This is a genomic window from Flavobacterium maritimum, from assembly GCF_040049085.1.
Taxonomy (GTDB): Bacteria; Bacteroidota; Bacteroidia; order Flavobacteriales; family Flavobacteriaceae; genus Flavobacterium; species Flavobacterium maritimum.
On the sequence record NZ_JBDLZY010000004.1, the window covers coordinates 1 to 115,343 of the forward strand.

Genomic DNA, 115,343 nt, shown 5'->3' on the forward strand with positions numbered 1-115,343 from the left:
TTTAATCTGAATCTTCAGATTCTAAAACCCTGTTCTAACGAACGGGGTTTTTTCGTTTAGAACGCTTTTTTAAATTAATATTATTTAGGATGTTAGTTTCTACAGGTTTATTATAATTGTCTTAATTTTATAAAAAAATGTATTTATGATTTCTTTTATCAAACAACTGCTATATGTTTATTCGCTTTTATGGATTGTTTCCTGCAATTCTCAAGTAATTGTTGTCGAGAAAGAAACATTCGGTAATGTAGTTAATGATACTGTTTTCGTAAATCTTAAAGAGTATAGTGCCGATTTTGTCTATGACATGAAGTATGCTACAGATGATAATTTTCTAAAAGCAAAAGTATACGATTGTGCAGAATGTTTTTTACGGTTAAAAACGGTGAAGAGTCTTATTGCAGCAAATAATAAGTTCTTAAAGAAGGGATATAAAATCAAGATTTTTGATTGTTACCGTCCTTTAGATATTCAAAAAAAAATGTGGGCAATTGTCTCCAACCCTAAGTATGTAGCTGATCCAAGCAAAGGATCTATTCATAATAGAGGTGGAGCCGTTGATATTACTCTGGTCGATAGTAAAGGTAGTGAATTGGATATGGGAACGGCTTTTGACTTTTTTGGAGAAGCAGCAGCTCACAATTACCCTAATGTTTCAGATGAAGTCAAAAAAAATAGAGCATTATTAAAAAAAATAATGCTCAAAAGTAATTTCAAGTCGTTTGATTCGGAATGGTGGCATTATAACTTAAAATCATCCTCTAATGATAAAGTTTCTAATGCTAAATGGGAATGTAAATGATTATTCTACACAATGTAAATTCTTTATGAAGTACGTTTCGGGCTCATAAATTTCGTTGTTTAGTTCCGATTTAAATTCTTTTTTAAGAACATAATCTTCGGTATCGGTCAAATATTTAATTCGCATCATCGACACAGGAGAAGTCTTTAGATCGTCAAAGCTGTCTTTAATAAACATAAAAGAACCTGTCATTATTCTGTTGTCAAATCCGTTATCATCGCGAAGCATAGTACCACAATCCTCTTGGTTGAGATGAATTAAGGTTATTATTTTCCCATTATTTAATTGAAGGTATAATTTAGAATTTTTATCAAAACAGTTAGCCTTCAGGAATGATTTGCTTTTTTGAATCATTTGTACATTTAAGGTAGGCAAACCATCTGTTACTGCTAAAGAAAAAAAAATGTAGCTTGATGTTTCAGCGAAATTTTTCTCGCAAATCATGTATTCCTTTGTTGATTTATAAGTACCTATAGAATCAGTTATATTTACACTGTATTCACATGGTTTTTGGGCAAACGAACTAATGCTTAAGAAGAATAAAGTAATCGTAATCAGGTGTTTCATTTTTATTTTATTTTGGTGCAAATTAAAACTATTTTGTGGTTATTTTTATCAGTGGTAAAAAAACAATACAGATTTCCTCCGTCTTTTATTTTCCATTTTTTTCGAATAATTTCTACTGAATCAGGAAAGTTTCTTGTAGTTATATTGGCTTGCTTGTTTTCTAAATGTACTTTCATTTCCGTTTTGTGGTATGAAATCGTATTTTGAATTTCAAAAACTCTTCCCGGAAATGAGATTAAATTTTCTGAAGTATATAAATGGGAGTGTTTTTGAAGTTTATCTAAATCATAAAAAGTTCCTACTTCATCAAAACCTCCGGATTTCATGATGGCACTATTGGGTTCATATAAATATTTTTGAGGTAATTCATAAGAGGGGTCTTTTAATTTTTGATTTAAAATAAAATCAAAAGTCTCAATTTTATCCTTTAAAATATTGATTGTTTTTATAGTGGTGCTACCCCTATATTCTTTATGTAATTCCCACAAAAGTTCTTTTACTTCGTTCTCTAAGGCGACGATATGAATGTTTTTTACATTTCGAAGTTCAGATAAACCAGCTGAGAGATCTAGTAAAGGAGCGGTTTTTATCAAAATGGAATTTGATTTTTCAAAATAGAAACTAAGATTTTCTGGTACATTTGGCAGACAATCTTTGAGCATGAATACTTTTCCTTTCGCATCATTTCTTCTGGAAGGATCAATATAGATCCAATCCCACTTTTTATTTAATGTCCTTAAAGTTTCTAAACTATCGCCCGAATAACAAATACAATTTTTGACATTCAATTGCTCAAAATTGTGTTTTACAATATCTGATAATTCCGGATTGATTTCACAATGGGCGATTGAACCGATTGTTTTTGCAAAATAATAATCATCTACACCAAAACCACCAGTCAAATCAATTAAACTATCTCCAGATACTATGGTAGATTTATATGAAGCTGTTTTTTCGGAAGAAGTCTGCTCTATTGAAATTTTACTTGGATAAATAATATTTTTGGTAGCAAACCAGTTTGGTAATTTATCTTTCGCCTTTTTTTTCGCCTCAATTTGATTTAAAATTGAAGGCCATTCGACTTCCGGAAAGGGATTCTTTTGTAACGCTAATTTTGATATGGTTCTATCAATATTAGCATCAATGAAGTTTTGTATCTCAGGATTTAGCAGTTTTAAATCCAAAATTAAATGTTTTTAGTTAATAGCTTAATAACGATATTTTCAGGAAAGAATTCTTTACCTATTACTTTTATTATGGTGTAAAAAGGAACCGCAACCACCATTCCTAAAATTCCAAAAAGAAAACCAGCGATGAGTATTATTAGAAAAATTTCAAGCGGATGAGAACTGACACTTTTTGAAAAAATGATGGGTTGCGACAGATTATTATCAATAATTTGTACAATCCAAAATCCGATTAAAACATAAATTGTTGTGGGTAAAATGGCTGTTTGAAAATCACTGCCTAAATGACTTATCATTGTTAAAATTGCGGCTAATACTGAAGCTATTAATGGGCCTACATAGGGAATGATATTTAATACAGCACATAAAAAAGCGATAACAATTGCATTTGGTACGTCAAAAATTGTTAGCACAATAAGATATAGAAGAAAAACAATGAACAATTGCAGTAATAACCCTATAAAGTATCGGGATAGTAAATGATTTATTTTTTCTAATGAATTTAAAATTTGACCTTCATAGGTATCGGGTATTAATTTTTTTGCACTATGCAAAAACATTTTCTGATCTTTTAGAAAGAAAAAAGTAATAAATAAGACAGATCCTATCCCTACACCAAAACTACTTATGGCTGATAGGACAGTATTTAAAAAATTTGGAATAATATCAAAATTTATTTTTGAGGTAAAATTTGCTTCAGAAATCATTTTTGAAGCATCAATATTATGATCCTCTAAAAAAGAGGTTATTTGGTTAATTAATTCAACTGTGTTTTTCTCAATTGCTTTAGTATTTAAAAGCGATAAATTTTCACCTTGAGATAAAATTAAAGGTACAAACATCATTATAAATCCGCTTATGGTCAGGATGAAAATGAGTAAGGTTACTATAGTTGCAATTGAATGACTGAATTTTAATCGTCTTTTAAAAAAATCGAGGATTGGATTTCCTATAAGCGTTAGGATTAACGAGACAATAAGATAAATTAATACGGATTGAATTTGATATAAAAAATAAATCAACAAAGCTGTTAAAACTAAAATACTGATGGCTCTTAATAGTCCATTTGCAATAATTTTTGATGTTATCATCTATTTTTTTTTAAGGAGATAAAGATAAAAAAAACTCGCTAACATGTAGCGAGTTTTAAAATCTAAAAAAAAACTAAAAAAATTATATTCCGAAACCAGCTCTTGCTCCACCAGAAACAAAGATGGCATCTATTCTTGATTTTTGTCCGTTAGAGAACATATACATTCCTCTGTCGTCAGTGTAATCCATATAGTTCATTGTCATTTCAACAGGAGTTCCTGTACAAGTACTATAATGTGGAAATACTGGAACACCATAATTTGCTGAATCATGTGTTGGTGTATCTGAAACTAAATCACTTCCACAATTAGCATCACCCCAAATATGACGTAAGTTCATCCAGTGACCTACTTCATGAGTCGCTGTTCTTCCTAAATTATATGGATAGCTTGCTGTTCCTGAAAGTCCAAAATATTTTGAATCAATTACAACACCGTCAGTAGCTGAACTTCCACCAGGAAATTGAGCATAACCTAAAATCCCACCACCGATAGTACAAGCCCACATGTTAAGTTTTGTAGTTGGAGAAGTTGGGTCTAAACCACCTTGTTTTGTTTTTTTCATAGCATCTCTAGTTCCCCAAGATGTTTTTGTAGTAGACTTTCTGTTGATTTTTTCCAACACGAAAGTTATTCCAACATTTGTGGCAACTCCTGAGAATAATGATGGAACACTGTTGAAATCAGAATTTGTAGCGTTAAAATCTTGGTTCAAAACATCAATTTGAGATTGAATTTGAGCATCAGAAATATTCTCTGCAGCAGTTTTGTACAATACATTTACAATAACTGGAATCTCAATTTTCCCATTTACTAAACGACCGCTCAAGATTGATTTTTGTGTAAACGCTTCAATTTCGTTCATTCTGATAGCTAATGTTGGATCAGCTTTCATTTGAGCTTCTAATACATCTTGTGATGCACAACTACGTTTTGTAACAGCGTTAGCTTCCAAATTTGCAGAACCGGTTTCTTCGTTTTGACATGAGAAAAGCATTAAAACGAATGCAGCACTTAAAAGAATTTTTTTCATAATAAATTGTTTTGTTATAAATAATTGGTTTTGGTTAATTATGCTGCAATTTTATAACAAATTAGTTAATAAAAAAAATAAATTTTAAGAAAGATTAACATTAATAGCTTTGTGGTCAGTAAAATAAGGGGTTTTGCAGATTTTTTACTTTTTTACAGAGGTGATTTCATATAAAGCAATACTGGTAGCTTGAACCACGTTCATACTGCTATTATTTCCATACATATTTATATGAACAATTTGATTTGAAATATCAAGAATGGCATCACTTATGCCATTTATCTCGCTTCCGACGACTAAAGCTATTTTTTTTGTGTCAGGAATTATGACTTCTCTAAGCGGTTTACTGGAGTCAGTTATTTCTAATGAAATTACTTCATAATTGTTTGCTGATAAATAATCAATCAAATATTGAGTTTCTTCAATTACAGTATATGGGACATGTAAATGGGTACTTCTGGAAGTTTTATTAATCTTTCTTGGAGTTAAAGGAATTTCAGCTCCTACAAAAATAATTTTTTCAACACCAAAAGCTTCGCTGATTCTAAAAAGAGAACCTATATTTTGTTGAAAATAAATATGATCACATACCAAGACTATTGGGAATGTTTTCTTTTCAAATGGAAGGTCTTCGTGTTTGAGTTGTGTTGGTTTCAATTAATTTGTAAAGATATAATTCATAATATTTGCCCCCATTTTTAAAGCTTTTTCGCGAACTTCAATCGGGTCATTATTTACTTCTGCATCTTCCCAGCCATCTCCCAAATCACATTCGTAAGTGTATAGAAGCACTAATCTATTTTCAATAAAGATCCCAAAAGCCTGTGGTCGTTTACCATCATGCTCGTGTATTTTGGGTAGGCCTCCAGGGAAAAGATAGGGTTTCTGGAAAATAGAATGATTCGCAGGCAGTTCTACCAAATCATTAGAGGGGAATATTTTTTTGATTTCTTTTCCGATGTATTGATTCATTCCATAATTATCATCAATATGAAGAAAACCGCCAGCCAGCATATAATTTCTAAGGTTACTGACATCGGCATCACTAAAAATAACATTTCCATGCCCTGTCATGTGTATGTAAGGATAGGAAAATAAATCAGGACTGCTGGGTTCTACTGTTGCTGGTTTGGATTTTATTTTGGTGTTGATATTTGCATTGCAATATTTTATCAAATTGGGTAATGAAGTAGGATTTGCATACCAATCACCTCCACCACTATATTTTACCAGAGCAATTTCTTGTGAAAAAGAACTAATAAAAGTAAACAGGAACAAGAAATATACTTTTTTCATAATCACGCAATCAAAAATATTAATTCTCATTGAAAAAAACGACACTATGACAAGCAACAACTGCTGCTGTCTCAGTTCGTAATCGGGTATTTCCTAATGAAACCGGAATATAATTATTCTCAAGTGCCAATGCGATTTCTTTTTCAGAAAAATCACCTTCTGGCCCTATAAGTAAAGTTACATCTTCATTTGGTTTCAAAACCGATTTCAGTGTTTTTTTATCCGTTTCCTCACAGTGAGCAATCAATTGGAATCCGTCATTTTTACGTTTTATAAACTCCTTGAAAGTGACCGCCTCATTTAACTTAGGAAGATAGAGCTGATTGCATTGTTTCATGGCTGCTAACAGAATTTTATCAAATCGTTCCAGATTGACCACTTTCCGTTCAGAACGGTCACAAATAATAGGTGTGATTTCGTGAATACCAATTTCTGTTGCTTTTTCCAGAAACCACTCGTAACGATCATTCATTTTTGTTGGTGCAACTGCCAGATGCAACTTAAATTTAGTAGGTGCTGCCTTTTCGAAAGAAAGGATTTTTACAGTACACTTATTATCAGAAGCCAAGGTGATTTCAGTTTTAAACAAAAAACCTTCGCCATTGGTTACAAATAAAATATCAGTATCTTTTTTACGCAATACTTTGATGATATGTTTACTTTCTTCTTTATCAAAAGAGAAAGTTTCAGTTGCTTCATTTATGTTTGGATTGTAAAATAATTGCATAGTCTAGAATTGAATTCGTGCTTTTGAAACTACAGAAGAAGTTTCGAAATTTTGGGATAAAAACTTTTGATAACCTGCAATTCCAATCATTGCAGCATTATCGGTGGTGTATTCAAATTTAGGGATAAAAGTTTTCCAACCGTATTTGGTCTCCGTCTCCTTTAATGTATTTCTAATTCCTGAATTGGCAGAAACACCGCCACCAATTGCGATTTGTTTGATCCCTGTTTCCTTTACTGCTAATTTCAATTTGTCCATCAAAATTTCGACAATCGTATGTTGGATAGAAGCACAAATATCATTCAGATTCTCCTCTATAAAATTGGGGTTTTCTAATTTCTTCTTTTGGATAAAGTATAAAATAGCTGTTTTTAATCCCGAAAAACTGAAATCAAGTCCAGGAACTTTGGGTTTGGTAAAAACAAAAGCTTTCGGATTACCCAATTGGGCGTATTTATCCACTAAAGGGCCGCCGGGATAGGGCAGTCCCAATATTTTTGCACTTTTATCGAAAGCTTCACCAACGGCATCATCGGTGGTTTCTCCTATAATTGTCATATCAAAAAAACTGTCCACTTGCACGATTTGAGTATGACCGCCACTAATGGTCAGTGCCAAAAAAGGAAAAGTAGGTTTGTCAAATCCTTCTTCGTCAATAAAATGAGCCAAAATATGCGCATGCATATGATTTACTGCAATTAACGGAATGTGTAAAGCCAAGGCCAAAGATTTTGCAAAAGAACTTCCCACAAGCAGTGAACCCATAAGTCCTGGACCTTGCGTAAAGGCAATTGCAGACAACTGTTCTTTTTGTATATTTGCCTTGCGAAGCGCGGCATCAATAACCGGAACTATGTTTTGTTGATGTGCTCTGGAAGCCAATTCAGGGACTACACCGCCATATTGATTGTGAATAAGTTGATTAGCAACAACATTCGACAAGACTTTATCGTTATGTAAAACAGCAGCTGCAGTATCATCGCAGGAACTTTCGATGGCAAGAATAAAAACCTCGGAATTTTGCATATAAAGGGACAAATTTTGAATTATATTTGACAATCTGTTTAAGAAAAACAGAAGAGCCAAAATTAAAGAATTTTTATTTAAAGAATTCCCTTTGTTTAGCCAAATTAGAATTTCAAAAAAAATTAAATCGTAGTTAGTATCAAAAAAATTAAAAAAATAGTATTTCGTTCTCTGCTTGGACTGATCCTACTTTTGCTGGTTCTGGGGATTGCCTTAACCTTGCCGGTTGTTCAGACAAAGCTTGCGCAATATTTCATGAATACTATCAATAAAGATTTTGGTATCAACATTTCAATTGACCAAGTCGCCATAACAGCTTTTGGCGGTGTGAAATTCAAGGAAGTATTGATTCTGGACCATCATAAGGATACGCTTATTTATGCCAATAGAATCAAAACCAATATTTTGGATGCGAAAAAACTATTGGATGTTGATTTGATTTTTGGGGAGGTAAGATTAGACGGAGTGTTGTTTAATTTGAAAACCTACAAAAATGAGAAAGATACTAATTTAGATAAATTCATAGATGCTTTTGGTACTTCTAAAGAACCTTCAAAAAAGCCGTTTTTTCTAACAGCTGAGGAGGCGTATGTTACCAATGGACATTTTATTTTGACTGATGAAAATAGGAAGGTTCCAAAGGATGTTGATTTCTCTAAACTAAATACACATATTTCCAATTTTAAGATTTATGGACCAAATGTGAATACAATCATTCATAAAATGTCTTTTTTAGATAATAGGGGAATATATGTGACCAATCTTAGCTCGATATTCAGCTATACTAAAAAACAAATAAAATTAGAGAAATTAGATCTGGTCACCAAAGAATCAAAAATAAAAGGGACAGTGTCCTTAAATTATAAAATTGAAGATTTTTCTGACTTTACAGATAAAGTAAAGTTTGATATTAATTTAGAGTCTTCCAAATTATCGTCTAATGATGTTCGTTGTTTTTATAATGAATTGGGAAGGAACCAACTTTTCTATTTAAGGGCCATTATAAAAGGGCCTTTAAATAATTTGAGACTTACCAAATTGAGATTGAGCGATGCAAAAAAATCTCAAATAAGAGGAGCTATACACTTCAAAAATCTTTTTGGTAATCATGACCAAAAATTCTACATGGACGGGGATTTTGAAAAGCTATCTACCAGTTATGATAATTTAGTTGCTTTACTTCCAAATGTTCTTGGAAAAAAACTGCCTGCTTCTCTTAAAAAATTAGGACTAATTACTTTAGTTGGAAATTCCCAAATCACGGTAGCTTCCGTCAATGCCGATTTTAAAATGACTACTGCCTTAGGTGCTGTACAATCAAAATTTCTGATGAATAACATGGAATTTATAGACAAGGCTTCTTATAAAGGAAATGTAATTTTAGGGAATTTTGATATTGGCAATTTTTTGGATAACAAAGATCTGGGAAAAGTAAGTTTAAATTTAGATGTTGATGGAGTTGGGTTTTCTGAAAAATATTTGAATACAGCCGTAAAAGGAGATGTTAATCAAATTGATTACAAAAAATATTCTTATCAAAATGTGGTCTTGAACGGTAATTTTAAAATGCCAATTTATAAAGGTCAGGTTTCGGTTACTGATCCCAATCTGGATATGACTTTTGATGGTTTGGTTGATTTCAGTAAGAAAGATAACAGATTTGATTTTCATATTAATATCGCAAATGCGGATTTAAAAAAGTTAAAGTTTGTAAAAGACAGTACTTCTGTTTTCAAAGGCGATGTAGTTGTTCAGGTATCTGGGAACACGATTGAAAACCTTCAAGGGAATGTTTTTATTAAAGAAACGACTTATCAAAACACAAAATCAACTTATTTTTTTGATGATTTCGCAATCAATTCCAGTTTTGACAAAGATATGTTGCGTACAATAACTGTCAATTCTCCTGATATTGTTGAGGGAAAAATTGTAGGGAAGTACCAATTTAATCAATTGAATAAGTTAATAAGGAATTCTTTAGGGAGTCTCTACACCAATTTTAAACCCCATAAAGTTAAGAAGGGACAGTTTTTGAAGTTTGATTTTACTATTTACAGTAAAATTATTGAGATACTATATCCTGAAATTTCAATCGGTTCAAACACTATTGTAAAAGGGAATTTGAGCTCTGACAATAATGAATTTAAATTCAATTTCAATTCACCACAGATTATTGCATCAAAAAACACATTTGATAATATTAGAGTGTCCATTGATAATAAAAACCCCCTTTATAATGCTTATATAGAATTAGATAGTATTAAAACGAAGTATTATAAAATACGGGATTTTAGTTTGATAAATGTGACTATGAAAGATACTTTATTCTTTCGTTCAGAATTTAAAGGTGGTAAGAAAGGCGAAGATTATTATAATTTAAATTTATATCATACGATTAATAAAGACAAAAATAATGTCATTGGGATTAGTAAATCGGAATTAAAGTTTAAGGATTATTTATGGTTTTTAAATGAAAACGATACTCCAAATAATCAGGTAGTCTTTGATAAAGAGTTTAAGAATTTCACTTTTGATGATATTATATTGTCTCATGAAGATCAGCAGATAAGTCTATGGGGAGTCTTTAAAGGTGCGAGCTATAAAGATTTGAAATTAAGTTTTAAAGATGTTGATTTAAATAAAATTACACCAGAAAACAACAAATTCGTATTTAAAGGGAATATAAATGGAGATGTCAGTTTTAAACAGAATAAAGCTGTTTTTCAACCTACGGCTTCAATAGTAATCGATCGTTTGAATTTAAATAATGTTGATTTAGGGACTTTAGATTTAAATATTGAAGGGGACGAGAATTTGAGAAAGTTTGCCATAAATTCAACATTGGAGAATGAGAACTTCGAATCATTCAATGTTGAAGGTAGTTTTGATATCTTCAATAAAGAAACATTTCTGGATTTAAGATTAAAATTGGACAAATTTAATTTAGCAACATTAGAGCCTCTTGGAGGTGAAGTTCTTTCAAATATCAGAGGGGTAGTGTCGGGTAATGCAACGGTTGATGGGAACCTTAACAAGCCTCAAATTAATGGACGTCTTTATTTAGAAGATGCAGGGATGGAAATTCCTTATCTTAATGTAGATTATGAATTAGCGAATAGGACAATAGTCGATTTGACTGACGAAAAATTCTTGTTTAGAAATAACTCGTTGACCGATACAAAATTTGGAACAAAAGGAATTTTGAACGGAAATATTGAACATAATAATTTTGGGGATTGGAAATTGGATTTAACAGTAAGTTCAAAAAGATTTCTTGCATTAGATACAAAAGACAGTGAAGATGCAGCTTATTTTGGGACGGCATTTATTAATGGTTTTGCGACTATAAAGGGGCCAACCGAAGGCTTGTTTATTAAAGTGGCAGCAAAATCTGAGAAAGGTACTGCTATAAAAATTCCAATTAATTATGCTGAGAGTGTAGCTGAGAGTAGTTTTATTCATTTTGTAACACCCAAAGAAAAATACAATTTAAAGTATGGTATTGTTGAAAATACCAGAAATTATAATGGGCTTGAATTAGAGTTTGATTTTGATATTACCCCTGATGCGGAAGTCGAAGTGATTTTGGATCGAAGTACAGGACACGGTATGAAAGGAAAAGGATTTGGGTCTCTTTTGTTTAAAATCAATACCTTGGGTAAGTTTAATATGTGGGGGGATTTCCAAGCCTATGAAGGAACTTATAATTTTAAATACGGAGGACTTTTCGATAAAAAATTTGCAGTCAAAAAAGGAGGATCTATTTCTTGGGAAGGCAATCCTATGAGAGCACAGTTAAATTTGGAGGCAGTCTATAAAACTACGGCAAACCCTGCAGTGTTGCTGGAAAACTCATCTTTTAACAGAAAAGTACCTGTTGAAGTTGTAATAGGACTTAGAGGCGATTTAATGAGTCCTGATCCTGATTTTAATATTGAGTTTCCAACCGTTAGTAATGTACTAAAATCGGAAATTCAATATAAGTTGAATGACAAGGATGTTCGACAAACCCAAGCTTTGTATCTTTTGTCTTCGGGAGGATTTTTAAGTTCAGAAGGTGTTAGCCAATCGGATTTATCAGGAAGTTTATTTGAAACCGCTACGGGTTTATTAGGTGATATTATACAGTCTGAGGACGATAAGTTTAAAGTTGGAATCAATGTTGTTGGAGCAGACAGAAGATTAGGGAAGGAAACTGATGGAAGATTTGTCGCAACAATTTCATCAAAAATAAATGAAAGGTTTACTATTAATGGGAAAGTGGGAGTTCCTTTTGGAGGAATTAATGAATCAGCAATTGTTGGTGACGTCGAAGTTTTGTACAGAGTTAATGATGATGGGAGTATGAATTTACGTCTTTTCAATAAGGAAAATGACATTAATTATATAGGACAAGGAATAGGGTATACGCAAGGTGTAGGGGTTTCTTATGAGGTCGATTTTGATACTTTTAAGGAATTAGTAAATAAAATTTTTAAAAATCATAAATTAGAAAGGGCTACCAATACAGAATATATTGATGAGGATTCCTATATGTCTCCAGAGTATATTAATTTTTCTAATTCCAAAAAATCTAAGGAAGAAACTCCTAAAAAGAACCAGGAAGCGGTTATTCCTGAAGAAGAGTAATGGCATCTTTTTATTTAAGTTTTTTTATTCAAACAATTTAGCTTGGATTGCTTTATCATGCTTGTTTTTAGATATTTATCGTTTTAATAGCGAAAAATTAACTATAGACAGCTTCATTATTTATTAAATTTACTTCCTTTTTTAGAATTATTGCCGGCAACATTTTAATTGCTTTAGATAGTAGTTGGTAATTGTTAAATTTTAATTTTTATTTCATAAAAATTGTTAATTATCAAATTATAACTAAATAATTGTTTTTTATGAAAAAAATATGTTTTTTTTTGACTTTTCCGAAAACTTATTAACGAAAACGTTTGAATTTGAGCTAATTTATTAATTTATTAAAAACATAGCTTTAAAAGTGCGGGATGTTTGCTAAATTTACACTTTAATACTTAAATAATGTCAAAAACAATAAAAAAAATAGGGGTTCTAACATCTGGTGGAGATTCACCAGGAATGAATGCCGCTATACGATCAGTTGTTCGAACATGTGCCTTTCATAATATAGGATGTGTAGGAATTTATAGAGGATACCAAGGTATGATTGAAGGTGACTTCAAGGAAATGGGGCCTCGTAGTGTAAATAACATTATTAATAAAGGAGGGACGATTCTTAAGTCAGCCCGTTCTGCAGATTTTAGAACGCCGGAAGGTCGGAAAATCGCACATCAAAATTTAATTAATGCTGGAATTGATGCATTAGTTGTAATTGGTGGAGACGGAAGTTTTACCGGAGCCTTGATTTTTAATACAGAGTTTGATTTTCCAGTAATTGGAATTCCAGGAACTATTGATAATGATATTTTTGGAACAAGTCACACTTTAGGATACGATACGGCTCTTAACACTGTTGTCGATGTAATCGATAAAATTCGTGATACGGCGAGTTCACATAACAGACTATTTCTTATTGAAGTAATGGGACGTGATGCGGGACACATTGCTCTAAATGCCGGAATAGGGGCAGGAGCGGAAGAAATTTTGATACCTGAAGAAGATTTAGGATTGGATAGATTATTAGACTCACTTAAGAAAAGTAAAGTTGCAGGGAAATCATCCAGTATCGTAGTTATTGCTGAAGGGGATAAAACAGGTAAAAATGTATTTGAACTGAAGGATTACGTTGAATCTAATTTTCCAGAATATGATGTAAGAGTTTCGGTTCTAGGTCATATGCAACGTGGTGGTGCTCCATCTTGTTTCGACAGAGTTTTAGCAAGCAGATTAGGAGTTAAAGCTGTTGAAACAATATTAGAAGGAAAAACTAATTATATGGCTGGTTTGTTAAACGATAAAATAGTTTTAACACCTTTGGAACAAGCCATTAAAGGACATACAGAAATTGACAAAGAATTATTAAGGGTTTCTGATATTATGTCAATATAAAAAAGTGTTTAAGGTTTAAGGTTTGATGTTGTGAGAACCATAAACTGGATGCATCAAACTAAAATAAATTAAATAAAAACTAAAATTAAATTAAAATGTCAAAAGTAAAGTTAGGAATAAACGGTTTTGGAAGAATTGGAAGAATTGTTTTCAGAGAATCTTTCAATAGAGATAATGTAGAAGTTGTTGCAATTAATGATTTGTTAGATGTTGAGCACTTGGCTTACTTATTAAAATACGATTCTGTTCACGGTCGTTTTAATGGAACAGTTGAAGTAAAAGATGGTCAATTGTATATCAATGGTAAATTAATACGTGTAACTGCTGAAAGAAATCCAGCTGATTTAAAATGGAATGAAGTTGATGTTGATGTTGTTGCTGAATGTACTGGTTTCTTTACTACTGTTGAGACTGCTAGTGCGCATATTACAGGAGGAGCAAAAAAAGTAATCATTTCGGCTCCATCTGCGGATGCTCCAATGTTTGTTATGGGAGTTAACCATACAAAAGCTTTAGCAACTGATAAAGTTGTTTCTAATGCTTCTTGTACAACAAACTGTTTAGCTCCATTAGCTAAAGTTATTAATGATAATTTTGGAATTGTTGAAGGATTGATGACTACTGTACACGCTACAACTTCAACTCAGATGACTTGTGATGGTCCATCTAGAAAAGATTGGAGAGGTGGTCGCGCTGCTTCAGTAAACATTATACCTTCATCTACTGGTGCTGCAAAAGCTGTAGGTCAAGTAATTCCTGAATTAAATGGAAAATTGACTGGTATGTCAATGCGTGTTCCAACTGTAGACGTATCTGTTGTTGATTTAACAGTGAAATTAGCTAAAGAAACTTCTTATGCTGAAATTATGGCTGCTTTAAAATTAGCTTCTGAAACTACAATGAAAGGAATCTTAGGATATACTGAAGATCTAGTTGTTTCTCAAGATTTTGTTTCTGATTCAAGAACATCAATTGTTGATGCAAATGCAGGTATTGGTTTGAATTCTTCTTTCTTCAAAATCATTTCTTGGTACGATAATGAGTATGGATATTCAAGCAAATTGATTGATTTATCTGTGCATATCGCGGGTTTAAAATAATTCACTTAGATTTAGAAAATCCCGTTATTTAAACAATAACGGGATTTTGTTATTTTATCTACTCTATAAGTGTGTAAAAAACACTTAATGTTTGGGTAAATATAAAGTAAAACCAAAAACCAAAAACCAAAAAAAAATGAAATTAATAGTTGATAGTGGTTCTACCAAAGCCGATTGGATTGCGATAGATGAAAATGGGAAAGTATTATTTACAACTCAAACCTTAGGGTTAAATCCTGAGATACTTGAAGGAGATGAAATTATAGAGCGAATAAACGATCGTTTTGATATCTCGCAAAATAAAAAAAATGCTACGCATCTATTCTTTTATGGAGCAGGTTGTGGAACAGCAAGAATGCAGATTGCATTGTCTCAGGCTTTTCAAAATTATTTTCCGAATGCAATAATTTCTGTACACGAAGACACTTATGCGGCAGTATTTGCTACTACCCCTAAAGGCGAAGAAGCGATTGTAAGTATTTTGGGTACAGGTTCTAACTGTAGCTATTTTGACGGTAAAGAATTGCATCAAAAAGTACAATCATTAGGTTATATCGTTATGGATGATTGTAGCGGAAATGTTTTTGGAAAAGAACTAATCCGAAAATATTATTTTAATAAAATGCCAAAACATCTGGCTGTGGAATTCGAAAAAGAATATAATTTAGATCCGGATTTTATTAAAAGTAAATTATATAAAGAACCAAATCCGAATGCTTACTTAGCTACATTTGCGAAGTTTTTAATCCAACATAAAGAAGAAGATTTTTGCAAAAAAATTATCTTTAAAGGAATGAAATCTTTTGTAAAAAACTACATAAGACAATATGACAATTGTAAAGAAGTTCCTGTGCATTTTGTGGGTTCTATTGCTTTTTATCTAAAAGAAGAATTGCAGACCACTTTTGAAAAGTATGAAATGAAGTTAGGAAATGTTCTTAGAAGACCAATTGACGGACTTATTGCTTACCACGTAGCTAATAAATAATTTATGGAAATTGCTATTATTGCCCATGATGGTAAAAAAGTTGACCTGGTTAATTTTTTAATTAAAAACAGGGCCCTTTTACAAGAGGAAAAGATAAAACTTATTGCAACCGGAACAACAGGAGGGAAAGCAGAAGATGCAGGCTTTAAAACAAAAAGAATGCTTTCTGGACCTTTGGGAGGTGATGCCCAGATTGCAGGTAGGGTTGCTGAAGGAAAAACTCAAATGGTTTTCTTTTTTAAGGACCCATTATCGAGTCATCCTCATGAAGCGGACATTAATATGCTTATCCGTGTTTGTGATGTTCATAATGTGCCATTGGCGACTAATGAAGCAACGGCACAATTATTACTGAATGCTATAGCATTGCAACCATAGAAATTTCGACATTTACATTTTTTGGCAAACATGCCACTTGAACCGTTTCACGTGCTGGAGCGGTTTTTTCGTTAAAATAGGAACCGTAAATACTGTTGATGCTTCCGAAATCATTCATGTTCATAATGAAAATAGTTGTTTTCACTACGTTTTCGAAGGTCATTCCTGCAGCTTCCAATACAGCTTTCATGTTTTGCATCACTTGCTCTGTTTCCGCCTCAATAGTGTCTAAGACTAATGCTCCGGTCGCTGGATTTATTGCGATTTGGCCTGAAGTATAAAGTGTGTTTCCTTTCAATACAGCCTGGTTGTAAGGGCCTATTGGTGCTGGCGCATTTTCTGTAAAAATTATTTTTTTCATAAAATTATAGATTATCTATTACTAGTACTTCGTTCATTCCATTTGATATCACTTAGAGCTCCGGATTTTATTCCAATAAAGAATCCCCAATTAGCATTCTCTCCAAAAGGCGTCCAGTTAAAATCCATTCTCCAGCTTAGTAAGTCTCTTTCAAAGCGGAGTTGAGTAAATGTAACTCCATTTTGGACAAAATCATAACCTGTGGATACACCGGCTTTCCATTTAGGCGTTAAATCTGCATTAGCTGAAACCATTATGGAGTTTCCTATTATTTCCTTTTCTCTATTATTATTACCATAGGTTAATGAATAAGCAAAAGTCATATCCCAAGGCAATTTAGATTGAAAAAATTCAGAAACAACATCTTCACCTTCATCTTCACTATCTCCAAATTGACTATTACGTGGATCACTCAAATCGGTATTTGTACCAAATAAGTCATCTTCACGACCACCATTTCTTAGACTTTGTTTATTCTTATCCTTCTTTACATCTTTTTCTTTACTGGCAATAGAATAATTTAAAGTCATATTGGCACTGGTCATTCGAAACAGACTTCCTCCATTATTAATGTTGTATACATTTATCCTGCTGCCCGAATTGTCAATAGCATAAGGGTCTAATGTTGCACCAAAATTGACATTCATTTTATTTTCAAATAATTGAGTACCTCCACTCACTCTCACTGGTGACCAAGCCAATGAAGTCTTACCGTCGGCATCAAGGTTGTAACTGGTTGACAAGTTTAAATTGTTGAGTAGCATTACCTTTTTTGGATCTGTTTTAGTACTGTCCTTGTCGGTTACTTTTGCTTCAAAAGTATTGCTTAAATCGAATCCTAAATTATTTGAATTTGTTAGTCCTGGAGCACCATAAATTCCGCCTTCAAATCGTGTATACTGTTTTGTCATAGTACCGCTGGCATCAGTAGCGTAAGTATCATAGTACTTTTCATAACTTGGTGTATAACCATAGGATACTGAGGGACGCATGACATGGCGTATGGATTTTATTTTCTTATCGTCACCAAAGTTAAAAGTTCCATAAATAGTGGTTCCTAAACTGGAAGCAAAAGAATAAGTTCTATAGGCATCAAAACCTTTTACATCTGTATCAATAACTTTACTTTGACTGGCATCATAACCTCTTTGTATGGTTTTTGTATACCATACTTCTTTATAATTTAAGGAGCTTGAAGCACTGAAATATTTGAATATTTTAAAATTGGTACTTAAAGGGATACTATGTTGAACACCTATTTTAGCATCATTAAACATTTGAGGTTTAAAGAATAATGAATCTGTTGTGGTGATACTGTTTTTACCGCTTAAGTCATATTGAAGGTTAATATTCTTAAAAATACCTTTTTTGGCGCCGTCTTTACCAACAAAAGGATAGATACGATCTGCGCTAAATTGTAACGTTGGCAATGTCATATTAATCTCTTCAGTCTGTGTGTTTTGAGAATGTGTTGCTGTTAAAGACATTCTGGAGGGTACAAATGTATTGAAGGTTTTACTGTAAGAAACAGAAGAGCTTAGGGTGTTATTAAGGTTTGAACCAATATTATTTTGATTAATGGATTGCTTATAATACTTACTGCTACCAAGATTCACAGAGGCTGAAAAACTTGAATTAGGACTTGCTTTGGAGTCCTTCGAATGAGACCATTGAATATTATATATGGTTTGTTTCGAATAATCAGGATAACCTCTTTCGCTTGTAATTAAATTTTCAAATCTAAAATTTACATTACCACGGTACCTATATCGTTGTGCATAATTGGACTCAAAGCGCATTCCGTAACTTCCATTGGTATAGTAATCTCCGAGAACTGTTAAATCATAATTGTCAGAAATGGCAAAATAATAACCTCCATTTTGTAATGAAAAACCTCTGGTATTAGAGTCATTATAACTAGGCAAAAGTATTCCGGATACGCTGGTTTCCTTAGTCATTGGGAAAAAAGCAAACGGTAAAGCCAAAGGAGTAGGAACATCAGCGATAACCATATTAGTTAAGCCTGTAACAACTTTCTTTCCGGGAATAAATTTTACTTTGTTCGTTTGGAAATAATATTCCGGATTGTCAATATCTTTAGAAGTAGTAAATCGGGCTCCTTTCAAAAAATAAACGGAATCATTTTCTTTTCGGGTTACAGAAGCTTTTATTTTAAACTCGCCCTGATCAGATCTTGAATTCCAAATCAATGCTTTTTTTGTTTTAAAATTGAAACGAATGGAATCAGGTTCAACTACATTTGTTCCTTGTTTGAAATTTGGAAATTGGGTATAGGCTCCAGTTGAATCCTTAATTCGACCTGCATACACTTCGTTTTTTTCATAATCCATAACTATAATACCAGATTTCAATTCTATATCTTGGTAGTATAATTCGGCCTTATCGTATAGGGTAATGAGTTTTTTCTTTTGATCTATTTTGGCATAATTGGCGGCTTTGTATTTTACCTTGCCATCCAGAAAGGTTTTTAGAACTTTTACACTGTCCTTTTTTATAGTATCGGAATCTTTTTTTGTAAGATTGGCAGACTTTCCTAAAGTATCAATAATGATGTTATTTCTTTCTTTTTGTTCTTTTACAGGTATAACGGTCTTTTTTTTTGTTATATCTTGTGAATATAAATTACCGTATCCTATTGTTAGGAAAATTGATAATAAAACGATATTAAATAAGTTTGTACGCAAAGGTTTAAATACTATTTTTGTAAAATTATGGCTTGTTTTTTGACGTGTCAAACTTACATATAATTTTTTGTCAAAAATAGTCAAATAAAAAATTTATAACCGAAGTGTTTTAATTAAAATTAACTTTTAGATTTATGTCTTTTACCAACAAAATTAAAGTAGTTTTTACTTTTTTCCTTACTATAATTTCCTTATGTACTTATAGTCAGTCCGATAATTTTAAAGTTACTTTAGATGCAGGCCATGGAGCTCATGATTTTGGAGCAGTATATAGTGGACGCGTTGAAAAAAACATTGCATTAGCTGTGGTTTTGAAAGTTGGAAAACTACTGGAAGCCTATCCTAAAGTAGATGTAATTTACACCCGAAAAACCGATGTTTTTATTGATTTAATAGAAAGAGCGGATATAGCCAATAGGGCAGATGCCAATATTTTTGTGTCTATTCACTGTAACGCCAATAAAAATACCGCCGCCGATGGTACCGAAACCTACGTGATGGGTATGAATAAAATTGCTTCTAACCTCGAAGCTGCAAAAAAGGAGAACTCTGTAATTACTTTAGAAAAGGATTATAAGCAAAAATACGAGGGTTTTGATCCGAACTCTCCCGAGACAATGATTGGAATGACCCTGATGCAAGAGGAATATCTTGAGAATAGTATTTCATTGGCTAGTAAGATTGAAGAATCTTTTGGTTTTTTGGGAAAAAAATTAAGACAAGGAGGAGTGAAGCAGGCTCCTTTTATGGTGCTTCACAAAGCTTATATGCCTAGAGTACTTGTAGAAATGGGATTTATCTCTAATCCAACGGAAGGTAATACTTTGAATTCAGAAGAAGGGCAAAATGAAATTGCCAGAGCAATTGCGGATGCGATTATTAGTTATAAAAATGAGTATTTCGGAAGCGGTGAATCAGAAAATAATGAAAGCAGACCTGTTAATAAAGTTATCGAAAAAGTAGTAAAAGATACAGCTACTCCCGCAAAACCCAAGGGGATAATAAATTCTTCCGAATTAAAGAAAACCGAAACAGGAAATAACACTAAAGGGGTTTTATATAAAGTACAACTTTCTACAAGTGCAAAAAAACTAGCGTTAGAACCTCGAAATTTTAAAGGGTTAAATTCTATTTCAATGTCTTTTGATAATAAGCTATATAGGTATATGTATGGTGAAACTTCGGATTATGATGAGGCTAAAAAACAATTGCAGGAAGCAAAAGGAAAAGGATTTGATTCTGCCTTTTTAATTGCGTTTAAAAATGGTGAAAAGATCAGTATTCAGGAAGCGCTTAAATAATAAATGCTAATTCAATTATTTTATATTAATTTTGTAAAAAATACTTAAATTTTGAAAATAACAAGAGAAATCAAAACAGCCATATTAGTAATTGCCTCTATTTTACTCTTCATTTGGGGCTATAGTTTTTTAAAAGGGAAAGATCTTTTTACAAATTACAAAACATATTACGTTGAATATGATAATGTTGAAGGTCTGGCAGCTTCAGCACCGGTTACCTTAAACGGATTAGAAATTGGAAAAGTAACCAGTATTACCATAAATCAAAATACAGGAAAATTAACTGTTGAATTACAATTAAAAACAGATTTTCCTATTTCTAAAAGCAGCATAGCCTCTATTTATGAACCTGGTATTATCGGAGGCAGACAAATTGCAATTTATCCTAATTTTAATGATAAAACCCTTGCGGTTGATGGCCAAACCCTCAAAGGAGATGTGAAATTAGGCCTAATGTCGACTGTTGGTAAACAGTTAGAACCTATTCAAAAGAAGTTAGAAAAAGTAATGCTTAATGTAGATGATTTATTATCGGGCTTGAATAATGTTTTGGATAAGAAAACGCAAGACGATTTAAAAGTTAGTTTAGCCGAGTTGAGTAAAACTATGGTTCAGTTTCATAAGGCTACAGTAGGTGTAAATCAACTTTTAGATGATAATAGGGGACAAATTAATGGAGTTGTTTCCAACTTTAATAAGGTGTCAGGTGATTTTTCAAAAATATCTGATTCACTAAGTAAAGCTGATTTAGGAAAAACGGTAAAAAATCTAAATGCGACTTTGACCAAAGTCGATGGTATTATGGCCGACTTGCAAGCAGGGAAAGGTTCAACGGGTAAATTACTAAAAGATGAAGCCTTATATGAAAATATAAAAGATGCAACAAAAGAAATGGAATTGTTGTTGGAAGATGTTAGACTTCACCCGACTAGATATGTAAATGTTTCTCTTTTTGGAAAGAAAAACAAACCTTACGTGGCCCCAGTAACTGACTCAATTTCACAAGTTAAAAATTAGCAACTATGAGCTATTTAGATAATATATTATTTGCCATACTATTGATTCTTGGATTTGGTTATTTTTATGGAAACATAAAAAAAATAATCAGAAATATAAATCTGGGGACAGATGTAAATCGAAAGGATAATCCAAAAGCCCGTTGGAATAATATGGCTATGATTGCCTTGGGACAATCTAAAATGGTCAAAAGGCCTCTTGCGGGAGTACTGCATATTATCGTTTATGCTGGGTTTATAATTATCAATATTGAGTTATTGGAAATTATTATAGATGGTTTGTTTGGTACACATAGAGTTTTTGCATTCTTAGGAACATTTTACAATGTTTTGATAGCTTCTTTTGAAATATTGGCTCTTTTAGTTTTGGTAGCTGTAATTACTTTTTGGACCAGACGAAATATTATTCGATTGAAACGGTTTATAAGTCCGGATTTGAATGGATACCCAAAGAAAGATGCCAATTACATATTGTATTTTGAAGTTGTTTTAATGACTTTGTTTTTACTTATGAATGCTTCTGATTTGCATTTGCAAAATGTTCCTGGAGGTTTTTCCCATTTTATAAAGGCAGGATCTTTTCCTGTTAGCCAATTTATTGAGCCAGTTTTTAATGGTGTTTCCAATGAATTAGTGATGTTGCTTTCAGAACTGTTTTGGTGGTTGCATATTGTTGGGATAATGGTATTTATGAACTATTTGTATTTTTCAAAACACCTCCACATCCTATTGGCATTTCCAAACACATATTTTGCTAATTTAAATCCTCAAGGGCAATTTGATAATTTAGCATCGGTTACTAATGAGGTTAAGATGATGATGGATCCTAATGCCGATCCTTTTGCTGCAGCACCTGTTGGTGAAAATGATGTGCCTGCTAAGTTTGGAGCAAGTGATGTTCAGGATTTAAATTGGGTGCAGTTAATGAATGCATACACATGTACGGAATGTGGTCGCTGTACGTCCTCATGTCCAGCCAATATAACGGGTAAGAAATTGTCTCCACGAAAAATCATGATGGATACAAGGGACAGATTAGAAGAAGTAGGTAAGAATATTGACGCTAATAAAGGTGTTTTTGTTCCAGATAATAAAACCTTATTGAACGATTATATTAGTCCGGAAGAGCTATGGGCATGTACATCTTGTAATGCTTGTGTAGAAGAATGTCCTGTAAATATTAGCCCACTTTCCATTATTATGGATATGCGACGCTATTTGGTAATGGAACAAAGTGCAGCTCCAATGCCTATAAATGCTATGATGACCAATATTGAAAATAATGGCGCACCATGGCAATACAGTCAGCAAGACAGGCTGAACTGGAAAAATGAATAGTTGTTTAATCGTTGATTTGGTTATTTGTTTAACCGATTTACAAATCAACTATTAAGCGAATTACCTATTCAACAAATAAACAAATCAACGATTAAACAAAAAGAAATGTCAGAAAGTTTGATAGTGCCAACAATGGCAGAAATGCTGGCCCAAGGAAAGCAACCAGAAGTTTTATTTTGGGTAGGTTGCGCAGGAAGTTTTGATGATAGAGCAAAGAAGATAACAAAAGCATTTGTGCGAATTCTAAATCGTGCCAATGTTTCTTTTGCTGTTCTCGGTACTGAAGAGAGTTGTACTGGAGATCCGGCAAAAAGGGCTGGAAATGAATTTTTGTTTCAAATGCAAGCCATGACAAATATTGAAGTCTTGAATGCATATGAGGTAAAAAAGATTGTAACTGCTTGTCCACACTGTTTTAATACTTTGAAAAATGAGTATCCTGAATTGGGTGGGAAATATGAAGTTTTACATCATACAGAGTTTCTAAAATCGTTATTAGACGGTGGAAGATTAACCATTGAAGGAGGTCAATTTAAAGGAAAAAGAATTACTTTTCATGATCCGTGCTATTTAGGAAGAGCTAATAATGTTTATGAAGCTCCGAGGGATTTGATTCAAAAACTGGATGTCGAACTCGTTGAAATGAAACGTTCCCGTGCAAATGGATTGTGTTGTGGTGCCGGTGGTGCCCAAATGTTTAAAGATGCGGAGCCTGGAAATAAGGAAATTAATGTTGAAAGAACTGAAGATGCATTAGAAACAAAACCAGATATCATTGCAGCGGGCTGTCCTTTTTGCAATACAATGATGACCGACGGTATTAAAAATAAAGAAAAAGAAGGAGATGTAAAAGTTATGGATATAGCTGAATTAATTGCTAATGCCCAAGACTTGTAGAATGAAAAAATTAATAATTTTTGTTTTTGTTGTTTTTACTTCGGTTTGTTACTCACAGGATTTTATAAATACAATTGCCAAAGAATCTTGTGAATGTGTACATGCAAAAAAGATTAATTTTGAAGCCATAGCTGCTGATAAATTGCAAGATGAATTTGGATTATGTATCGTAAAAAGTTATTCTCAACATAAAGAAGAATACGATAAAATTCAGAAATTAGATTTTAGTAGTCGTTCAGATATGAAGGACTTAGGAGAAAAGGTAGCCATAAAAATGTTAGATCATTGTCCTGAATTGATTCTTGCTATAGGGAAAAGTTCTAACAATGAATTTTCAGATGATGAGGATGCAACTATGGGTTCGTCTGACTTAATTATTGAAGGACAGGTGATTGAACAAAAGAACGATCAGTTTATAAGTTTAATTGTAAAAGACAACTTAGGGAGAACGCATTCGTTTTTATTTTTAAGCTTCTTTGAGAATTCAAATTTGATTACAGAAAACCTTCTAAAGAAAAATGACAAAATTTCGATAGCTTATTTTGAACAGGAATTTTATGATATTAAATCTAAGGATTTTAGATATTACAAAGTAATCTCCAAAATAGAAAAGAAATAATTCGTTCGTTTAATTTGAGATTCACAATTCTATTTATATAATTAAAAAACACAAAATCATGTACGTTCCATTTGAAAATTTACCAGGAGAATCCAGAATTTGGATTTATCAGTCAAACAGAAAATTTTCTGATGAAGAATTCGCTGAAATAGAAACAGCTTTACAGGCTTTTCTTCAAGATTGGGCCGCGCATGGTACTGGTTTAGAATCGGGGTACCAATTAAAATACAACAGATTCATAATAATTGCTGTAAATCAGGATGTTCAGGCAGCTACAGGTTGCTCTATTGATTCATCTGTAGAGTTTATCCAAAGTTTAGAACAAAAATATGGTGTTGATTTACTGGATAAAATGAATGTTACCTTTAAATTAGGAGAACATATTGCCCACAAACCATTGGTTGATTTTAAAAAAATGGTAAAAGATAAAGCCGTTACTGAAAACACAATTGTTTTTAATAATTTGGTTAATAATATCGAAGAATTTAACGAATCTTGGGAAGTTCCGGCTGGTGACAGCTGGCATAGTCGTTTTTTCTAAAATAAAATAATTCCATGAAAATTTTCTTTATCAGGATTGGTTTCTTCATAACCATGTTATTTTTGGTTACCAATTGTGGAAGTACTAAGAATAAAAAAAATCTTCCTTTTGCAAAACCTGCTATTTCCGAAAATGAAGATATTTATGTTCCTCACTTAAAATCAGAAAGGAAAGTTTTTTTCAAAGATAGCTATGCTGAAACTCATTGGGTAGACAGCATTTATAAGCAAATGACTTTTGAAGAGAAAGCGGGACAACTTTTTATGGTTGCTGCTTATTCGAATAAAGATACTGTGCACATTAATGCAATCGATAAATTAATAAAGGATTATAAAATTGGGGGAGTTATCTTTTTCCAAGGCGGACCATTGCGTCAGGCTCAGCTGACCAATCGCTATCAAGCTAAATCAAAAGTTCCCCTATTTGTTGGTATTGACGCAGAGTGGGGATTAAGCATGCGACTTGATTCTACCTATCGTTATCCTTGGAATATGACTCTAGGGGCTATTCAGGACCTAAAACTGATAGAAAAGGTAGGAGAAAAAATGGGTAAGGAAAGTAAGCGAATGGGTATTCATTTTAATTTCGCACCTGTTTTAGATATTAATACCAATCCTAAAAACCCTATTATTGGTAATCGTTCTTTTGGAGAAAATAAAGTAACAGTTGCTGATAAGGCTATCGCTTTGATGACTGGTGTTCAAAATCAAGGTGTTTTTTCTACAGGAAAGCATTTTCCCGGTCATGGTAATACTTCTACAGATTCCCATCATTCCTTACCAACAGTCAATTATTCTAAAGAACATATTGACATGGTCGAATTATATCCTTACAAAAGAATGTTTGACGAGGGATTGGTATCTGTAATGGTTGGCCATCTTAATGTTCCCAGTTTAGAATTGAGAGAAAATTATCCTTCATCATTATCTTATAGTGTGGTTACCAATCTGCTTCAAAGGGATTTAGGATTTGACGGTTTAATTTTTACTGATGCTTTAAATATGAAAGGTGTCAGTAATTTTAAAAAGCCTGGAGATGTTGATTTAGAAGCCTTTCTTGCGGGAAATGATATTTTACTTTTTGCCGAAAATGTTCCCTTGGCAATTGACAAAATATGTCAGGCTTACGAAAATGGTTTTATACCAGAAGAACGTCTAGCTCTTTCTGTAAAGAAAATTTTGCATTATAAATTTAAGGCTGGATTGAACAAGTACAAACCTGTTGTCATAGAAAATTTATATAATGATATAAATCCGAAGGAAAATGATGCTTTACAGTACCAATTGTTTGAAAATGCGACGACTGTTTTAAAAAATAAAAATGAAATTCTGCCAATAAAAAATCTGGCGAATAACAAAATTGCGTATGTGAAATTAGGTGATGATGACAACAGTTCTTTTATTGCCACTTTAAAAAAATACACTGAGATTTCAGAAGTTTCAGCCCCGACTATTGATAGTCTGAATTTGAAATTAAAAGAATTTAGTACGGTAATTGTTGGCTTTCATAAATCAGACAAAGCTTGGAAAAATCATGATTTTACACAAACTGAGTTGTTTTGGTTACAAGAAATAGCAAAAAACAACAATGTAATTCTGGATGTGTTTGCAAAGCCTTATTCGTTGTTGCCAATTTCCAGTTTTGATGATATAGAAGGTTTGATCGTGTCCTATCAAAATAGTAATATTTCTCAGGAAGTTGCTGCAGAACTAATCTTCGGAGCCATTAATTCCAAAGGGAAATTACCTGTTTCAATCAATGATAATTTCAAGGTTAACGATGGATTATCGACTGAAAAATTAAACCGATTGGGTTTTACAGCTCCGGAAAATGTCGGGATGAATTCTACAAAATTGTCGCAAATTGATGTTCTTGCGCAAAAAGCAATCTCTGGGAAAATGACTCCTGGTATTCAGGTTCTTGTAGCGAGAAAAGGGAAGGTGATTTACCAAAAATCTTTTGGCTATTATACCTATGATTCAACTGTGAAAGTTACAGATGCGACCGTTTATGATGTGGCGTCATTAACAAAAATCCTTTCGACCCTGCCAAATGTTATGCAACAATACGATCAGCAAAAAATAACAATGGAAACCACATTGGGGACTATGCTGCCTATTTTTAATAATTCTGACAAACAAGATATTCATTTTAAGGAATTACTTTCCCATTACGCCGGACTGATAGCTTGGATTCCATTTTATAAGGAAACGATTGATAAAGCAGGAATTCCATTGGAAAGATACTATAGAAAAACAGCAGATGAACAGTTTTCGAAACAAGTAGCGGATAGCCTGTATATCAGGAATGATTATCATGACACGATTATGAAAATGATTGTTGACAGTAAGTTATCTCTTAAAAAAGAGTATAAATACAGTGATTTTACTTTTATGATTCTTAAGGATTATCTGGAGAGAACTACGGCCAAGAAAATTGATGTTTTAAGTTTTGAGAATTTTTATAAACCTTTAGGAGCTAATAATACGATGTATAATCCGTTGCAGAAAATGGAAAAAAGTGCTATTCCTCCAACAGAAGTAGATACTTATTTTCGCCATCAAACAATACAAGGTTATGTACACGATATGGCAGCGGCTATGGAAGGTGGGATTGCCGGTCATGCAGGAATTTTCTCAAATGCAATGGATGTTGCTAAAATAATGCAAATGTATTTGCAAAAAGGGAATTACGGTAATCATCAGTATTTTTCGGAGAAAACATTTAATGATTTTAATACTTGTTATTTCTGTCAAGAAGGAAATAGGAGGGGAGTTGGTTTTGATAAACCGCAATTAGGAACAGAAGGACCAACTTGTGGCTGTGCTTCAATGACAAGCTTTGGGCATACAGGATTTACAGGAACCATGGCCTGGGCTGATCCGGAAAATGAAATTGTTTACGTCTTCTTGTCTAATAGAACTTTTCCAAACGATCCCAAGAATATGCTATCCAAAGAGAATATACGAGAGGATATTCAAAAAGTAATTTATGAGGCGATTGAAAAATAGTGCCATTTAGATCTCAAATTTAGTTTACTTTTGAGAAAAAGAGCTTCTGAAAGAAATTATATCTTGAATTTTTTAATTAAAAAAACGTTTCGCATTATGGTTTATTTTTATAAAAAGTTCTTAATGAAGTCTACAAGAATGCATCAAAAAATAGGTTTCTTAATCGCAATCCTTTTATGTGTAAACGCAGCGGATGCCCAAAATTTTGATATTGATCTGCTAAGAGATATCAATCTTAATAGAAATGAATCATTAGACCCCACTTTTAAAGCGATAACCAATAGCACTGTTCCAATTAGTGTTGCAACACCCATTCTGATTTATTCGGTTGGATTAATTAAAAAAGATTCTTTAACCAAGCAGCATGCATTGTTTATAGGTGAAACATTTTTGGCTTCAGCTTTCATTACCGTAGCTTTAAAAGAAGTTGTAAAGCGAGACAGACCTTATGTGACTTATCCTGATATAGAAAATGTGGTTTCATCTACCGGTTATTCTATGCCTTCCGGGCATACCTCCATAGCATTTGCAACAGCCACTTCTTTGAGTATGGCTTATCCCAAGTGGTATGTTATAGCTCCTTCATTTGCATGGGCGAGTGCGGTTGGATATTCCAGAATGCATTTGGGGGTTCATTATCCAACAGATGTATTTGTTGGTGCTGTTATTGGAAGTGGATCCGCCTATCTGACCCATAAAGTGAATAAATGGTTAAATAAGAAGAAGAAAAAAGAATATCTTCCTGAGATGTAAGCTGTTATTGTTTGCAATCGTTCCACAGTTTTGTTTTAATATTTTTTTGAAAAAGCATTTCTATTTTCAGTAAATTCGTATTCTTAAAATACTTAAATGAAAATAGCAATAGTTTGTTATCCTACCTTTGGCGGTAGTGGTGTTGTAGCAACAGAATTAGGGCTTGAATTATCAAGACGCGGACATGAGATTCACTTTATAACCTATAGTCAGCCAGTACGATTGGCACTTTTAAGCCAAAATGTGCATTACCATGAAGTAAATGTTCCAGAATATCCTTTGTTTCATTATCAGCCTTATGAATTAGCATTGTCAAGTAAGCTAGTTGATATGGTAAAATTGTATAAAATTGAACTACTCCATGTGCATTATGCCATTCCACATGCATATGCGGGCTATATGGCGAAGCAAATGCTGAAAGACGAAGGAATTGATATTCCAATGGTGACTACGCTACATGGTACTGATATTACATTGGTAGGGAATCATCCTTTTTACAAACCGGCGGTAACTTTCAGTATCAATAAATCAGATTATGTTACTTCGGTTTCCCAAAGTTTAAAAGACGATACCCTTAAATTATTTAAAATAAAAAATGAAATTCAGGTTATTCCAAATTTTATTGAATTAGATAAAGAAGAAAATGTTACAAATACTTGCCATCGTTCGGTCATGGCAAATCCAAATGAACGCATTATAACGCACATCAGTAATTTTAGAAAGGTAAAACGAATTCCGGATGTCATTAAGATATTTTATAATATTCAAAAAGAAATTCCCGCCAAATTAATGATGGTGGGTGATGGACCCGAAAAGGAAAAAGCGGAATATTTATGTCAGGAATTGGGAATATTGGATAAGGTAATTTTCTTTGGGAACAGTAACGAAATAGATAAGATTTTGTGTTTGACTGATTTATTCCTGTTACCATCTGAAACGGAAAGTTTTGGTTTGGCTGCACTCGAAGCAATGGCCTGCGGTGTTCCCGTGATTTCAAGTAATTCCGGAGGTTTGCCCGAAGTGAATTTTGATGGAGTTTCCGGATATTTAAGTAATGTGGGTAATACAGATGAAATGGCCCAAAATGCATTAAAAATTCTAAAAGATGATGCTGTACTTTCAAAGTTTAAAGAAAATGCTTTAGAGATAGCTAAAAAGTTTGATATAAAAAACATCCTGCCTTTGTATGAAGATTTGTATCATAAAGCGATCAATAAATTTAAATAAGATTCCAAATTTTAAAAACAAGAAAATGAAAAAAACGATTCTAGTAGTACTGACATTAATTTTATTTTCTTGTTCGTCTTCAAAAAAGACGACAGAGAATTCATTATTTGATGTTTTAACGCAACAAGCAGATGGTGGGGCAAGTATTCGTTTTTTTGAGATTTTAACGGAACCGAATGAAGTTCAAATGTTAAAAAATGACGAGAATTTAAGAAACAAAATAAAGCCCAATGATATTGTAAATTCCAACTTTATTGTTTTGAATATGGGGGAAAAAGCAACAGGGGGGTATTCGATAGGAATTGAAAGCGCAATAGAAACGGATAAAAATATAATTATTACCGTAAAAGAAACTATGCCTGAACCAGGAGCGATGGTCACACAAGGATTTACAAGTCCTTTTTGCGTGGTCAGGATAAATTCAAAGAAGGAGATCATTATAAAATAAAAAAATCCCGTCTCATTTAGAATAAGACGGGACTTTTTATTTCCTTGTTAGCGATTAGAATTGAAATTTAATTCCTAAAGCTATATCAGAATTATAATTATCGTCAGAATAACCATTATCTCCAAATTCTGGTCTAAAATCTAAAGATAATAAAATAGGCACTTCGTCAAAACCATATTCAATACCGATATCACCAGCAGCAAATACAAAAACACCATCGTCATCATAACCATTATTGATGCTGTTATTGTTATCCCAGCTACCTAAACCGGCTCCAACACCAGCATACCAGTTAAACCCACCATCAATATTCCAAACCCATTGATAAAGTCCGGCTAATTTGATAGCATCTACTTCGTTACTGTTTCTCCAGCCTAAATCTACCTCAAGACGGTTCTTTTTAGACAATGCTCTTTGGTATGAAATTTCTGCTCCAAAACCATCATTGTCTCCTAAACGCAAACCTAATGCGTTTTTTGAAATTTCCTGTGCTTGTGTGGTAAATGCTAATCCCATTAGCATAATAGCCGATAAAATAATTTTTTTCATTAGTACGTTTTTAATTATTACAAATGTATAACAAATATCTAACGCAAAAATTATAAAATAATTGGAGAACCTTACATAATTTACGTTTTTTTTATGTTAAAACTGGTTGATTCGTTTTTTTAAATACAATAAATATGTTTAAATGACTTAAAATCAATTAATAATAAAAAGTTTAAAAAACAGATATTCAAATAAAATAATAGAGAAAGGATTGGACCGATTTGTTATTACTGTTTCCGACTTTTCATTTTTTAGTAATTTTGGAAAAGAAAATATATAAAAAAAGGGATTAGATAAAGTTTCTAACCCCTTTTATAAAATTTACCGGAAAATTTAATACCAGTTATTTTTTAAAATACATATCGGGCATTTATTCCAAAGCCCCCTGCATGAAAATCAGTGTCTTCAACAATCCAAAATGTAGGCCTCCAATCAATTCCTACCGCAATTGGAACGCCATTAAAATGGTATTCTAATCCCGCTTCTCCACTTACTCCTAATAGGAAATCGTCTCCAAAATAGGCTGATGGTCCCACACCTAAATACCAGTCAAAAGCTTCACCTCCCAAAGGTTTGTATAAAAAATCCCAAAGAGCTTCAACACCAACGCCATCGCCAAACGATATGTCCGCATGAATTCTACTAAATTTTCCAGTACCAAATACAGCATCTACAGCCACATCATTATTACCGGTCACATCTCCAAAACGTATCCCAACTTCTTGCGCGTTTGCAAAATATCCAGCACTTAAAAAGGCCAATACTACAAATAATTTTTTCATAATTTTTTGTTTTAATTGTTGTGATTTTTGTTAAATTTTAAATATTTAAAATTAACATCAAGTGTTAAAATTAGGTATTTGTTTTTAACAAAAAAAATATATTTGGTCTTTTTTGAAGGAAAAAACGTTGTTTTTGTATTTATGCCTTTATTGATAGCTGACTAATTAGATTTTCCATTTCAAAAAGGTCTTCTTCTTCTAAGGGTTTGGTGTCTAGATAGCTATGAAGTTTCCATCGCTTTTTGTTGTATTCTAAGGCCGTTAAATTTTCAACCCAGTCACCCGAATTCAAATATAAAGTCGAACCGTTATCATTTTCTTTTTTTTCTATCTTAGGTTCATGTATATGACCACAAATCACATAGTCATATTTTTTTTCTATAGCGAGTTCTGTTGCCGTATTTTCAAAATCTGAAATATGTTTAACTGCTTTCTTTACGCTTGCTTTTATTTTCTTTGAAAATGAATAGGGTTCTTTTCCTATTTTAGATAAAAACCAATTCACCATTCGATTCATTACAATCAGATAATCATAGCCTAATCCACCTAATTTTGCGATCCATTTAGAGTGTTGCACTGAAGCATCAAAAACATCGCCATGAAAAATCCACGCTTTCTTATCATCTAAATTTAAAACCAATTTATCGACCAGTGCAAAGTTTCCCATGCACATTTCGCTGAATTTTCGGAGCATCTCATCATGATTGCCGGTAACATAATAAACCTTAGTTCCTTTGGAAGCAAAGCCAATTATCTTTTGTATAACTTTTAAATGTTCTTTTGGAAAATAGGATTTCTTGAATTGCCAAATATCAATAATGTCACCGTTTAAGACTAAAGTTTTTGGTTTTATTGATGATAAATAATTATTAAGTTCTTTGGCATGGCTTCCATATGTTCCAAGATGAACATCCGAAATCACAACCAATTCTACTTTTCTTTTTTTCAATGTTATATTAATTTGAAGTTTGACAAATTAACAGTTTCAATGTTAATTGAAATTAAATTCAGGGTTAATAAATCGTATTACGGAATAACGAAATGCCATTAAATTGTTGAATAAGTGTAAAAACTTTAAACCTTGAAACTTTTGAACTTTAAACTAAAACATTACTTTTGTTCAAAACTAATTACAATGGCAGGAAATAGCTACGGAACACTATTTAGAATAACCACTTTCGGGGAATCACATGGAGAAGCATTAGGAGGAATAATTGATGGCTGTCCTTCAGGAATAACATTAGATTTAGAGGCAATTCAATTCGAAATGTCAAGACGAAAACCGGGACAATCTGCTATAGTTACTCAGCGAAAAGAGCCGGATGATGTACAGTTTTTGTCTGGAATTTTTGAAGGAAAAACTACAGGAACCCCTATCGGTTTTATTATTCCGAATACCAATCAAAAATCAGATGATTATTCGCATATAAAAGATAATTACAGACCAAGTCATGCCGATTATGTGTATGAAAAAAAATATGGTGTGCGTGATTATCGAGGAGGTGGACGCAGTTCTGCACGTGAAACCGCAAGTAGAGTAGTGGCTGGAGCCATTGCAAAACAAATGTTACCTGAAATAAAAATCAATGCTTACGTTTCTTCCGTAGGGCCTATTTATTTAGAAAAACCATACCAAGAACTGGATTTTTCAAAAACTGAGAATAATCCTGTGCGTTGTCCTGATGAAGAATCTGCCGCAATCATGGAAGAATATATTCGAGATATCCGTAAACAGGGCGATACTGTGGGTGGAACCGTTACTTGTGTCATTCAAAATGTACCGATTGGATTAGGAGAACCGGTTTTTGATAAGCTTCATGCCGAATTGGGTAAAGCCATGCTTTCAATAAATGCTGTCAAAGGATTTGAATTTGGAAGTGGTTTTTGCGGTTCCAAGATGAAAGGAAGCGAGCATAATGATTTATATAATCCGGATGGAACTACAAAAACGAATCTTTCTGGAGGAATTCAAGGCGGGATAAGCAACGGAATGGATATTTATTTCCGTGTAGCTTTCAAACCGGTAGCTACCATCATGCAAAAACAGGAATCATTAGACAATCAAGGAAATATTACTGAAATGACCGGTAAAGGACGTCATGATCCTTGCGTAGTGCCACGTGCTGTTCCTATTGTAGAAGCCATGGCTGCTATCGTTTTGGCTGATTTTTATTTGATAAACAAAACCTATAATCCTAATTTCTAGTGGCCAATCGGCCACTTTGATTTTTGGCTTCCCACTTTAACTGATTAGCAGAGAGAAATCACGATATCGATTTCGTTAAAACGAAATTCACGCAACTTCTTTGAACATAAAAGTTTAAGTGAAGTTTCAGAACTAAAAATAAAAACTTAATTAAATGCATACAACCACAACAAAAAAAACATCTTTTTTTTCAGGTCTTACAGGTCAAATACTTATTGCAATGCTATTAGGAGCTGTTTTAGGTATTGTTATTCATAATTCAATTTCTGCTGAGGCGGCACAATCTTTTAGCAGCAAAATAAAAATGTTGGCTACCGTTTTTATTAGATTGGTTCAAATGATTATTTCTCCATTGGTATTCACGACTTTGGTTGTTGGTATCGCCAAATTAGGAGATATCAAAGCGGTAGGTAGAATCGGTGGTAAAGCATTAGCATGGTTTTTCTCAGCATCATTTATATCCCTGTTATTGGGGATGTTTTTTGTTAATTTATTGGAACCGGGTGTTGGCCTTAATTTATCTGATGTTGATATGGCCTCGGTTACAGAAGTGACAGCAAAAACGCAAAGTATTTCCTTTGAAAATTTTATTGAGCATATTGTCCCTAAAAGTATTTTTGAGGCAATGGCAACAAATGAAATTTTGCAAATTGTTATCTTTTCCATTTTCTTTGGTTTAGCAGCTGCTTCACTTGGAGAGCATGTTAAACCTGTGATTGGTGCTTTGGACAAAACTTCGCATATTGTTTTAAAAATGGTAAATTATGTGATGAAATTTGCTCCAATTGGTGTATTTGGTGCTATTGCAGGTGTTTTTGCCGTGAGAGACTTTCAGGAATTAGCGATTACTTACTTCAAATATTTTGGTTCTTTCTTAATTGGAATTTCATCAATTTGGGTTGTTTTAATCCTTATTGGTTATATCTTTCTTAAAAGCAGAATGACAATCTTACTTAAAAGGATTGTGAGCCCTTTAATCATTGCATTTGGTACCACCAGTAGCGAAGCGGTTTTTCCTAAACTTACAGAAGAATTAGAACGTTTTGGAGTAAAAGATAAAATAGTTTCTTTTATGCTGCCATTGGGGTATTCTTTTAATTTGGATGGAAGTATGATGTATATGACTTTTGCAAGTATTTTTATTGCTCAAGCGTACGGAATTGATTTGGATTTGGGAACTCAACTGACAATGCTTTTAGTATTAATGTTAACCAGTAAAGGAATTGCAGGTGTGCCTAGAGCCAGTTTGGTAGTAGTTGCGGCAACATGCGGCATGTTTGATATTCCAATTGAAGGAATTGCATTGATTTTACCAATAGATCATTTTTGTGATATGTTTCGTAGTGCCACAAATGTACTTGGAAATGCTTTAGCAACATCGGTTGTAGGGCAATGGGAAGGTGGAGACGAGAACGAAGCACAAGCACTATAGGATAATAGAACTAAATAAATTATAAAAAGACCTGACTGATCATATTTCAGCAGGTTTTTTTATTATTAAGTATCTTGATTAATTTATGCTAGATTCTTGTTATATTTGAAAGGCTTCAACATTTAGTCAATCTGCCTTTTTTGTTGGTTTTGTAAAAAATCCAATAATAAGAATAGACTTAGAATGTATTTTTCTGAAAATCAATACATTATTAATGCGATTTATAAAAAGTTTATTAATAAATTGTATATTTGATAAACAATTATCACGGATGTCCATAATTAGGTTTTTTGTGTTACTATTATTTTTACTGAAACTTTTCGGTGATAATTCATTCGCTCAAATAAAAACTCCTTCAATAAGTAAGATTGCTGAACTAACAGAGCAATCAAAAAACTTTTTAAAAGAGGCCAATTTTGAGAAATCCTTAATAGCATCCAGACGCGCTTTGCAACTCGCAATTGCTGAAAAAGATGATTATTTCATTGCAACTTCCTATAATACTATCGCGGTAAACTTTTATGAATTATCAGAATTAGACAAAGCAATTTTTTTCTATAATAAAAGTTTGGCTCATGCCAATAAAACTGATGATGATGCCTTAAAAAACAGAATAAACAATAATTTGGGCAATATTTATTGCTTTGAAAAAAAACAATATAATAAAGGAATCGCATATTATAAAAAATCATTGGAATATGCTGAAAAGATTGCAGATACAAACCAGCTCGTTTTTACTAATCTGAATATCACATGGTCTTATTTTGACATTGGTAAGTTTGACAAAGGTTTTCCTTATTTAGAATATATTAATAAATATCATGGAAAATTTGGGAATGAATCTACGATTGTAGTTTTCAACATGCTTAACGGCATGTATTCCGGATACAAAGGGGATAATAAAAAGGCTGAAGCTTATTTTTTAAAGTCTATTGATTTAGGAAATAGAGGAGAGGACAAAACGGATTTACCGTATTCGTATCAGGAATATTCTAAATTTTTATTAAAAAATAAGGACTATAAAAAAGCTTACGAAAATTTAGAGCGCTACAATACCTTAAGCGAGAAGCTTTATAATGAGGAAAAGCTTGAAAAAGCAGGCATTGCCGGGATTAATCTGGAATTAGACGAATACAAAAGGGAGATAGACCGAATTGAAACAGAGAAAGATTCCCAGAAACAGGTTTTACAAAAATCAAAGGTTATTGTTGTCTTGTTTTTGGTTATATTATTTATTTTATTAATATTCCTTTATACCTTATATAAAAATAACAATTATAGGAAGAAAGCAAATGCTAAACTGACTTTTGCCAATGAAGAATTGATAACTGCCAAAGAAAAAGCAGAGGAATCCTCTTTACTTAAGACACAATTTGTATCTACTATAAGTCATGAGTTGCGAACTCCCTTATACGGCGTAATTGGTATTGCTGATATCTTAGTGGATGAGCATGAAGAATTAGCGGGAAGTCCCCATTTAAGTTCACTTAAATTTTCAGCTAAATATTTGTTGTCTTTGGTCAATGATATTCTTCAAATTAACAAAATTGAAGAGAACAGAATAGTTCTTGAAACCTTAACTTTTAATATTTCGGATGAGATACAGATGATTAAAAAGTCCTTGTCTTTCTTGTCCAGTGTAAATAACAATCAAATTATAGTCGAAGTCGATCCCGAGATTCCAGAATATCTTATAGGAGATAAATTAAGATTGGCTCAAATAATCATGAATCTAGTTAGTAATGCTTTGAAATTCACCAAGAATGGAGAAGTATTTATTGTCGCCAATTTAGTTAGAGTCGAAAATAAAGCACACCATATCGAGTTTAAAATTAAGGATAATGGTATCGGAATAGCCAGTACTGACCAGGATAAGATTTTTGAAAAATTTGTACAGGTGGGCAGAGTCCAAACAGATTATCAGGGGACAGGTTTAGGATTGTCAATTGTTAAACGACTATTAACGGTTTTTGGAAGTAGTATTACACTTGAAAGCGCTATTGGAAAGGGAACAGAATTTACGTTCACCATTGCCTTTGATTGTGATCCGGATAAAACAAATGAAATTATTAATAATATCCAGGTTGATTTAACGTCTAACCAAAAATTAAGAGTGCTGGTCGTAGAGGATAATCACATCAATCAATTGGTTACTAAGAAAACTATAGAAAAAAATAATTTTAACTGTACGGTTGTTGATAATGGATATGCTGCACTTGATCTAGTAGATAAAGAATTTTTTGATATTATATTAATGGATATAAATATGCCTCTTATGAATGGTTTTGAAACTACACGAAGAATTAGGCATAAAGGAATAAAAACGCCTGTAGTGGCTTTAACGGCATTTGATAAGGCCGAAATTACTGAAGAAGCTATTTCAGCAGGTATCAATGACATTATTATAAAGCCTTTTGAAACCGAAAGTTTATTTAAAAGTATAAACTCGCTTATATTTAAAACAAAAACGGCCAGCTAATCAATTTTGTATCATTTTTAAATGAGTCGTAAAATTTATTAAATAAAAAAAATCGTTAAATCCCACTTTTATAGTACTTAACGATTTTTTTAATTTTAATAATCAATTACAATAATTATAATTGATGTTATTTAATGTCAATTTTTTTTGCAATTTTTTTATTGCTTCCTTCTTTTTTAGCAATATCAATATGGAGGATACCATCTTTATAATTTGCCTCAACTTTGTTTTCATCTGCATATTCAGGTAGCGAAAAAGATCTGAAAAAGGATTGGTAATTGAATTCTTTTCGGATATAATTGTCTTTTTTTCTCTTCTCTTCTTTTTCTTCTTCTTTTTCAGACGAAATCATCAGCATATTATTGTCAATTTCTACTTTGAAATCTTCTTTTTTCATTCCAGGTGCTGCCAATTCAACTTCTATTTTATTATCTGTTTCCTTTAAATTAACAGAAGGTAAATTACTTCCCAATGCAGAAAAATTTTTATCTGTCCAATCAAAAATATCTCTTGAAAAAAAATCGTCAAAAAGTGTATTCATTGGAATCAAGGGAGCAAATCCATTTGTTTTAACTAACGTTTTCATAATTTTTATAAATTAAATTAAATTAAATTAAATTAAATTAAATTAAATTGTTGATAATTAATACTAACAGCAAATTTAATTCTATAACGGTCTTAATGAATGTTAATTAACATATAAATCGCTGAAAACTAATAAATTGACGATTAAAAACAAGTTTCAAAAACGAAGCTAATAGGTATTTCTTACACACAAAATTAGGTGAAAAAATAGCGATTAATACCAGCGTTTCTTGTTTTGTTTTGAAGCATTCGATTTCCTTGATTTATGGGCGCCACCACTTCGATTGGAGTTATTTTGTTTGGCAGATGAAGCAACTTCCGGGCTTCCTGAATGCCAAGGATAAGGATGGTCAGTAACTGTTTTTACATCAACTTTAATTAGTTTTTGAATGTCTTTCCAATAGCCATGCTCGTCTTTGCTGCAAAAAGAAATCGCAATTCCACCATTTCCAGCACGACCGGTACGACCAATGCGGTGCACATAGGTTTCAGGGATATTGGGTAAATCAAAATTAATAACGAAAGGCAGTTGATCGATATCAATTCCACGAGCTGCAATATCTGTAGCTACAAGTACACCAACCTCTTTATTTTTAAAAGCATCTAAAACACGCTGTCTTGCATTTTGCGATTTGTCTCCGTGTATGGCCTCGGCAGCGATATTATTTTTGCGTAGTGCTTTTACGACATTATCTGCTCCATGCTTAGTTCTTGAAAAAACTAAAACATCTGATAAGTTTTCATTTTTAATTAGATGATAAAGCAAGTTTCTTTTTTCAGTTTTTTCAACAAAATAAACCCTTTGCTCAACATTTTCGGCAGTGGATGATACGGGTGAAACTTCCACTTTTGCAGGATCTTTCAAAAACATCTCTGCTAATTCCCTGATAGCAATTGGCATGGTGGCCGAAAATAATAATGTCTGTCTGTTTTTTGGCGTAAGCTTTACAATCTTTTTTACATCATTGATAAATCCCATATCAAGCATTTGGTCAGCTTCATCAAGGACTAAAGTGTGCAGATGATCAAAATCAATAAAACCTTGTTTGTGCAAATCAAGTAATCTTCCCGGTGTAGCAACAAGAACATCAACCCCTTTTCGTAACGCTTCTACTTGCGGAACTTGTGATACACCTCCAAAGATAGTCAGTTGAGTCAAGTTGGTATATTTACCATAAGTATCGAAACTCTGGCCAATTTGAACGGCTAATTCTCGTGTAGGAGTTACTATTAAAGCACGAATTTGTTTGGCTTTTTTTGACGAACCAACAATTCGGTGTAACTGATGTATAATAGGGATGGCAAAAGCCGCTGTTTTTCCTGTTCCGGTTTGAGCACAGCCTATTAAATCCCTCCCAGCCAAAACTAATGGGATGGCTTGTTCTTGGATAGGTGTTGGACTTGTATAGCCTTCTTCAAATACGGCTTTTTGTATACTTTTTGATAATGATAAATCTTCGAATAACATATTTTTGGTATTAAATATCTTGTAATAAGTACATAGATAGTTTTGCAAAGATAGTATTAATATTTTTGATGATTATATTTTAGATTTTCACTGTAAGTAACTGGTTAACAAATGAAATATTTTTTTCTTTTTCAGTGATCACTCATGATTTGATTTTATAAAATCGGTAACCAAGTGGCCTATTAATTTTCCGATTAAATGGTTGTTTTTTTCTTCACCTAAATCTGGCGCTCCTTCGCAAATATGCAAATAAGCAGCATTTTTATTTTTGGCAAAAAAGGAAACGAACTGACGAAGTTCTTCTACAGAAAAACCTGTTAAAGTCATGGCGCTACTGGCGATATTGGGGATTGCATCCAAATCTATTTCAATACCAAAAGGATCGGTGTTTACAAATTCTAATGCCTGAATCATTTCTTGGCTGAAGTCTTTTTCTTTTCGGATGTTTACACTGTCATAAGTGTTATACCGTACGCGGTCTTCTATTTTTTTTATAATATCCAATACACTCTTCGAAGTGTAGTTTTCGTGTAAACCAAAAATGAAATATTTTTTTAAGAAACCTTCTTCATAAGCATAAGAAAAACCGTTTCCGCTGTGTCTTCCTTCCAAAATTCTAAAATCAGAATGTGCATCAAAATTAATAGCGTTTATCGATTTTCCTTTGGCAAGAGCAGTACCTTTTATATTACCATAGGAATTATTGTGGCCGCCTCCTATAATTATTGGTGTTTTTCCCAGTTTTACGATATTGAAAATTATATGGGAAACATCTTTGTCTATTTTTTCTACCAATTGACTCAATTTGAAACGGTCGTCAATGTCATTAAAATCCAGATGTTTCACTTCTTTCATTTCCTCGCAAACATTCAGTTGCCCTAAAACAATGATTTGACTGCCTTTACAAAAACGATTGTGTTGAATGTTAGCGATACTTTTTATGGCACTATCCCAGGCCGAAGCGGCTCCCGGTCTACCAAAATTGGCTCTGATCCCAATATCTTCCGGTATCCCAAACAGAACATATTTTGCTTCACAAGTTTTTAAAAATTCAAGAGGATCTGTTTCTTTTGGGACGGTTAACATTTTTTCTCCAAATTTTATTTCACCACTTCTATGGTTGGTAATCTTTGCGAGATCATTTATAGTAAACGGGACAAGCTTTTCCATGAAAAAAAAAAATATTTCTCAAAAATAATATATTTGTGTTAACTTACGTTATTACCTTTATTAATATTATTAAATTTGTATAAAAAAATATTTAGGAAATGGAAAATCAAAAAAGCAGTTCAAGTTTAAAAGCGGTTATTGCTGTATTGGCAATTTTACTAGTGGGAAGTTTAGTTTATATTTTTAAGATGTCATCTGACTCAGAAATCGTAAAAACGGAGCTAGACACTACCTTGACCGAAAAAGAATCGGTTATGAAAGATTTACAAGCATTGAAAGCAACTTATGATGCTGCTATTGCTGAAAATACAACAATGTCTGAAGAATTGATTCAAGAAAGAGATAAAGTTGTAAGCTTAATGGATGAATTAAATAAATCCAAAGGAGACATGTCTAAGTATAGAAATCAGGTTGCTGCTTTGCAGAATAACATGAAAAATTTGATGGCTGAAAACGAAGGACTTAAAAAACAGAATACAACTTTAACTACGCAACGTGACAGTACTATTGTAGTATTGGGAGAATCTAAAAAATACAATGAGGTATTAGTTGGACAAAACGAAGAATTATCAAAAACTGTAGAAAAAGGTTCGAAACTTACTATTTTAAACACTCAGACTGCTGCATATAAATTGAAAGGTTCAGGAAAACAAGTTGCAACTGATAAGGCAAGCAGAGCTGATGTTCTTAAAATCAGTTTCACAATTGCTGAAAATCAAATTGCAAAATCTGGTGATAAAACGTATTATGTGCAAGTAATTGATAGTGAAAATAACGTTTTGGGAGACAAAAAAACAGAAAGTTTTGGTGATAAAACTTTGACTTATAGTTTTGCAACTAATGTGAAGTACGAAAACAAAACTGTTAATGTTTCTGAGGATCTACAAGGAAAGAATTTTGCTAAAGGAACTTATTTTATCAATATTTTTGATAAAGACGAATTGGTTTCTAAAACAAGTTTCTCTTTGAGATAATCGTTGTTTGAAAAGCATAAAAAAAGAGGAACCTTATGTTCCTCTTTTTTTATGTCAAAATTTTACCTTCAAGATATACTGAATCAATTAGGTTACTGCCAAAAGCATAGGGCAGTTGGTAATATGAGGGAATTGGTTTTGTGATAATTATATTTGCTTTTTTACCGATGGTGATACTTCCATGTGTTTCTGAAATTCCCATAGCATAAGCACCGTTGATGGTGGCTGCATTGATGGCTTCCTGAGGAGTCATTTTCATTTTAATGCAAGCTGTTGCTACAACAAAATTCATGTTACCGGATGGAGTAGAACCTGGATTGTAATCGGTCGCTAATGCCAAAGGAAGACCTGCTGTCATCATTTCACGGGCAGGAGTGTAAGGAATACTCAGAAAATAAGAACAGGAAGGCAAAGCCACAGGCATGGTTTCTGTATTTTTTAAAGCTTCGATGTCTTCTTTTGTCATGATTTCTAAATGGTCGACAGAAAGCGCATTGTATTTTATTCCGGCCTGAATTCCTCCAATAGAATTAAACTGATTGACATGTATTTTTGGTTTTAAACCGTAACGAATTCCGGCTTCCATAATTTGTTCCGTTTCTTCAACTGTGAAATAACCTGTTTCACAAAATGCATCAATATAGTCGGCCAGTTTATTTTGGGCAATTTGTGGAAGCATTTCATTAATTATACAATCAATATATCCTTTATGATTTTCTTTGAAATCCAAAGGAAAGGCGTGTGCGCCCAGAAATGTTGCTTTTATTGTTATCGGGTAGTTTTGTGCTAATCGTTGAATAACGCGAAGCATTTTAAGCTCTCCTTCGACTGTGAGGCCATATCCGGATTTTATTTCGACAGCACCAGTTCCTAGATACATGATTTCTTCCAATCTTGCTTTGGATTGGGCATAAATGTCTTCTTCGGAGGTTTCGTTCAGTTTTTTGGCTGAATTTAAGATCCCACCACCACGATTGGCAATTTCCTCATAAGTCATTCCGTTGATGCGATCTACGAATTCCTGTTCGCGATTGCCGGCATATACAATATGCGTGTGTGAATCACACCAGGTGGGCAAAACTATTTTTCCGTTAGCGTCAATAGTGGTATCAGCATTTATTTTGGGTAGATTATCCATCGAACCAAAATCGGCAATTAAATTGTTTTCAATCACCAAAAAAGCATTTTTAATGGTTGGAAGAACGGCCATTTCGGCACCGGATACTTTAGAAATAGAACTTTCCCGAACTTGGAGCAGTTCCTTGATATTGGTGATTAATGTTGTCATTATTTGTTTAAATTACTCTGAAACTTTTATTTCAAACATTTTATCCCAGTTTTTACCGGTAACAAAAATGGTTTTTGTTTTTGGGTTGTATGCAATACCGTTTAAAACGTCAGTATCTGGTAATTGAGTTACTTTTTTCTTTAGATCAATAAGATTGATTATTCCTTCAACGGCTCCGTTTTTAGGATTTATGACTGCGATAGCATCTTTCTGATATACATTTCCGTATATTTTACCATCAATCCATTCCAATTCATTAACTCCTTTTATTTTTGTTTCAAAAGAGTAAACATTAATATGGTCAATTGCTTTAAAAGTTTCCGGATCTAATATATGTATGGTCTCTGAACTGTCAGTCATATATAAATGTTTACCATCACTGGTTAAGCCCCAACCTTCCATGTTTTTGTAATATTGCAATGTTTTTTCTTTTTTGAAGGTATCGGCGTTATAAACATATCCTTCATTATTTTGCCAAGTCAATTGATAGACTTTGTTATTTAGTATGGTAATTCCCTCACCAAAATATTGATCAGCCAGTTCGACTTTTTTATACACTTTGCCTGTTTTGTAATCTGTTTTTCTTAAGCTGGAGATTCCTCTCTTTCCCGTTGTACCTGTACCATTTCCTGTTCCTTCATAAAGAGTGTCACGATAAAATTCTAATCCTTGCGTGTAGGCTTCAATGTCATGCGGATAGATATTGACGATTGTATATTTTAATAATTTAGGCTGCACATCCGAAACTAGTTCTGTTCTATGAGTAGCTACTGAGTTATCACCTTCGTAATAAATGATTGCTTTTAGATTTTGGTAACCTAATTTTTGATCTTTTAATTGAAAAACCAATTTGTCCAAACCTTTTTTTGTTCCGACATTCTTATCATTTACATAGTAAACAATACTGTCAATTGTTTTTGAATTAGGGTTCAAAATACCTAATTCCAGAGCCTCTTGTGGCTTATATTGCTCTTTAAAATTAGAAATATTAAAGGTAAATACAGAATTTTCACCTTTTTTTGTGTCTCCACAGCTGATAATGGTGATTGCTAATAAAATGATAAATAGGAAGTTATAATTTTTCATTGTTCAAAATTTAAAGACCCCAATATACAACCTTATTTTAATAGCGACAAAGCACTTGCAAAAATATAAAAAGGTTGTATATTTGCACCGGCAAGTCCTACACGACCAGCTCCTGCAGACTCCCCCAGGATGGGAACATAGCAAGGGTACGCGGTTGAGCGGTGCGATGTAGGTCGCTTGCCATTTTTTATTTTATTTCTTACAAAAGTAGTCTTCCTTCGGGAGGATTTTTTTATTTTTGGACATATCTAAGTTAGAAGACTGAGCTTAGAAATGTAAAATAGTGAAGTACACTATTAAATCTAGCAGTCTAATAATTTTATATTCTACAGATGAGTAAAGTAGTATTAATTACAGGTGGTTCTTCAGGAATAGGAAAGTCAATAGGAGAGTTTTTACATCATAAGGGTTTCATTGTATATGGAACGAGTAGAAATCCTGAAAAGGTTTTAAATTCAGTTTTTCCATTAGTCGCTTTAGATGTTCGCGATACAGATTCCATCCATACGGCTGTAGCCAAAATAATTGCCATTTCAGGAAGACTGGACGTGGTTATTAATAATGCAGGTGTCGGAATTACAGGTCCATTAGAGGAGATTCCAATGAATGAAATCAAGAATAATTTTGAGACCAATTTTTTTGGTCCTATCGAAGTGATGAAAGCCGTTTTGCCACAAATGCGTTCACAACGCTCTGGTTTAATTATTAATGTTACTTCTATTGCCGGTTATATGGGCTTGCCATACCGCAGCGTTTATTCGGCTTCGAAAGGGGCGTTAGAGATTATAACAGAAGCTTTACGAATGGAAGTAAAATCTTTTGGAATTCAGATTACAAATGTAGCTCCCGGTGATTTTGCCACTAATATTGCTTCGGGACGTTTTCATGCGCCATTAATAAAAGGTTCGGCTTATGAAAGTGCTTATGGTAATACGCTTAAAACTATGGACGAACATGTGGATAGTGGCAGCAATCCAAACGAAATGGCTGAAGCGGTTTACAAAATAATTCAGACACCAAATCCAAATATTCATTACAAAGTGGGTGCTTTTATGCAGAAATTCTCGATTGTACTCAAGCGAATTCTACCGGATAAAGTGTATGAAAAAATGCTGATGAATCATTATAAGTTGTAATTTTGCGCCGAATTTGCGTGAGATTTGAAATTATGAGGAGAACAGCCCTTCCGATAGCTATCGGAATTGGGTCACGCGCAAATAATTAAACACAGAATTAAGAACACAATTAAATTTAGAAATACTATGAAATTTTTTATTGACACGGCTAATTTAGCTCAGATTAAGGAAGCGCAAGCATTAGGCGTTTTGGATGGCGTTACTACAAATCCATCATTGATGGCCAAAGAAGGTATCACTGGAAAAAACAACATTTTGAAACATTATGTTGACATTTGTAACCTTGTGGATGGTGATGTAAGTGCTGAGGTGAATGCAATGGATTTTGAAGGAATGGTGAAAGAAGGAGAAGAGTTAGCTGATTTGCATGAGCAAATTGTTGTTAAATTGCCTATGACCAAAGAAGGTGTTATGGCTGCTAAATACTTTTCGGATAAAGGAATCAGAACAAATGTGACTTTGGTTTTCTCTGCCGGACAAGCTTTGTTGGCTGCTAAAGCAGGAGCAACTTATGTGTCTCCGTTTATTGGTCGTTTGGATGATGTGTCTACTGATGGTTTGGCTCTAATTGAAGAAATCAGATTGATTTATGATAACTATGGTTACGAAACGCAAATTCTTGCAGCTTCTGTACGTCACACAATGCATATTGTAAACTGTGCAAAAATTGGTGCAGATGTTATGACTGGTCCGTTATCTGCTATTTATGGTTTATTGAAACACCCTTTGACTGATATTGGATTGGCTCAGTTTATTGCCGATTTCGAGAAAGGAAATAAATAATTTAATTGCTCAAAACATGAAGAAATTAGTTACAACCATAGCATTTGTATTCGCTAGTATAGTTTTAAATGCCCAAGAAGCGAAAGTTTTAAAAGGAGTTAATGAAGCAGGTGATGTGGCAAGTTTTGAACTTGACTGTAGCAAAAAATTTCCAGTTTTGGCAAAAGGATTGCGTTATAATATTACCCGTCATGAGTTTAAAGGCCCAGACATGAAGAATACGTATCGTATCATGTTAGTAATGGATGGTTTTTATACCAATGTTTTGAATAGTGAAATGACTATATCAGCAGTTTTGACAGATGGTTCAGTAATATCTAAAAAAGAAACTATCGAGAGTGATGGTTATTTTGATGGAGCATGTACATTGACTATGGATGCAATTAAAGGGCCTGTAGACTTAAGTATTAAGCAAATTACTGTTCACGCTGATAAAGATGTTGTTTATACTGTTTCAGAACAAAACAGGGTTTTCTTTACTAAGAATTTAAATAATATAATTACGGCTAAATAATATTCTTTTAGCTTTAAAATAAATAATTAGGTTCGATAAAAAAAGTCCCACTTACAATTGTAAGTGGGACTTTTTTATGGAATATTGTCACTATATTTTAGTGACCTCCAGATATTTTTTTGTCAAAATCGATTCCTTGAGCTCTTAAAATTCCACTTACTTTCCAAGCATAAAATACTAGATAAGCAAAGCAAAGCACACCAACGATATAACTATTTTGTATACCAATGATTTCAGCAATTTTACCTTGAAATACACTAACAAAACCACCACCCATAATCATCATGATAAGGAAGCTACTTCCTTGGCTAGTATTTTTTCCTAATCCACTAACAGCTAATGTAAATATACAAGGCCAAAGTGTACTACAAAATAAACCTACGCTGGTGAAAGCATAAACACTTACCATTCCGCTTGTTGTCATACCGATCAGAGTAGCAATAATACCTAAGGCAGAGAAAATAAGAAGCATTTTTGCAGGATTACCTTTACTGGCCATATCGGCAATAATCAAAACGATAATAACTAATCCGTAAACGTAGAATGGAGTTAGATCATGGTTAGCGACAGCATTAACGGCAAGAAATACACCAAAAGCCAAATAAGGAGCTATGAAACGTAGTATTTTTTGTAAACTCATATTATCTGTAAAGGCTTCAACAGCTCCAGTCCAACGACCAATCATTAAACTCGCCCAATAAAGAGAAATATAAGGAGCTACATCTTTGGTTAGGAAACCTAATTTACTTTCCATATAAGCTGGTAGATTACTTGCTGTAGATACTTCAACACCAACATATAAGAAAATTGCGATCATACCCATAACTAATTGAGGGTACTGAAGAGCTGAATTTTTGGCTGAATTTGTTTCTTCAGCTGTTTCTTCGATAGTTTCAGGTCTTTCCGGAAGAGAAGAGAATTTTAATAAAATAGCAACTACTAAAAATGCAAAACCTAACACTAGGTAAGGGATCTTAACACTTTCAATGCTTGCATTAGTATTGGCATTTGCACTGGAACCAAAAATGGCGAAACTAACAATTAATGGACCAATTGTTGTTCCGAAATTATTAATACCACCTGCCAGTGTTAAACGTTGTGAACCGGTTTTAATTGGTCCTAAGGCAATTGCTAGTGGGTTTGCAACTGTTTGTTGCAAAGAAAATCCCAGACCAACAATAAAAAGACCTGCCAGCATTAAAGTAAAGGATCCTGTGTTGGCTGCAGGATAAAATAAAAGTGTTCCTAATGCAGAAATAAGTAATCCTAGAGACAACCCATTTTTGTACCCAATTTTATTTACTAAATCTTCTTTGATTAAAACTGATACTCCCATATAAATAAGAGAACCGACTGTATATGCAATATAGAAAGCAAAAGCAACTAGTTGACTTTCTCCTTGTGATAAATTAAATGCTGTTTTGAAAACGGGGATTAGGATGTCATTACTTGCGGCTACAAATCCCCAAAAGAAGAATACGATGACTAGGGGGATAAATTGCCCCCATTTGGTTTGTGAATTTTCTGAACTCATGATTAAATTTTTTTTTTTTGGTTTTTAAATTATTTAAATTGTTTTTTGCTGCAAGACTGTAAATATATTTCTTACGCAAACCAAAAAAAAATATTTCCATATAAAAATTCTCATTTTTATACAAACGGCATTATTTGTTCAACAAAGAGTATTTCTGTTGAATTTTTTAATGCTAAACCCAGTATTTTAAATGAAAAAAATTTATTCTAAAATTTTACTTTTGACTTCCTTACTGTAATTTCGGCCAATGGGAATGGTGTATGTGAAAATTTGTATTCTATTTCCTTCAATAGATTTTACTTTGTCTAAAGCTATAGTATAGGATTTATGAATTCGCATAAAGCGATCTGTAGATAATTCTTCGGATAAAGAAGTTAATGATTTATGGGTAATATAAGTTTTCTCAATAGTAACAACTTTGATGTATTCTTTCATTCCTTCAATAAAAAGGATTTGATCAATATTTATTTTGACCATTTTTTTGTCCACTTTAATAAAAATGTGGGAATCAATTTTGGCCGGTTCAATTTTGATATTGTTTTTTAAATTGAATTCAGTTGTAATTTTATTAATACATTTAATAAATCGAGGCAGAGGAATAGGTTTTACCAGATAATCTAAAACATCCAAATCGTAACTCTCAGCAGCAAATTCCCTAAAAGCAGTAGTTATAATAACCCTGGTTTTATTTTCAATTAAACTGATTAATTCAAAGCCGGTCATCATTGGCATATTAATATCCAAAAACGCTACGTCAACGGAATTGTTGTTAATGAATTCTAAAGCCTCTATTGCATTGTTGAAAGTGCCGATAACTTCAAAATCTGAAAAATTAGTGAAATAATTTTGCAAGACTTTAATCGCTAATGGTTCATCATCAACCAAAATACATTTAATCTTCATTATGGATGGGTATTTGCAAACGAATGATATAATAATTGAATTTTACTTTATTTTCTAAAGTATAATTGTTTTTGAAAATTAATTTCAATCTTTTTTTAGTATTGACCAATCCAATACCTTTCTTTAATCTAAAATCTTGTGAAAGTACAAAATTATTTATTATTTCAAAATCCAGAACAGAATCATCAATTACTTTGCAATTAATCTTTATTTGGAGTTTTTTATTGTTTGTACCGCCGTGTTTAAAGGCATTTTCTATAAGAGACATAAAGATTAGGGGTGGAATTTTAACCTCGTCAATATTTGATTCTATATTAATGGTAACCTCGACATTTTCAAAACGCAGTTTTTCTATTTCGATATAATTTTGAATATAATCTATTTCATTGATTAACGGAACAAATTTATTGCCCTCAATGTCATACAGGACATATTCCATCAATTTTGAAAGTTTGATGATTACATCCGGAACTTTATTGGAGGATTCTAATGATAAAGCGTATAAGTTATTTAAAGTATTGAAAAAGAAATGAGGTTGTATCTGAGCCTTTAAATATTTTAATTTTATATTAAACTGTTCTTCTCTCAGTGCTTTGTTGCGATCTCTTTCTTTTATCCAAGTTAGCATCAGATAGATTGATGATGCAATTGCAAGAACATATACTTCTCCAATGCAAACGGCTACAATATGGTTGATTTCAAAAGGTCTGTAATCTATATTGGCTTCAGGCCAAATATTTTTTGAGATTATATAATACGTTAATCCCGTTTTTAATAAATAGACCAGAGCTAAGCTTGCTAATAGTGAAATAGTGTATTTAACATATTTTGATTTCAATACAAACAAAGGGATAAGTACTAATATGTTGAAGTATACGAAAGGTATGTGGAGTGCAAATTCTAATAGATTTGATTTGAAGGAATATTTGTAATCGTTAAAATAGGCCCCCCAACGTAAAAAGTTAAGAAAAAACCAGATTACCCAAAACCAAACATGGTTTATGAATTTTATATCGAATTTCATTTCATTTATTTTACTCACTTTTTGAACTATGATTTAAATGTTATAGGAAGAATAGGGGTGATTTCTGTTTTGTTTTGCAACTTTAATCAATTTGCTAATAAAAAACGGCTTTTTTAAGCAAAAAATCTAAAAATTTTAAAAAAATGAATTAAAACCATTTTAAGAAAACGTTTTCGCAAAACACATTATTGATTAAATTATGTCGTTGGTTTAAAAACAATGACAGTTGGTATAAATTATTTTTTTTAGAATAGCCTTCCAAATAAATTTACACCATAACTAACATAAAACATTTAAACATGAAACAAATTTTCTTAATCGTAATGATTCTTTTTACTGCGCAAGTTACTCTTGCTCAAGTAAAAACTGTCAAGGGTACGGTAGCTGATGACGCCGGAGTTCCGCTGCCTGGCGTTAATGTTATAGTAAAAGGTGAATCAAATGGAACTTCAACTGATTTTGATGGTGCATTTACTATTCAAGCGAAAGTAGGAAGCACTTTAGTAATTTCTTACATTGGTTTAGAAACTAAAAATGTAGTGATAGGGGAGGAAAGTACTTTGAAAGTGCAATTAAAAACAGCAAGTACTACAGCTCTTAATGAAGTAGTGGTTACTTCACTTGGTATCAAGAAAACAAGAAAGTCGCTAACGTATTCTGCTCAGGAATTAAAAGGAGAAGAATTGACTCGTGTGAAAGATGCTAACATTATCAATACAATTGCAGGTAAGATTGCCGGTGTTGCAGTAACCAAAAGTGCTGGTGGAACAGGTGGTTCTACAAAAGTGGAAATTAGAGGTAGCTCTTCTGTTACAAATAACCAACCTTTATATGTAATAGATGGTGTTCCTTTATTTAATGTTTCTTCAGGACAGCCAAATGCTGTTTTTGGGGATACTGCAGGGGGAAATCGTGATGGAGGAGATGCTGTATCTCTTTTGAATCCTGATGATTATGAAGGAATGACTGTGCTTAAAGGTGCTTCTGCAGCTGCTTTGTACGGTAGCCAAGGTGCAAATGGAGTAATTTTATTGACTTCTAAAAAAGCAAAAGAAGGAAAAGCAAATTTCAAAGCTTCTTCTGTAACCACTTTTGAATCTGCAGCTTATTTGCCAAAATTTCAAAATGAATATGTTGCTGTAGCAGGTGGTGATGAAACATGGGGTGCTAAAGGTGCTTCAAAGGATCATGTGGAAGATTTTTTCCAAACAGGAAACACTCAAATTACTTCTTTGGCTTTCACAACAGCTTCTAATGTAGCTTCAACTAGTTTATCGTATGCTAATACAACATCTTCTGGAATTATTCAAGGAAATGATTTGAACAAAAATAACTTTGGAATACGTCAAACAGGAAAATTCTTTAATGATAAATTAACTGTTAGCGCTAATGCAAACTATACTTCACAAACTATCGGGAACAGACCTGTAAGTGGATATTATTTCAACCCCCTAACAGGAGTATATTTGATGCCTAGAGGAAATGATTTTGATTATTATAAAAATAATTATGAAATCTTTGATCCGGTAAGAAACATGATGGTTCAGAATTGGATGACCAACAGAGATATCATGCAAAACCCATACTGGGCTATTAACCGCAATGCCTCAGAAGATAAAAACAACTTTTTTAACGGTGCTTTAGGTTTAGATTATAAAGTAAATGGTTGGTTGAGTCTTGCTTCAAGATACAGTTACAACCGTATTGAAAATAGTTTTGAAAAAGAAATTTATGCTACTACTCAAGGTACGCTTTCTCACGCAAACGGAAGATATATTAATGTTGATGGTTTGAGCACACAAAATTATGGTGATTTCATCGCTACTATTAATACTAATTTTAATGATGATTTCAGTTTTAATGCAAACATTGGAACAAGTTTCACTAAATCTGTTGGAAATGACGCTACAGTATTAGATTCAGGGATCAGTTCAGGATTGGTTTATGCAAACTGGTTTACTTTAGGGAATTTTGTAAATAATGCAGGAAACTTTCAAAATGTAGATTCAAGAAAAGAGGTACAATCTGTTTTTGCAGCGGCTACCGTTGGTTACAAAAACTACTTATATCTTGATGTAACAGGAAGAAACGATTGGTCTTCTACTTTGGTAAACACAGATAAAATGTCTTTCTTCTATCCTTCTGTGGGTGTGACAGGCTTAATAAGCGAAATGACTGAAATGCCAGATTGGATTAGTTTTGGTAAAGTGCGTGCTTCTTATGCGCAAGTAGGTAATGATATTTCATCTTTTGTGACTTCTCCAAGATCAACAATTAGAGGTGGTCAAATTGTTCCTCCAACTGTTGGACCAAGACCAGGAGAGTCTTTGAAACCAGAATTAAAATCAGAATACGAAATTGGTACAGAATGGAGAATGTTTGATAACAAACTTGGATTTGAAATTTCTTACTACAACTCTGAAACTAAAAATCAATACATTCAAGTTCCTGCTCCAGCAACAAACCCTTATGGTTACTTAAACTATGGTTTCAATGCGGCAAGTATCAAAAACTCAGGGCTTGAGGTTGTGTTAACAGGTAAAATTGTTCAAAATGATAAATTTTCTTGGGATGCTACGGTAAACTATTCTCATAACGATAATGAGGTGAGCGAAATCCCTGCTGAATTAGGAGGTAGAGTAATTTTAACTGATCCAGGTGTAAATAATTACAGATATTCATTAATCGAAGGGCAGCCTTTTGGACAAATCGAAGGAGTAAATATTAAGAAAGATGCTCAAGGTAGAGTACTGTTAAATGCTGACGGAACCATCCAAAAAACAGGATTTGAAGTAGTAGGTAATGCTAATCCTGACTATATGCTAGGTTTTTCAAACTCATTCAAATATGATAAATTCTTTGCTAATATTCTTATCGATGGTAGATTTGGTGGTGAGGTAATGAGTTTGACTGAAGCAACAAATGATGAGTTTGGAGTTTCAAAAGCAACTGGTGATGCCAGAAATGCAGGTGGTGTAGCTATCAATGCAGTTTATCCTGATGGAACTGCTTATTCAGGAAAATACCCTGCAGACAGTTATTACAAACAAATTGGTGGTAGAGCGGGAGCAACAGGAGAATATGTATATGATGCAACCAATGTAAGCGTTAGAGAGATTTCAATAGGATATAATTTTGATGCTAAGAAAATTGGTTTTATTCAATCAGCCAGTTTATCATTAATTGCCAGAAACTTATTCTTTATTTACAAAGATGCTCCTTTTGATCCAAATATTTCATTGAGTACAGGAGAAGGTTTACAAGGTGTTGACGTTTATGGAATGCCATCAACTAAAAGTATCGGTCTTAATTTAAATGTAACTTTCTAATAAAAAAATCATGATATTAAATAAAATAAAAACATCCGCTATCTGTATATCCTTATTCGCTGCAGTAAGTTGTACAGGTGATTTTGAAAGTACCAATAGTAACCCTTATGGTGCTACAGATGAACTATTAGAACAAGATTTTAATAATATAAAATCTTTATTTACGCCAATGTTCAATAACGTTCTGGTTCTTAATCCAGAATGGAGATACCAAGTGCAACAAGGATTGCAAGGAGATATCTGGTCTGGTTATATGGCAACTCCAACTCCTTTTAGAGGAGGAACTAATAATACTACTTACGACTTAGTTGACGGTTGGAATGGTTTTGCTTGGGGAGCAGGATATGGTGATGTTATGGCAAATGCCTTGAAAATAGAGCAAAGAGCTAAAGGGAAATACGATCAGTTTTATTCTTTGTCTTTGATTCTAAAAGTGGAAGCAATGCATAGAGTTACAGATACTTATGGTCCAATTGTATATTCTAAATTTGGAACTACAGATCCTGTGATTGAATACGATTCTCAAGAAGAGGTGTATAATTTAATGTTTCAGGAATTAGATTTAGCAGTAGCTGATTTAACAACCAGAGTAAATGCAAACGAAGCTTCTACTTTCATAGGTACAGATATATCTTCCTATAATGGGGATTATTCTAAATGGGTAAAATTTGCTAACTCATTGCGTTTAAGATTAGCGATGCGTCTTGTGAAAATTAATCCAACTTTAGCGAAAACCCAAGCGGAAAAAGCGATAAGTCACCCTATTGGAGTAATTACTACAAATGCAGATTTGTTCAAAGTGGTTTCACCAACTTATACTAACCCTATTGCAACTATTAGTGGTGCTTGGGAAGATATTCGTATGTCAGCCGATATGGAATCAATAATGGGAGGTTACGAAGATCCTAGATTAGCAGTGTTTTTTGATACTTCTAAACAATTTCCAGGAGAATATAAAGGAGTTCGTACAGGTATCGAAATTGCTGCAAAAGCGGATCATTCTGACTTTTCACCGATAGGAAAAATAGTTCGTTCGAAAGATATTGTTTTCATGACTGCTGCCGAAGTTTATTTCTTAAGAGCCGAAGGTGCATTGAGAGGTTGGAGTATGGGCGGATCAGCACAAAGCTTATATGAGTCTGGTATTAACAGTTCATTTGATCAGCATGCTGTTGCTGGGGCGGCCACTTATATGGCAGACAATGTAAAAACCGCAAAAGCGTATGTAGATCCAAATTTCGCAGTAAATAATTCAGTTGCTTTAAATAATGTAACTGTTGCTTGGAATGCTACTGCAACAAATGAGGTGAAATTGCAAAAAATCATCACTCAAAAATGGATTGCCGGATTCCCGGAAGGTCAAGAGGCTTGGTCTGAGTATAGAAGAACGGGTTATCCAAAATTAATGCCGGTACTTAAAAACACTTCAGGAGGTTTGATTTCTACGCAATATGGTGTAAGAAGAGTAAACTTTGTTCAATCTGAAAAAGATGGAAATCCTGGTGGAGTTGCTACAGGTATTGAAAAACTTGGAGGACCGGATAATGGAGGAACTAGACTTTGGTGGGATACTACCGGATCTAATTTCTAAAAAAGTAATAATGAATTGAAATTGAAATGGTGTAAATAATTCATAATTATTTGCACCATTTTTACATTAAAAGTCTTTACCGATAGAGGGCTGTATCGCTTAAAGATTTTGCAGTTGATGTTATAATAATACACGCCATTTTTTTAACGTATTATTGAATGAATCACGTCGTTGGTTTAAAATCTGCTACTGTTTGTATATTTTATTTTTTGATAGAAAACGTTTTAGTTAATTTTATACCTAAGATTAATAAAATCCATAGTTTACAGCAAAAACAGATTCGAAAAATTGTTAATTGGTTATGGTTCCGGAATATTTAAACGTTTTTTTTGTTTGAATGATATTCTAAATAGAAGCAAATAATTATTATAAAAAAAATAAGTAAATCGATAAAAATGAAAAATGCTTTAGAAATAAAACCTGACATTAGTTATAAAAGTGCAGGTAAATTTGAAGAAACGAGATTTGAAAAAATTCATAACGAAATTTTTAAAAACTCATCAGAAGCCTCCATTATTGTCGCTCAGGAAATTGCGCAATTAATAAGAACCAAGCAAGCCGAAAACAAATCTTGTGTACTTGGCTTGGCAACCGGTTCTTCTCCTATAAAAGTTTATGATGAATTAGTAAGAATGCATAATGAGGAAGGACTTAGTTTTAGCAATGTGATTACTTTCAATTTGGATGAATATTATCCAATGAACAAAGAGAATAATCAAAGCTATCATTATTTCATGCATCAGCATCTTTTTAATCATATTGATATAAAGCCTGAGAACATCCATGTCCCAGATGGTACAGTCTCTCTTGAAGAATTAAATCAATACTGTATCGATTATGAAATGAACATAAAAAATGCGGGTGGGCTAGATTTTCAATTGTTAGGAATTGGACGAACAGGTCACGTTGGATTTAATGAGCCTGGTTCACATATCAATTCAGGAACTCGTATTATTACATTGGATCACATTACCAGAGTTGATGCTTCTTCTGATTTTAATGGAATCGATTATGTTCCTAAAAGAGCTATTACCATGGGAGTTTCAACGATTTTGAGATCCAAAAGAATTGTGTTGATGGCTTGGGGGCAAAATAAAGCCGATATCATCAAAAGAACTATTCAAGGGGATATCAGTTCTGAAGTTCCTGCAACATTTTTGCAAAATCATACCAATGCCACTTTCGTTTTAGATCAATCTGCTGCATCAGAATTAACCCGATTCAAAACACCATGGTTGGTTGGAGAGTGTATTTGGAACCACGAATTAAAAAGTAAAGCCATTGTTTGGTTGTGTCAAAAAACAAATCAATCAATTTTAAAACTGACTGACAGAGACTACAACAACAACGGAATGTCAGATCTTTTGGCTCAGGAAGGTTCTGCTTATGATTTGAATATTAATATGTTCAATGTTTTACAGCACACCATTACCGGATGGCCAGGAGGAAAACCGAACACGGATGATTCGCACAGACCGGAAAGAGCAAATCCTGCTAAGAAAAGAGTAATTCTATTTAGCCCACACCCCGATGATGATGTGATTTCTATGGGAGGAACTTTCTCGAAATTAATCAAACAAGGACATGAGGTGCACGTAGTATACCAGACTTCTGGGAACATCGCTGTTACAGATGATGAGGCTTTGAAGTTTGCAGAAGTTTGCAATGATTTTGTAGGTGATGATCAAACTAAAATTAATTTCCAGGCAGTTATTGATTTTTTAAATAATAAAACCGAAAATCAAATAGATTCGTTAGAAGTTCGAAAATTAAAAGGATTAATTAGAAGACGAGAATCCTATGCTGCTACAAGATACATCGGATTGAAAGATGAAAACACCCATTTTTTAGACCTTCCTTTCTATGAAACAGGGCAAGTAAAGAAAAACCCGATGGGACCGGAAGATATTGCCATTGTTGCCGATATTATCGCCAAAATTAAACCACATCAGGTTTTTGCCGCTGGAGATTTGGCTGATCCACACGGTACTCATGAAGTTTGTTTGAATGCTATTTTTGCTGCCTTGAAACAATTGAAACCACAGCCTTACATGAACGATTGTTGGTTATGGCTGTACCGCGGTGCATGGCATGAGTGGGACATTCATGAAATTGACATGGCTGTACCGTTAAGTCCAGATGAGGTTTTGTTAAAAAGACATGCTATTTTATTCCACCAATCCCAAAAAGACAGAGTGATGTTCCAAGGGAATGACTCCAGAGAGTTTTGGGTAAGAGCCGAAGACCGTAATAAGAATACTGCAAAACTTTACGATGATTTGGGTCTTGCTGAATACGAAGCTATTGAAGCTTTTAAGCGCTTTGACTATTAAAAAATAAAGTTTCTAAGAAGCTGAGGTTTTGAATGTTTTTATTCATAACCCTAGATTCTCAGTGCCTAAAATTGAAAAAATGAAATATATTTTAATCCTTTTACTAACTGGTTTTTTTGCCAATGCTCAAATGAAAAAGGAGTCATTGGATTTGATGCCATGGCCTCAGAATATTAGTTTGACCAATGCTGTTTTTACTTTAAATAAAAATTTTAAAGTAAACATTACAGGTGAACCAAATTCTCGAATTTTTGTTGGGGCCACAAATTTTTTGCGAAGATTAGACGGTAGAACCGGTCTTTTTTTCGAACAAGGATTTTTGACGAAAGTCAATGAATTTCCAGCAGCTCAATTGCAGGTTAATTGCGTTCGTAGCGGAAAAACAGGCTTGTACGAGGACGAAAGCTACCAGCTTGAAATTCAATCCGGGAAGATTATAATTAATGCAACTTCAGATATAGGAGCTCTTCATGCTTTAGAAACTTTGCTGCAAATGTTGCAAAATGATAATAAGTCATTTTATTTTCCAACAGCGATGATAACAGATTATCCTCGTTTTACCTGGAGAGGTCTGATGATTGATGTAGCTCGACATTTTCAGCCTGTTGATGTTATCAAGAGAAATCTTGATGCTATGGCAGCGATGAAAATGAATGTTTTGCACTGGCATTTAGTGGATGATCAGGGATGGAGAATTGAAATGAAGAAACATCCAAAATTTACTCAATTGGCTTCTGATGGGCTTTATTATACCCAAGAGGAGATTAAAAATATTGTGAAATATGCCGATGAAAGAGGGATTATGGTGATTCCTGAAATTGATGTTCCGGGTCATGCTTCGGCTATACTTGCGGCTTATCCTGAGATTGGCAGTAAAGTGGTGAATTTAAAATCGGATTCAATCGAAAGTAAAGCTCAGACTTCTGCAGTGGTGTCTTATTCTGTTGAAAGAAATTCAGGGATTTTTACACCTACTTTGGATCCTTCAAACCCTAAGACCTATCAATTATTGAGCGAAGTGTTCGATGAGGTTTGTCCTTTATTTACAGGTAGTTATTTCCATATAGGAGGTGATGAGAATGAAGGGAAAGATTGGGATTCTAATCCTAAAATTCAGGAGTTCATGAAAAAGAATAAATTGGCCAACAATCATGAATTGCAAACTTATTTTACCATGCAATTGATTCCGATGTTAAAGAAACATAAGAAAGAATTGATGGGATGGGAAGAAATTATGACAAAAAACATGTCAAAAGAGGCTATTATTCATTCTTGGAAAGGACCAAATGAAGGAGTTTCTTCAGGTAAGTCCTTGATTACAGCGGCAAAGAATGGATACAAGACTGTTTTGTCAAATGGATATTATATTGACTTGATGCAAAGTGTTGCCGATCATTATGCGAATGATCCATTGCCAAAAGGCACAGTATTAACAGATGCCGAAAAAGCAAGAATTTTGGGTGGAGAAGCAACGATGTGGAGTGAATTAGCAACCTCATTAAACCTTGACTCCAGAATTTGGCCAAGAACCGCTGCAATTGCAGAAAGGTTGTGGTCTAATGAAGATGTTACCGATTTAAAAAGCTTACGCAAAAGATTGGAAACAGTATCTTTTAGATTAGAGGAGCTGGGAATTACACATTGGAGAAACAAAGAAGTAATTTTAAGAAACATCACTAACAATCAAAAAACAGAAGCGTTGAATGATTTTTCAAATGTTTGCGAACCCTTAAAAATATATTCGCGCAATAGTGGCGGAACAGAATATCAAACGTATTCTCCATTCACATTATTCGCAGACGCTTGTACTCCGGATGCACATGATGCTATTGCTTTTGAGGAAGTTGTGAATCTATATTTAGAAAATAAAAGTGCTGAAAATCAAGTGTTGGTTACAGATTTTCTAAAAAAATGGGTGGATATGAATACAAAACTGATTGGTTTGAGTGCCAATGCACCTTTGATGCAACCTTTTTTACCTCTTTCAAAAAGTTTAAGTGATGTATCCCAGCAGTTTTTATTGGTAATAGAAAAAAAACAGTCAGTAGATGTGACTCTGCTGAAGGATTTAGTAGAACAATGCAATTCAAAAAAATACGCCGATGTAGAATTGGCAGTTTATGCTAGTTTGAAAAAACTATTGTAAGCAAAAGCATTCAGAATAAAAAGGGTTGTTAAAATTGAGTTTGGTTATTTATATTTTGATTTAGTTTTATTTTGAATAAATAGAAGCTTCTTTTTAATTTAGTTAATGGTTTGTTTTAAAGAAGATAATATTATAAGCCTGGCAATTTAATTGTCAGGCTTTTTTGTTTACGATTTTATTATCAAAGCAAATGGTGTTCAGATAAATGTGTTTGTCTTGATATAAAAAAATCAGTATTTTTTTTGTACTTTTGCAAAAAATTTATAAAAACTATTCATGTTAACAGTTAATAATTTATCAGTACAGTTTGGCAAACGAATTTTGTTTGACGAAGTAAATACCACCTTCACACACGGTAATATTTATGGCGTAATCGGAGCTAATGGCGCTGGAAAATCTACTTTTTTAAAAATAATTTCAGGTGATATGGATCCTACTTCAGGACATATTCATTTGGAACCAGGAAAACGTATGTCGGTTTTAAACCAAAACCACAATATGTTTGACGAGCATACCGTATTGGAAACCGTAATTATGGGGAACAAAAACTTGTATGCTATCAAAAAAGAAATGGACGAACTCTATCTTGACTATAATGATAAAAATGCAGATAGAATAGGGGAGCTACAAGTGCAATTCGAAGAAATGAACGGTTGGAATGCCGATTCTGATGCTGCTTCGATGTTATCAAACTTAGGTATCACAGAAGACAATCATTATACTTTAATGGGAGATCTTGAGGGTAAAATTAAAGTTCGTGTGCTTTTGGCGCAAGCCCTTTTTGGAAATCCTGATTTACTTATTATGGATGAGCCTACCAACGATTTGGATTTTGAAACAATCGCTTGGTTAGAGAATTTCTTAGCCAATTATGAGAACACAGTAATTGTGGTTTCTCACGACAGACACTTCTTGGATTCTGTTTGTACGCATATTTCGGATATTGATTTTGGAAAGATAAATCACTATTCAGGAAATTATACTTTCTGGTATGAATCAAGTCAGTTGGCAGCAAAACAACGTGCGCAACAAAACAAGAAAGCCGAAGAAAAGAAACAAGAATTAGAAGAATTTATTCGTCGTTTTTCTGCGAATGTGGCCAAATCAAAACAGGCTACTTCCCGTAAAAAAATGATCAGTAAATTAAATATATCTGAAATTAAACCATCAAGCCGTCGTTATCCTGCCATTATTTTTGATCAGGATCGTGAAGCGGGAGATCAAATTTTGAATGTTCAGGATTTAAGTGCTTCCATTGAAGGGGAAGTTTTGTTTAAAGGAGTGGATTTGAATATGGCGAAAGGTGATAAAATCGTCCTTTTTTCTAAAGATTCACGTGCAACAACTGCTTTTTATGAGATTCTAAACGGTAATCAAAAACCAGATTCTGGTACTTTTGATTGGGGTATCACAACAAACCAAGCATATTTACCGGTAGAAAACCATTCGTTTTTTGAAAATGATTTATCGTTGGTAGACTGGTTGCGTCAATGGGCTAAAACTGAAGAAGAGCGTGATGAAGTTTTTGTTAGAGGTTTCTTGGGGAAAATGATTTTCTCTGGAGAAGAAGCTTTAAAAACAAGCCGTGTATTATCAGGAGGGGAGAAAGTTCGTTGTATGTTGTCCAGAATGATGATGGAACGCGCTAATATCCTAATGCTAGATGAACCAACGAATCACTTGGATTTGGAATCTATTACCGCTTTCAATAATTCATTAAAAAACTTTAAAGGTTCAGTGATTTTTACTACTCATGATCATGAGTTTGCTCAAACTGTTGGTAACCGTGTGGTAGAATTAACTCCAAATGGAGCTATCGACCGTTACATGACTTTTGATGAGTATCTTGATGATGAAAAAGTACAGGAATTAAGAACTAAAATGTATTCTTAAAATAATAGGTATTTTTAAAAATAAGTAAGGCTGTCAATTTTGACAGCCTTTTTACTTTGTATTTTTTACAGTTTACTTATTTACATTCCAAACCGGCTACAGAAGGAGCAATTTCTACTCCATTAGAATCCTTAACAGACCAACCTCCAGTAATAACACCACCAGAATTTATTGAATTCCAAGTGATTCTGATGGTCACTTCTGAACATTTCGAAATATCTCCTTTAACTGTTATCACTCTATTAGAACTTCCACCAGGTGTAGTTTGTCCCTTTGTGATATTGGTGCCTCCAGTAACAATTACTTCAGCATCAGCTCCTGTAAAGTTAGTCAATCCACCTTGTATCTTGAAAGAGGATATATCTGCGTCCGATTTAAATGTGTAAATGGCTTCACGAGCTGTACCGCATGAAATTGTTTTTCCTGTAAAAGAAGTTTCACAATCCGGGCATAGGCCAAAAAGATTATAAGCCACATCAAATTCTGCCGGATTACCAACTTTAGTAACTTTTAAATTGAAACTTTTTAGGTCACACGCTTTCCATCCTGATGGTAATGGTGTAGTATATGTTTCCCATGTATTTGCAGCAACAGAACCACCTGTCCATGATGAAACGCCATTTATTACCAAATCACTCCAGCCTTCAGTGCTTTTTACTTTTAAAACAAAATCGGTGGCAGTGTTGTAATATACAATGTCAACGGTTTTACTGAATTTTTTGCCATCGGATCCTCCCCAATAAACAATTTTTTGATCAGTTGTTTCAAAATAAGGACCATCAGCTTTAATACAGTCTGTACTGCAATCGCCACTTGAAACAGCTGTAACAGCTGCTACAGTAGTTGCTCCTGCTTTTAATATTTGTTCCGATTTTTTATTGGTTGTAGTGTCATCTGTAGTTGTCGATATCTCTTCCGTCTGACAAGAATATATAATGCTAAAAAATGCAAGTAGGTATATGCTTTTTAACAAAAATCTAGATTTTTGGGCCATTTTTTTCATAATTTTTCACTGGTTTAATAGTTAAATTTTATGTTAAATTATAATAAATAATACTACAAAAAAATTTATACGGGTTTATTCTATGAACGAATAAATAAAAACGTTTAACAACATTTGATGTTTATTATTTGTAGCGGATTTATTACTTTTTTTATTTAGTTCGTTGGTTCACAGTTTGAAAAAATATTTTTTTTAGTTCTTTAATTAAAGGTCTTCCAAATATGGTTTTTATAAAAAAATACATACTTTTGAGAGACACAGTTTTGTAGTAAAAATTCCAAATTTAAGATGAACGATTCTCTATCTAATTTAAAAGCTCCTCGAATTGAGGTTGTTGATGCCTTACGCGGTTTTGCCATTATGTCTATCATGTTGTTGCATAATATTGAACATTTTGATTACTATTTTTTCCCGGAATCCTTTCCGGATTGGCTGAAAGCAATAGATAAAGTGATTTGGGATACTTTGTTCTTTTTATTTGGGGGTAAATCCTATGCAATTTTTGCGCTTCTTTTTGGATTTAGTTTTTACATTCAAAATAACAATCAGGAGAAAAGAGGAAATGATTTCAGAGGTCGTTTTTTTTGGCGACTGATACTGTTGTTTGGGTTTGGCTTTATAAATACGATATTTTACGAGGGTGATATCTTAATGTTTTATGCTGTACTCGGACTTGTATTAATCCCAGTGTGCAGATGGAGCAATAAAGCTGTTTTTATTACTGCAGTATTCTTGATGTTGCAACCTTTGGAATGGACAAAATACATTTATACACTCTTCAATCCGGAATACATACCAAAACCCAATATGTCTGATTTTTATTTCGGTAAAATGGGGGAGTATTTAAACAGTACTTCATTTATAGATTATGCCATTGGAAATCTTCGAATTGGAAAAATGGCCGCGATGTTTTGGTCATGGGAAAATGGTCGGTTTTTTCAAGCACCTGCTTTGTTTATGTTTGGAATGTTGTTAGGTCGAAAACAACTTTTTGTGACAACAACAGCTGCTGTTAATTTTTGGACAAAAGCTTTATGGTGTGCTATACTTTTATTTATTCCATTATTTGCATTAAAAACATATTTGCCGGATATTGTTTCCAGAAAAGCGGAATTGGACAGACTTTCTGTTATTGTTACTTCTTGGTCCAATGTTTCTTTTATGCTGATATTAGTTGCTTCATTTATAAAATTATATCAAAATGAAACTATAAATAAGGCACTCTCTAAATTGATTCCTTTTGGGAAAATGAGTTTGACTAATTATATTATGCAGTCTGTAGTTGGGGCATTTATTTACTATAAATATGGCTTAGGGCTTTATGAACATACTGGAGCGACCTATTCGTTATTAATTGGGATCAGCTTGTTTTTATTGCAACTGGCATTCTGTACCTGGTGGCTTAAAACGCATAAACAAGGTCCGTTAGAATCTATTTGGCACAAGGCAACATGGGTGTCGTTTAACAAATAAAATTGTTTAAGCCTTAAATTTCAATTTAAGGCTTTTTTGTGGGAATCAATTAAATGATTGTCAAAATCAGATTCTATTTAAAAAAAAATTATATTTGAAATTCGCTGTTTTACAAACTAATCCAAACTAAAAAATGACCAACAGTACTTTCAGTTTTAAATCACCTCGTATTGAGGTTGTCGATGCTTTACGTGGTTTCGCCATTATGTCTATTATGTTACTTCACAATGTAGAACATTTTGAATATTATCATTTGCCTGAAAATTTTCCGGATTGGCTAGTGGCTTTGGATAAAATAGTTTGGGATTCGTTATTTTTTCTTTTTGGAGGAAAGTCGTATGCGATTTTTGCCTTGTTGTTTGGTTTTAGTTTTTACATTCAGAATGATAATGAGGCAAAGAAAGGAAATGATTTTAGAGGGCGTTTTTTTTGGCGAATGATGTTATTACTGGTTTTTGGAATTATTAATACTGCCTTTTATCAAGGCGATATTTTGACCTTATATGCTTTTCTGGGGCTTCTATTGATACCGGTTGTAAATTGGAGTAACAAAGCTGTTTTTATAACAGCAGTTATATTAATGTTGCAGCCTTTGGAGTGGGCAAGATGTATTTATTATGTTCTGAATCCGGATTATGTAGCGCCACCCAATTTGTCTAATTCCTATTATGAAAGTATAGCCGAATTTATGAAAAATGGATCTTTTATGGATTATGTGATTGGGAATTTGACTTTAGGAAAAATTGCCTCTTTACTATGGTCATGGGAAAACGGAAGATTTTTTCAGGCGCCGGCTTTGTTTATGTTTGGAATGTTGCTTGGCAGAAAACAGCTTTTCACAACCACTGTTGAAAACACCCAATTTTGGAGCAAAGTATTGCGTTATGCGATAATTTTATTTGTTCCGTTGTATTTCTTAAAGACGCACATTGTTGATCTTATTGCAAGAGTAACACTATCAAATAAACTTACGATTATTTTTGCATCCTGGTCTAATGTTGCGTTTATGTCAATACTTGTATCTTCTTTTGTCCTATTGTATCAGAAGGAATCGGTAAATACCGTTTTTTCTAAGTTAATTCCTTTCGGGAAAATGAGTTTGACCAATTACATCATGCAGTCTATGATTGGGTCCTTTATTTATTACCGATATGGCCTGGGACTTTTTGAATATACGGGGGCGACTTTTTGTTTATTGATAGGAATTGTATTGTTTTTTATTCAATTGGCGTTTTGTACGTGGTGGCTTAAAACACACAAACAGGGACCTTTAGAAACCATTTGGCATAAAGCAACCTGGATTTCATTTGGAAAATAATAAGTGCCATTATTTTCTAGACATATAATTAATAAATCATAAATCGGAATTTGTATATTTGCACAACCAAACACTACACTTTATTATGAGTCAAAAAGTATTACTTACTGCAAAAGAAGTTACTATCATACTGCATCGTTTGGCCTGTCAATTGATTGAAAAGCACTTAGATTTTTCAGATACTGTATTAGTTGGAATTCAACCTAGAGGAGTTTATTTGGCAGAACGTTTAAAGAAAATTTTAGAAAACGAATATCAAACACCCGAAATTACTCTGGGTTATCTCGATATAACATTTTTTAGAGATGATTTCCGAAGAACAAATAAACCATTAGAGGCAAATAGAACTAACATTAATTTTATTGTTGAAAATAAAAAAGTGGTCTTTATCGACGATGTTTTATTTACAGGAAGAAGCATTCGATCTGCATTGACAGCTATTCAATCCTTCGGAAGACCTTCTGAAATTGAACTGTTGGTTTTGATTGACAGACGTTTCAGTCGTAATCTGCCAATTCAACCTGATTATAGAGGAAGACAAGTAGACGCCATAAACGACGAGAAAGTAAAAGTAAGCTGGAAAGAAAATGATGGTGAAGATGGGGTTTATTTAATAACAAGTTAGATAATCATTATAAATCTGGCTATTTAAGAAATTAATAATCGAAAAAAGAAATGAAAGAATTAAGCGTAAATCATTTATTAGGAATAAAATACATCAACAAGAATGATATTGACCTGATTTTTGAAACTGCCGATCATTTTAAGGAAGTCATTAACAGACCAATTAAGAAAGTGCCCTCTTTACGTGATATTACGATTGCCAATATATTTTTCGAAAACAGTACCCGAACAAAACTTTCCTTTGAATTGGCACAAAAACGTTTGTCAGCAGATGTTATTAGTTTTTCAGCTGCTCAATCATCGGTCAAAAAAGGAGAAACTCTTATTGATACCGTAAATAACATACTTTCGATGAAAGTAGATATGGTAGTGATGCGTCATTCTAATCCGGGTGCCGCATATTTTTTATCAAAAAATGTAAAAGCGAGTATTGTAAACGCGGGTGATGGAGCTCATGAACACCCTACACAGGCTTTATTAGACAGTTATTCCATTAGGGAAAAATTGGGTGAGGTAGCCGGTAAAAAAATAGTGATTGTAGGTGATATTCTGCATTCCAGAGTGGCATTATCCAATATATATGCTTTGCAAATGCAAGGCGCAGAAGTAAAAGTATGCGGGCCAAAAACTTTAATTCCAAGATACATAGAATCTCTTGGTGTGACAGTTGAACCAAATCTTCGCAAAGCATTAGAATGGTGTGATGTTGCAAATATGTTACGTGTACAAAATGAAAGGATGGATGTAAACTTTTTTCCTTCTACCAGAGAGTATGCGCAACAATATGGAGTTGATAAAACATTATTGGATTCATTAAATAAAGAGATTGTGATTATGCACCCTGGCCCGATTAATCGTGGGGTTGAAATTACTAGTGATGTTGCTGATTCACAACAATCTGTGATTTTAAATCAAGTAGAGAATGGAGTTGCCATTCGAATGGCTGTTATTTATCTTTTAGCCTCAAAAATTCAATAATTTTATATAAAACTTAGTAACTTAGCTACTTGTAACCTGTCTGCCGTTACGCAGCCTCTGAAACTTTAGAAAAATGAAAGTAGATCAAAAAGGCCACACCATCACTATTAAAGACACTCAAGGTGATTTTACTTCTTTTTTGATGAAAATAACGCATCAAATTAAGACTTTTGAAAAACACAATATAATTGTAGATCTACTGCAGTATAAAAATTTATCTTTAAACGAGATAAAGTTATTTTTACCATTATCCAAACAACAAAAAAAAGCCAAAAAATCTTTTGTTATCGTTGTTTCAGAGTTTGATTATAATGCTGTTCCCGATAAACTGACCGTTGTTCCTTCTTTATTAGAAGCCCATGACATAATTGAAATGGAAGAGATTGAAAGGGATTTGGGATTTTAGTTTTGATAATTATTTTTACCGAAACTAAGTATTTAAATTTTAGTTAAACGCTTAATCGATTTAATAAATAACCGAATAAACTTAAATTTGAAACTAACCATACTTGGTTGCTATGCGGCAACTCCCAGAACCTTCACGAATCCTACCTCACAGTTGTTGGAAATTAGAAACCGACTTTTTCTGATTGATTGCGGTGAAGGAACCCAAGTACAATTGCGTAAAAATAAAATCCGCTTCTCTAAAATCAATCATATTTTTATTTCGCATTTACATGGAGATCATTTTTTTGGTTTGGTAGGTCTCATATCTACTTTTACCTTACTAAACAGGACTACAGATTTACACATTTACGGCCCAAAAGGCATTAAAGAAATTATAAAACTTCAATTACGCCTATCTAATTCCTGGACAAATTACGGATTGTTTTTTCATGAATTGGAATCGAATGAGAGTGAAGTGATTTTTGAAGATGAAAAGGTTTTGGTAAAAACCATTCCCTTGAAACATCGGATTTACACGAACGGTTTTTTGTTCCAAGAAAAAATAGGGGAGAGGAAACTTAATTTGGATGCTGTTCAGAATTATGAAATTGAAACCTGCTATTATCAAAAAATAAAAAACGGGAAAGACATCACTTTAGATGACGGAAGGCTTATTGAAAATGAAAAGTTGACTTTTGATCCTATTCCGGTTAAAAGTTATGCTTTTTGTTCGGATACAGCATATAATGAACTGATGGTCCCTATTATTGAAAATGTGGATGTTTTGTACCATGAAGCTACATTTTTGCAGTCGGAAGAAAGTTTAGCGGAAAAGACTTTGCATTCAACAGCAAAGGATGCTGCAAAAATCGCTTTGAAAGCAAATGTAAAACAGCTCATTTTAGGGCATTATTCTACACGATACGAAAGTTTGGAGCTTTTTAAAGAAGAAGCCTCGCAAATATTCCCTAATGTGCTTTTGGGAGATGATGGGGTAAGTTTTGAGCTTTAAAAATTGAGAATTAATTTATTTATAATATAAAATTGATTAATAGATTTTTAGATAGTTGGAAATCTAGTTATCGGAAAATCTAGTAAATCGAAAAATCAAAATATGAAAGATTTAAGTAATTACAGGAAATCTTATGAAAAGAGTGAATTATTGGAATCCAATATTCCTGAGGATCCAATAAATCTTTTTAACAGATGGTTTCACGAAGTAGAAGATTTTGGTGGAAACGAGGAAGTTAATGCTATGACTGTTGCTACTATTGGTTTAGACGGATTTCCAAAGTCCAGAGTGGTGTTGTTGAAAAAATTCAACGAGGAAGGATTTATTTTTTATACCAATTATAATTCTGAAAAAGGAAAAGCCATAGCGATGAATCCAAATGTTTGTCTTTCTTTCTTCTGGCCAAGTATGGAGCGTCAGGTTATCATAAAAGGTACTGCGCAAAAAACAGCTGAAAACACTTCCGACGGTTATTTTGATTCCAGACCTGATGGAAGCAAGTTGGGAGCTGTAGTATCCAATCAAAGTGAAGTGATACCTTCTAGAGATTATTTAGAGGAAAATTTGAAGCAATTAGAAATTGATTATGAAGGAATCGTAATTCCGAGACCGAAACATTGGGGAGGTTTTTTGGTAGTTCCTTTTGAAGTTGAATTTTGGCAAGGGAGACCAAACAGGCTGCATGACAGAATACGATACACTGCTCAGGAAGATTACTCTTGGAAAATAGACAGACTATCTCCATAAGATGTAAAAAAAAAATATAAATAATTCGTAACTAATTTATTAATAATATTTTACGTTATCGAAACGAATCTTAATGATGAAACAACCTCTACTTTTAAAAGTAGAGGTTGTTTTTTTTTAAAGTATGATGATGTTTTCTTTGCAATTTCCTAAAACAGATTTGTTGTATTTAGCACTGTAGTCCGTTAGTTTTGCCCGCTGTAATACATAAGGATGTTATCAAAGGCAAATAAGACATTATTTTTCATCGCCAAATGTGAAAACGATAGTGTTGAGTGTAATAAAGTAAGAAAAATATATGTTTTTTAAAAAAATAATGCATTTCGTCGATATTATTTGGTATTTAAGCGACGTTTTGTGTAAATTCACAATAGAAATATAACAAAAAATGAATTGTAAATAAATTTAAAGAGTTTGCCCCACAATCTACTTTAAACTTAACCCTCTAATATATGAAATCACTATTCTTACGTGCATTTCTGCTTGTGACGGCAGTATGTACATTAGCTTCCTGTTCTTCTGAAGATTCTGAATCTGCAGTACAAGAAGCAACTACTTCTAAAGTGACAACCTTTAGTTACAATGCGTCCGAGGTAGAGGCAATGGATTTGATCAATGCATATAGAGTAAGTATAGGATTGAATGCGTTAGAAAAAATAAATCATATTTCCTTTAAGTCAGAAGAGCACGATAATTATATGATAGCAAACAATGTAGTCAATCATAATGATTTTGCTTCACGTTCAGAAAACATTATAAAAGTATTGGGAGCTAAGACCGTAAGTGAAAATATTGCCTATAATTATAGTACTTCTCAGGCAGCTTTGGAGGCTTGGTTAAACAGTCCTGGTCACAAAGTAGTAATTGAAGGTGACTTTACACATTTTGGAATTGCAATAAGAGAAAACCCGGCTAACGGAAAAAAATATTACACGAATATATTTGCTAAGATATAAATAAGTTGATGTTTCTTTAGAATTAAAAGGCTGCCTTCCCCCCAAAAGGCAGCCTTTTATTTTTTCATGCTTTATCCGATTTATAAAATTCATTTATCTGAAATATTTTTATAAGGTAAATAGTTGAGGTTTATTTGTTTAGAATAGAAGATGTTTCGAAACCAGTTGGCTTGATTCAAAATGCATTTGTGATAATAGGTCTTTAATCTGTTATCAGGCTTATAATAAATTAAAAAAGTAAGTTAATTCATATTTTTAATGTTAAATAATGCATTTCATCGATATTATTTGGTGTTTAAACGATGTTTTATGTAAATTCACACTAGAAATAAAACAAAAATATGAATTATAAATAGTTTTAGAGAGTTTGCCCCACAATCTACTTTAAACTTAATCTTCTAATTTATGAAGTTACCATTATTTCGTGCATTATTGCTCGTATTAGCAGTAGGTACATTGGCCTCTTGTTCTTCTGAAGATTCTGAATCTACAATGCCAGAAGCGACTACATCTAAAGTGACAACCTTTAGTTACAATGCGTCCGAGGTAGAGGCAATGGATTTGATCAATGCATATAGAGTAAGTATAGGATTGAATGCGTTAGAAAAAATAAATCATATTTCCTTTAAGTCAGAAGAGCATGACAATTATATGATAGCAAACAATGTAGTCAATCATAATGATTTTGCTTCACGTTCAGAAAACATTATAAAAGTACTGGGAGCTAAGACTGTAAGTGAAAATATCGCCTATAATTATAGTACTTCTCAGGCAGCTTTGGAGGCTTGGTTAAATAGCCCAGGTCACAAAGTAGTAATTGAAGGTGATTTTACACATTTTGGGATTGCAATAAGAGAAAATCCGGTTAACGGAAAAAAATATTACACTAACATTTTTGCCAAAATTTAAGTGAGTTTTTGTTTTTTTTTAGGAATTAAAAGGCTGCCTCTCGGCAGCCTTTTATATAATTGGTATTTGTAAAATGTCTTAAATTGCAAACTATAAAGCTGAAATGATAAACTCACTTCGTCTGTTTTCTTGATGTTCTTCTTCTGTACATTTTACACCGTCAGCGCATTTGTTTACTAGCTGAGTTTCTCCATAACCTTTACCAGTTAACCTACTTGGCTCAACACCATTTTTGATCAGCCAATTGATAGTTGCTTTTGCTCTTCTGTCAGATAGTCTTTCATTATATGCATGTGTTTGTCTGCTATCTGTATGAGAACGAATATCAAGTTTCATAGTTGGGTTTTGTTTTAGAACATCTAATATTTTTTCTAAATCAAATGCAGCTTCTCTTCTGATATTGGATTTATCCAAATCAAAGTAAATCATTTTAATACCAAAACATTTGCCTAAATCGTCTCCAACAGCTACTTTACATGCCGCTTTTTCTAATGCTATAGGTAAGTTTGTTCTTCCGTTTGTTTTAGCAATAGTTATTCTTTCTTCTTTAGTGGTATATTCCGGTTTTTCAGCTCTTACGTTATAGGTTTTGTTACATTCAACAAGAAAGGAATAATTTCCATTGCTATCTGATAAGGTAGACTTAATATTGTTGAACTGACTGTCAAACAAAGTGACTTTAGTTTCGGGAAGTATTTGTGAAGTTTCTGAATCGGTTATGGTACCATACAATTCTTGCTCACAAATTAGTTTTCTCGTCTCTAAGAATTTATAAATATCATCATATCCCTGACCACCATCTCTATTGGATGTAAAAAAGCCTCTTCTTGATTTTGTGTCAATCAGGTAGGCAAAATCATCTTTTGGGGAATTAGCGTCAGATCCAATATTTTGAACATCGCCGTAGGTATTGTCCGAACTTATTTTAGACATAAAAATATCTAATCCACCAAGACCTGGATGACCATCAGATGCAAAATAGAGCTCATTTTCATTCGTTACATAAGGAAATGTTTCTTTACCTTCTGTATTTATTGTATTTCCTAAATTTTCAGGTGTTCCAAAGGTGCCATCGTAATTTATTTTTACTTTGAACAAATCAGATTGTCCTAATGTTCCTGGCATATCAGAAGCAAAGTACAATGTTCCCTCATCTGCGCTTAGGGCAGGGTGACCCGTACTATAGTTGTCACTGTTAAATGGAAGTTCCGTGATGTTTGTCCATTTGTTATCTTCTAAAGTGGCTTTGTATATTTTTATTAAAGTAATTTTACTCTCATTTTTTCCTTTTTTTCCGTCTAAATAATTATTTCTGGTGAAGTACATTGTTTTTCCATCTTTTGTAAAAGCTGGAGTAGATTCATGAAATTTTGAATTGATGTTTTTATCAAATTTTTTTGGAGCCATTGGAGTCATTTCTTCACCCAAATCGGATACATACAAGTTTGTGAAATATTGATTGGTCCATTGGTGTTTTCTTTGTCCAAGACTTCCTGTATCTCTAGCGGATGCAAAAATGACTTTGTCTAAATATATTGCAGTCCCATAATCAGAATATTTAGAATTGATTCCGGCATTTTCGATATTGTATCTGCCTGAATTCTCTTTTATGGCATCTAAATAATTGGCGTTCTTTTTATAGAGTTTAGCTCTGGTATCATTTCCTGATTTTTCATAAAATTTTCCAAGCATTTCGTCAGCTTTGCTGGTTTCACCGATAGCTTTTAATGAATGGGAATAACGATAAATATATTCAGGTTGCTGTTCTGGATTCATTGCAAATAATTCACCATACCATTTAGCTGATTTTTCAAAATCAGAATTGAAATAGTATGAGTTGCCAAGTTTTTGGAACATATCTTCAGATTTGTATCCCTTTTCAGCGACTCTTTCATATGTTTTTATGGCATCGATATAAGCATAGCTGTCGTATTTTTTGTCTGCAGCAGCAATCTTAGCTTTTTGTGAATATCCGTTAAATGAAAAAACACTTACTATTGTTACGCAAAGGAGTATATAATTTTTCATAATAATTGTTTTTAAAAGAATTTTGGGGTTGTGATTTTATCTTTGTTTTCGAATTTTTGTCTCATCCTTTAAGAGAAAAAACACTTATAATTGATTTAATGAGTATACATTTCGTCATGATAATTGCTTTTAAAAGAATCTTGGTGTTGTCATTTTACCATTATTTTTAAATATTTCATAACGTAAGAAAACCTCATGCGAACCGGAATTATAATTTTCTAATTCGGTAGTTTCCAGGTCGTAACCATAACCTATATACATGCCATCCGAAACTTGAAACCCAGCCATGGCGCTCATTGAGGCATCCCATCGGTAGGCAACTCCCAACACAAATTTGTTATTGAACATAAAATTTCCGGAAATATCTAACTGAAGCGGAGCTCCTTCAACCATTTTGGTAAGTAAGGCAGGTTTGAATTTTATCGAATTTGAGAAATCAAATACGTAACCGGCAATCAAATAATAGTTTATTTTTTCTTTATAAATAGCAACATCATTGTCATCGTAATTATTTGTTTCGATGAAATTCGGAACAGAAAAACCAACATAAGCTTTATCAGAATGGAAATAGATACCGGCACCAATATTTGGGGAGAACGAATCATAGTTTTGTAAAGTTGGATCACCAGCTTCTTCAGGACTTAATTCAGACTCATCCAATTCAAACATATTTGCAGTTGCTTTAACACCAAAAGATAGTTTCCATGTTTCTGAAGTTGGAATAGAATAGGAAATATCTGCTGAGATCGCATTTTCTTTAGTTGGACCAATTCGATCATTTATCAGAGAAACTCCCAATCCCAGATTACTTTCGTTGAGAGGAGTGTTCATTGATACAGTGTTGGTAACTGGAGCACCGTCTAATCCAACCCATTGTGTGCGATGAAGTGCGAACATACTAAACGCGCCTCTTGATCCCGCATATGCTGGATTAACATTTATTGTGTTGTACATATATTGTGTAAATTGAGCATCTTGTTGCGCAAAACTTGCAATGGCTGTAAACATCAAAACGATAGAAAATAATTTTGTTTTCATAGTAGATATTTATTTTGTAATTAGCTATCGAATATATTCTTTCAAAATTCCAAAAGGACAGTTTAAAGAAATATCAATTTTTGTTTATGTTTAAAAAAGGGCTTTTTTATATTAAGTCTGAGGACAATTTCATGTCCTCAGACCGATTAAAGTTCAGATTATTTAGTAAGATATAGATACCCGTCTTCTTTTTTGCTTACAACAGTATCATTTACATCAAGGTATGAATAATTCAAGATGTAGAAATAAGTACCGGTAGGTAAACCTGATGACTGGTTAATAGTTGATCTTCCTCTGGAAGTACCATCAAAGTAATTACTTTCATTATTGTAGTCTTTAGTATCGAAAACTAATACACCCCAACGGTTGTAAATTTCAATTGAGTTACCGGTGTAACACTCATCATTAATATTGGCAATAACGAAGGTATCATTTCTTCCATCTCCATTTGGTGAGAAGGCATTATGAACTTTTACAGAATTACAAGCTAATACTCTACAATCATCGTTTACTGCCATGTTCACAATTATGCTTCTTGGACAAAATTCATCAGGAATTTTATATTCAAATGAATAATTATTAATAGCAAGACCAAATGGGGAGAAAATGCTTCCATTTAGTGAAACTGCATTGCTTAGAGCTGTCCAAACGCCATTTGTTGGTGTTCCTGCTGGTAATTTATCTGATAAATTCACTGTTGAAGAATCAGCATTACATGCCTCACTGTTAATGTTAACTACACTGTTGGCAATGGTAACATTAATGACTTGGATAAATTCAGATGTGTTCTCACAACTATCAGTCACTATCCATTTTCTCACAATTGAATAAGAACTTTGAGTAGGGTTAATAATATTTTCTGTGAATTCCTCTTGTGTCACTTCTGAACAATTGTCTACAAATGTCACTAGGTCGGCAGAAGGGATATCGTTACAATTAGCATCGATACTGGCGATAAATGGTGCTGCAGTCGTTGGTCCTGTTTTGTCTTCCACAATAATAATTTGAGAAGCATTAGAAAAATTACCGGAAGCATCAGTAGCGGTCCAAGTTCTTGTAATTGTAGAGGAGCCTGGGCAACTTCCCAATACTGTAGTATCTTCATGAGTCAAAGTAACTGAACTACAGGTGTCAGTAGCTATTGCTGGCTCAAAAACAACTGGTTCATCACAAGATATCGTTTTTGGTTCTGGTAATTGAGCAAACACAGGTTTATTAATATCTTGAACTGTAATTGTTATGAATCCAGTGATACAATTGTCAGGATTTAATTTTTCACATACTTGATAAAGTAATTTATAGTTTCCTACAGGAAGTCCATTTGCTATATTAACTGAACCTGTATCATCTAATGTTATACTTGAATTAATTCCTGCAATTAATTTAATAGTTACTTTGTCTATCGAAACAGGTTGATCATTAATTGTAACGGTTAACAAAGGATTAACACTAAAAATGGTATCATCACAATTAATAGTTCTAAATAAGTTAGGTGCTGAATTGGCCATTCTAGGCAAAGCAACTGTAATTGAAACCACTGCTTGATCGCAGTTGCCCGGTACAGCATTTTCACAAATTTGATAGGTTAATTCATAAATTCCTTGTGGGGTTCCAGGGAGAACATCAACAGAACCATCAGGATTAAGAATTAAGTTATTATTAGGAATTACTGTTATAAGAGTAACTTCTGCAGGGTTCACGGCTATATTATTTAATGTGTCATTAGTAAATACATTAAGAATATTCTGTGCGCCATTTGAGCCATCAAAAGTGCTTGCACTATCTTCCACAGCATCAATAGGAGTTGCTGTAACGGTAACAGTAACAGTTGCCTGATCGCAGTTTGTATTATTAGCAATCTCACATATTTGATAAATTAGTGTATAGCTTCCAGCAGGTGTTCCTGCTGCCACAACTACATCAGTACCACTTAAGGTAATTCCTGCATGAGTTGAGCTTATAGTGGTAATTGCAACATCTTGAGGATTCACTGCAGTACAATTTAGCAAGTCATTTGTCAATACGTTAGTAAAAGAAATACCTCCTGTATAACTATTAACAGGACTTCCAGCGTCATCGTTAGCTACAATGAAGTTAGTTACTGTTAGTTTAGCTTCACAAGTAACTTTATTACCGCAATCATCCTCAGCTGTAATAATCACAGTTGTTGTTCCGGAAGTAACTACTGAACCGGCGGCAGGACTTTGTGTAATAATTAAGGATGCAGATGGTGTACAATTATCACTCACTTGAATAGTAGAAGTAAAGTCAGGTACTATAGCTTCGCAACTTGAATTTGAAGCAACCGTTTGGTCAGCAGCACAAGATGTTACAACAGGAGCGGTACTGTCTTCTATGGTGATTATTTGTGTAAATACCGCAGAAGTATTACCGCAATTGTCACTCACGGTCCAGGTATTCGTATAAGTTCCTGCATTGGCACAACCTTCAGAAGGAACAAAAACACCAGATACTTTAACAATATTGGTTATATCGACATCACATAAGTCAGCAGCAACAGGGAAAGCAGCTTGGGCAGTTGCTAAAGCAGTAGCATCACTACATTCTACAGTTGTGTTTAAGGCAGCGGCTGCAGTTGTCCAAGTTGGAGCGGTAGTGTCTTCGATAGTTATTACTTGCGTAAATACCGCTGAAGGATTACCACAATCGTCAGTTACAGTCCAAGTATTGGTATAAGTTCCTGCATTGGCACAGCCTTGAGAAGGCACAAATACACCAGGTACTTTCACAATATTGGTTACATCCACATCACATAAGTCAGCAGCAACAGGGAAAGCAGCTTGGGCAGTTGCTAAAGCAGCAGTATCGCTACATTCTACAGTTGTGTTTAAAGTAGCAGCTGCAGTTGTCCAAGTTGGAGCGGTGGTGTCCTCGATGGTAATTACTTGAGTAAATACCGCAGAAATATTGCCACAATCATCATTCACTGTCCAAGTATTGGTATAAGTTCCTGCATTGGCACAACCTACAGAAGGCACAAATGCACCAGGAACTTTGACAATATTCGTTACATCGACATCACACAAATCAGCAGCAACAGGGAAGACAGCTTGAGCAGTTGCCAAAGCAGCAGTATCACTACATTCTACAGTTGTGTTTAAAGCAGCGGCTGCAGTTGTCCAAGTTGGAGCGGTAGTGTCTTCAACGGTGATTACTTGTGTAAATACCGCAGAAGTATTACCACAATCGTCAGTTACAGTCCAAGTATTGGTATATGTTCCAGCATTGGTACAACCTTCAGAAGGCACAAATACACCAGGTACTTTAACAATATTGGTTACATCAGTATCAGATAAATCAGTAGCGATTGGGAAGGCAGCTTGTGCAGTTGCTAAAGCGGCAGTATCGCTACATTCTACAGTGGTGTCTAAAGCACCGGCTAGAGTAGTCCATGTAGGTGGTAAAGCATCTCCTATGGTAATTACTTGTGTAAATACGGCAGAAGTATTACCACAATCGTCATTCACAGTCCAAGTATTGGTATAGGTACCTGCATTGGCACAACCTACAGAAGGCACAAATGCACCAGGTACTTTCACAATATTGGTTACATCGACATCACATAAATCAGCGGCTACAGGAAAGGCAGCTTGCGCAGTTGCCAAAGCGACAGCATCGCTAAATTCTAAAGCAGTATCTAAAGAACCGGCAGCAGTAGTCCAAGTTGGCGCAGTAGTATCTTGAATAGTTATAACTTGGGTGAAAGTAGTACTTTCATTTAGACAAACGTCTTTCGCAATCCAAGTGTTAGTATAGGTTCCTGAATTAGGACAAGACCCTACCACAAAAGCACCGGATACTTTGGTATAAGTAACCGTACTGCAATTATCAGTAGCTACTGGAGCCAAGGCCTGAGCGGTTTCTAAAGAAGCAGTATCACTACATTCGATAGTTGTGTTTAAAGCAGTAGCTGCAGTTGTCCAAGTGGGATCAGTAGTATCTTGGATGGATATAATTTGAGTGAAAGTAGTGCTTTCATTTAGACAAACATCTTTCGCAATCCAAGTATTTGTATAGGTTCCTGAGTTGGCACAAGAGCCGGCCACAAATGCACCAGATACTTTAGTATAGGTAACCGTACTGCAATTATCAGTAGCAACAGGAGCCAAAGCTTGAGCAGTTTCTAAAGCAGCAGTGTCGCTACATTCAATTGTTCTGTTTAAATTAGTTGCAGCCGTTGTCCAGGTAGGATCAGTAGTATCTTGAATGGTGATAACTTGGGTGAAAGTAGTACTTTCATTTAGACAAACATCTTTCGCAATCCAAGTATTAGTGTAAGTTCCTGAGTTAGCACAAGACCCTGCCACAAAATCGCCCGATACTTTAGTATACGTAACCGTACTACAATTATCAGTAGCTACAGGAGCTAAGGCTTGCGCAGCTGCTATAGCGGCAGTATTGCTACATTCGATAGTTCTGTTTAAATTAGTTGCAGCCGTTGTCCATGTTGGATCAGTAGTATCTTGGATGGATATAATTTGAGTGAAAGTAGTGCTTTCATTTAGACAAACATCTTTGGCAATCCAGGTATTAGTGTAAGTTCCTGAGTTAGCACAAGAACCAGCCACAAAAGCACCGGATACTTTAGTATAGGTAACCGTGCTGCAATTATCAGTAGCAACAGGAGCCAAGGCTTGAGCAGCTGTTAAAGCAGCAGTATCACTACATTCAATCGTTCTGTCTAAGTTAGTTGCAGTAGTAGTCCAAGTAGGATCAGTTGTATCTTGAATAGTTATAACTTGAGTGAAAGTAGTGCTTTCATTTAGACAAACATCTTTCGCAATCCAAGTATTAGTATAGGTTCCTGAGTTAGCACAAGTCCCTGCTACAAAAGCACCGGATACTTTGGTATAGGTAACCGTACTGCAATTATCAGTAGCAACAGGAGCTAAGGCCTGAGCAGTTGCCAAAGCAGCTGTATCACTACATTCGATAGTTGTATTTAAATCGGTAGCGGCTGTTGTCCAAGTAGGATCTGTAGTATCTTGAATAGTGATAACCTGGGTGAAAGTAGTGCTTTCATTTAGGCAAACATCTTTCGCAATCCAAGTATTTGTATAGGTTCCTGAGTTGGCACAAGAGCCGGCCACAAATGCACCAGATACTTTAGTATAAGTAACAGTGCTGCAATTATCAGTAGCAGCAGGAGCCAAAGCTTGAGCAGTTTCTAAAGCTGCAGTGTCGCTACATTCGATTGTTCTGTTTAAAGCAGTAGCAGCAGTCGTCCAGGAAGGATCTGTAGTATCTTGAATGGTGATAATCTGAGTGAAAGTAGTGCTTTCATTTAGACAAACATCTTTCGCTATCCAAGTATTAGTGTAAGTTCCTGAGTTAGCACAAGAACCGGCGACAAAAGCACCAGATACTTTAGTATAGGTAACCGTACTGCAATTGTCAGTAGCAATAGGAGTCAAGGCTTGAGCGGTTGCTAAAGCAGCAGTGTCGTTACATTCGATTGTTCTGTTTAAAGCAGTAGCAGCCGTTGTCCAAGTAGGATCTGTGTTGTCTTCAATAGTTATAACTTGAGTGAAAGTTGTGCTTTCATTTAAACAAACATCTTTCGCAATCCAAGTATTAGTATAGGTTCCTGAGTTAGCACAAGTTCCTGTAACAAAAGCACCAGCTACTTTAGTATAGGTAACCGTGCTGCAATTATCAGTAGCAACAGGAGCCAAGGCTTGAGCAGTTGCTAAAGCAGCAGTATTACTACATTCAATCGTTCTGTCTAAGTTAGTTGCAACAGTTGTCCAGGTTGGATCTATTGTATCTTGAATAGTTATTGTTTGAGTAGCAGTTCCAAAATTACCACAAAGATCGGTTACAGTAAAAGTTCTGGTAATTACAATTGGGCAAGTTCCACTTTGAGTATCTTGATAGGTAATACTTTGTATAGAGGATGCATCTGTTATGCTACCGCCAATTTGAGTAAATGTTTCAGTAGAAATAGAAACGGCTATAGTAGAGAACGCTAATGTACCAGCGTTTGCAACACTACATCCTTCAATTAGGGTATTTGTAGGTGCCGTAACGACCGGTTTAGTTGTATCTCCTCCATCAATTGTTACCTGAAGTGATTTTTGACAGCCATTACTATCCGTAACAGTAACATTATAGTTTCCTGCAGCCAGATTTGATTGATCCTCATTCGCCGGTATTACACCAGTGCCTGTCCATAAGTATGTGTATCCCGGGTTTCCTCCCGACGCGGTCAAGTCAATAGCTCCAGTCGAACCGGTTCCACAACTTATGTGAGTTGGTATGGCTGTGAGGGTAAGTTCCGGAGGAGTTACTATCGTCAGTTCATAAAAATTAGATACGGCACCTACTGGGTTGCCGTCTGTAACTGTCAGTCTAGGTTTATTTACAATAGGAGTTGTGTATGTGTGAATTGGATTTGCAACAGTTGAATCTGTAGTACCATTGCCATCAAAATCCCAGGCATAAGAATAAGGAACGGTACCTCCATTTGTAGTAGAAGTGAAAGTTACCGTTGTATTATTACCTTCTTTACATGCTTTGTAAGTATATTGAACGGCTAAAGGCGATGATACTATTGCAAGGTTAGTAAAGTCACATTGAGCACTAGAATAAGAGTTACAGTCATAAGGAAGATTCGCTCCAAGTTTATTAGAATCATTAGTCACCCATGCTATTATTGTATTTGTCAGAGATATAGATTCTCCACAAGTCCAGTTAAAAGTATAAATCATATTTTTTCCGGCACCAGGTGCTACGGTTCCCATATATAAATCAATAGGATAAACTTGTCCGTTTCTTGTTAAGTCAGATTGTAATCGAGTATGATAAATATTGGAACCGGAATTAGAAGTATAGTTCAAATAAACATAAACGGTTTTGGTTTCTCCAATAGTACAGGTGGTATTACTGATCGGCTCTCCATTTACTCCCTCAAAACTTAAATAGACATCCTTTAGTGTGTAATTATTTGAAGTACAGTTAAAACCGCAGTTTCTTAAATCTACTTGGGAGTAGGAAAAAGTCGAGTAAAACATCAACACAATCGCAATAAAAATATCTTTTGTGTTTATTTTTTTTAAAAAAAGAGTAATGTTTTTCATGATATTTAACTTTGATTAGTTAGAAATGGGATGCAATAAATTGTGAATAATCTTAAACAAAAAATATATTTTAATTTGTTAGTTCAGAATTTTGACAAGCTCGTTTTATGACTTTTTACTATTAAAATTGATGCTGTCAAAAAGTTGTTATTGTCGTAAAAGACATTTATTTAAGGCTAAATTAAATAGAAATGAAATAATTGATATCTTTTATCTATAAATAGCCTAAAAACTCGTTGAAAGGATATTTTTGGTTAAAAAAAACTAAAAAAGAAGAGAAAAAAGAGCTACTTTAACATGTAATTTTCTATATAATTGGGTTTTTATGCTAATATTCTGATTATTAAATACATAATGTTTATTTTTTGTAGGTGCAAACTTTTTTAATTAAAAGATGTTTTTATATAAGAAATTGATTATGATGTAGTTATGTTTTGTTTTTAGTCTTTAAAACAACAATATTTTTTATGGTAATTAGGTATATCCCTTTTTAAGTATTCGGACAACAAATTTTGATATAAAGCATTAAAAAAAAGGAGATTATAAATTTTTCTTTTGTAAATTAGAAGTTGAAATATTTGATGTTTTCTGTTAATCGATTAAGAACGAATACTCTTACTATGAAAAATTTAATATTAATTAGACATGCGAAGTCAAGTTGGGAAGCACCATTAATAGATTTTGACAGACCTTTGATGAAAAACGGGATTTTGGATGCACATTTAGTTTCATCAAATATTTTAAATTACATTCCGAAGACTTATTTAATTTGGAGTAGTCCTGCACGAAGAGCATCTGATACAGCACTTATTTTTGCGCAAAATATTTCATATCCGATTGAAAGTATCGTTTATAAAAGTGAACTTTATACTTTTGATGAAAATCAATTGGAAAAAGAGATAAAATCTTGCGATAATAGTTTTGAAAGTGTTATTCTTTTCGGACATAACGATGCTATTACAAATTTTGTTAATAAATTTGGGGATGTTTTTATAGATAATGTTCCTACTTCTGGATTTGTATCCTTACAATTTGAAGAAGACAGTTGGGAAAAAATTACTAAAGGCAAAACCAAAAAAATAATATTCCCCAAAGATTTAAAATAAAAAACGTGTTAGAACAAAAATATATTGATAGAGAAAAAAGTTGGTTAGCGTTTAATGCACGAGTACTTCAAGAAGCAGCTGATGAATCGGTACCATTATTAGATAGATTACGATTTTTAGGTATTTTTTCAAACAACTTAGATGAGTTTTTCAGAGTTCGTTTTGCGGCTATCAGAAGATTAAGTTTAACAGGAGTATCGGGAGAGAAGATATTAGGAGGTATTTCGGCGCAGCAATTACTAAAAGATATTACAGAAATTGTTATTGGGCAACAATCCGAAAGTTTACAGATTTTGAGCGATATAGAGGCTAAACTCGAAACGGAAAACATTCTTACTATAGATGAATATGATGTGTCTCCAGAGCAAGAGAATTTTATAAAAGATTTTTTTGTTCAAAAGGTAAGCCCGGAACTAGTCACCATTATCCTTAATGATTTAGCACAATTTCCTATTTTGAAAGACACCTCAGGATATTTGGCTGTAAAATTAGTGATGAACAATAAGGATGAACTAAAGTCTCCTAATTTGACTAAAATTAAAAAGGTAATACGATATGCTTTAATCGAAATCCCCAAAACAATCAATCGATTTGTGGTTTTGCCTTCAAACAACGAAAAGCAATATGTTATTATGTTAGATGACGTAATCCGTCTTAATCTGAATAAAATTTTCGACATATTTGATTACGAAAGTGTTTCGGCACATATGATTAAAATTACCAGAGATGCGCAGTTAGACATTGACAGTGATTTGAGTAAAAGTATGCTTGAAAAAATTGCCACAAGCGTAAAAGACAGAAGGATTGGCGAACCGGTTCGTTTCATTTATGACCAATCAATAGGAAAAGATACATTAAAATATTTTCTTTCAAATATGGGGATAGATGCCACAGATAGTATCATCCCGGGTGGCAGGTATCATAATAGAAGGGATTATATGGATTTTCCTAATCTGGGACGTTTTGACTTGCTGTACAAAAGTAATCCGCCTTTGCAAATTCCAGGATTGAGTTTGGATGAGAATATCATGAAAAAAATTGCCCTTAAAGATTATATGGTTCATGCTCCTTATCAATCGTATTCTTATGTCATTAAATTTTTAAGAGAAGCTGCCTTAGATCCAAAAGTTTCATCTATAAAGATTACGCTGTACCGCTTGGCTAAAAATTCACAGATTATCAGTTCGCTAATAAATGCTGCTAAAAACGGTAAAAAAGTTACCGTACAAATTGAATTGCAAGCTCGTTTTGATGAAGCCAGTAATATATCATATGCGGAGCAGATGCAAACAGAAGGTATAGAACTTATTTTTGGTATTAAAGGACTAAAAGTGCACAGTAAAATATGTGTTATTGAAAGAACGGAAGGCAAGAAAATAAAACGTTACGGAATTATCTCAACAGGGAATTTTAATGAATCAACAGCAAAGGTGTATACAGATGTTACCCTTTTTACCTGTCATCAGAAAATTCTAAAGGATGTTTCCAAGATATTTGAGTTCTTTGATATAAATTATCGCATACATCGTTACAAGCACCTTATTGTTTCACCACATTATACAAGAACTCGCTTTTATAAAATGATTGATAGAGAAATAGCACATGCTTTGGCGGGTAAAAAAACCTATATGAAGTTAAAGATGAATAGTTTATCAGACTTTGATATGATTGATAAATTGTATGATGCCAGTAGAGCGGGGGTGAAAATAGAACTTGAAGTAAGAGGTATTTGTTCCTTGGTACCCGGAATTCCAGGAATGAGTGAAAACATTGAAGCGATAAGTATCGTTGATAATTATCTGGAACATTCCAGAATTTATATCTTTGGCAACGCAGGACAAACGGAAGTTTATATTTCATCGGCAGATCTTATGACCAGGAATCTCGATGGTAGAGTTGAGGTTACTTGTCCAATTTATGATGAGGATATAAAACAAGAATTGATAGATAATTTTGATTTGGGATGGAAAGGAAATGTCAAGGCAAGATATCATTCACACCTTCTGGATAATAAATATAGAGAAAGAGGAAATAACCCCGTTTTTAGGGCGCAATTAGAGACTTATAATTATTACATAAACAAAATTGCGGTAGAAGAGGAAACAGTTCATTCGTAAAGTTGGAAGCCTCTATAAAAGGTTTTCCCAATCGATGAATCAATAAATCAAGAATCAGTCAGGAAATGATAAAAATAAAAAAATATGCAGCAATCGATATTGGATCTAACGCCATGCGGTTGTTGATTGCCAATATTGTAGAACAAGACGGAAAAGAAACACAATTCAGTAAGAGTTCCTTAGTGCGTGTGCCTATTCGTTTGGGACAAGATGCCTTTACGGTTGGCGAAATTACACCAGAAAATATAGAGAGAATGTGTGACGCCATGAAAGCTTTTAATCTTTTGATGAAAGTACATAAGGTAGAGCGTTACATGGCATTTGCCACTTCAGCGATGCGTGAAGCTTATAATGGAAAAGAAGTCGTGGCAATCATCAAGAAGAAAGCTGATATCAAAATAGAAATTATCGACGGTAAAAAAGAAGCTGCGATAATTGCCTCAACCGATTTACATCATTTATTGAAAACGGACCAAACCTATCTTTTTGTTGATGTTGGTGGTGGTAGTACCGAATTTACATTGTTTTCTAATGGTAAAATGATTGTTTCAAAGTCTTTCAAAGCGGGAACTGTACGATTGCTTAATGATATGGTTTGTGATGTGGTCTGGGAAGAAATAGAAAAATGGATTAGAACGAATACGATGGATTATGAGGAGGTTACGCTTATAGGTTCTGGGGGGAACATCAATAAGTTATTTAAAATGTCAGGCAAGCAGCAAGAAAAACCTTTGTCATACATTTATGTTAACTCACAATACTCCTTCTTGAATTCTCTAACCTATGAACAAAGAATTTCAGAATTAGGACTGAACTCAGACCGTGCCGACGTAATTATCCCGGCTACCAGAATCTACTTGAATGCAATGAAGTGGAGTGGTGCCCGACATATTTATGTCCCTAAAATTGGTTTGGCGGACGGAATTGTAAAAGCGATGTATTACGGAAAAATATAAGCTCTTTATGAGAGTATTTGATTTGGTCATAAATTTTATTTAAATAGAACCTGAATGAATAAAAACAGATTAGAAGCTTTTAGCGATGGTGTTTTAGCAATAATAATTACTATCATGGTACTGGAAATAAAAGTTCCGCATGGAGAGAATTTTAGCGATTTACTGCAGTTGTTTCCTAAATTTTTGAGCTATATCTTGAGTTTTATTTATGTTGGAATTTATTGGAACAATCACCATCATTTGTTGCAAAGTCTTACTAAAGTAAACGGTAGGATACTTTGGGCTAACTTACATTTATTATTTTGGCTGTCTTTAATCCCCGTTTCAACAGGATGGATGGGTGAGCACAATTTTGCCAAAGCTGCCATTACATTATATGGTGTTATTCTTTTTATGGCAGCAGTAGCATTTTGGTTTCTACAAAATATAATTATCTCAAGTGAAGGCAAAAATTCATTATTGGCAAAAGCGGTAGGAAATGATTTAAAAGGGAAAATCTCTAATATTTTGTATTTGGCAGCAATAGGTCTTTCTTTTTATAACCAATGGATTGCTGCGGCTATTTATATTATTGTTGCTTTTATTTGGCTTATTCCCGATAAAAGAATTGAGAAAGTAATTAATGTGGAGGAATAAAGTAACTTTTAATTAGAATTAGGCATTTATATCCAGTCCGAAAGTAGTTCTCAGTAATTCAATATTCGGATTGAGTTGATGCAGTCGGTTGTATCGGTCCTGATCGTTAAAACTTCTTTTACTTTCAAAACTTTCGTTTACAATCACTTCAATAGTAATGTCATGGTTGTGAAGATGACCTTTAAGATGACCTAAAAGACCATGCATTTCTTTTTCAAAATCAAGTTTTGAGCCTTCGTTCGGTAATTCGATTGTAATTGCTGTTCCGGTTAAAACAGGATCGTTGATAAGAAGTAAGGACTCCATGATTCGATAGCCTTTATCCCCTAAACGTTGGGCATATTTGTTCCAATGTAATAACATTTCAGTTTCGGTAAACGGTTCAGTAGGTAGGTGGCCGATTTCCTTCTTTACAAAATTTTTTTTACTTTCTTCTAATGCTTTTTTAGCGCGAATACTGGACAGTGATAATGCTGAAACTTTCGGCTCATTTGATGATGGAATTTCTATTTTTTTAACTGGATCAGAAATTACCGGAGCTATTATTGCAGCTTTAGGTCCTTTTTTAGGAACGGACGCTTCCAATGGAGCACTTTCGACTTTCGACTTTGGGCTTTCGACAATTGAGTAATCATTTCTCCTGAAGTAAGTGGGAGGAATTATAAATTGGTCAACTTTTTTTTTTCTCCATCAAAAGTGATAGAGGCTAATTGCATTAAACAAAGTTCAACAAGAAGACGTTGGTTTTGACTGACTTTATACTTCAAATCACAATCGTTTGCAATTTCGATTCCTTTCAATAAAAAGTCCTGACTGCATTTTTGCGATTGTACCGCATACATTTGTTGCGCTTGTTCTCCAACTTCTAATAAAGGTAAGGTCGAAGGTGTTTTAGAAACTAATAAATCCCTGAAATGCGAAGCCAATCCCGAAACAAAATGATGGGCATCAAATCCTTTAGAAAGAATATCATTGAAGGCCATTAATAATTCAGGAATTTTATTTTCCAGAATTAAATCGGTTACATTGATGTACGTTTCATAGTCAAGGACATTCAGATTTTCTGTAACGGCTTGTCTGGTAAGGTTTGTTCCGCAAAAAGAAACTACCCTGTCAAAAATAGATAAAGCATCACGCATGGCACCATCTGCTTTTTGAGCAATAATATGCAAGGCATCATCTTCAAAATTTACTCCTTGGCTTTCAGCAACATCAGCAAGATGTTCTTTAGCATCTTTTACGGTAATTCTTTTGAAATCGAATATCTGACAACGAGAAAGTATCGTTGGAATGATTTTATGTTTTTCGGTCGTAGCCAAAATAAAAATGGCGTGCTTTGGCGGTTCTTCTAATGTCTTTAAGAATGCATTAAAAGCTGCCGAAGACAACATATGAACCTCATCAATAATATATACTTTGTATTGTCCTGTTTGCGGCGGAATTCGAACTTGGTCAATCAAATTTCGAATATCATCAACAGAATTGTTGGAAGCAGCATCTAATTCGAAAACATTAAACGCAAAATCTTCATTTGGATCGTCATATCCGGGCTGATTTATTTTTCGAGCCAAAATACGGGCGCAAGTTGTTTTTCCCACACCACGAGGACCGGTAAATAGTAAGGCCGAGGCTAAGTGGTTGTTTTCTATGGCATTCAATAAAGTATTGGTGATGGCTTTTTGTCCCACAACATCTTTAAATGTTTGAGGACGGTATTTACGAGCCGATACTACAAATTGTTCCATAGAAATTTTTATTCGAAAGCAAATATAGGTAATGGGATTATATTATGAAAACGATAATTTGTTTTATTCTGCTATTTATGAAATTAACCAGATGAATCGGATTTTTAGGAATTTCAGCAAGAGATGGATTGTGATGCATTCATGAATTTTAAACCAGAAAGGGGACATTGACGGACATTTTTTTCTTGAATTAATACTTTGAATTTCATTCCCATATCCATTAAAAGCCTGTAGTTAATAACTGATTCCTGTATGGCTTGCATTAAATTTTCCTTAGTATTCAATAAAGCTTTATTTTGATATTCTTTGATACCAAGATCTAATAGGAAAGAGGCTTGTTCTGTTATTCCACAGCAATGGAGTCCGTTTTTCTGTCCCCAGTAGGATAAAGCCGAAAAATTTATATGGGTTGTAATATCTTGTTCTCCAATAAATTGATAAGGATTGTCATTTGTGTGGTGTTTATGATAACATAAAAGTGTACCGGAACTTCTATGTTTATCATACAATTCAGAGGAGGTATAGCCATAATCAATTGTAATTACATATCCTTTGTTGATGGATTGGGCGATTTCTTTAATCCATGAAATAGCCTCTAGATTTACTTCGGTGCGAAATCCTTTTGGTAATACTACATCTAATTCGGTAAAATAATTGGTAAGTTCTCTATTGGCCGGTTTTAATACTTCTATAAAACCATCGGAATAATCTACAAAAACTTCCATCAATTGATCTTCCATGACTACTTGATGAACGGAAAAGTTATCAACCAGTTCATTAGATAAAACACAACCGTTAATTTCCGGAATTTCTTGAATGGAGTTGTACCAATTTACTTTTTCTGTTAAGAGCATTTTTTGCCTTTCTTGCATACCGCTGCTTTTTTCGATAATGCAATAGGATAAATTATCATATAACGAAGAATTGGTTTTAAGGTAATCTAAAATGTCATGACATAATAAACCTGTTCCTGCTCCATATTCAACAATTTGTATCGGTTGTTTTTCTAAGTTTAGCCACATTTCTTCTATTTGGCGACCTATCATGGCTCCAAAAGCATCAGAAAGATTAGCGCTGGTGTAAAAATCACCATCTGCTCCAATTTTACTTTGTGAGGAATTATAATATCCTAAGTCAGGATAATATAAGGCCATTTCCATAAAATCCCGAAAAGATATTGGACCTTCTTTTTGAATTCGTTCCATTATTATATCGGATAATTGCATCGAACTAAAATATTTTTTTTAAAGTTCTTTTTAAAATCTGGAATTATACGACTGCTACAGTTTGCATTGTCCGCTACTTTCTATGCATAACCTTTCTAAGACCTGTGCCGCTTCATTGTCTGAATTTGCCGAAAAACCAGCGACAAAAACACCTTTTTCGCCTGAAGTGGAGGTTATACCGTACACAACTGATTCTTCACTTGGATCAGTATCTCCTTCATAGCGATATACATGTTCTACGGAATAGGCATGTGGATTTGATTTAATAGCTTCTTGTTTAAGATTAAAATCATGGGTGTAACCTTTTTCTTTTAAATCTTCTAAGGCTTCCAAAACAGTGGTATAATGATAGGTTGGTTTCATGATTTCTAGAGGATTAATTGTTATGTTTAAAGGTAACTATTTTATCCTTAACATGTTGTAAAAGGGATGTTAAAGTAAAAGAGCTATTCTTGACAAGCAGTGATTAAGGTTGTATATTTGCACCGCAGACCGCCTTATCGTCGTTCGCTTTTAGCGGAGGGAGGAAAGTCCGGACACCATAGAGAAGCATAGCGGGTAACCCCCGTCGGTTCGAGCAATCGGATTAGGACAAGTGCAACAGAAAGTATGTACAGGTAATGCTGTAGTGAAACCAGGTAAACTCTATGCGGTGAAATATCAAGTATATCAGCATTTAAGGGCTTCTCGTCCGTTGTTGAAGGGTAGATAGCTTGAGCTTATGAGTAATTATAAGTCTAGATAAATGATAAGGCTCCGATTTATCGGGGACAGAATCCGGCTTATAGGTCTGCTTTTTTTTAAAATTACAATTCACATATACTTTTCGATGCAGACAAGAATAGGGATTTTAGGATTGGGTGGAGTAGGCGGCTATTTCGGCGGATTATTGGCCAAAACCTATGCTGAATCCGATTCGATAGAAATTATATTCATTGCTCGGGGCGAAACTCAAAAAGTCATCGCAGCGAATGGATTGCAAATCTTGTCAGATGAGGGAGAAATGACTGTTTTTCCGAATTTGGTTTCGAATAATCCCGAAGAAATCGGAAAACTGGATTATCTTATTTGTGCTACCAAAACCTATGATATTGAGAGCAGTTTACAGTCTGTTAAAAGCTGTATTAATCCTAATACGATCATTCTTCCTCTATACAACGGAGTTGATGCTCCAGAACGCATACAAATCCTGTTTCCTGAAAACATCATATTGCAAGGTTGTGTTTATATCGTTTCGATGATTGTAAGTCCGGGCGTAATTAGAAAAATAGGCTTTTACGAAAAACTGTTTTTTGGTTCTAAAACGGCTTCTGATACCAAGCTCAAAGAATTGCAATCTATTTTCGAAAAGGCTGCTATCGAGAGTTATCTTGTAGCACATATTGAGGAAACAGTTTGGGAAAAATTCATTTTTATTTCGGCTTTAGCTTCAGCAACATCGTTCTTAAACCAAAATATAGGAGGTATTTTAAACAATCCGAGCCATAAAGCAATTTATGTTTCCTTATTGCATGAAATAACAGCTGTAGCTGCCGCAAATGGGCTAGCAATGACCAAAGACATTGTGGAATTGACCATCGTAAAACTGGAGAAATCTCCGCACGAAGCGACTTCATCTATGCATAGAGATTTATTAGCCGGAAGAAATACTGAAGTTGTTTCTTTGACTGAATATGTTGTAAAAGAAGGACTCAAGTTTGGCGTCGCAACCCCCACATATCAGATGATATTAGATAAATTGCTGGGATAAAAGGAACTATTTAGTTTACTATCCTAAATTCCAATCCAATATTTCGAACGCTTTCGATACTTATTCGGGAATCATCTTTAAAATATTTACGGATTTTACTGAGATAAACATCCATACTTCTTCCTGAGAAAAAATCGTCATTGCCCCAAATCGTTTTTAATATTTGTTCTCTTTTTACCATTTGATTTTTATGGGTATAAAAAAAATGAATAAGAGCTGCTTCTTTTTCAGTGAGTTGTTGTGTTATGGTATCGCTTTTCAAGCACAAACGTTTGGTATCAAATACATAATTACCAATTTGTAACTCATCAATTTTTGAAAAAAAAGATGTTTTTTGCTGACTCCTTTTTAAGATATTATTCAAACGTAAAACTAACTCTTCTGCCTCAAACGGCTTTACGATATAATCATCGGCTCCCAATTTTAATCCGATGATTTTGTCTTCCTTTAGCTTTCTGGCGGTTAGGAAAACAAAAGGAATTTCGGGATTGATTTTGATGATTTTTTCGGCAAGTGTAAATCCGTCCATTTTGGGCATCATGACGTCAAAAACACAGATGTCGAAGGTTGTCGTTTGGAAAATATCCAATGCTTCTTCTCCATTTTCTGCCCAGGTGATCTCATATTGGTATAGCTCTAAATATTGTTTAAGAATGCTGGCAAAATCCGAATCATCTTCGGCTAAAAGTACTTTTTTCAATGCGGAATAATTAAACTTTAAACATAATGGTGAATACGGAACCTTTTCCTAAATTACTCATAACGGCAATCGATCCTTGGTGTGCTTTTATGATTTGATTTACATAATACAGCCCTAATCCTAATCCTTTAGCGTTATGCAAATTGCCTTGTTCGACCCTGTAAAATTTATCAAATAATAAGGAATGCTTGCTTTTTGAAATTCCAATTCCATCATCTTTAATACTGATATGAAATTGGTTTTTTTGTATTTCGGTTCTGATAACAATAGTATTACTGCCATATTTTACAGCATTTTCGAGTACATTTAATAATGCTGTAGTTAAATGAAATTTATCTAAAACCAAATTTGTTTCCGCTGTATTGAAATGGGTTTCAATAACTACTTTTGGATAAGCAATCCTAAAATCTGCAACAATGGTATTCAAAAAAGATTCGATGTCAATTTTTTCTTTTTGCAATTCGATTTCGTTTTCACCCAAGGAATTTGCCATGACCTGATCAATCAAACTTTGTAAACGATTGTTTTGGCGTGAAATCGTATGGAGGATGGTGTTGAATTGCATTTCGTTGTCCCGAATGTCTTTTCGTTCCAATATTTTTGTAGAAATCCCCAAAGTTGTCAAAGGGGTTTTGAGTTCATGTGTGATATTATTGATAAAATCAGTTTTGACATCACTCACTTTTTTTTGCTTTATTAAAGCTTTAATGGCAATGACAAAAAGAATTATTAATGTTAGAATAGAAAGGAGTGATAAGAATAAAACCATGCTCATTCTTTTCAGAATAATTGTTTCCCAATCGACTACAGAAACGTACATAGAATCTTCCGTCAGTAATTTATAATCCTGCGTTAGGGAAGAGCCATTTGTTGTATTAACATAATTTCGGACTAAAAAGGCATGGTCTAAAGAAGCTAAATCGCCATACATTTTGTTTTTAATAAAGGGCTTTTCCGAAAAAATTGTATCAGCTTTTTTATGACTGTTATAAATGACAAATTTGTTAAGAACAATGGCGAAATCAATCGAAATATCAGGAAATTCCCTGTCAAATTTAAGCTTCAGTTTACGGGTTAATTCGTCTCTGAATTCATTTTGAAGTAAAGTACTTTTAATATCAAATCTGTTTTTTTTATCCCGAAGATACTTCTCTGCCAATTGTTTAAAAAGCAACTCTTTTTTATTGACAATAGTTGAATCAATATCACTGTAATCATGAGTGATTAGTGCAATTTCATCTTTGATTTCTGTGTGAAATTGGGCTACTTTATAATCATAAGTCGTTTTTACCAAATAACACTGCACAATTGATAAGGCTATCAAAGCGACTACTGAAAGCGAAATTAATAAATTGATCCTTTGTTTCATTTGGTAAAAATTGAATTCAAAAATAATCCTTTTCTAATTCAATTTAACGATTAACTCCGCATTAACCTTCAATTAACTTACAGAGCGAGTATTTAGAATCATTTTTGCAATCGTTCTAACACTATACAATTGAATATTTAAATGAAAAAACTAGGAATTCAAAATGCAATTATTATATTTTGTCTGATAGTACCAGTACTTGGATATGGACAAAATACAACCACAAAAGACAGTATATCCAATAAATTAAACGAAGTAATTGTTAACAGAGAAAAGAAAATGTTTACCAGTAAAAATGGGAATATTAAAGTAGATGTGGCAAATTCGATTCTTAATTCAAATCCCAATACCATAGACCTGCTATCTAAATTGCCTAATATTAAAATTAGTGCCGATAAAGAAGCAATTACGGTAATAGGAAAGGGAAGTCCTTTGATTTATATTGACAATCAAAAAGTAGGAATGAATGATTTGAATACTTTGTCTGTTGATGACATAAAAACCATTGAAATCATCAATAATCCTTCTTCTAAGTATGAAGCAGAAGGAAGGGCGGTTATACTAATTACCAGAAAGTTTAGCAAAAAAGAAGGTTTCCGGACGACTTTATCAGAAGTGGCTACATTCAAAAAATATTTCAATAATTATTTTGGAATTAATTCCAGTCTGAAGAAAAATAAGTTTGAGTTTAAAGTTAATTTTGATTACAATCAACTAAAACTATGGGAAAGCAACGGCAACGATTTTACAATTCCTGATTATAATATAATTTCTAATTATTTAGCAAAAGCGGTTACGATAAGACCTCAATTTATTTTTGGCGGAGGAGTTTTTTATAAAATAAATGAAGAAGATTATCTTAGTTTTAATTTTAATAAAAGAACGCAAAAGGATACTTTTGAGATTATTACTGATACATATAATCAGCAAGAAAATACAATAGATAATAGTATTACATTTAATGAAAATGACCAATCCAGAGATTTTTCAAATGGGTTTGTAAACTACAATCATAAAATAAAAAGTATCGATGCAGTATTGTTTTCTGGTTTTCAATATTCAAATTACAGGCAACAAACAGAAAGTGTGATTTCAAATAATTTTAATAATTCAGGTTTTGAATTGTCTCAGAACAGAAATCAAAAGTTTGTTGTTGATGTTTTTTCGGGAAGAACAGATTTTGAGAAAAAGTTTAAAAATGAAATGAAGTTGGAACTGGGGGCTCTTTATCTTCAGGCAAATTCGAATACAGACTTTTTTGTAGAAAATTTAAATCCAAGCAGTACTATTAAATCTCAATATAATTATAAAGAGACTAACATTGGTGTTTATTCACAAGTTTCAGGAGGTATAAAAAAAATAAATTATTCCTTTGGATTGAGAGCTGAAAACACGCTTGCTAGAGGAAAGTATGATTCGGAAAGTGCATTATCAATTGATAAAAACTACATCAATTTTTTTCCTAAATCCCTAATCGAATTTCAAATTGACAGTACTAATACGATTACATTTAATTATGCCAAAAGTATAACAAGACCAAACTTCTCCACAACGAGCCAAATGTCGACTTATATAAATCCATATTTTGTATGGTCTAATAATATCAATCTTGACCCAACGATTATAGATGAAGTGAGCACAAGTTATACATATAAAGATAAAACAGTAAGGATGAGTTACAGCAAAATTGTCAATCCGGTTTACTATAGTTCTTCTTATGATGCCAACCAGAATTTGTTGTTTTTTAAAACTACAAATTTTGAAAAAGAAACAAGCTTGAATTTAGAATTTACAATTCCATTTCAATATAAATTTTGGACCACAACCAATACTTTAAATTTTGCCTTGAGTAAAATTGAAGATAAACAAGCCATCGTAAATGATGTTAAACCGTATTTGTATTACTATTCCAATCATTTATTCCACTTACCAAAAGAAATAGAAATATCATTAACAGGTTGGGGGCTAACCAAACAACAGCAAGGAGTTTTTGAAAGAAGTGCTTTATTTACGGTAGATTTTGCGATTTCTAAAACTATTTTTAAGCATTTAGATTGTACCATAAGCTATAATGATATTTTCAGACAGATGAAATTTCATGAAAACTTTGCCATAAACAACATTTCAGCAAAAGGGATTTATTATACCGATTCTAATTTGGTTTCCTTTTCTATGAAATATTCTTTTGGAAAAATAAAAGAAACTGAATTTAAAGAGAAAAACATAGATGAAAATTCGAGCAGAATACGATAAAGAAAGTATTTCTTAGGCTGTAAAAAGAAAACCTCTTGGTGATCCAAGAGGTTTTTGTTTATAAATATGTGACAATGAAATCAATGATTACTCTTCTTCAAAACTGTTTTGAACAGATTCATTATTTACTTCTTCATCCTCATCCGAATTCAACTCGAAGAAACTGAAAATAGAGCCACCATAACTTTTCTTGAAAGAGAAATTAATCATGTGATCCAGTTTGGTATATTTAGAATGTTCAATAATCATCATGCCTTCTTCATTGAGTAATTCTTTTTCGAAAACTGATAAAACAATTTTTTCAAAAGTTTTTTGATCTAAACCATAAGGAGGGTCAGCAAAAATAATATCGTAAGTCGTTTTGTTTTTTTCTAAAAAGGAGAAAACATCGCTTTTTATGGCAGCAATATTAAAATCATATTCTGATGCCACTTGTTTGATGAATTTCACGCAGCCAAAATCAGCATCAACAGAAGTGATTGGAGAGCTGCCTCTTGAGGCAAATTCAAAACTGATATTTCCGGTTCCAGCGAATAAGTCCAATACCTTTAAGCCGTCAAAATTGAAATGGTTATTCAATACATTAAATAATGCTTCTTTAGACATATCGGTGGTAGGTCGAACGGGTAGGCCTTTTGGCGGAAAAATGCGTCTTCCTTTGTATTTTCCTGAAATGATTCTCATGAGTTGAAAAGTATAAAATGATTTCTGTTTTCGGCCTCAGAAAAATAATTGTTCCATCGCAAATCCTCTACATCAATGAGAGAAACGTTACGAATGTATTTGTAAGCTATTTTAAAATAATCACTTTCGGCATCGATATTCCCTATCAGTTCCAATGGAAAATTTTCAGGATTCAAATTCAATTGTTCGGCGGTGAATAAGATGTAATAAAGGAAATCTTCCGGAGTACTGTAATCGAAAGAATTGAATAGTAATAATTTTTGATTTTGAACCACAACAATCTCAAAATGTCCAGAATTGATGTGAATAAACATTTTTTTCTCATCCTTATTTTTGGATGCCACCAACAATTTAGAAACTAAAATACTATTGGCATGTTTGTAATCGAATGAACCAAATTGGTCAATAAAAAAATTATTGATATTCACATACGGAATGTAAACGGTATTCATTTGGTAGTTGCTGATTTCATCAAAAGCGAAAAAATCGGTTTCAAAAACCTTAGTATTATATTGTAAATAACTGCCCAAAAAGTTCTCATCAAAAAGGGCGGTAGGAACAAAAGTAGAAAGATTATTGTTGTGAATCACCAGGATTTCATCGTAAGAATCCTTTAATTCCGGATAATCCCGAAAGGCATCACCAAATAATTCTTCAATTTTAGTCGATTTATGAAAGGTGTCAAAATGAACCTCATTAAACGAAACAACTGTATTATTCAGCGTATCAAAACAACAAAAAGAAAGTCCGGTCAAAGAAACTTGAATGGATAGTTTTTTATATTTTTTTTCGGCAATGTTGGTGTTCATATTGTTTTTTTCTACAACGCAAACTTACAAATTAAAATAGCAATTACAATATCTATAGCAGCGGCAAAAATCAATTTCAATAGCAATGACATTAAAAAAAATAAAATTTAAGAACAAATGCAAAATAGGATAGTTTCCGTAATATTAAAATTGAAATTAGTATTTCAATTGGTATTGATTTTTGTCATTGCCATTGAAATTGATATTGAAATAGCCTTACTTTGCAGTTAAAATATACCAAATGAATTCCTCCCTGTTTTATAGTCTTTTACAAAAAAAGTTCCCGTTTCAGCCAACCTATAAACAGGATATTTTTTTTCAGAAGATTGCTATTTTTTTGACTGAAACAGAAAATAACACCATTTTTGTTCTAAAAGGGTACGCGGGAACGGGAAAAACAACCGTGATTTCTACAATTGTAAACAATTTGATAGAGATTAATAAGAAATATGTTTTATTGGCGCCAACCGGTCGTGCAGCCAAAGTAATTGCTAATTATTCGAATAAACCGGCTTTTACGATTCATAAAAAAATCTATTTCCCCAAGAAATCTTCGGGCGGGGGCGTTTCATTTACTTTGCAACCAAACAAACATAAAAACACCATTTTTATAGTCGATGAGGCTTCGATGATTTCGGACACGAATTCGGATTCTAAAATGTACGAAAATGGCTCTTTATTAGATGATTTGATTTCCTATGTGTATTCTGGAACCAACTGTAAGATGATTTTATTAGGAGACACAGCGCAATTACCACCGGTAAATTTGGATATCAGTCCTGCTTTGGACATACATACCTTAGCGGTTCATTACAATAAAGAAATTGAGCACATTGAACTGGATGAGGTAATGCGTCAAGAAGAAAGTTCGGGGATCTTACACAATGCAACGGAGCTTCGGGAGTTGTTGAAAGATTCCTTTGTTACCGAATTTCAATTTGATGTTAAAAGATTCAAGGATATTGTTCGATTGGTTGATGGTTATGATATTCAGGATGCCATCAATTCGGCCTACAGTAATTATAGTATTGAAGATACCGCTTTTATCGTTCGTTCCAATAAAAGAGCGAATCAATACAATGAACAAATTCGAACCAAAATCCTCGATAAAGAAAGCGAGCTGTCAACAGGCGACTTTCTTATGGTGGTGAAAAATAATTATTTTTGGTTAAAAGATTCTGATGAAGCCGGTTTTATTGCCAATGGTGACATTATCGAAGTACTCGAAATTTTCGGTATTCAGGAATTATACAGTTTTAAGTTTGCCAAAGTAAAAATACGAATGGTCGATTACCCGAACCAGATTCCGTTTGAAACCGTTTTATTATTGGATACGATAAAAAGCGAATCTCCTTCCTTGACTTATGAAGAATCGAATCGATTGTACCAGGAAGTATTGAAAGATTATGAAGGCGAAACCAAGTTTAAACAATTCCAAAAAGTAAAAGCCAACGAGTATTTCAATGGGCTGCAAGTGAAATTTTCATATGCGATAACTTGTCATAAATCGCAAGGTGGGCAATGGAATACTGTTTTTATAGAACAACCATATCTACCCAACGGTATTGATACAGATTACATACGATGGTTATATACGGCTATGACCCGAGCCAAAAATAAATTATATTTGATAGGTTTTAAAGATGAGAGTTTTGTGGAGTAACTTCCCCTAATGGCATTTGAATTACTGACGCGATTTATCTCGTCTATCTTAATTAAAAATGAATAGTATAAAAAATAGAACTTTGCGACTTCGTGTTTTCGCAGTAAAAAACAAATAAAAATGAAAATAATAGCTGTCATTCCCGCGCGTTATGCTTCCACACGATTTCCGGCCAAATTGATGCAGGATTTGGGAGGCAAAACAGTCATTTTAAGAACATATGAAGCCGCCGTAAACACGCATTTATTTGATGATGTTTTTGTGGTAACCGATTCAGATTTAATTTATGACGAAATTGTTTCTCATGGAGGAAAAGCCATCCGAAGCATAAAGGAACACGAGTCGGGCAGTGATCGAATTGCTGAAGCGATTGAACATTTAGATGTATCTGTTGTGGTCAATGTGCAGGGCGACGAACCTTTTATAGATGTAGAGCCTCTGACAAAATTAATCGAAGTTTTTAGGCATGATTCGACCAAACAAGTCGATTTGGCTTCTTTAATGCGTGAAATAAAAAATGAAAACGAAATCCACAACCCTAATAATGTGAAAGTGGTGGTAGATCAAAACGGTTTTGCGTTGTATTTTTCACGTTCAGTGATTCCTTATCCAAGAGAGAAAAATGTAGGTGTTCGCTATTTCCAACACATTGGGATATATGCTTTTAGAAAACAGGCCTTATTGGATTTTTATAATTTACCGATGAAATCATTGGAAGCATCCGAAAAATTGGAACAATTGCGTTATCTGGAATTTGGGAAACGAATCAAAATGGTGGAAACCACACATATCGGAATCGGAATTGACACACCGGAAGATTTAGAAAAAGCAAGGAAAATGCTTTGATAAAAGTTAACTCATAAAAAAACTCCAATAGTAGTATTGGAGTTTTTTTATGTCAGTTTTTCAATAACAATTAATTCATTGTGAACTTCAATTCTTGGAATGGTCTTAATTCTGAAATGATCTTCATGAAATTCAGATACATATTTTTTATTTCTGAGATTGTCTTTTTCTGTCAGTAGCATGGTATTAAAGAGTACAAAACCATTACTTTTTAAAAGAAAGCAAATGCGACTGATAAAAAAATCTTCGAATAAAAAATTGGGCATGGTGATGTCCTGAAAAATATCAATAATAATAAGGTTGTATTTTGCTTTGGTTTTCAAAACAAATTCAAAGGCGTCATCAATTATAATTTCCAGATTTTTTATTTCATTCAATTTAAAATAGTTGTTGGCTACCTTAATTATGTCCGAATCAATTTCAACACCGGTAATTTTCCCTTGGTATTTTATTTCGTCTACCAATGTTTTGACAACACTTCCGCCGGCAACTCCCAAAACTAAAATATGGTCCATGGGCACAATTTTGTCATAGCCAATATTTTTTAATCCAATTCTCAAAATACGCTGTAAACTGCCATAAGAATAATTAGCGTTTTCAGAATCTAAAACCAGCTCTCCGTTTGCCCAGGTTACTTCAATAGATTTGCTCAGGGCCGATTTAGCTTCATAAATTTTAATAGGGTAAAGGTAGCTGAATATTTTTTTAATCATGGAAGGCAGTTTTTCTCAAAAATAAGATATAAATTATTTATTTTGTAAGAAATACTAAAAGAATGAAGAAACAAATTTACAAGTGGATATTTTATAAGCTGATGGGGTGGAAGATTGAAGGTTCTATTGATCCGGATATCAAGAAGTGCGTGATGATGGTGATGCCGCATACCAGTGCACACGATTTTTACTTGGGAATTTTTACCAGAGGGATTGTAGACTTGGAGATGCATTGGGTGGGGAAGAAAGAATTGTTTCGTTTTCCTTTTGGATTTTATTTCAAATATATGGGCGGAGCTCCTTTGGATCGTTCCGGAGGTTTAAATAAAGTAGATTCTATTGCATCCATTTTTAGCAAAAGAGATGTTTTCCGTTTGGCGGTCGCTCCTGAGGGTACACGAAAAAAAGTAAACGAACTTAAAACGGGATTTTATTATATTGCTTTAAAAGCAAATGTTCCCATAATTCCGGTTGCATTTGATTTTGGAAAAAAAGTAGTGAAGATTGGAAGTCCGTTAATGCCTTCCGGAAATATAGAAGCCGACATGCTTATTTTGAAAAAGCATTATAAAGGAGTGAAAGGAAAAATTCCTGAAAAGGGATTTGAACTTTAAATTGAATTTTCGCAGTTTTATTTTTTAAGATTGTAAACACACTTCTAAAAAAACAAAATAATTTCTAACTAGGATTAAAAACCCTAAAAGTTCCATTTTTATAAAAGAAGACAATTTTTTCTACTTCGCTTGAAGTGGAGTGGTTTTCTATATTTTGAAATTCCTGTTTTTGAATTTCTTGTTTTGGTATTTCCACCGAAGTTCGAATCGGTGTATTTTGTATTTCTGAAAATAAATTTTCAGGAATCATTTCTTCTTTGGGAGGAAGTGGGCTAGGAATATTGGGTTGTAATAATTCCTCAAAAACGGTTTCCTTTTTCTCAACTCTTTCAATAATTTTTTCAGTGCTTTTTGGAAAAGAACCTTTGCCAATTAAAATCCAATACAAATCTACTTCCGGGAAAACCTCCGAAATTTTCAAAATAAAATCCAGACTTGGTTTATTTCTCCCAGAAAGGAGGTGAGACAAACTAGAGCGTTGCACCCCAATTTTGTCTGCAAAAGAAGAGGCGTTCAGACCATAATAATCGAGTATAAGTTCCAGTCTTTTTATAAAATCTTCTATGTTTACCATTGTAAATTATGTTTGAAATAAGTCGGTTTACAAATGTAATTAAAATATTTCAAAGCACCAAAATTACAAATGTAAATGGGAAAATTAGTGAGATTTAATTGAAAGTATCGGTGAATATAGAAATACATAAAACACTGATAAATAAACATCTAAATACATAAATGTAAATAGGTGACAAATGTTAACTAAAACACTAGATAAAAGACTTTTTTCAAATAAAAGACTGTTTACAGTATTAAAAAATGCATCAAAAAACCTGTTTACAATTGTAAATATAAAGATGTTTACTTTTGTAAATCAAAATTAATAGTATGAATTTAGAAGAATTATTCGGTCAATTTAAGGAGCAATCCATTCAAGGTCGTTATATCACTGTGAAAGATATTGAACCTATATTACAAAAATTAAACACCGATAATCAGGTGAGAATTATTGGAAAGTCAGTACTTGAAAAACCAATTTATCTCTATCAAATCGGTAAAGGTGAAACAAGAATTTTTCTTTGGTCACAAATGCACGGAAACGAAAGCACTACCACTAAAGCTCTTTTTGACTTTATAAATCTCTTAAATAGCGGTTCTGAGCTTGCGGATAAATTACTGGATACGTTTACTTTTTGCTGTATTCCGATGTTAAATCCTGATGGAGCTACGTTATATACGCGTGAGAATGCCAATAAAGTGGATTTAAATCGCGATTCACAGGATTTGACGCAGCCTGAAAGCAAACTGTTACGAGAAACTTTTGAGTCGTTTAAACCTCATTATTGTTATAATCTACATGATCAGCGAACTATTTTTGGGGTAGGAGATTCTGGAAAACCAGCAACTTTGTCCTTTTTAGCACCTGCTTATAATGAAGAAAGGGAGATTAATGAGTCCCGATTGAAGGCGATTAACCTAATTGCGGGGATAAATGAAGTTTTACAACAATATATACCAAATCAAATTGGGCGTTTTGATGATTCTTTCAATATAAATTGCATTGGAGATACATTCCAGTATCTGGGAGCGCCTACTTTATTGTTTGAAGCAGGGCATTTTCCAAATGATTATCAGAGGGAGGAAACTCGAAAATATGTTTTCATGGCCTTGTTGTCGAGTTTTACTCTACTTAGCGAAAACGATATAGTTAGCAATGGAATTAATAAATATTTGAATATTTCACAAAATAAAGTCGTTTTTTATGATTTTATGTATAAAAATGTCAAGATAAATTATGATGGTATCGAAATAATCACCAATTTTGCAGCTCAATACAAAGAAGAATTGGTTGACGGTCAAATTTGTTTTAATGCTTACATTACACAAATTGGAGATTTAGAAAATCATTTCGGTCATTTTGAATATGACGCTAAAGGCGCTTCCTATAGAGATGACCATGATAATTTTCCGAAATTAGGCCAAAAAGCTAATTTTTACTTAGATAATAACATAAATTTTGTTAACGGATTGATAAAAATTTAATTTTAATATCGATTTATTGATTTTTATGTATATTTTTACACTTTGTTATAAATAATTAATAATACTAATTGGAGAATTATGAGTAAATTTCGTTTAGATGAAGTAGATCACCAGATTTTAGATATGTTGATAGACAACACAAGAGTTCCTTTCACGGATATTGCAAAAAAATTATTAATTTCCGCAGGAACGGTTCATGTCAGAGTAAAAAAAATGGAAGATGCCGGTATTATTATGGGTTCTTCATTAGTGCTTGATTATGATAAATTGGGCTATTCGTTTATCGCTTATGTTGGTGTTTTTCTTAATAATACGTCTCAAACTAAATTTGTTTTGGAACGAATTAATGAAATTCCATTTGTAACAGTTGCTTCTGTTACTACAGGTAAATTCAATATTTTTTGCAAAATCAGAGCAAAAGATACTAAGCATGCAAAGGATGTAATCTTCATGATTGACGATATCGATGGTGTTTACAGAACAGAAACTATGATTTCGCTTGAAGAAAGCATAAATGATAAGAAGCGATTGATGCATACTATATTTAAAAATATGTAATATTATCTTGAACGCTATATAAAAATATAACCTCAAGTTAATTCTTGGGGTTTTTTTATGAGAGATTAACTAAATTAACCAACTATAACAGAATTATGTACACGCTCCCTAAAATTGAACGTTTTAACCAAGACGTTCTTTCTAAATATTATATTTATAACAGTGTGTTTATCACATTGCCTTTTGATTCCATTGATAATACAGGGGTTTTACTGCCTTTATTTACAGATATTTGCGAAACTGGATTCAAAAAACAGGAGACACCGGGTGAAATTGTCGATTATTTTGCTCAAAAATATTTACATTCAGATTTAGAAGAGGATAAAATTGACTTAATGTTCCGTTTTATTCAATATATAGAACGACAAATTGTATTGTTTGATGCTATTGAAGACGCTGCTTTTCCGGTAGTTAACAATATGGAAGGTAGAGGTTCTCTTCGAGATATCAAGGAAAAATCAGACGTAAAGAACAATAAAGAAGAGTTAATTGATTTTTTAGAAAATTTCAATGTAAGAACGGTTCTAACGGCTCACCCAACGCAGTTTTACCCAGGCGCAGTACTTGGGATCATCCATGATTTGACTGATGCTATCCGTAAAAATAATTTACTGGATATCAAGCGATTGTTAGCACAATTAGGAAAAACACCTTTTATTCAAAACGAAAAACCAAATCCTTTTGACGAGGCGGTAAGTTTGATCTGGTATCTAGAAAATGTGTTTTATGAAACTGCCGGAGAGATGGTGCATTATCTAGAAAAGAATGTATTTGACGGGAATTCCATTAGTAATCAATTAATCAAACTTGGTTTTTGGCCAGGAGGAGATAGAGACGGAAATCCGTTCGTTACTACAGAGATTACACTGAAAGTCGCAGAGCGTTTGAGAACCTCAATATTGAAGTGTTATTACATTGAAATTAGAAGTTTAAAGCGTAAGTTAACGTTTTCAGGTGTAGATGTTTTGGTATTGGAACTGGAACAAAAACTTTATCGTTCTGTTTTTTATTCTAAAGGGGAAATTTATATCACTTTAGACGAATTTAAAACACAATTAAACAAGATAAGATCAATTATTATCGAGCAACATCAGTCTTTGTATTTGGATGAATTGGAAGCTTTACTTATCAAAGTGAATTTATTTGGATTTCATTTTGCTACTTTAGATATCCGTCAAAACAGTAAAATACATGATGCTGTTTTTAATGATGTTGTCCAATACTATTTGAATTCAAATTCAGATGTTTTTCCTAAGAATTATTTTGAATTAACCGAAGCTGAAAAGTTTGAGGTGTTGAATAAAGCAAATGGAAATCTGGATTCAAATGTCTTTGATAACGAAATGACCAGATCTACAATTGAGTCTATTCAGGCTATTAGATCAATACAGGAAAAGAATGGAGAGTTTGGTGCTAACCGTTATATCATCAGTAATAATGAAAGCGCGCTTAATGTAATGGAGACTTTTGCTCTTTTCCGATTGAGTGATTGGGAAAATCCATCTGTTGATATTATTCCGCTTTTTGAATCAGTAGATGACTTGCAAAATGCTCATGCTATTATGGAGAAATTGTATACTAATCCAGTGTATGCGAATCATTTGGTTAATAGAAATATGAAGCAAACGATCATGCTTGGTTTTTCTGATGGTACAAAAGATGGTGGTTATTTGATGGCCAACTGGAGTATCTATAAAGCAAAAGAAGAATTGACAGAAATTTCAAGAAAATATGGCATTAAAGCCATTTTCTTTGATGGTCGTGGAGGACCGCCGGCTCGCGGAGGTGGAAAAACACATAAATTCTATGCTTCATTGGGACCAAACATTGAAAATAATGAGATTCAGATTACTATTCAAGGTCAGACAATTAGCTCGAATTTCGGAACTTTAGATTCCTGTCGTTATAATTTAGAGAATTTATTGAGTGCCGGAGTTACTAATCAGGTTTTTAACAAAGGACAAAATAAATTGAGCGCTGATGAGAAAGAAATTTTAGATCAATTAGCGGATCTTGGATACGATAAGTATTTGAGTTTCAAGAATCATCCAAAATTTATTCCTTATTTGGAACAAATGAGTACGTTGAAGTATTATGCTAAAACAAATATTGGTAGCCGTCCTTCTAAAAGAAGTAAATCAGAACAGTTAGATTTTGCTGATTTAAGAGCAATTCCGTTTGTTGGATCTTGGAGTCAATTAAAACAAAATGTACCAGGGTTTTTTGGAGTAGGTTCTGCATTAAAACATTTTGAAGATACAGACCAATGGGATAAAGTTCAGGATTTATATAATAACTCTTTATTTGTTAAAACCTTATTGGAAAATAGTATGATGTCTTTGGCTAAATCATTTTTTCCATTGACAGCCTACATGAGAAAAGATCCTGAATTTGGGGATTTTTGGCAAATTATTTATGACGAATTTTTAGAAACCAAGCGATTGTTGTTGAAAATTGCTGGTCATAATGAATTAATGGAGAACTATCCTGATGGTATAGCTTCTATTCAAGTAAGAGAGCGTATCGTATTGCCATTGTTGACAATACAACAATATGCTTTAACTAAAATTAATGAATTGAATAAAGAAGAGAACCCAGATGAGAGTTTAATAAAAGTCTACGAAAAGATTGTTACCCGATCACTTTTCGGAAATACAAATGCCAGTAGAAATTCGGCTTAAGTAAGTTCGTATTGAGATTTTAAAAAGTTGGAAGATAACATGTAATGAAAATTGGATGTTTTTCTTCCAATTTTTTTTACTTTTAAAGTTTATATAAAAACACCTAAACTCATAAAAATGAAAACAGATCAATTACCTATAAATGAATATTCAAAATTCAATGCGATTTATATTCAGGCTGTCGGAAATGTTGATATGATTGAAGAATTGGAAATTTGTCTTCACGATTTTATTCGTTTTGTACAAAACATTCCTATGGATAAATTTGATTATCGGTATGCCGAAGGAAAATGGACAATCAAAGATATTATTCAACATATAATTGATACTGAAAGAATATTTACGTACCGAGCTTTACGGATTTCAAGAAATGATAAAACACCGTTGCCTGGTTTTGAGGAGAATGATTATGTGGCAAATACTAATGCTAATGCCAGAAGTATTCAGGATTTACTAGCGGAATTGTCAGCGGTAAGACATTCTACCTTATTTCTTTTTAAAAGTTTTTCATGGGAACAATTAGAAAGAATTGGAATAGCATCGAATAATGAAATTTCAGTTCGTGCGATAGGATTTATTCTTATTGGTCATCAAAAGCATCATCAAAATGTTTTTAAAGAAAGATATCTGTAGACTATTGGAAACAAGCTGACCAGATTTTCAATTTGTTTTCAAAAGACATCGTATTAGCGGGACTGGTCGAAGGCATTACATAATACGTAATGCCTTCTATTTGTCCGAACTTTTTCAGAAAGTATCTATGACTTTCTTTTCCGTTAAAAACGATTTTAGTTATTGACGGAAATTCCTTGAATAATGATTCAAAATCATTTTCCTTTTGATTTTTGATATGAATATCTAAACTTCCTTTTCTTTCGCAATTTTCTAAAACATCCCATAACCCAATTTTATTCGAATGAAGAAACTGTATTTTTTCTTCAAAAATTTCAGAGACAGGTAAATTATCAAATAGTGTATAAATTATCGGCCAAAAATGGTTTCTCTTGTTGGCATAGTATTCCTGTTGGGCAAGAGATATTGCTCCGGGCATAGTTCCCAAAATCAAAATTTCGGTATCTGAATTTACAAAAGGAGGAAACGAGCTGATCATCTGTAATCAATATCAGGTTATACTTTTTCTTTTTCTAATATAGCCAAGGCCAACCGAATTTTTTCATAAGCCATTTTTTCTTCAAAATAATCAAAGTATGGTTTTAATGCATTTGGCGATTCTAGTTTTATTTGTGCATCCGCAATCTGTGCCACTTCTTCTTCGGAGACAAACGGACTTAAATCTATAGATGCTCCATCAGTATACAATTTTGCCAAATGTGACATAATCGTGCCGAGGCCTAATTTTCGTTTTATTGAAATTTCCTCTACGGATAATCCTTTGGTATATAATTCTAAAGTTTCTTTATAAGTAGTAGCTTCTTTCTTTTTTTTAAGAGGCTTGCTTTTTTGAAAATCAATAATAGCTTTTATAAAAGCATCTCCATATTTTTCGAGTTTCGCTTTTCCGACACCATCGATGGCAATTAATTCTTCATCGCTCATAGGTCTGTTTGTTTCCATTTGGCGCAAAGTCGCATCACTAAAAATCACATAAGCGGGAACGTCTTCTTCTTGGGCAATTTCGTAACGGAGTTTTCTCAGTGTTTCAAAAAGAGAGTTGGCTACAGTTTTGTTTTTCTTTTCTTGGATTTCAGACTTTTCGATGGTGATTTTCTGAACTGTTGTCAATTGTACTTTTTCGTCTTCATACAAAACTTTTTTTGCAAAAGCTGTCAATCGAATTTTATTTTGTTGGTGAAAAGCAATTTCGCAATAGCCTAAATTAATAAGCTGGATGATATATTGATTCCAATCATACCAAGAAATATCTTGACCGACGCCATAAGTTTTTAGGTTTTGGTATTCTTTTTCAAAAATATAAGCATTTTTTGATCCCCGTAAAAAATCAACAATAACTGGCAATGGTTCATTTTCCTGCAAGCGAATAATAGCCGATAATGCTTTTTGCGCTATGATGGTTCCCTCAAAAAAGGCAGGTGGGTTTTTGCAAATGTCGCAATTTCCACAATTTTCGGTAACTAATTCCCCAAAATAAGAAAGCAATATTTTTCGACGACAACTAAGGGCATCGGCATATTGTTTCATTCTTTCGAGTTTGGCTAATTGCACTTCGGCATTTAATCCTTCCGATGCAAATTTTTGCAATTGAATGAGATCACCGTAACTTTCAAATAAAATAGTTTCGGAAGGTAATCCATCGCGACCGGCACGTCCAATTTCCTGATAATAGCCTTCGATGTTTTTGGGCAAATTATAATGAATCACCCAACGGACATTCGATTTATCGATTCCCATTCCAAAAGCAATTGTGGCGCAAACTACCTGACAGTCATCATTGATGAATTCGTCCTGAGTTTTAGAACGGATTTTTGAATCTAAACCTGCGTGATATGCTTTGGCATTGATACCAATTTTTTGTAATTTTTCGGCAAGCTCTTCTGTAGTTTTTCTACTTAAGCAATATACAATTCCGGATTCATTTGGTTTTTCTTTGATGAAATCTGTAATTTGTTTGACTCTATCCAAAGCGGGACGAACTTCTAAACTCAGATTTTTTCTATCAAAAGAAGCAACAAAAGTTTTCGGGTTTTTTAAATTCAATTGTTGGCTGATGTCTTTACGCGTTGCTTTGTCGGCAGTTGCGGTCAAAGCTAGAATTGGAGTAGAAGGGAAGCGGTTTTTTAAATAGCCCAAATTAGTATATGCAGGGCGGAAATCATGACCCCATGCCGAAATGCAATGAGCTTCATCAATAGCAATAAGACTTACGGTTATTTCACTAAATGCATTTTCCAGATAAGACAAACTTTCTGGAGCGACATAAACCAATTTTATTTGGTTTGACTTCAGGCTTTCAATATAAAATTGCTGTTCGGCTTCCGTTTGACTGCTGTTTATAAAACAGGCATTGATTCCATTGGCTTTGAGGCTATCCACCTGATCTTTCATCAAAGCGATAAGTGGAGAAATTACAATTGTGATTCCTGGGAAAACCAAAGCAGGTAGTTGAAAACAAATTGATTTTCCTCCTCCGGTGGGCATAATGGCCAAGGTATCCTGACCTGAAAGAATACAATTTATGATGTCTTCCTGATTGGGTCTGAATTTTTCAAACCCGAAATTTTCCTTGAGTTTGGCGAGTAAAATTTGCGTTGTCATTTTGGCGTATATTTGGAGGTCTAAATTTATAAAAAAAGGAACTCGTTTCGGAGTTCCTTTTTAATTTTATCGATAAATATGATTAGTCTTCATCATCTTCATCATCGTCGTCATCAGCTATATCCTTGTCGTCATTATCATCATCGTCATCATCACCATCAGAATCCGGTTTGTCTATATTGTCATCGTCGTCATCATCGTCATCAATATCATCATCATCTAAATCAAGACCTTTAATAGGAGCTACAACTTCATCTATTATTTCATCATCGTCATCAAAGTTTTCGATTCTGTCAGCCAATTTGGTACTTACTTTCACTAAATAAATAGTGTCTTCTGTTCGTACTTCAACAGCTTCAATCAATTCGTTTTTAGCATTTCTAAAACGGATAATGTCCGAATCATCATAACCATCAGGAAATTTTTCTACCAAAAGGTTTAAAATTTCATTCGTAAGTTTTGCGTAATCAACAATTACTCTTTTCATAAAGTTATTCTATAAATCTAATAAATAAGCAAAAATTAAAGGTGCTACAATCGTAGCATCCGACTCAATAATAAACTTTGGAGTGTTTATGTCCAATTTACCCCAAGTTATTTTTTCATTCGGTACCGCTCCAGAATAAGAACCATAACTGGTTGTTGAATCTGAAATCTGACAGAAATAGCTCCAGAAAGGAATGTCATGCATTTCCATATCTTGGTATAACATTGGTACAACACATATTGGGAAATCACCAGCTATTCCTCCACCAATTTGAAAGAACCCAACACCGTTAGTACTGTTTTTTGGATACCAGTCAGAAAGGAAGACCATGTATTCGATACCGGATTTCATTGTAGATGCTTTTAAGTCACCTTTTATAACATACGATGCGAAAATATTCCCCATTGTACTGTCTTCCCATCCCGGTACAATAATAGGTAAATTTTTCTCAGCCGCAGCATACATCCAGCTGTCTTTTAAATCAATTTCATAATATTCTTCAAGAACTCCGGAAAGTAACATTTTGTACATGAACTCATGTGGGAAATATCTTTCTCCTTTGTCATCAGCATCTTTCCATATTTTATAAATATGTTTTTGTAAACGACGGAATGCTTCATGCTCTGGGATACAAGTATCTGTAACTCTGTTTAATCCTCTTTCCAATAAATCCCATTCATCTTGAGGAGTCAAATCACGATAGTTAGGTACTCTTTCATAATGAGAATGTGCTACCAAATTCATGATATCTTCCTCTAAGTTTGCACCTGTACAAGAAATGATTTGAACTTTATCCTGACGGATTATTTCTGCAAAAATTTTTCCAATTTCCGCGGTACTCATTGCACCAGCCATGCTGACCATCATTTTAGCTCCGTTGGCTAATTGCTGTTCGTATGCCTTTGCGGCGTCAACTAAAGATGCAGAATTAAAATGCAAATAATGCTTTTCAATAAACTGACTTATTGGTCCTTTACTCATTTTTTTTAATTTAAAGATTTAAAAATCGAAAAAATTCAAAGATTAAGGGTCTCAAATTTAACGAATTTTTAAATTGACTATTTGTGTATTTAATAATTATTTTTTGTCGTAACCTAATATTTTTAGAACATCATCAGAAGTTTGTTGTTCCGAGAAAACTTCGGTTGCCAAAATCCCATTTTCATCTCTGTCGATTAGAATGTGTCTCGGCTGTGGAATCAGACAGTGATGCAATCCACCGTATCCACCGATAGTTTCCTGATAGGCGCCAGTATTGAAAAAACCAATATATAAAGGCTTCTCTTTATTGTATTTTGGCAAATAAATGGCGTTCATGTTTTGTTCAGAATTGTAATAATCATCACTATCACAAGTCATTCCTCCCAGTAATACCCGCTCGTAAGTATCGTTCCAACGGTTTACTGCCAGCATGATAAAACGCTTGTTAATAGCCCATGTGTCTGGTAAAGTGGTAATGAAAGAAGAATCAATCATATTCCATTTTTCTCTGTCGTTTTGTTGTTTTTGATACAAAATCTGATAAATGGCTCCGCCGCTCTCTCCAACTGTAAAAGACCCAAATTCGGTAAATATATTTGGAACGTCTACTTCTGCTTCGTCACAGGCAATCTTTATCTGATTGATAATTTCATCAATCATATATTGGTAATCGTATTCAAAAGTCAATGAATTTTTGATAGGGAAACCACCACCAATATTCAGTCCGTCAAGAGTTGGACACTCTTTTTTTAGTGCCACATATACTTTGATACATTTTACTAATTCGTTCCAGTAATAGGCATTGTCGTTGATTCCGGTATTGATAAAAAAGTGCAACATTTTCAGTTCCAGTTTTTTATTCTCCTTAATTTCTTTTTTATAAAAAGGAACTATGTTTTTGTATCCAATTCCTAAACGGGAAGTATAGAACTCAAATTTTGGTTCTTCTTCTGCAGCAATACGAATTCCGATTTTGAATTTACTTTTTATTTGACCTTGAAGTAAGTCCAATTCTTCATAATTGTCAATGATTGGAATGGTATTTTTATGACCGTTGTTAATCAAGCGGGCAATGTTGTCAATGTATTGATCTCTTTTAAAACCATTACAGATTACATAAGTGCTTTTGTTGATTTTACCATTTTCCAAAAGATTTTCAACAATATTGATATCAAAGGCTGATGAAGTCTCAATATGAATATTGTTTTTAAAAGCCTCATTCATAATGTATTCAAAATGAGAGCTTTTTGTACAATAGCAATAATAGTATTTTGCCTCGTACTTATTTTTTTCCATTGATTTACGAAACCAGCTTTTGGCTTTGTTAATATTGTTGGAAATTTGAGGTAGATAAGTGAATTTTAATGGCGTACCATATTTTTCCACCAGCTTCATCAAATCGATATTGTGAAACTGAAGATTGTCTTTGTTTAAAGTGAATTCTTCTTGCGGAAAATAATAGGTTTGATTTATTAAATCGAAATATTTTGTATTCATTTAGTTTTCAGTATTTTATAGTAAATGTATCGTAAAAATAAAACAAACTGAAATTCAAACCCTAATATTTGCGTAAATAATTTGAAGCTTTTCGTTATCTGCTTTCAAATATTGAAAGATATCAAAACTAAAGCTACCTTTTATCGAATAAAAGCGTTTCAATACTCTAAAAAAAGAGGTATTGCTAAGGCCTTTATCGAAGTTGTAACTTTTTTGTTTTTGATTTTTTTTCATTGAGGCAAATGTAAAAAATAATATGTAAGTGATGCAATCCTTTTTTATTAAAAAAGATTTAAGATTGATAATCTTTGAAGGCTTCAAGAATCAATTCATTATCAACTAATTGATTTATTTTTATGTCTCCGATGCCATTTATCAAAGCAAACTGGATAGTTCCAAACTCATTTTTTTTATCGTGAATAAGTAATTCCATTATCGGTTGGATATCATTTTCCTCAAATACAACATCATCATAAATAGATTTTATGGTTGATTTGATTTGGTCATATTCTTCTTTATTGATTAAATTTTTCTTTAAAGAAATATAGCTTTCTAAAATCATTCCAACTGCAATTGCTTCTCCGTGCAATAGCGTAGTCTTATTTTCATTTTCTAAAAAATAACTCTCAATAGCATGACCCAATGTATGGCCAAAGTTCAAAGCTTTTCTGATATTTTTTTCGGTCGGATCTTGTTTGACAATCTCATTTTTAATCTCTACTGAACGATAAATCAATTCATCAAAATCGGCAAAATCGATAGCCTTTAAATCTAGAAATTTTTCCCAATACACTTTGTCGTATATTAATCCGTGTTTAAGCATTTCGGCAAGTCCGGAACGCATTTCTCTTTGTGAGAGTGTATCCAAATATTGCGTGTCAATGAGCACCATCTGAGGAACATTGATTACACCAATCTGGTTTTTTAAATTCCCTAAGTCAACACCATTTTTACCACCTACAGATGCATCAACCATAGAAAGTAAAGTGGTAGGGATGTGAATAAAATCAACTCCTCTTTTGAAAGTAGATGCTACAAAACCACCTAAATCGGTGACAACACCACCACCCAAATTAATCACAAGACTTTTTCTGTCACCACCAAGTTCTGTCAATACCTTCCAGATTTCTACGCAAGTATCAATGTTTTTGTTTTCTTCACCCGCTTCAAATTCGATAATTTCTATTGCAAGTTCCGTCTCTAAATAAGGAAGAAATTTAGGTAAACAAAATTCATTGGTACTACTGTCAACAATAATAAAAAGATTAGAATATTTGTTTTCTTTTAAATGAAGGTTTAGCGCTTCATATCCTTTTTCGTTGAAATATATTGGGTAATTATTGGCTTGAATAGTTTGCATTTCTTTGGATTAATTTTATGCGCAAAATAAGGTAATTTTTGCTAAATAATCTCCAAAACTCTCTCTATATTTGTACAAAAATATCACAAAAAATGGAAAAAATATTCAATAATACACAAGTTGCGTTTGCATTAAAAAGCGATACCGAACTCGATAGAGCTTATTTTCTTTTCAAAATGATTGATAATCAGCCATTAGTGCGAATAGGAACCGCAGTAACTAATTTTGCAATAAAAGCGAACCTTCCGGTTGAAGGTTTAATTCGCGCTACTGTTTTTGACCATTTTTGCGGAGGAGTAAATGAAAATGACTGTCTTAGTGTTGTCGATAAAATGTATACCAAAGGCGTTTCATCAGTATTGGATTATTCCGTAGAAGGAAAAGAGGAAGAAGAGCAGTTTGATGCCGCTCTTGAAATGACTCTGAAAACAATAGAATTTGCCAAAGAACGTCAAGCAATCCCATTTGCAGTTTTTAAACCAACAGGTTTAGGACGTCTTGATTTGTATGAAAAAATTGGAGAAAAGCAAACCTTGACTCCTGAAGAAAAAGCGGAATGGGATAGAGTAGTGGCTCGTTTTGATTTTGTTTGTGGCGAAGCTCATAAGAAAAATGTAGCATTACTTATTGATGCTGAAGAAAGTTGGATGCAAGAAGCAGCCGATGAGTTGGTTACCGACATGATGCGTAAATACAATAAAGAAAAAGCGATCGTTTTCAATACCTTGCAAATGTATCGTTGGGATCGATTGGTTTACTTGAAAAGATTACACCAGGAAGCGATAAAAGAAGGATTCTTTATAGGAATGAAATTGGTTCGTGGTGCCTATATGGAGAAAGAAAATGAACGCGCCATAGAAAAGGGATATCCAACACCTATTTGTGAATCAAAAGAGGCAACAGATAAAAATTATGATGCTGCAGTACTTTACATGATTGAAAATTTAGATATGATGTCGATTTTTGCAGGAACACATAATGAAGAAAGTTCATATACCTTAATGAAGCTGATGCTTGAAAGAGGAATCAAAAATAATGATGACAGAATCTGGTTTGGTCAATTATATGGAATGAGTGATAATATCAGCTATAATTTGGCTGCACATGGTTATAATGTTGCCAAATACTTGCCTTTTGGTCCCGTAAAAGACGTTATGCCGTACTTAATTCGTCGTGCGGAAGAGAATACATCCGTTGCCGGACAAACCAGTCGTGAATTGTCGATGATTAAAGCAGAAAGAAACAGAAGAAAAGGAAAGTAATTTATTCGTTTTCAGAAGAAAGATAATAATCCATAAAAAAACTCCATTCATTAACCGAATGGAGTTTTTTGTTGGTGTTTATGGCGTTTAAAAATGGCTAAACTGTAAATTACTTAAATTTTTATAGATACCATCTTCTAATCCAATTAATTCTTTGTGGGTCCCTTGTTCTACAATTATACCGTTATCAAGTACCAAAATTTGATCGGCAGTACGAATAGTAGAAAGGCGGTGTGCAATGATAATACTGGTTCTGCCGTGCATCAAAATTTCTAATGCTTCCTGAACTAATTTTTCGCTTTCACTATCTAATGAAGAGGTTGCTTCATCCAAAATTAGAATACTTGGATTTTTGAGAAGCGCTCTGGCTATGGCGATACGTTGTCTTTGTCCTCCAGACAATTTAATACCTCTTTCTCCCACAATGGTTTCAAATTTTTCAGGAAAACTTTCAATAAAATTATAAGCATTAGCCTGTTTCGAAGCCAAAAGAATTTCTTCTTCGGTTGCATCAGGTTTTCCATAAGCAATATTTTCTCTGATGGTTCCGCCAAATAAGATGACATCTTGCGGGACAATACTCATGTTGCCACGAAGATTTTCCAAGTCATAATCATAAATATTCTTCCCGTCAATCAATATCTCTCCGCTATTGATAGAATAGAAACGCAATAATAATGAAGCTATAGTTGACTTTCCTGCTCCACTCGGGCCAACAAGAGCAATTTTTTGACCAAAATCAGCAGAGAAACTAACTTCTTTCAGTACTTGAATTTCTTCTCTGGACGGATATTGAAAAGCAACATTTTTGAAAGTAACATTTCCTTTTATTTTTTCAAGAGCAGGAC

The 115,343-nt window shown here is 33.4% G+C and carries 93 protein-coding genes and 2 other RNA genes (1 of these 95 running past the window's edge); 53 read left to right on the plus strand and 42 right to left on the minus strand.

Features of this window, described 5'->3' with window-relative positions:
* Nucleotides 1-145 precede the first annotated feature (145 nt).
* Nucleotides 146-802: a M15 family metallopeptidase gene (locus ABEB23_RS09395; RefSeq protein ID WP_348812337.1), complete on the plus strand. Its 657-nt coding sequence runs from the start codon at nt 146-148 to the stop codon at nt 800-802.
* Here ABEB23_RS09395 and ABEB23_RS09400 read toward each other — a convergent pair whose 3' ends face one another.
* The 8 genes from ABEB23_RS09400 to tsaD form a co-directional block, all read right to left on the minus strand.
* The gene (locus tag ABEB23_RS09400) at nt 803-1,369 is read right to left on the minus strand and encodes a hypothetical protein (protein WP_348812338.1); all 567 of its coding nucleotides are present in this window, start codon (nt 1,367-1,369) and stop codon (nt 803-805) included.
* A gap of 2 nt (nt 1,370-1,371) precedes the next feature.
* The gene (locus tag ABEB23_RS09405; protein WP_348812339.1) at nt 1,372-2,553 is read right to left on the minus strand and encodes a class I SAM-dependent methyltransferase; all 1,182 of its coding nucleotides are present in this window, start codon (nt 2,551-2,553) and stop codon (nt 1,372-1,374) included.
* A 2-nt stretch (nt 2,554-2,555) separates the two neighbouring features.
* Nucleotides 2,556-3,647, minus strand: a complete 1,092-nt coding sequence (locus ABEB23_RS09410) for an AI-2E family transporter (RefSeq protein ID WP_348812340.1) — start codon at nt 3,645-3,647, stop codon at nt 2,556-2,558.
* A gap of 82 nt (nt 3,648-3,729) precedes the next feature.
* Complete coding sequence (locus tag ABEB23_RS09415) at nt 3,730-4,680, minus strand: zinc metalloprotease (RefSeq protein ID WP_348812341.1); 951 nt, start codon at nt 4,678-4,680, stop codon at nt 3,730-3,732.
* Nucleotides 4,681-4,824: 144 nt separating this feature from the next.
* Nucleotides 4,825-5,337 (minus strand): TrmH family RNA methyltransferase, encoded by a 513-nt coding sequence (locus ABEB23_RS09420; protein WP_348812342.1) that lies wholly within the window; start codon nt 5,335-5,337, stop codon nt 4,825-4,827.
* Nucleotides 5,338-5,976 (minus strand): DUF4159 domain-containing protein, encoded by a 639-nt coding sequence (locus tag ABEB23_RS09425; protein WP_348812343.1) that lies wholly within the window; start codon nt 5,974-5,976, stop codon nt 5,338-5,340. It lies immediately after the preceding gene.
* Nucleotides 5,977-5,995: 19 nt separating this feature from the next.
* Entirely contained in the window at nt 5,996-6,703 is a 708-nt protein-coding gene (locus tag ABEB23_RS09430; protein ID WP_348812344.1) for a 16S rRNA (uracil(1498)-N(3))-methyltransferase, read from the minus strand.
* A gap of 3 nt (nt 6,704-6,706) precedes the next feature.
* Nucleotides 6,707-7,729 (minus strand): tRNA (adenosine(37)-N6)-threonylcarbamoyltransferase complex transferase subunit TsaD, encoded by a 1,023-nt coding sequence (tsaD, locus tag ABEB23_RS09435; protein WP_348812345.1) that lies wholly within the window; start codon nt 7,727-7,729, stop codon nt 6,707-6,709.
* 255 nt (nt 7,730-7,984) lie between these two features.
* Here tsaD and ABEB23_RS09440 point away from each other — a divergent pair, with 255 nt between their 5' ends.
* From ABEB23_RS09440 to ABEB23_RS09460, 5 genes are all read left to right on the plus strand, one after another.
* Nucleotides 7,985-12,358 (plus strand): translocation/assembly module TamB domain-containing protein, encoded by a 4,374-nt coding sequence (locus ABEB23_RS09440; RefSeq protein ID WP_348812346.1) that lies wholly within the window; start codon nt 7,985-7,987, stop codon nt 12,356-12,358.
* A 402-nt stretch (nt 12,359-12,760) separates the two neighbouring features.
* Complete coding sequence (gene pfkA / locus ABEB23_RS09445; RefSeq protein WP_348812347.1) at nt 12,761-13,747, plus strand: 6-phosphofructokinase; 987 nt, start codon at nt 12,761-12,763, stop codon at nt 13,745-13,747.
* A gap of 95 nt (nt 13,748-13,842) precedes the next feature.
* The gene (gene gap, locus ABEB23_RS09450) at nt 13,843-14,847 is read left to right on the plus strand and encodes a type I glyceraldehyde-3-phosphate dehydrogenase (protein ID WP_348812348.1); all 1,005 of its coding nucleotides are present in this window, start codon (nt 13,843-13,845) and stop codon (nt 14,845-14,847) included.
* Between the two features lie 136 nt (nt 14,848-14,983).
* Complete coding sequence (locus tag ABEB23_RS09455; RefSeq protein ID WP_348812349.1) at nt 14,984-15,835, plus strand: N-acetylglucosamine kinase; 852 nt, start codon at nt 14,984-14,986, stop codon at nt 15,833-15,835.
* A gap of 3 nt (nt 15,836-15,838) precedes the next feature.
* The gene (locus ABEB23_RS09460; RefSeq protein ID WP_348812350.1) at nt 15,839-16,213 is read left to right on the plus strand and encodes a methylglyoxal synthase; all 375 of its coding nucleotides are present in this window, start codon (nt 15,839-15,841) and stop codon (nt 16,211-16,213) included.
* Here ABEB23_RS09460 and ABEB23_RS09465 read toward each other — a convergent pair.
* Nucleotides 16,194-16,574, minus strand: a complete 381-nt coding sequence (locus ABEB23_RS09465) for a RidA family protein (protein WP_348812351.1) — start codon at nt 16,572-16,574, stop codon at nt 16,194-16,196. The genes ABEB23_RS09460 and ABEB23_RS09465 overlap by 20 nt on opposite strands.
* 11 nt (nt 16,575-16,585) lie before the next feature.
* A complete protein-coding gene (locus ABEB23_RS09470; RefSeq protein WP_348812352.1) occupies nt 16,586-19,330 on the minus strand; it encodes a putative LPS assembly protein LptD in 2,745 nt (914 codons plus the stop codon).
* Between the two features lie 83 nt (nt 19,331-19,413).
* Here ABEB23_RS09470 and ABEB23_RS09475 point away from each other — a divergent pair, with 83 nt between their 5' ends.
* From ABEB23_RS09475 to ABEB23_RS09520, 10 genes are all read left to right on the plus strand, one after another.
* The gene (locus ABEB23_RS09475; protein WP_348812353.1) at nt 19,414-20,580 is read left to right on the plus strand and encodes an N-acetylmuramoyl-L-alanine amidase family protein; all 1,167 of its coding nucleotides are present in this window, start codon (nt 19,414-19,416) and stop codon (nt 20,578-20,580) included.
* 51 nt (nt 20,581-20,631) lie between these two features.
* Nucleotides 20,632-21,597: an MlaD family protein gene (locus ABEB23_RS09480; RefSeq protein ID WP_348812354.1), complete on the plus strand. Its 966-nt coding sequence runs from the start codon at nt 20,632-20,634 to the stop codon at nt 21,595-21,597.
* Between the two features lie 5 nt (nt 21,598-21,602).
* The gene (locus ABEB23_RS09485) at nt 21,603-22,934 is read left to right on the plus strand and encodes a 4Fe-4S dicluster domain-containing protein (RefSeq protein WP_348812355.1); all 1,332 of its coding nucleotides are present in this window, start codon (nt 21,603-21,605) and stop codon (nt 22,932-22,934) included.
* Between the two features lie 105 nt (nt 22,935-23,039).
* Entirely contained in the window at nt 23,040-23,831 is a 792-nt protein-coding gene (locus ABEB23_RS09490) for a (Fe-S)-binding protein (RefSeq protein ID WP_348812356.1), read from the plus strand.
* A gap of 1 nt (nt 23,832) precedes the next feature.
* Complete coding sequence (locus tag ABEB23_RS09495) at nt 23,833-24,450, plus strand: hypothetical protein (RefSeq protein WP_348812357.1); 618 nt, start codon at nt 23,833-23,835, stop codon at nt 24,448-24,450.
* Between the two features lie 58 nt (nt 24,451-24,508).
* Nucleotides 24,509-24,991 (plus strand): ABC transporter ATPase, encoded by a 483-nt coding sequence (locus ABEB23_RS09500; RefSeq protein WP_348812358.1) that lies wholly within the window; start codon nt 24,509-24,511, stop codon nt 24,989-24,991.
* 14 nt (nt 24,992-25,005) lie between these two features.
* Nucleotides 25,006-28,002 carry a serine hydrolase domain-containing protein gene (locus ABEB23_RS09505; RefSeq protein ID WP_348812359.1) on the plus strand — a complete coding sequence of 999 codons (2,997 nt, stop codon included), beginning with the start codon at nt 25,006-25,008 and terminating at the stop codon, nt 28,000-28,002.
* Between the two features lie 123 nt (nt 28,003-28,125).
* Nucleotides 28,126-28,755: a phosphatase PAP2 family protein gene (locus ABEB23_RS09510; protein ID WP_348812360.1), complete on the plus strand. Its 630-nt coding sequence runs from the start codon at nt 28,126-28,128 to the stop codon at nt 28,753-28,755.
* 96 nt (nt 28,756-28,851) lie between these two features.
* The gene (bshA, locus tag ABEB23_RS09515; RefSeq protein ID WP_348812361.1) at nt 28,852-29,982 is read left to right on the plus strand and encodes an N-acetyl-alpha-D-glucosaminyl L-malate synthase BshA; all 1,131 of its coding nucleotides are present in this window, start codon (nt 28,852-28,854) and stop codon (nt 29,980-29,982) included.
* A gap of 25 nt (nt 29,983-30,007) precedes the next feature.
* Nucleotides 30,008-30,430 carry a protease complex subunit PrcB family protein gene (locus tag ABEB23_RS09520; RefSeq protein WP_348812362.1) on the plus strand — a complete coding sequence of 141 codons (423 nt, stop codon included), beginning with the start codon at nt 30,008-30,010 and terminating at the stop codon, nt 30,428-30,430.
* 54 nt (nt 30,431-30,484) lie between these two features.
* Here ABEB23_RS09520 and ABEB23_RS09525 read toward each other — a convergent pair whose 3' ends face one another.
* The 3 genes from ABEB23_RS09525 to ABEB23_RS09535 form a co-directional block, all read right to left on the minus strand.
* Nucleotides 30,485-30,979 (minus strand): outer membrane protein, encoded by a 495-nt coding sequence (locus ABEB23_RS09525; protein WP_348812363.1) that lies wholly within the window; start codon nt 30,977-30,979, stop codon nt 30,485-30,487.
* Nucleotides 30,980-31,329: 350 nt separating this feature from the next.
* A complete protein-coding gene (locus tag ABEB23_RS09530; RefSeq protein WP_348812364.1) occupies nt 31,330-31,761 on the minus strand; it encodes a hypothetical protein in 432 nt (143 codons plus the stop codon).
* A gap of 139 nt (nt 31,762-31,900) precedes the next feature.
* Complete coding sequence (locus ABEB23_RS09535) at nt 31,901-32,710, minus strand: UDP-2,3-diacylglucosamine diphosphatase (RefSeq protein ID WP_348812365.1); 810 nt, start codon at nt 32,708-32,710, stop codon at nt 31,901-31,903.
* 186 nt (nt 32,711-32,896) lie between these two features.
* Between ABEB23_RS09535 and aroC the strand changes: the two genes are divergently transcribed.
* The 3 genes from aroC (at nt 32,897) to ABEB23_RS09550 (ending at nt 37,878) form a co-directional block, all read left to right on the plus strand.
* Nucleotides 32,897-33,967: a chorismate synthase gene (gene aroC, locus ABEB23_RS09540; protein WP_348812366.1), complete on the plus strand. Its 1,071-nt coding sequence runs from the start codon at nt 32,897-32,899 to the stop codon at nt 33,965-33,967.
* 154 nt (nt 33,968-34,121) lie between these two features.
* Entirely contained in the window at nt 34,122-35,399 is a 1,278-nt protein-coding gene (locus tag ABEB23_RS09545) for a dicarboxylate/amino acid:cation symporter (RefSeq protein ID WP_348812367.1), read from the plus strand.
* A gap of 292 nt (nt 35,400-35,691) precedes the next feature.
* Nucleotides 35,692-37,878: a response regulator gene (locus ABEB23_RS09550; protein ID WP_348812368.1), complete on the plus strand. Its 2,187-nt coding sequence runs from the start codon at nt 35,692-35,694 to the stop codon at nt 37,876-37,878.
* A gap of 127 nt (nt 37,879-38,005) precedes the next feature.
* Here the strand turns inward: ABEB23_RS09550 and ABEB23_RS09555 are convergent, their stop codons facing one another.
* The 3 genes from ABEB23_RS09555 to ABEB23_RS09565 all read right to left on the minus strand — a co-directional run bounded on the left by ABEB23_RS09555 (nt 38,006) and on the right by ABEB23_RS09565 (nt 41,101).
* Nucleotides 38,006-38,464 carry an Hsp20/alpha crystallin family protein gene (locus tag ABEB23_RS09555; RefSeq protein WP_348812369.1) on the minus strand — a complete coding sequence of 153 codons (459 nt, stop codon included), beginning with the start codon at nt 38,462-38,464 and terminating at the stop codon, nt 38,006-38,008.
* Between the two features lie 213 nt (nt 38,465-38,677).
* On the minus strand, nt 38,678-39,931 hold the full coding sequence (locus ABEB23_RS09560) for a DEAD/DEAH box helicase (RefSeq protein WP_348812370.1): 1,254 nt from the start codon (nt 39,929-39,931) through the stop codon (nt 38,678-38,680).
* 138 nt (nt 39,932-40,069) lie between these two features.
* A complete protein-coding gene (locus tag ABEB23_RS09565) occupies nt 40,070-41,101 on the minus strand; it encodes a formimidoylglutamase (protein ID WP_348812371.1) in 1,032 nt (343 codons plus the stop codon).
* A gap of 98 nt (nt 41,102-41,199) precedes the next feature.
* Here ABEB23_RS09565 and ABEB23_RS09570 point away from each other — a divergent pair, with 98 nt between their 5' ends.
* A complete protein-coding gene (locus ABEB23_RS09570; RefSeq protein WP_348812372.1) occupies nt 41,200-42,075 on the plus strand; it encodes a DUF8428 domain-containing protein in 876 nt (291 codons plus the stop codon).
* A gap of 49 nt (nt 42,076-42,124) precedes the next feature.
* On the opposite strand, the gene hutI is transcribed toward ABEB23_RS09570, so the two are convergent.
* Both hutI and ABEB23_RS09580 read right to left on the minus strand, forming a co-directional pair.
* Nucleotides 42,125-43,363, minus strand: coding sequence for an imidazolonepropionase (gene hutI, locus ABEB23_RS09575; protein WP_348812373.1), 1,239 nt, complete (start codon nt 43,361-43,363; stop codon nt 42,125-42,127).
* Nucleotides 43,364-43,375: 12 nt separating this feature from the next.
* On the minus strand, nt 43,376-44,449 hold the full coding sequence (locus tag ABEB23_RS09580; RefSeq protein ID WP_348812374.1) for a glutaminyl-peptide cyclotransferase: 1,074 nt from the start codon (nt 44,447-44,449) through the stop codon (nt 43,376-43,378).
* An 88-nt stretch (nt 44,450-44,537) separates the two neighbouring features.
* On the opposite strand from ABEB23_RS09580, the gene ffs reads away from it, so the two are divergent.
* From ffs to ABEB23_RS09600, 4 genes are all read left to right on the plus strand, one after another.
* An RNA gene (ffs, locus tag ABEB23_RS09585) (signal recognition particle sRNA small type) lies at nt 44,538-44,635 on the plus strand.
* Nucleotides 44,636-44,781: 146 nt separating this feature from the next.
* Nucleotides 44,782-45,585, plus strand: coding sequence for an SDR family oxidoreductase (locus ABEB23_RS09590; RefSeq protein ID WP_348812375.1), 804 nt, complete (start codon nt 44,782-44,784; stop codon nt 45,583-45,585).
* A 126-nt stretch (nt 45,586-45,711) separates the two neighbouring features.
* Nucleotides 45,712-46,368 (plus strand): fructose-6-phosphate aldolase, encoded by a 657-nt coding sequence (gene fsa, locus ABEB23_RS09595; RefSeq protein ID WP_348812376.1) that lies wholly within the window; start codon nt 45,712-45,714, stop codon nt 46,366-46,368.
* A 16-nt stretch (nt 46,369-46,384) separates the two neighbouring features.
* Entirely contained in the window at nt 46,385-46,882 is a 498-nt protein-coding gene (locus ABEB23_RS09600; RefSeq protein ID WP_348812377.1) for a hypothetical protein, read from the plus strand.
* 97 nt (nt 46,883-46,979) lie between these two features.
* Here ABEB23_RS09600 and ABEB23_RS09605 read toward each other — a convergent pair whose 3' ends face one another.
* From ABEB23_RS09605 to ABEB23_RS09615, 3 genes are all read right to left on the minus strand, one after another.
* Complete coding sequence (locus ABEB23_RS09605) at nt 46,980-48,416, minus strand: MFS transporter (RefSeq protein WP_348812378.1); 1,437 nt, start codon at nt 48,414-48,416, stop codon at nt 46,980-46,982.
* Nucleotides 48,417-48,617: 201 nt separating this feature from the next.
* Complete coding sequence (locus ABEB23_RS09610; protein WP_348812379.1) at nt 48,618-49,319, minus strand: LytR/AlgR family response regulator transcription factor; 702 nt, start codon at nt 49,317-49,319, stop codon at nt 48,618-48,620.
* Nucleotides 49,309-50,343 carry a sensor histidine kinase gene (locus tag ABEB23_RS09615; RefSeq protein ID WP_348812380.1) on the minus strand — a complete coding sequence of 345 codons (1,035 nt, stop codon included), beginning with the start codon at nt 50,341-50,343 and terminating at the stop codon, nt 49,309-49,311. Before ABEB23_RS09615 ends, ABEB23_RS09610 begins: the two co-directional genes overlap by 11 nt.
* Nucleotides 50,344-50,642: 299 nt before the next feature.
* On the opposite strand from ABEB23_RS09615, the gene ABEB23_RS09620 reads away from it, so the two are divergent.
* The 5 genes from ABEB23_RS09620 to ABEB23_RS09640 all read left to right on the plus strand — a co-directional run bounded on the left by ABEB23_RS09620 (nt 50,643) and on the right by ABEB23_RS09640 (nt 61,635).
* On the plus strand, nt 50,643-53,672 hold the full coding sequence (locus ABEB23_RS09620; RefSeq protein ID WP_348812381.1) for a SusC/RagA family TonB-linked outer membrane protein: 3,030 nt from the start codon (nt 50,643-50,645) through the stop codon (nt 53,670-53,672).
* A 10-nt stretch (nt 53,673-53,682) separates the two neighbouring features.
* Nucleotides 53,683-55,263, plus strand: coding sequence for a RagB/SusD family nutrient uptake outer membrane protein (locus tag ABEB23_RS09625; protein WP_348812382.1), 1,581 nt, complete (start codon nt 53,683-53,685; stop codon nt 55,261-55,263).
* Nucleotides 55,264-55,658: 395 nt separating this feature from the next.
* Complete coding sequence (nagB, locus tag ABEB23_RS09630; RefSeq protein WP_348812383.1) at nt 55,659-57,596, plus strand: glucosamine-6-phosphate deaminase; 1,938 nt, start codon at nt 55,659-55,661, stop codon at nt 57,594-57,596.
* 79 nt (nt 57,597-57,675) lie between these two features.
* A complete protein-coding gene (locus ABEB23_RS09635; RefSeq protein WP_348812384.1) occupies nt 57,676-59,742 on the plus strand; it encodes a beta-N-acetylhexosaminidase in 2,067 nt (688 codons plus the stop codon).
* 276 nt (nt 59,743-60,018) lie between these two features.
* Nucleotides 60,019-61,635 carry an ABC-F family ATP-binding cassette domain-containing protein gene (locus ABEB23_RS09640; RefSeq protein ID WP_348812385.1) on the plus strand — a complete coding sequence of 539 codons (1,617 nt, stop codon included), beginning with the start codon at nt 60,019-60,021 and terminating at the stop codon, nt 61,633-61,635.
* A gap of 76 nt (nt 61,636-61,711) precedes the next feature.
* Here ABEB23_RS09640 and ABEB23_RS09645 read toward each other — a convergent pair whose 3' ends face one another.
* Nucleotides 61,712-62,608 carry a hypothetical protein gene (locus ABEB23_RS09645; protein WP_348812386.1) on the minus strand — a complete coding sequence of 299 codons (897 nt, stop codon included), beginning with the start codon at nt 62,606-62,608 and terminating at the stop codon, nt 61,712-61,714.
* 318 nt (nt 62,609-62,926) lie between these two features.
* On the opposite strand from ABEB23_RS09645, the gene ABEB23_RS09650 reads away from it, so the two are divergent.
* From ABEB23_RS09650 to ABEB23_RS09690, 9 genes are all read left to right on the plus strand, one after another.
* Nucleotides 62,927-64,111: a DUF418 domain-containing protein gene (locus ABEB23_RS09650; protein WP_348812387.1), complete on the plus strand. Its 1,185-nt coding sequence runs from the start codon at nt 62,927-62,929 to the stop codon at nt 64,109-64,111.
* A gap of 133 nt (nt 64,112-64,244) precedes the next feature.
* On the plus strand, nt 64,245-65,429 hold the full coding sequence (locus ABEB23_RS09655; RefSeq protein WP_348812388.1) for a DUF418 domain-containing protein: 1,185 nt from the start codon (nt 64,245-64,247) through the stop codon (nt 65,427-65,429).
* A gap of 85 nt (nt 65,430-65,514) precedes the next feature.
* A complete protein-coding gene (gene pyrR, locus ABEB23_RS09660; RefSeq protein WP_348812389.1) occupies nt 65,515-66,054 on the plus strand; it encodes a bifunctional pyr operon transcriptional regulator/uracil phosphoribosyltransferase PyrR in 540 nt (179 codons plus the stop codon).
* Nucleotides 66,055-66,104: 50 nt separating this feature from the next.
* Nucleotides 66,105-67,031 (plus strand): aspartate carbamoyltransferase catalytic subunit, encoded by a 927-nt coding sequence (locus ABEB23_RS09665; protein WP_348812390.1) that lies wholly within the window; start codon nt 66,105-66,107, stop codon nt 67,029-67,031.
* A gap of 73 nt (nt 67,032-67,104) precedes the next feature.
* Nucleotides 67,105-67,437, plus strand: a complete 333-nt coding sequence (locus ABEB23_RS09670) for a ribonuclease Z (RefSeq protein ID WP_348812391.1) — start codon at nt 67,105-67,107, stop codon at nt 67,435-67,437.
* 87 nt (nt 67,438-67,524) lie between these two features.
* Nucleotides 67,525-68,430: a ribonuclease Z gene (locus ABEB23_RS09675; protein WP_348812392.1), complete on the plus strand. Its 906-nt coding sequence runs from the start codon at nt 67,525-67,527 to the stop codon at nt 68,428-68,430.
* Between the two features lie 102 nt (nt 68,431-68,532).
* Nucleotides 68,533-69,177: a pyridoxamine 5'-phosphate oxidase gene (gene pdxH, locus ABEB23_RS09680; protein WP_348812393.1), complete on the plus strand. Its 645-nt coding sequence runs from the start codon at nt 68,533-68,535 to the stop codon at nt 69,175-69,177.
* Between the two features lie 452 nt (nt 69,178-69,629).
* Nucleotides 69,630-70,133: a CAP domain-containing protein gene (locus tag ABEB23_RS09685; RefSeq protein ID WP_348812394.1), complete on the plus strand. Its 504-nt coding sequence runs from the start codon at nt 69,630-69,632 to the stop codon at nt 70,131-70,133.
* Between the two features lie 405 nt (nt 70,134-70,538).
* Entirely contained in the window at nt 70,539-71,042 is a 504-nt protein-coding gene (locus ABEB23_RS09690; RefSeq protein WP_348812395.1) for a CAP domain-containing protein, read from the plus strand.
* A gap of 90 nt (nt 71,043-71,132) precedes the next feature.
* On the opposite strand, the gene ABEB23_RS09695 is transcribed toward ABEB23_RS09690, so the two are convergent.
* The 3 genes from ABEB23_RS09695 to ABEB23_RS09705 form a co-directional block, all read right to left on the minus strand.
* Nucleotides 71,133-73,070: an OmpA family protein gene (locus tag ABEB23_RS09695; RefSeq protein ID WP_348812396.1), complete on the minus strand. Its 1,938-nt coding sequence runs from the start codon at nt 73,068-73,070 to the stop codon at nt 71,133-71,135.
* Between the two features lie 129 nt (nt 73,071-73,199).
* Nucleotides 73,200-74,108, minus strand: a complete 909-nt coding sequence (locus ABEB23_RS09700; protein WP_348812397.1) for a PorP/SprF family type IX secretion system membrane protein — start codon at nt 74,106-74,108, stop codon at nt 73,200-73,202.
* A gap of 158 nt (nt 74,109-74,266) precedes the next feature.
* Nucleotides 74,267-81,208, minus strand: coding sequence for a T9SS type B sorting domain-containing protein (locus tag ABEB23_RS09705; RefSeq protein ID WP_348812398.1), 6,942 nt, complete (start codon nt 81,206-81,208; stop codon nt 74,267-74,269).
* A gap of 620 nt (nt 81,209-81,828) precedes the next feature.
* On the opposite strand from ABEB23_RS09705, the gene ABEB23_RS09710 reads away from it, so the two are divergent.
* The 4 genes from ABEB23_RS09710 (at nt 81,829) to ABEB23_RS09725 (ending at nt 86,023) form a co-directional block, all read left to right on the plus strand.
* Entirely contained in the window at nt 81,829-82,314 is a 486-nt protein-coding gene (locus tag ABEB23_RS09710) for a SixA phosphatase family protein (protein ID WP_348812399.1), read from the plus strand.
* 5 nt (nt 82,315-82,319) lie between these two features.
* A complete protein-coding gene (gene ppk1, locus ABEB23_RS09715) occupies nt 82,320-84,431 on the plus strand; it encodes a polyphosphate kinase 1 (protein WP_348812400.1) in 2,112 nt (703 codons plus the stop codon).
* Between the two features lie 65 nt (nt 84,432-84,496).
* Entirely contained in the window at nt 84,497-85,387 is an 891-nt protein-coding gene (locus tag ABEB23_RS09720) for a Ppx/GppA phosphatase family protein (protein WP_348812401.1), read from the plus strand.
* Between the two features lie 54 nt (nt 85,388-85,441).
* Complete coding sequence (locus ABEB23_RS09725) at nt 85,442-86,023, plus strand: TMEM175 family protein (RefSeq protein ID WP_348812402.1); 582 nt, start codon at nt 85,442-85,444, stop codon at nt 86,021-86,023.
* Nucleotides 86,024-86,041: 18 nt separating this feature from the next.
* Here the strand turns inward: ABEB23_RS09725 and ABEB23_RS09730 are convergent, their stop codons facing one another.
* The 4 genes from ABEB23_RS09730 to ABEB23_RS09745 all read right to left on the minus strand — a co-directional run bounded on the left by ABEB23_RS09730 (nt 86,042) and on the right by ABEB23_RS09745 (nt 89,357).
* Nucleotides 86,042-86,608 (minus strand): DUF8439 domain-containing protein, encoded by a 567-nt coding sequence (locus tag ABEB23_RS09730; RefSeq protein ID WP_348812403.1) that lies wholly within the window; start codon nt 86,606-86,608, stop codon nt 86,042-86,044.
* Nucleotides 86,609-86,682: 74 nt separating this feature from the next.
* Nucleotides 86,683-87,768, minus strand: a complete 1,086-nt coding sequence (gene dnaX / locus ABEB23_RS09735; RefSeq protein WP_348812404.1) for a DNA polymerase III subunit gamma/tau — start codon at nt 87,766-87,768, stop codon at nt 86,683-86,685.
* 113 nt (nt 87,769-87,881) lie between these two features.
* Nucleotides 87,882-88,994 (minus strand): class I SAM-dependent methyltransferase, encoded by a 1,113-nt coding sequence (locus ABEB23_RS09740; protein ID WP_348812405.1) that lies wholly within the window; start codon nt 88,992-88,994, stop codon nt 87,882-87,884.
* Between the two features lie 54 nt (nt 88,995-89,048).
* The gene (locus ABEB23_RS09745) at nt 89,049-89,357 is read right to left on the minus strand and encodes a hypothetical protein (RefSeq protein ID WP_348812406.1); all 309 of its coding nucleotides are present in this window, start codon (nt 89,355-89,357) and stop codon (nt 89,049-89,051) included.
* A gap of 121 nt (nt 89,358-89,478) precedes the next feature.
* Here ABEB23_RS09745 and rnpB point away from each other — a divergent pair.
* Nucleotides 89,479-89,795: RNase P RNA component class A (rnpB, locus tag ABEB23_RS09750), an RNA gene on the plus strand.
* A 28-nt stretch (nt 89,796-89,823) separates the two neighbouring features.
* The gene (locus ABEB23_RS09755) at nt 89,824-90,744 is read left to right on the plus strand and encodes a ketopantoate reductase family protein (protein WP_348812407.1); all 921 of its coding nucleotides are present in this window, start codon (nt 89,824-89,826) and stop codon (nt 90,742-90,744) included.
* A gap of 10 nt (nt 90,745-90,754) precedes the next feature.
* On the opposite strand, the gene ABEB23_RS09760 is transcribed toward ABEB23_RS09755, so the two are convergent.
* Together ABEB23_RS09760 and ABEB23_RS09765 are read right to left on the minus strand one after the other, a co-directional pair.
* Complete coding sequence (locus tag ABEB23_RS09760) at nt 90,755-91,444, minus strand: response regulator transcription factor (protein ID WP_348812408.1); 690 nt, start codon at nt 91,442-91,444, stop codon at nt 90,755-90,757.
* Nucleotides 91,445-91,454: 10 nt separating this feature from the next.
* Nucleotides 91,455-92,813 carry a sensor histidine kinase gene (locus ABEB23_RS09765; RefSeq protein ID WP_348812409.1) on the minus strand — a complete coding sequence of 453 codons (1,359 nt, stop codon included), beginning with the start codon at nt 92,811-92,813 and terminating at the stop codon, nt 91,455-91,457.
* Between the two features lie 141 nt (nt 92,814-92,954).
* Between ABEB23_RS09765 and ABEB23_RS09770 the strand changes: the two genes are divergently transcribed.
* A complete protein-coding gene (locus ABEB23_RS09770) occupies nt 92,955-95,066 on the plus strand; it encodes a TonB-dependent receptor domain-containing protein (RefSeq protein WP_348812410.1) in 2,112 nt (703 codons plus the stop codon).
* Nucleotides 95,067-95,153: 87 nt separating this feature from the next.
* Here ABEB23_RS09770 and ABEB23_RS09775 read toward each other — a convergent pair whose 3' ends face one another.
* Both ABEB23_RS09775 and ABEB23_RS09780 read right to left on the minus strand, forming a co-directional pair.
* Nucleotides 95,154-95,750 carry an RsmD family RNA methyltransferase gene (locus tag ABEB23_RS09775; RefSeq protein WP_348812411.1) on the minus strand — a complete coding sequence of 199 codons (597 nt, stop codon included), beginning with the start codon at nt 95,748-95,750 and terminating at the stop codon, nt 95,154-95,156.
* The gene (locus tag ABEB23_RS09780) at nt 95,747-96,559 is read right to left on the minus strand and encodes a DUF3822 family protein (protein WP_348812412.1); all 813 of its coding nucleotides are present in this window, start codon (nt 96,557-96,559) and stop codon (nt 95,747-95,749) included. The genes ABEB23_RS09775 and ABEB23_RS09780 overlap by 4 nt, the downstream gene beginning before the upstream one ends.
* 241 nt (nt 96,560-96,800) lie before the next feature.
* Here ABEB23_RS09780 and ABEB23_RS09785 point away from each other — a divergent pair, with 241 nt between their 5' ends.
* Together ABEB23_RS09785 and kdsB are read left to right on the plus strand one after the other, a co-directional pair.
* Nucleotides 96,801-98,222: an ATP-dependent DNA helicase gene (locus tag ABEB23_RS09785; RefSeq protein ID WP_348812413.1), complete on the plus strand. Its 1,422-nt coding sequence runs from the start codon at nt 96,801-96,803 to the stop codon at nt 98,220-98,222.
* A 120-nt stretch (nt 98,223-98,342) separates the two neighbouring features.
* Entirely contained in the window at nt 98,343-99,068 is a 726-nt protein-coding gene (gene kdsB / locus ABEB23_RS09790; RefSeq protein WP_348812414.1) for a 3-deoxy-manno-octulosonate cytidylyltransferase, read from the plus strand.
* A gap of 47 nt (nt 99,069-99,115) precedes the next feature.
* Here the strand turns inward: kdsB and ABEB23_RS09795 are convergent, their stop codons facing one another.
* A complete protein-coding gene (locus ABEB23_RS09795) occupies nt 99,116-99,781 on the minus strand; it encodes a spermidine synthase (RefSeq protein WP_348812415.1) in 666 nt (221 codons plus the stop codon).
* Between the two features lie 62 nt (nt 99,782-99,843).
* On the opposite strand from ABEB23_RS09795, the gene ABEB23_RS09800 reads away from it, so the two are divergent.
* Complete coding sequence (locus ABEB23_RS09800) at nt 99,844-100,395, plus strand: 1-acyl-sn-glycerol-3-phosphate acyltransferase (RefSeq protein ID WP_348812416.1); 552 nt, start codon at nt 99,844-99,846, stop codon at nt 100,393-100,395.
* A 64-nt stretch (nt 100,396-100,459) separates the two neighbouring features.
* On the opposite strand, the gene ABEB23_RS09805 is transcribed toward ABEB23_RS09800, so the two are convergent.
* Complete coding sequence (locus ABEB23_RS09805) at nt 100,460-100,969, minus strand: helix-turn-helix domain-containing protein (protein WP_348812417.1); 510 nt, start codon at nt 100,967-100,969, stop codon at nt 100,460-100,462.
* Between the two features lie 311 nt (nt 100,970-101,280).
* Here ABEB23_RS09805 and ABEB23_RS09810 point away from each other — a divergent pair, with 311 nt between their 5' ends.
* From ABEB23_RS09810 to ABEB23_RS09825, 4 genes are all read left to right on the plus strand, one after another.
* Nucleotides 101,281-102,435 carry a M14 family metallopeptidase gene (locus ABEB23_RS09810; RefSeq protein WP_348812418.1) on the plus strand — a complete coding sequence of 385 codons (1,155 nt, stop codon included), beginning with the start codon at nt 101,281-101,283 and terminating at the stop codon, nt 102,433-102,435.
* A gap of 78 nt (nt 102,436-102,513) precedes the next feature.
* Entirely contained in the window at nt 102,514-102,993 is a 480-nt protein-coding gene (locus tag ABEB23_RS09815; protein WP_072943262.1) for an Lrp/AsnC family transcriptional regulator, read from the plus strand.
* Nucleotides 102,994-103,088: 95 nt separating this feature from the next.
* Nucleotides 103,089-105,674 carry a phosphoenolpyruvate carboxylase gene (locus tag ABEB23_RS09820; protein WP_348812419.1) on the plus strand — a complete coding sequence of 862 codons (2,586 nt, stop codon included), beginning with the start codon at nt 103,089-103,091 and terminating at the stop codon, nt 105,672-105,674.
* A gap of 117 nt (nt 105,675-105,791) precedes the next feature.
* A complete protein-coding gene (locus ABEB23_RS09825; protein ID WP_348812420.1) occupies nt 105,792-106,307 on the plus strand; it encodes a DinB family protein in 516 nt (171 codons plus the stop codon).
* A gap of 1 nt (nt 106,308) precedes the next feature.
* On the opposite strand, the gene ABEB23_RS09830 is transcribed toward ABEB23_RS09825, so the two are convergent.
* The 6 genes from ABEB23_RS09830 to aroB form a co-directional block, all read right to left on the minus strand.
* Entirely contained in the window at nt 106,309-106,785 is a 477-nt protein-coding gene (locus ABEB23_RS09830; RefSeq protein ID WP_348812421.1) for a DNA-deoxyinosine glycosylase, read from the minus strand.
* Nucleotides 106,786-106,802: 17 nt separating this feature from the next.
* Nucleotides 106,803-108,908: a DNA helicase RecQ gene (gene recQ / locus ABEB23_RS09835; RefSeq protein ID WP_348812422.1), complete on the minus strand. Its 2,106-nt coding sequence runs from the start codon at nt 108,906-108,908 to the stop codon at nt 106,803-106,805.
* A gap of 82 nt (nt 108,909-108,990) precedes the next feature.
* Nucleotides 108,991-109,395: a DNA primase gene (locus ABEB23_RS09840; protein WP_348812423.1), complete on the minus strand. Its 405-nt coding sequence runs from the start codon at nt 109,393-109,395 to the stop codon at nt 108,991-108,993.
* 9 nt (nt 109,396-109,404) lie between these two features.
* A complete protein-coding gene (locus tag ABEB23_RS09845) occupies nt 109,405-110,376 on the minus strand; it encodes a deoxyhypusine synthase family protein (RefSeq protein ID WP_348812424.1) in 972 nt (323 codons plus the stop codon).
* A 96-nt stretch (nt 110,377-110,472) separates the two neighbouring features.
* Nucleotides 110,473-111,873 (minus strand): type III PLP-dependent enzyme domain-containing protein, encoded by a 1,401-nt coding sequence (locus ABEB23_RS09850; RefSeq protein ID WP_348812425.1) that lies wholly within the window; start codon nt 111,871-111,873, stop codon nt 110,473-110,475.
* A 292-nt stretch (nt 111,874-112,165) separates the two neighbouring features.
* Nucleotides 112,166-113,233, minus strand: coding sequence for a 3-dehydroquinate synthase (gene aroB, locus ABEB23_RS09855; protein WP_348812426.1), 1,068 nt, complete (start codon nt 113,231-113,233; stop codon nt 112,166-112,168).
* Nucleotides 113,234-113,325: 92 nt separating this feature from the next.
* Here aroB and ABEB23_RS09860 point away from each other — a divergent pair, with 92 nt between their 5' ends.
* Nucleotides 113,326-114,495, plus strand: coding sequence for a proline dehydrogenase family protein (locus tag ABEB23_RS09860; RefSeq protein WP_348812427.1), 1,170 nt, complete (start codon nt 113,326-113,328; stop codon nt 114,493-114,495).
* Nucleotides 114,496-114,582: 87 nt separating this feature from the next.
* Here ABEB23_RS09860 and ABEB23_RS09865 read toward each other — a convergent pair whose 3' ends face one another.
* On the minus strand, nt 114,583-115,343 hold the end of the coding sequence (locus ABEB23_RS09865; protein ID WP_348812428.1) for an ABC transporter ATP-binding protein. It continues 1,024 nt past the right edge of the window; 761 of the gene's 1,785 nt are visible here — the last part of the coding sequence; the start codon falls outside the window, past its right edge; it ends in the stop codon at nt 114,583-114,585.

What these genes read in the sequence shown, in the direction of transcription:
- ABEB23_RS09570 (WP_348812372.1), top strand. Translation starts at nt 41,200, where the DNA reads ATGGAAAATCAAAAAAGCAGTTCAAGTTTAAAAGCGGTTATTGCTGTA.
- pdxH (WP_348812393.1), top strand. Translation starts at nt 68,533, where the DNA reads ATGAAAGATTTAAGTAATTACAGGAAATCTTATGAAAAGAGTGAATTA.
- pyrR (WP_348812389.1), top strand. Translation starts at nt 65,515, where the DNA reads ATGAGTCAAAAAGTATTACTTACTGCAAAAGAAGTTACTATCATACTG.
- ABEB23_RS09845 (WP_348812424.1), bottom strand. Translation starts at nt 110,376, where the DNA reads ATGAGTAAAGGACCAATAAGTCAGTTTATTGAAAAGCATTATTTGCAT.
- dnaX (WP_348812404.1), bottom strand. Translation starts at nt 87,768, where the DNA reads ATGGAACAATTTGTAGTATCGGCTCGTAAATACCGTCCTCAAACATTT.
- ABEB23_RS09625 (WP_348812382.1), top strand. Translation starts at nt 53,683, where the DNA reads ATGATATTAAATAAAATAAAAACATCCGCTATCTGTATATCCTTATTC.
- ABEB23_RS09525 (WP_348812363.1), bottom strand. Translation starts at nt 30,979, where the DNA reads ATGAAAAAAATTATTTTATCGGCTATTATGCTAATGGGATTAGCATTT.
- ABEB23_RS09805 (WP_348812417.1), bottom strand. Translation starts at nt 100,969, where the DNA reads ATGGTAAACATAGAAGATTTTATAAAAAGACTGGAACTTATACTCGAT.
- ABEB23_RS09500 (WP_348812358.1), top strand. Translation starts at nt 24,509, where the DNA reads ATGTACGTTCCATTTGAAAATTTACCAGGAGAATCCAGAATTTGGATT.
- ABEB23_RS09665 (WP_348812390.1), top strand. Translation starts at nt 66,105, where the DNA reads ATGAAAGAATTAAGCGTAAATCATTTATTAGGAATAAAATACATCAAC.
- ABEB23_RS09615 (WP_348812380.1), bottom strand. Translation starts at nt 50,343, where the DNA reads ATGAAATTCGATATAAAATTCATAAACCATGTTTGGTTTTGGGTAATC.
- ABEB23_RS09780 (WP_348812412.1), bottom strand. Translation starts at nt 96,559, where the DNA reads ATGAACACCAACATTGCCGAAAAAAAATATAAAAAACTATCCATTCAA.
- ABEB23_RS09740 (WP_348812405.1), bottom strand. Translation starts at nt 88,994, where the DNA reads ATGCAATTATCCGATATAATAATGGAACGAATTCAAAAAGAAGGTCCA.
- ABEB23_RS09600 (WP_348812377.1), top strand. Translation starts at nt 46,385, where the DNA reads ATGAAGAAATTAGTTACAACCATAGCATTTGTATTCGCTAGTATAGTT.
- ABEB23_RS09840 (WP_348812423.1), bottom strand. Translation starts at nt 109,395, where the DNA reads ATGAAAAGAGTAATTGTTGATTACGCAAAACTTACGAATGAAATTTTA.
- ABEB23_RS09430 (WP_348812344.1), bottom strand. Translation starts at nt 6,703, where the DNA reads ATGCAATTATTTTACAATCCAAACATAAATGAAGCAACTGAAACTTTC.
- ABEB23_RS09635 (WP_348812384.1), top strand. Translation starts at nt 57,676, where the DNA reads ATGAAATATATTTTAATCCTTTTACTAACTGGTTTTTTTGCCAATGCT.
- gap (WP_348812348.1), top strand. Translation starts at nt 13,843, where the DNA reads ATGTCAAAAGTAAAGTTAGGAATAAACGGTTTTGGAAGAATTGGAAGA.
- ABEB23_RS09830 (WP_348812421.1), bottom strand. Translation starts at nt 106,785, where the DNA reads ATGATCAGCTCGTTTCCTCCTTTTGTAAATTCAGATACCGAAATTTTG.
- ABEB23_RS09425 (WP_348812343.1), bottom strand. Translation starts at nt 5,976, where the DNA reads ATGAAAAAAGTATATTTCTTGTTCCTGTTTACTTTTATTAGTTCTTTT.
- aroB (WP_348812426.1), bottom strand. Translation starts at nt 113,233, where the DNA reads ATGCAAACTATTCAAGCCAATAATTACCCAATATATTTCAACGAAAAA.
- ABEB23_RS09475 (WP_348812353.1), top strand. Translation starts at nt 19,414, where the DNA reads ATGTCTTTTACCAACAAAATTAAAGTAGTTTTTACTTTTTTCCTTACT.
- ABEB23_RS09685 (WP_348812394.1), top strand. Translation starts at nt 69,630, where the DNA reads ATGAAATCACTATTCTTACGTGCATTTCTGCTTGTGACGGCAGTATGT.
- ABEB23_RS09650 (WP_348812387.1), top strand. Translation starts at nt 62,927, where the DNA reads ATGAACGATTCTCTATCTAATTTAAAAGCTCCTCGAATTGAGGTTGTT.
- ABEB23_RS09655 (WP_348812388.1), top strand. Translation starts at nt 64,245, where the DNA reads ATGACCAACAGTACTTTCAGTTTTAAATCACCTCGTATTGAGGTTGTC.
- ABEB23_RS09605 (WP_348812378.1), bottom strand. Translation starts at nt 48,416, where the DNA reads ATGAGTTCAGAAAATTCACAAACCAAATGGGGGCAATTTATCCCCCTA.
- ABEB23_RS09800 (WP_348812416.1), top strand. Translation starts at nt 99,844, where the DNA reads ATGAAGAAACAAATTTACAAGTGGATATTTTATAAGCTGATGGGGTGG.
- ABEB23_RS09640 (WP_348812385.1), top strand. Translation starts at nt 60,019, where the DNA reads ATGTTAACAGTTAATAATTTATCAGTACAGTTTGGCAAACGAATTTTG.
- ABEB23_RS09400 (WP_348812338.1), bottom strand. Translation starts at nt 1,369, where the DNA reads ATGAAACACCTGATTACGATTACTTTATTCTTCTTAAGCATTAGTTCG.
- ABEB23_RS09610 (WP_348812379.1), bottom strand. Translation starts at nt 49,319, where the DNA reads ATGAAGATTAAATGTATTTTGGTTGATGATGAACCATTAGCGATTAAA.
- recQ (WP_348812422.1), bottom strand. Translation starts at nt 108,908, where the DNA reads ATGACAACGCAAATTTTACTCGCCAAACTCAAGGAAAATTTCGGGTTT.
- ABEB23_RS09555 (WP_348812369.1), bottom strand. Translation starts at nt 38,464, where the DNA reads ATGAAAACGTTAGTTAAAACAAATGGATTTGCTCCCTTGATTCCAATG.
- hutI (WP_348812373.1), bottom strand. Translation starts at nt 43,363, where the DNA reads ATGACAACATTAATCACCAATATCAAGGAACTGCTCCAAGTTCGGGAA.
- ABEB23_RS09810 (WP_348812418.1), top strand. Translation starts at nt 101,281, where the DNA reads ATGAATTTAGAAGAATTATTCGGTCAATTTAAGGAGCAATCCATTCAA.
- ABEB23_RS09690 (WP_348812395.1), top strand. Translation starts at nt 70,539, where the DNA reads ATGAAGTTACCATTATTTCGTGCATTATTGCTCGTATTAGCAGTAGGT.
- ABEB23_RS09770 (WP_348812410.1), top strand. Translation starts at nt 92,955, where the DNA reads ATGAAAAAACTAGGAATTCAAAATGCAATTATTATATTTTGTCTGATA.
- ABEB23_RS09725 (WP_348812402.1), top strand. Translation starts at nt 85,442, where the DNA reads ATGAATAAAAACAGATTAGAAGCTTTTAGCGATGGTGTTTTAGCAATA.
- ABEB23_RS09460 (WP_348812350.1), top strand. Translation starts at nt 15,839, where the DNA reads ATGGAAATTGCTATTATTGCCCATGATGGTAAAAAAGTTGACCTGGTT.
- kdsB (WP_348812414.1), top strand. Translation starts at nt 98,343, where the DNA reads ATGAAAATAATAGCTGTCATTCCCGCGCGTTATGCTTCCACACGATTT.
- ABEB23_RS09775 (WP_348812411.1), bottom strand. Translation starts at nt 95,750, where the DNA reads ATGAGAATCATTTCAGGAAAATACAAAGGAAGACGCATTTTTCCGCCA.
- ABEB23_RS09590 (WP_348812375.1), top strand. Translation starts at nt 44,782, where the DNA reads ATGAGTAAAGTAGTATTAATTACAGGTGGTTCTTCAGGAATAGGAAAG.
- ABEB23_RS09860 (WP_348812427.1), top strand. Translation starts at nt 113,326, where the DNA reads ATGGAAAAAATATTCAATAATACACAAGTTGCGTTTGCATTAAAAAGC.
- ABEB23_RS09765 (WP_348812409.1), bottom strand. Translation starts at nt 92,813, where the DNA reads ATGAAACAAAGGATCAATTTATTAATTTCGCTTTCAGTAGTCGCTTTG.
- ABEB23_RS09510 (WP_348812360.1), top strand. Translation starts at nt 28,126, where the DNA reads ATGAAGTCTACAAGAATGCATCAAAAAATAGGTTTCTTAATCGCAATC.
- ABEB23_RS09505 (WP_348812359.1), top strand. Translation starts at nt 25,006, where the DNA reads ATGAAAATTTTCTTTATCAGGATTGGTTTCTTCATAACCATGTTATTT.
- tsaD (WP_348812345.1), bottom strand. Translation starts at nt 7,729, where the DNA reads ATGCAAAATTCCGAGGTTTTTATTCTTGCCATCGAAAGTTCCTGCGAT.
- ABEB23_RS09560 (WP_348812370.1), bottom strand. Translation starts at nt 39,931, where the DNA reads ATGTTATTCGAAGATTTATCATTATCAAAAAGTATACAAAAAGCCGTA.
- ABEB23_RS09695 (WP_348812396.1), bottom strand. Translation starts at nt 73,070, where the DNA reads ATGAAAAATTATATACTCCTTTGCGTAACAATAGTAAGTGTTTTTTCA.
- ABEB23_RS09530 (WP_348812364.1), bottom strand. Translation starts at nt 31,761, where the DNA reads ATGAAAAAATTATTTGTAGTATTGGCCTTTTTAAGTGCTGGATATTTT.
- ABEB23_RS09820 (WP_348812419.1), top strand. Translation starts at nt 103,089, where the DNA reads ATGTACACGCTCCCTAAAATTGAACGTTTTAACCAAGACGTTCTTTCT.
- ABEB23_RS09455 (WP_348812349.1), top strand. Translation starts at nt 14,984, where the DNA reads ATGAAATTAATAGTTGATAGTGGTTCTACCAAAGCCGATTGGATTGCG.
- ABEB23_RS09410 (WP_348812340.1), bottom strand. Translation starts at nt 3,647, where the DNA reads ATGATAACATCAAAAATTATTGCAAATGGACTATTAAGAGCCATCAGT.
- ABEB23_RS09545 (WP_348812367.1), top strand. Translation starts at nt 34,122, where the DNA reads ATGCATACAACCACAACAAAAAAAACATCTTTTTTTTCAGGTCTTACA.
- ABEB23_RS09710 (WP_348812399.1), top strand. Translation starts at nt 81,829, where the DNA reads ATGAAAAATTTAATATTAATTAGACATGCGAAGTCAAGTTGGGAAGCA.
- ABEB23_RS09520 (WP_348812362.1), top strand. Translation starts at nt 30,008, where the DNA reads ATGAAAAAAACGATTCTAGTAGTACTGACATTAATTTTATTTTCTTGT.
- ABEB23_RS09755 (WP_348812407.1), top strand. Translation starts at nt 89,824, where the DNA reads ATGCAGACAAGAATAGGGATTTTAGGATTGGGTGGAGTAGGCGGCTAT.
- ABEB23_RS09745 (WP_348812406.1), bottom strand. Translation starts at nt 89,357, where the DNA reads ATGAAACCAACCTATCATTATACCACTGTTTTGGAAGCCTTAGAAGAT.
- ABEB23_RS09785 (WP_348812413.1), top strand. Translation starts at nt 96,801, where the DNA reads ATGAATTCCTCCCTGTTTTATAGTCTTTTACAAAAAAAGTTCCCGTTT.
- ABEB23_RS09580 (WP_348812374.1), bottom strand. Translation starts at nt 44,449, where the DNA reads ATGAAAAATTATAACTTCCTATTTATCATTTTATTAGCAATCACCATT.
- ABEB23_RS09720 (WP_348812401.1), top strand. Translation starts at nt 84,497, where the DNA reads ATGATAAAAATAAAAAAATATGCAGCAATCGATATTGGATCTAACGCC.
- ABEB23_RS09795 (WP_348812415.1), bottom strand. Translation starts at nt 99,781, where the DNA reads ATGATTAAAAAAATATTCAGCTACCTTTACCCTATTAAAATTTATGAA.
- nagB (WP_348812383.1), top strand. Translation starts at nt 55,659, where the DNA reads ATGAAAAATGCTTTAGAAATAAAACCTGACATTAGTTATAAAAGTGCA.
- ABEB23_RS09440 (WP_348812346.1), top strand. Translation starts at nt 7,985, where the DNA reads ATGAATACTATCAATAAAGATTTTGGTATCAACATTTCAATTGACCAA.
- ABEB23_RS09495 (WP_348812357.1), top strand. Translation starts at nt 23,833, where the DNA reads ATGAAAAAATTAATAATTTTTGTTTTTGTTGTTTTTACTTCGGTTTGT.
- pfkA (WP_348812347.1), top strand. Translation starts at nt 12,761, where the DNA reads ATGTCAAAAACAATAAAAAAAATAGGGGTTCTAACATCTGGTGGAGAT.
- ABEB23_RS09850 (WP_348812425.1), bottom strand. Translation starts at nt 111,873, where the DNA reads ATGAATACAAAATATTTCGATTTAATAAATCAAACCTATTATTTTCCG.
- ABEB23_RS09825 (WP_348812420.1), top strand. Translation starts at nt 105,792, where the DNA reads ATGAAAACAGATCAATTACCTATAAATGAATATTCAAAATTCAATGCG.
- ABEB23_RS09700 (WP_348812397.1), bottom strand. Translation starts at nt 74,108, where the DNA reads ATGAAAACAAAATTATTTTCTATCGTTTTGATGTTTACAGCCATTGCA.
- ABEB23_RS09815 (WP_072943262.1), top strand. Translation starts at nt 102,514, where the DNA reads ATGAGTAAATTTCGTTTAGATGAAGTAGATCACCAGATTTTAGATATG.
- ABEB23_RS09620 (WP_348812381.1), top strand. Translation starts at nt 50,643, where the DNA reads ATGAAACAAATTTTCTTAATCGTAATGATTCTTTTTACTGCGCAAGTT.
- ABEB23_RS09490 (WP_348812356.1), top strand. Translation starts at nt 23,040, where the DNA reads ATGTCAGAAAGTTTGATAGTGCCAACAATGGCAGAAATGCTGGCCCAA.
- ABEB23_RS09705 (WP_348812398.1), bottom strand. Translation starts at nt 81,208, where the DNA reads ATGAAAAACATTACTCTTTTTTTAAAAAAAATAAACACAAAAGATATT.
- ABEB23_RS09415 (WP_348812341.1), bottom strand. Translation starts at nt 4,680, where the DNA reads ATGAAAAAAATTCTTTTAAGTGCTGCATTCGTTTTAATGCTTTTCTCA.
- fsa (WP_348812376.1), top strand. Translation starts at nt 45,712, where the DNA reads ATGAAATTTTTTATTGACACGGCTAATTTAGCTCAGATTAAGGAAGCG.
- aroC (WP_348812366.1), top strand. Translation starts at nt 32,897, where the DNA reads ATGGCAGGAAATAGCTACGGAACACTATTTAGAATAACCACTTTCGGG.
- ABEB23_RS09565 (WP_348812371.1), bottom strand. Translation starts at nt 41,101, where the DNA reads ATGGAAAAGCTTGTCCCGTTTACTATAAATGATCTCGCAAAGATTACC.
- bshA (WP_348812361.1), top strand. Translation starts at nt 28,852, where the DNA reads ATGAAAATAGCAATAGTTTGTTATCCTACCTTTGGCGGTAGTGGTGTT.
- ABEB23_RS09485 (WP_348812355.1), top strand. Translation starts at nt 21,603, where the DNA reads ATGAGCTATTTAGATAATATATTATTTGCCATACTATTGATTCTTGGA.
- ABEB23_RS09395 (WP_348812337.1), top strand. Translation starts at nt 146, where the DNA reads ATGATTTCTTTTATCAAACAACTGCTATATGTTTATTCGCTTTTATGG.
- ABEB23_RS09465 (WP_348812351.1), bottom strand. Translation starts at nt 16,574, where the DNA reads ATGAAAAAAATAATTTTTACAGAAAATGCGCCAGCACCAATAGGCCCT.
- ABEB23_RS09670 (WP_348812391.1), top strand. Translation starts at nt 67,105, where the DNA reads ATGAAAGTAGATCAAAAAGGCCACACCATCACTATTAAAGACACTCAA.